Here is a 113,073-nt window from a genome sequence, read left to right as displayed (position 1 = left end):
GTGCGCGCCGGCCGAACGGGTGGCGCGCCACGCCACGCTGGACAACTGGGCGCTGGTCGAGCGCGCCCTGGAACATGGGCGCGGCATTGTGTTTCTCACGCCACACCTGGGCTGCTTTGAAATCGTCGCCCAGCAAGTGGCGCTGCATACGCCGCTGACCGTGATGTACCGCCCACCCAAGCGCGCGGCCCTGAAGCCGCTGATCGAAGGGGCGCGGGCGCGCAAGAACCTGATGCTGGCGCCGGCCAATATGTCGGGCGTGCGCATCTTTGCCAAATGCCTGAAAAAAGGCCAGCCGATCGGCCTGTTGCCCGACCAGGTGCCGCAGGAAGGCGACGGCGTGTGGGCCGACTTTTTTGGCCGCCCCGCCTACACCATGACCTTGCCAGCCAAGCTGGCGCAGATGGGTGGCGCTGAAATCATCATCACTTACGCCGAACGCCTGCCAGGCGGCCGCGGCTACTGCGTGCACTTCGTGCCATTTACCGCGTCGCTCGACTGCAACTCGGCCGAACAGGCACGCATTATCAACGCGGCCATGGAGCAGCTGATTGCCCGCGATCCGGCGCAATACCTGTGGAGCTACAACCGCTACAAAGTGCCACGTGGCGCCCCGCCGCCAGACAGCCAGGCCGGCGCCACGGCTGCAGGCAAGGAGTCGTCATGAAGATACTGCTTGGTTTCATGTGGCTGCTGCACTGGTTGCCGCTGCCGATCCTCGGCCGCTTCGGCGTGGCAGTAGGCAGCCTGCTGTTTGTCGCCATGCCCAAGCGGCGCAAGATAGCACTGATCAATTTGCGCCTGTGCATGCCGGAACTGACGGAACAGCAACGCGTGGCGCTGGCGCGCCAGCATTTCCAGGCCTATTCGCGCAGCGTGTGGGAGCGCGGCATCCTGTGGTGGGCCTCGGAAGCGCGCCTGAACCGCCTGATCAAAAAGGTGCCGGCGTTTCCGGGCCAGCAGATCGCCGCTGCGCCAACCATCCTGCTGTGTCCGCACTTTGTCTGCCTGGACGTGGCCGGCGCCGCCACCGCCATGGAAATTTCCGCTTCCTCGATGTATGTGCAGCAGAAGAACGCTGCGTTTGACAAGGCGCTGCGCGATGGCCGTTCGCGCTTCAAGCCGTCCAAACTGTTTACACGCCAGGACGGCATCAAGCCGATCCTGCGCGCGCTGCGCGACGGCCTGCCCTACTTCATGCTGCCCGACATGGATTTTGGCGAGAAAGACGCCGAATTCGTGCCGTTCTTCGGCGTGCCGGCCGCTACCCTGACGGCCACCGCCCGCCTGGCCATGGCCGCGCGCGCGCAGGTCATTCCCGTGATTGCCACCTTTCTGCCCGACTACCAGGGCTGGCAGGTGAAGTACTACCCGGCCTGGGACAACTATCCGGGCGACGACATCACGGCCGCCACGCGCCGCATGAACGAATTCATCGAAGCACGGGTGCGCGAAGCGCCGGCCGAATACTTCTGGACCCACAAACGCTTCAAGACACGCCCCGAAGGCGAAGCGTCGTTTTACAACAACTTGGACAAGTGAGCGCAGTGGCATGAAACTTCAATTTACCAAAATGCATGGCGCCGGCAACGACTTTATCGTGATCGACGCGATCAGCCAGCAGATCGACTTCACGCCCGAACAATGGCAGCGTCTGGCCGACCGCCGCTTCGGCATCGGCGCCGACCAGATCCTGGTGGTGGAAAAGCCGCGCCTGCCTGGCTGCGACTTTCGCTACCGTATTTACAACAATGACGGCGGCGAGGTCGAGCAATGCGGCAACGGCGCGCGCGCATTCGTCAAATTCGTCAGTGAAAAAGGCTTGTCGGACAAGGCCAGCATCAGCGTGGAAACCATGGCCGGCGTGATTGCGCCGCGCTTGGAAGCGGACGGCAGCATTACGGTCAACATGGGCGCACCCGTGCTGGCGCCAGCGCAAGTGCCATTCGACGCCAGCGGCCTGCAAGGCGTGGCCCAGGGCGACGACCTGCTGTGGCCTCTGGACCTGGCCGGACAGCCACAGGTGCTGGTGTCGGTGGTGTCGATGGGCAATCCGCACGCGGTGCAGGTGGTGGCCGATGTCGATGTTGAAGACCTGGAGGCAACCGGTCCGCTGATCGAACGCCATGCGCGCTTTCCGCGCCGCGTCAATGCCGGCTATATGCAGGTGCTGGCGCGCGGACATATCAAGCTGCGCGTGTATGAGCGCGGCGCCGGCGAAACGCTGGCCTGCGGCACCGGCGCCTGTGCGGCGGTGGTGGCAGGCATCCGCCGCGGCCTGCTCGACTCCCCGGTGCGCGTCAGCGCGCGCGGCGGCGAGCTGTCGATCGCCTGGCAGGGCGAGGGCCAGCCGGTGCTGATGACAGGGCCGGCCGTGACGGTCTTCGAAGGCAGTATCGAACTGTAGGGTTACGCCGCCAGGAACTGCTGCTCCTGCGGCAAGTCCAGTTCGGCCAGATAGCACTTGAGCCGGTACAGCCGCTGCCGGTAATTGCCTTCCGGCCCGGCCAGACTGCAATCGACATGCTCGAACACGCGCAGCACCTGGTCAAGCACCTGGCGCTCCTGCGCCGTGCGGATCAGCGCCAGGCGCCGCTTGCCGCGACCGTGGGCGGCACTGATGTCGATCAGCAGGCAATGCCCCTGGTCGGCCGCATGCACATCGAGCAGCAGCGCTTCGGCGCGCGACAGGTGAAAGCAGCGCGCCAGTTCCAGCCGCGCCGCCAGCAGCGGATGGCGCTGGTCGAGCAGGCGTCGCTGCGCTCCGGCCAGCCCGGCCGCCAATTGTCCCCAGTCGGCAACCTCGCCGTGCGGCGCAATCCTGGCCAGCACGGTTTGGGCCTCGGCGCTGCCCTGCGCCTGCGCCTGCAACAGCCAGTACGCGGCGCGCACATCGCTGTTGACGCCATCGCGCCGGTTGCGCCAGGCATGCATGCCGCATTCAAACTGCGCCGCACCATGACCAAGATCGGCAGCGCGCTCCAGGCAGCTGTGCGCCTCGCTGACATTACGCTGCGAAAACTCCGGTTTGGTGTAGATGCGCGACAGCACAAACCACGCCTCAGCCAATCCCTGCTCACCCGCCTGCGTCAGCCAGCGCACGGCGCGCTTGAAATTGGCCACGCCGCTGCGGGCGGCAAGGCGCTGGCCCTGGGCGTCCATGCGGGCATAGCCCAGGCCCAGTTCCAGCTGCGCGGTGCGGTCGCCGCCCTGTGCCGCCAGCTCGCAGCAAGGCCAGGCTTCGGCTTCGCCGGCAGGCAACAATAATTGTGCGCAGCGCGACAGCAGCAGTACCTGGCGCGCATCGAGCGCCGTCGCACGCGCGCCGCCGGCCGCCTGGCGCTGCAACAGTTCGCGCGCCTGCGGCAAGGCCTGCGACAGGTAGCGCGCCTGGTCGCCATCGCGCCAGGCCTGCTCCAGCCAGGCGTCGCTATCGCTGGCGGTGCTGTCTGACGCACCGCCCTCGTGCCGCGCCAGCAGCCACTGGGCGTCCGCCAGGCCGGCCTGCGCCGCCGTTGCCAGCGCCTGGCGCGCGCGCGCCCGCAGGCGCTCGCACGTCGTGGCGGCGTCGCCCAGCACCAGTTGCGCCAGCGCCAGGGCAGCCCGGGGTGAACCGGCATCAGCCGCCTGTTCATAATAGGGCAGCAAAGTTCTTGCCATCGGCTGCGCCACCTCGCAGGGCACATGTTCGCCGATCAGCCGGCAAGCATCGGGGCTGCCCTCCTGCGCTGCGCGGGCCAGCCAGTGCAAGGCGGTGGGCAGGCTTTTCGGCGCGCCGTGGCCAAACAAATACACTTGCCCCAGCGTCAGCTGCGCCGGCATGTCGCCTGAGCGCGCGCGCTTGATCAATCCTAATATTTCACGATTTGCCATCGATGCTCGATATAGAGTCAATGATTCTAATAATGTGCTGTCTCCAGGCCGGACTTTTGCCAGCCGTTCCATAGTGTACCGTCCCTCTCCGCCAAATCCGGCCTTGACACGCCAAAAAACTTGATTAGACGCAACATTTACTTATCGCAAAGCTGGCACTGTCATAGCGCGCCGGGCGCGGAAACCGGCGCTGTCCGATGTGCGTTAACGCCACACTCGCGTTACAAAAATACAACAGGACAAGCACCTCTCCATGCTTTCCACCAATATTTTCAGTCATATTTGACCAATTCGATCTGTGCTGTCGCGCCGAGGAATTAAGGTTGATTCATCGAAACGCGGCACTCAGCGCCTTTCAATCTGCTCGGCTCTCTGACGAAACCAACTTTAAATAGGGAAAAAGACATGAAAAAATCACTCGTTGCCCTCGCCCTTTTTGGCGCGTTTGCCGCCACCGCACATGCGCAGTCGTCGGTTCAAATCTACGGCACCATCGATGCTGGCGTCGCCAAGGCAACCGGCTCGAGCGCGGCTGTCACCAAGCGCGACAACAACAAGCTGGGCTTCAAGGGTACGGAAGACCTGGGCAGCGGCCTGAAAGCCATTTTCCAACTGGAAATTCGCTACGAATCCGATACCGGCACCATTGAAAACACCTCGGGCGCCAACTCGCGTCCGCTGTTCCAAGGTCAGAGCCGCGTCGGCCTGCAAGGCGACTTCGGTACCGTGCGCTTGGGCCGTGGCCTGACCGCATTCCAGGAATCGAGCACCGCGTTCGATCCATGGTCGGGCATGCCAACTCCAGCCGGTTTCCAGACCGACCTGACTGTGGCCGGCTACACCAGCGATCCGCTGAGCGCCCCAGGCAACTCGCGCAACCGCTTCTCGAACGCCGTGTTCTTCAACTCGCCAGTGATCGCCGGCTTCCAGTTCAACGCCACCGTTGCCGCCAAAGAAGCCAACAACAACGCTGCCGTCGCTGCGACCGTGCGTAACCTGACCACCAACGCCAGCGGCAACTTTGCCCTGCCAGCGAACGTGGCGCCAGCGTCGAACCCGTACTCGATGTCGGTCACCTATAACTACGCCCAGTTCGGCGCGATGGCCGCTTACGAGCGCAACGCCGTGCAAGCGAAGCTGTGGTCGGTCGGCGCCTCGTTCAATGTTGCGCCGGAACTGCGACTGATGGCGTCGTACCAGCATCAGGACGACGGCAACTTCAAGATCGTCAATACCGATACCAAAGCCTGGGTACTGGGCATGAACTATGACGTCGGTCCAGGCAAGATCCGCGCCGGTTACGGCCAGAAAACGCCGGACGGCGTGGCCAAGACCAAGCAGGCATCGCTGGGCTATGACTACAACCTGTCGAAACGCACCTATCTGTACGCAGATATTTCGAACAAGAAAGTGGCCAGCGCGACCAACTACAACAACACCACCTCGAACAACTACGTGGGCGTTGGCGTACACCACAATTTCTAATGTCCTGAGCCGCCGCGCATGAGGGCGGCAGGCACGTGGAATAGGTAGCGGCATGGGCAACCATGCCGCTTTTTTTACGCCTGCGTGCTTTTAGGCAGGAATCCGCTTTTGTGCGCCACAGTCTCGGTTAGAATGAAGCGTTCCTCTTTCTACCGACTGAAACCATCAATGAGCGCTACACTCGATTCAAGCACCGTCGCCCAGTATCTGAGCGAGCATCCGAACTTTTTCGAAGAACACACCAGCCTGCTCGGCGAGGTCAAACTGAGCAGTCCGCTGACGGGGCGCACCATTTCACTGCAAGAACGCCAGATGGAAGTGATGCGCGACAAGTACAAGGCGCTGGAACTGCGCATGTCCAACCTCAGCCGCATTGCCCAGGAAAACGGCGCGATTGCCAACAAATTCCACGGCTGGAACCAGGCCATGCTGCAAGTGCGCGATATCGCCACCATGCCACGCGTGCTGGTCGATGCGCTGAAGAAAAACTTCGACGTGCCTTACGCCAGCCTGCGTCTGTGGCAACTGGCGCCCGAGTATGCCGACGCCTGGCACGGCCAGGACGTCACGGCCGACGTGCGCATGTTTGCCAATGGCCTGCAAACGCCGTATTGCGGCAGCAACCACGACTTTGAAGCCGTGCACTGGCTGCAGGCCGACAAGATCGCCTCGACCGTCATGATCGCGCTGCGCGCCCCCGGTGCCGGCACCTTTGGCCTGCTGGTGCTCGGTTCGCCCGACAGCGAACGCTTTACCACCGAGATGGGGACCGACTTCCTGGTGCATATTGGCAATACCGCCAGCGCCGCACTGGACGCCTTGCGCGCAGCAAGCTGACACGGCCATGACGACAGCGCGCAGCAACAGCGCATGGCTCGACGCCTATCTGCTGCAATTACGCGTGCAGCGCAAGCTGTCGCCCCATACCGTGGACGCCTACCGGCGCGACCTGCATGAACTGCTGGCGTTCAGTGGCGAGACGCCATGGCAGGCGCTGCCCCACAGCGAAGTGCGCCGCCATGCATTCAAGCTGCATGCCAGCGGCCTGACGCCGCGCACGATTGCCCGCAAGCTGTCGTCCTGGCGCGGCTTTTTCAACTGGCTCAGCAGTGAGACCAGCCTCGACGCCAACCCGGTCGACGGCGTACGCGCCCCCAAACGTGCAAAAAGCCTGCCCAAGGCGCTGTCGGTCGACGACGCCGTGCATCTGGTTGCGCCTGGCCAGCACCAGCAGGGTGGGCAGGAACTGGAACAGCTATGCGACCGCGCCATGTTCGAGCTGCTCTATTCAAGCGGCCTGCGCGTGTCCGAACTGACCAGTCTCGATACCCATTTCTGCAAGGCCGACGCCAGCGGCGATGCCTCGCTGGGCTGGCTAGACCTGGCCAACTTTGAAGTCGTGGTGACCGGCAAGGGCAACAAGATGCGCAAGGTGCCGGTCGGCAAAGGCGCACTGGTGGCGCTCTCCGCCTGGCTGGCCGTGCGTCCGCCGGCGCGCGACGGCAGTGCGGCGCTGTTCCTTAGTACGCGCGGCACGCGCATTTCGCCGCGCGTATTGCAGCTGCGCCTGAAAAAACATGCGCTGGCAACCGGCATCCCGGCCAACGTGCATCCGCACGTGCTGCGTCATTCGTTTGCCTCGCACCTGCTGCAGTCGTCAGGCGACCTGCGCGCCGTACAGGAAATGCTGGGACACGCCAGCATCACCTCGACCCAGGTCTATACAGCGCTTGATTTCCAGCACCTGTCGGCGGTATACGACAAGGCGCATCCACGCGCGCGCAGCAAATAGTTCCGCTGCGTTTCTGATGCATATCAAGCGATTCAGGCACATTTGCAAGCTTTTAAAAAATTCCGGCATAATCGTCTGGATTCGCCCGATAACGCGGCGGCACACCCGATACACAGCATAGGCAATCTCCATGGCACTGATCCCCACCACCATCCTGACCGGTTTCCTGGGCGCCGGCAAAACCACTTTGCTCAACCGCATCTTGCAGGAAGAGCATGGCCTGCGCATTGCCGTGATTGAAAACGAATTTGGCCAGGAAAATATCGATAACGAGATACTGGTGCAGGACAGCAACGAACAAATTATCGAAATGAACAACGGCTGCATCTGCTGCACCGTGCGCGGCGACCTGATCGTGGGCCTGACGGCGCTGGCGCAAAAGCGCGCAGCCGGGCTGATCAACTTTGACCGCGTGGTAATTGAAACCACCGGCCTGGCCAATCCGGGACCGGTGGCGCAGACCTTCTTTGTGGACGAGGAAGTCGGTAGCCAGTATATGCTGGACGCCATCGTGACCGTGGTCGATGCGCGCCACGCCATGACGCAACTGGACGACTACGAGGAAGCCCAGCGTCAGGTGGGCTTTGCCGACAAGCTGCTGCTATCGAAAACCGATCTGGTCAGCGAACAAGACGTGGCGGCACTGACGCGCCGACTGAAACGCATCAACCCGCGCGCGCCGATCGCCAAGGTCGACTTTGGCCGTGCGCCGATTGCCGACGTGCTCGATATCCGCGGCTTCAACCTGAACGAAAAGCTGGAGCTGGACCCGGACTTCCTGGCCACCGAAAGCGCGCATGTCCATGATCATGACAAGGCGCACGACAAGGCGCACAAGCATGAGCACGAGCACGCTCATGAGCACGAGCACAGCGACGCGTGCGCCACCGACTGCGGTCACCACGACCATCATCACGCCCACCACAGCGATGATATCGCCGCCTTTGTGTTCAAGAGCACGCGTCCGTTTGACAGCGCCAAACTCGACGAGTTCCTCGGCGGCCTGGTGCAGGTGTACGGTCCACGCATGCTGCGCTACAAGGGCGTGCTGCTGATGCAGGGCGCCGAGCGCAAGGTGGTGTTTCAGGGCGTGCACCAGCTGATGGGCAGCGACCTGGGCGCCAAATGGGGCGAGGATGAAGTGCGTGGCAGCAAAATGGTGTTTATTGGCAAAAATCTACCAAAAGACATCTTTGTTGGCGGACTTGAACAGTGTTTGGTATAAACTAGCCGGGTTTTGCGATTTACACGTTGCAAACAGGAAAGGGAAAGTTGAACATTTTCCCGCTCTGCCGAGGCCGTTGTAGCACTGTGGTGCGATTCGCTCCACAACTGAGGCCTCTGATCACCTGGGCAACAAATCGGGATGGCAATATACCGTAAAGCGTGCCAAAATCAGCGACGAAAGGCTCTTGTCGTGAGCCTGTCATGAAATACAGGCAAACTGCCACGGCCCATGCCTGGCAGAAACCGATGCACCCAACACGCCGGTCGACGCCGCTAGCGCGAGACTGGCAAAAAGCGGTAAGAAGTTGTCAATGGCAATGGCCGTACGGCGATCCAGACCGTCGGCCAAGCAAGGTCGCAAGCAGTACCCCGGACAGCAATGCCCAGCTGAACCTGTACAGTTGATCGGCCATGGCCAAGGCCAGAACCGCAGCAACTGATCAATTTGAAAACTCTGTCGTATCGAAGGTAAGCGAAGTCATGACTAAAACTAATAAATCGACCCCGGCCGCCGCCCAGGAAATCCCGCTCATCAGCGAAGAACAAATTCGCGCCATGAGCGAAGATGACTACATGAATCCGGCACAAATGGCTTTCTTCAAGGCCCGGTTGCAGCAACTTGAAAAAGAGCTGTTGAAAAACGCGGACGAGACCACCGAACACCTGCGCGAGACCGTGCTGGTGCCTGATCCGGCCGACCGCGCCACCATTGAAGAAGAGCACGCGCTCGAACTGCGCACGCGCGACCGCGAGCGCAAGCTGCTGAAAAAAGTGCAGCAATCGATCGCCAGCATCGACGCCGGCGACTACGGCTGGTGCGAAGAAACGGGTGAGCCGATCGGCATTCCACGCCTGATCGCCCGTCCGACGGCCACGCTGTCGCTGGAAGCGCAGCAACGGCGCGAACTGAAACAAAAGCTGTACGGCGACTGATCTGCCAGCAGCAACATAAAAAGCATGCTGCTACGGTGGCATGCTTTTTTTTTGCCTGGCGGCCTGCCCTGCCAGCGCTTGCAATTGCCTGAAGCATCCCCACCTCAAGCCCATTACGGCGCCATTGCGCGCTTTTGCTCGATCATCTTGAGGTCAATATGGAACAATTTCACGGCACTACCATTCTGTGCGTCCGCCGCGGCAAGCAGGTGGCGCTTGGCGGCGACGGCCAGGTCACACTAGGCAATATCGTCATGAAAGGCACGGCCCGCAAGGTGCGCAAGCTGTACCAGGGCAAGGTCCTGGTCGGCTTTGCCGGCGGCACCGCCGATGCCTTTACCCTGCTCGACCGCTTTGAAGGCAAGCTGGAAAAACACCAGGGCAACCTGCTGCGCGCTTCGGTCGAACTGGCCAAGGACTGGCGCACCGACCGCGTGCTGCGCCGCCTGGAAGCGATGCTGCTGGTGGCCGATAGCGAATCGACGCTGGTCATTACCGGAAACGGCGACGTGCTCGAGCCGGAAGACGGCATCGGCGCCATCGGTTCGGGCGGCACCTACGCCCAGTCGGCCGCCAAGGCGCTGCAGGAAAACACCGACCTGTCGCCGGCCGAAGTGGTCAAGAAGTCGCTGACCATCGCCGGCGAACTGTGTATCTACACAAATATGTCGCACATCATTGAAACGCTGGACTAGGAACGGACAAGCACATGATCATGAACATGACCCCACTGGAAATCGTCGCCGAGCTCGACAAACATGTGGTCGGCCAGGGCAAGGCCAAGCGCGCTGTCGCCATTGCGCTGCGCAACCGCTGGCGTCGCCAGCAGGTGGCCGAGCCGCTGCGCCATGAAATCACGCCCAAGAATATCCTGATGATCGGTCCGACCGGCGTCGGCAAGACCGAGATTGCGCGCCGCCTGGCCAAGCTGGCCGACGCTCCCTTTATCAAGATCGAAGCGACCAAATTTACCGAAGTGGGCTATGTCGGGCGCGATGTCGACACGATTATTCGCGACCTGATCGATATCGGCGTCAAGCAGACCCGTTCGAGCGAAATGAAAAAGGTGCGCGCGCGCGCCGAAGATGCGGCCGAAGACCGCGTGATCGATATCCTGGTGCCGCCGGCGCGCGACTTCGGCTTTACGCCGAACAACGCCGCAGCCGTGGACAACAGCGGCGACAGCACGCGCCAGACCTTCCGCAAGCGTCTGCGCCAGGGCGAACTTGACGACAAGGAAATCGAGATCGAAGTCGCTGAAGCGAGCCCGCAGATGGAAATCATGGCGCCGCCGGGCATGGAAGAGATGACCGAGCAGATCAAGTCGATGTTCTCGGGCGTGGGCGGCGCGCGCAAAAAGGCGCGCAAGGTCAAGATCAAGGAAGCGTTGAAGCTGCTGGTCGAGGAAGAAGCGGCCAAGCTGGTCAACGAAGATGAGCTGAAACAGAAGGCGATCCAGAACGTCGAACAGAACGGCATCGTGTTTTTGGATGAGATCGACAAGATCGCCTCGCGCTCGGAGTCCGGCGGCGCCGACGTCTCGCGCGCCGGTGTGCAGCGCGACCTGCTGCCGCTGGTCGAAGGCACCACCGTCAATACCAAGTACGGCATGATCCGCACCGACCATATCCTGTTTATTGCTTCGGGTGCGTTCCACCTGTCCAAGCCGTCGGATCTGATTCCCGAGCTGCAGGGCCGTTTTCCGATCCGGGTCGAGCTTGAGTCGCTGTCGATTGCCGACTTCGAACGCATCCTGACCAGCACCGACGCTTGCCTGACGATGCAGTACGAAGCGCTGCTGGCAACCGAAAACCTGAAGCTGGAATTTGCCCCCGAAGGCATTACGCGCCTGGCTGAAATCGCCTATTCGGTCAATGAGCGTACCGAGAACATCGGCGCGCGCCGCCTGCATACGGTCATGGAAAAGCTGCTGGAAGAGGTGTCGTTTACGGCCAGCGAAGGCAGCAGTACCGAAGAGAACAAGCTCGTGATCGATGCCGCGTATGTCAATGCCCGCCTGGAAGCGCTGTCGGTCAACGAAGACCTGTCGCGCTATGTGCTGTAGTTATCTGTTGTAACTGCGTGCTGTAATTGTTGGCCGCCTGCGGACGCCCATGACGGGTGTCCGCGATCAGGCCTGCTGCACAGTTTCCGCCTCTTTTCCCCAAAGTACCATCTGCTTGTGCAAAGTACCGTAAAAGAATACATTTGGTAGCGTAAAATGCGCCCAAACTTGCATAAGAGGATATCATGAGCTCTCCCGAACTGGTCTTGCGCGTATTGCGTGCCGAGCTGCGCGCTGCCGGCATTACCTACAAAGTGCTGGCCGAACGCATCGACATGAGCGAATCGAGCGTCAAGCGCATGTTCGGCCAGCACGACATGTCGCTGTCGCGCCTGGCGCTGATCTGCAAGGCGGCCGGTATCGCCATGGAAGACGTGCTGCGCGGCGCAGCCGATATCACGCCGCATGCCGACACGCTCACGCTGGTACAGGAAAAGTCGCTGGTGGCCCATCCGCGCTTGCTGCTGGTGGCCATCTGCTGTCTCGGCCACTGGACGCTGGAACAGGTGGTGGAAACCTATGCGCTGACGCAAGCCGAATGCATCGGCTACCTGGCCGAACTGGACCGCCTGGGCCTGATCGAATTGAAACCGCTGAACCGCTACAGCCTGCGCGTGTCAAACGCCTTTCACTGGCTGGCCGACGGCCCGGTACAGCAGTATTTCCGCGAGCATGTGGTGGCCGATTATTTCAGCGGCCACTTCGACGGCCTAGGTGAAACGCTGATGTGCATCCCGGCGCGCCTGTGCATGCCCAGTGCGCAGGAGATGGTGCAGAAAATCCGCCAGTTGGCCGAAGAACTGGCGCGGCTGCACCAGAACGACCGCCGCCGGCCGGCCGAGGAACGCGACGGCTTTACCCTGCTGCTGGGCTTTCGCTCATGGGAGTTTGCCGCCTTTACGGCGTTGCGCCGCAGCGCGCCGGGCGCCGCAGCCTAGCTCTACCAGACCGGCCCCAGGAACAGGTACAGCGTATTGTCGCCACCTTTTGAGGCGCCGGCCGCGCCATACACGGGACCGAAGCGCGTATCGACCGCAATAAAGGCGCTGCCGGCCTGAGTGAATTTGCTCGGTTTCCAGCGCACGTTCTGGTCGAAGCCGCCGCCCATCTCCAGCGAAAAGCCGGCCCGTACCGCGCCGCCCAGCGGGCTTGGCAAGGAGCCGATGCGGCGCGCCATCACCAGCCGCGCCAGCGCCACGCTGCGTCCCGATACCGATTCGAATTCGGTGCCGGACAGGCGCAGGAAGCCACCCAGGTTGAGCGGCGCTTCGCCACGCTGGGCACGCGCCCATTCGCCATAGACATGGCCGGCCCAGTTGCCGCGGCCAAAGGCCTTCATGCCGGTCACGGCAGAGCGCCCCAGCGTCGTATCGCTGGCGCCGTTCAGCGAGCGTGACCAGGTGGCGTCAAACAGTACGCCACGCGTGGGAAACGCGGTGCCGTCGAGCGTATCGACACGGAACTCCACGAACTGGCTGGTACCAAGTGCGCGCTCTTCGGGAACGGCCGGATCTGCTGGAATGGCGATCTTCGCCTTGACCTCGCTGCGCGTTACGCCAACCTGCAAGTCGCCCCAGTAGCCAAACTGGCGTCCCAGCACCAGGGAGGCGCCCTTGCCGCGATAAGCCATGCGCGCACTGCGCCGCCCCTGGTCGAACAGATCCATCGCCGACGACGTGTATTGCAGCTCCGGCGCGATATACCATGGGTTGCCGGCGCCCAGCGGCTGCCAGTACTGCACGCCGAAATTGCGCGTGGTGCCGATCTGCGCCACGCTGCGCACTTCGCCGCCCCAGCTGTTGAGGTTGGAGGCCACATGCAGCAGCTTCAGCGCAAAGGTATTGCTGTCCCTGAAGTCGCTGCCCAGTTCCAGGCCCACGCGCAGGCGGTTGCTGGCCCACGGTGCTTCGATAGCCTTGAGGGTAACAGCGCGCTGCTCGCCGGCGTCGACCACTTCCGCTTCCACCCGCGCGATATCGCCGCGTCCGTACAGCCGGGCGGTGGCCTTGTTGACGTCTTCCTGCGTCACGGTCTGGCCCTTTACCAGCCCCGACTGCGCCTGCAGCGTACGCGGGTTGATATCGCCTTCGCTTTCCACCGCCAGGTGCGTCAGCGGCAGCGCCACGTCGAGCAACGCCGGTGCGGCCAGGCGCAGCTGTTCGCGCGCAGCGTATTGTTCCGGCGGCAGCGCCAGCGGCGCCAGGCGCGCTGCCAGCGCCTGCGTGGCCAGTTCGCCAGCGCGCATGGCGCGCGCATAGTTGCCGAAATCGAGGAAGCTGACGCCATTGAGGTCCGGCGCCACCAGGATATCCTGCGGGCGCAGCTCCTTGAGCGAACGTTGCACATTCTGTTCGGTGAGGATCTGCAGCATCTGCTGCGCCACGCCAATGGCGCTGCCCAGTTCCTTTTCCGGCGCCAGAGGCGTGCCCACGTTGACGGCAATGACGATATCGGCGCCCATGGCGCGCGCCATGTCGACTGGCAGGTTGCGTACCAGGCCGCCATCGACCACCAGCCGGTTGTTCACCCGCACCGGTGAAAACACGCCCGGCACGGCCAGCGAGGCGCGCATCGACAGGAACAACGGCGTATCGACCAGTTCCACCAGTTCACCGCTGACCAGGTCGGACGCGACCGACCGGAACGGCAGCGGCAAGGCGTTGGCGGGCCGGTCACGCATGCCGGCCGGCAGCAGCCGGTTCAACGCCATTTCCAGCGCCGCGTTGCCGGCGGCGGCCGGCGGCGTGGAAATGCCATTGCCGCTGACGCCAAACTCGATACGCGAGGACAGCAGCAGGTCTTCTTCGCGGCGGCGAAAGCTCAGCTCATCGCGCGGCGGACGGTCCGCCACCACGCGCTCCCAGTTGGTCTCGCGCGTCATCTTTTCCAGCTCGGCCACCGAAGCGCCAGCCGCGTAGGCGCCGCCCACCACGCCGCCCATGCTGGTGCCCACCACCATGTCGACCGGCACATGCAGCTCCTGCAGCACCTTCAGTACACCGATATGGGCAAAACCGCGCGCACCGCCGCCGGACAGCACCAGCGCAATGCGGGGACGGGCGGTGGCAGCGCTGTCAGGCGCAGGCGCCTCGGTTGGCGCTGGCGCGCCGAGCACTGTCAGCGGCAGGCAGCACAGTGCGGCCACGCAGGCAGCCAGCACAGCACGAATCGGGTACATGGAATACTCCTGGCGCAGTGTCGCCACTGCGCATGCAAGATGGGATGGAAATGCGGATCAGCGGGTGACTGGCGCCGGCATGGCAGTCACCGCTGCGGCTGGCGCGGTCGTGACAGGCGCCTGCTGGTTCTCTATCGGCATCGGCGGCGGCACCAGCGAAGGCGCAGGAGCCGGAGCCGGAACCACCACCGGCATGGCCGCCGGCAGCGCCAGCGCCTTGTCGTCGGCGACCAGTTCGATGCGCTTGGTCACGCCGCCTTCCTGCAGCAGCACAAAGCGCGGCTGCACTTCGCGCACCGTCACGCCAGGCGCCACTTCGGCGCCGGCCGGCAAGGCCACCGACGGCTTGCCATCGGTCGAGATAATGGCCACGCTGCCGCGGCCGTTGGCAGCGGCCACCACGCCCTTCAACTGGTAATTGCTGGCGGCGGCGGCCACGCTGACCTGGCCGCCGAACAGCGCAGCGCCGGCCTCCACGCTGGCGTCCTGCACGACCGGCACCGGCGGCGGATTGATCGGCCTTTGCGGCGCCTTGAACAGCTGCATGGCCCAGTAGGCCAGCGAGACGGACAGCGCCACGACGGCGACCAGGCTTGTAAATTGCGGCAAACGCTTCATGGTTTCTTTCAATTCTAGATTAACGCACCAGCTGGTTGATCTCGATAATCGGCATCAGCACGGCCAGCACGATCAGCAGCACCACCACGCCCATCGCCAGGATCAGCACCGGCTCGAGCAGGCCGGCAATGGTCAGCGTGCGCCGCTCCAGGTCCTGCTCCTGGGCGCTGGCAGCGCGTTCGAGCATGGCCGGCAGCTCGCCGGTGATTTCACCGGCGCGTATCATGTGGATCAACATCGGCGGGAAATGCTTTTGCGCCGACAGCGCGCGCGCCAGGCTGACACCCTCGCGCACGGCGCCACTGGCCTCCTGCACCAGCTCCTGCATGGCGACATTGGTCAACGTATCGCGGCTGGTGTCGAGTGCGCGCAGGATCGGCACGCCCGAGCCGGTGGTAATGGCCAGCGTGCTGGCAAAGCGCGAGGTATTGAGGCTGCGTTCGAACTTGCCGTACAAGGGCGCCGTCAGCAGCCAGGTATGCCAGCGCCGTTTCAGGGCCGGCTGCTGCAGTGCGCGCCGCCAGGCCACCCACGCGCCTACCAGCGCCACGCCGACGATCATGCCGTAGTTGCGCACGAAGTCCGACAACGCCAGCATCATCACCGTCAGTACCGGCAGCTTCTGCTTGGTATTGGCAAACACCGACACGATCTGCGGCACCACGTAAGTCAGCAGGAAGATCACGATGGAAAACGCCACCAGCGTCACGATGGCCGGGTAGGTAAAGGCCAGCTTGACCTTCTGCACCAGCGCATTGCGCCGCTCGATATAGTCGGCCAGGCGCGACAGCACGCGCGACAGGTGGCCGATCTGCTCGCCCGAGGCCACCAGCGCGCGGTAAATCTCGGCAAAGTCGCGCGGATGGCGCGACAGCACGTCGGAAAACGCCGCGCCGCCAATGACTTCGGAGCGGATCGAGGCAATCAGGTCGCGCAAGTATGGCCGCTCGGCCTGTTCCAACAGCGCGGAAAAAGCCTGTTCCAGCGGCAGCCCCGCTTCGAGCAGGCTGGCTAGCTGGCGCGTAAACAAGGCCAGCTCGGTGGTTGACAGGCGCTCGCCAAAGCCGCGCCGGCGCGTCACGCCGGCAGCATCGACCTGGGCGGCGATCAGGTCGACCGCCAGCGGCACCAGGCCTTGCACGCGCAGCTCGGCACGCGCCGCGCGCGCACTGTCGGCATTGAGCACGCCCTTGCGGGTGGCGCCGACGGCATCGACAGCTTCATAACGGAATGCGGGCATGGGTAACCTTAGTCTTTCGTCACGCGCAGCAGCTCGGCCTGCGTGGTGGTGCCGTCGCGCAGCCAGCGTTCGCCGTCTTCGCGCATGCCGGTCATGCCATCCTGCAGCGCGGCAGCGCGCACTTCGGCTTCGGACGCCCGGTTATGGATCTGCGCGCGAATCTGCTCGGTGGTGCGCAGCAGTTCATACACGCCGACGCGGCCCTGGTAGCCGGTATGGCCGCACTGCTCGCAGCCGACCGCCTGCCAGTAGCCGCTTTGCGCGTCAAACGTCTTGCACGCGCCGCACAGCTTGCGCACCAGCCGCTGCGCCAGGACGCCCAACAGCGACGACGACAGCAGGAACGGTTCGATCCCCATGTCGAGCAGCCGCGTCACGGCCGCCGAAGCGTCGTTGGTATGCAGCGTGGCCAGCACCAGGTGACCGGTCAGCGAGGCCTGCACCGCGATCTGCGCCGTTTCCAGGTCGCGGATCTCGCCGATCATGATCACGTCCGGGTCCTGGCGCAGGATCGCGCGCAGGGCCTTGGCAAAGGTCATGTCGATGCGCGAGTTGACCTGGGTCTGGCCAACGCCGGCCAGGTCATATTCGATCGGGTCTTCCACCGTCAGGATATTGGTGGTGGTGGCGTTGAGCATCGACAGCGCCGCATACAGCGTGGTGGTCTTGCCCGAACCGGTCGGCCCGGTGACCAGCACGATGCCGTGCGGCTGCGTCAGCAGGCCGTCGAACTCACCGAGCATATTGCCGCTCATGCCCAGGTGCTGCAGGTCGAGGCGGCCGGCTTCCTTGTCGAGCAGACGCAGTACGGCGCGCTCGCCATGGCCGGTCGGCAGCGTCGAGACGCGTACATCGACCGGCTTGCCACCGACGCGCAGGGTGATGCGGCCATCTTGCGGCAGGCGTTTTTCGGCAATATCGAGCTGCGCCATGATCTTGATACGCGAGATCAGCGAGCCGTGGATGGCTTTTCTCGGCCGCACCACATCGCGCAGGCTGCCGTCGATGCGAAAGCGCACCACCGAAGTCTGCTCGAACGGCTCGATATGGATATCGGAAGCGCCTTCGCGCAGCGCCTGCGTCAGCAGCGCATTGATCATGCGGATCACCGGCGCATCGTCCGACGATTCAAGCAGGTCCTCGATGGCCGGCACATCCTGCAACAGCTTGGTCAGGTCGAGGTCAGCGTCGAATTCATCGGCCATCTGCGACGCATCGCCGCCACCGCCAGCGTAGGCGCCGGCAATGGCCGCGTCGAGGTCTTCGCGCGGCAGCACCTTCAGCTGAATCTGGCCGAAACGGCGCGACACTTCGGCAATCGCCGCTGGCGCGGTCGACACGGCCACCAGCACTTCGACGGCGGCGCTGTCCTGCGCGCCGGCGCGCGCCAGGATGGCAAAGTCGCGCGCATAAGCGTAAGGTAAAAGATTACTCATGACGGCCGATCAGTTCTGCGGCTGCTGGGTTTGCACCGGCGTGGCGGCGTTGGCCGGCGCGCCGGCTGGCGGCTTGGGCGCCGGCGGTACCGGACGCGTCACCATGCTGCCGCCGACCGGCTGGCCATCCTGCAGCGCCGGCAAGACCGGCGTGCCCAGGTCCTTGAGCATCAGGTTGCCCGAAGCCGGCACGGCGGCCGCTTCGGTGGCACGCATATAGTCGTAGCGGTCGGTCGCCAGGCTCATGCTTTGCTCCTTGCTGCGCACGATAACCGGGCGCAGGAAGATCATCAGATTGGTTTTCTTGCGCTCGCGCGTCTGGTACTTGAACAGATTGCCCAGCACCGGAATGTCGCCCAGGCCGCGCACTTTTTCGGCATTGTCGCCGGTGCTGTCCTCGATCAGGCCACCCAACACGATGATCTGGCCATCGTCGGCCAGGACATTGTTTTCAATCACGCGGTTGTTGATGGTAATGCCGCTGACCGCCGTGGTGGTCGATTTATCCACGCTCGAGGTCTCGTGGTAGATCGCCAGCTTGATGGTGCCGCCTTCGGAAATCTGCGGGCGCACTTTCAGCGTCAGGCCGACGTCCTTGCGGTCAATGGTCTGGAACGGGTTGGTATTGGTGCCGGCCGTGCTGGTGTACTGGCCGGTCAGGATCGGCACGTTCTGGCCGACCTGCATGGTGGCCAGTTCGTTATCGAGCGTGATCAGGTTCGGCGTCGACAGGATATTGGCATTGCCATCGGACTCGAGCGCATGCGCTACCGCGCCCAGGCCCAGCGCGCCATTGATCTGGCGGAAAATGCCCAGCGTCAGGCCGCCGGTCGGCAGCACGGCGCCCTTGCCGGTGGCCAGCGCGGCGATATTGTTGCTGCTGCCGCTGGCAAACGACTGCAGCGCACCGACGCGGTAACTGCTGGTGCTGTCGCCGGAGAGGCCGGCCCACTGCACGCCGAATTCGGACGCCTTGGCCGACGTGACTTCAACGATCAGCGCTTCAATATAGACCTGGGCGCGGCGCACATCGAGCTGGTCGATCACGGCGCGCAGGTTGCGGTACACCGCCTCGTTGCAGGTCAGGATCAGGGTATTGGTCGATGCGTCGGCCTGGATAAAGCCGGCCGCGCCGCCAGCGGACAGTTGCTGCGGCGCGTTGTTGAGCGAAGCGCCGCCGCTGCCGCCGTTTTGCGAGTTGCCCATGCTGTTGCTGTTCAAGCCGCCCGAGTTGCTCTGGCCATTCATGCCCTGCGAGCTGACATTGGTGGTGGCGTTCTGCTGCGGCGAAGCGGCCGTGCCGTCCGACGTGACCACCGCGCGCAGCGTCTGCGCCAGCTTGGTGGCGTCGGCGTTTTTCAGGTACACCACGTGCACATTGCCCATCTGCGAAGTCGGCTGGTCCAGCTTGGCGATCAGCGACTTGGCCAGGTTGGCGCGCGCCGCCGACGGCGCGCGCAGCACCAGCGAATTGGTACGCGGATCGGCCAGCACCGATACCTTGCCGGCGTCGCCACCGGCGCCGGCAGCACCGCCACCGGTTTCCATCAGCTTGTTGATCATTGCCGCCAGATCCGAGGCAATCGCATAGCGCACCGGAATGACGTCCAGGTCGGTCGACGCCGGCACGTCCATGGCGGCGATAATCTTGGCCAGGCGCTTGAGGTTGTCGGCGTAGTCGGTGATCACCAGCGAGTTGTTGCCCGGATTGGCGTTGATGGTGTTATTGGGCGAGATCAGCGGGCGCAGTACTGCCAGCATATTGGCCGACGATTCGTAGTTCAGGTAAAACACCTGGCTGGCGATCTGGTCGCCCTTGACCTGGCTGGCGTTGTTGCCGATCTGGGTCGGCACCGACTGCAGCTTGGCGTCCGCTTCCGGCACCACCTTGGCGTAGCCGTCGCCCGACACCACCGCATAGCCCTGCAGGCGCAGTGCGGAGGCGAGCAGCGCAAAGGCCTGGGTCTTGCTGATCGACTTTTCCGACACCAGCGTGATGGTGCCCTTGACGCGCGGGTCGATCACGAAATTGATGTTGGTATAGTGGCCAACGGCCTTGATTACCGATTCGATATCGGCGCCAACAAAGTTGAGGGCCGCTTCATCGCCGGGCGCAGCCCAGACGGGCGCCGGCATGCCGGCCACGGAACAGCACAGCAGGGCGGCAGCCGACAGGCGGCGCAGCGAAAAGGTGGATTTGTTTTGGCTCACGGATGATTTTTTCATTGTCTAAACTCTAGGGCGATGATGTTTTTCTCGCTATTGCTACGGCGCTGACCAAGCAAATTCAGCAAACTCGCCAAGCTCTCGTCATATCCTGCTGCGGCCTGGGCCTGGCCGGAAAACTGCATGCGGCCCTGGTTCAGGCTGCCGCTGCCATCAAGCAGCAGCGGTCCTTTCAGGGACCGCAGCGTCAAGCCTGCCTGCTGTCCCTGCCAATCGAAATCAAGTTCATAACTGCCCAGCGGGCGCAGTGACGACAGGCGCGAAGCCATGTCGGTCATCTGCAAGGTGGTGCGGCCGTTGGCCGAGAACTGCTGCTTGTCGAGCGCCAGTTCCAGCGTGCTCCATGACAGGCGCATGGTGCCGGTCGGCGCCACGGTATTCAAGGGCGCGCCCAGGCCACCGAGGCCATCGGCCGGCAGCAGCAGTGCAGCCGGGCTGACCTGCCAGCGCGACCAGGAGCCGCGCAGGTTGACCGGCTGCGACAGCGCTTCCTGGTTCTGCAATTCCACATCGACCGAACCCCACAGCACCGATGGCGAAATACGCCAGCTGAAGCGCCCCGGCAGCAGCGGCGTGACGGCGCCATTGGCGCTGGCCGCGCCGCCGATAAAGGCCGAGCCGCGCCATAGCGTGCCTTGCGCATCGCCTAAAGTCAGGCGCCCGCCAGTCTGCTTTTCCACGATGCCGGCCACCCAGCCAGCCGGGAAAAACACCAGCAGCGTGAGCGTCATGCTGACCACGATGGCCAGCAGCCAGAGCAGGAAACGCTTCATTGGGTGACGCCCGGGCTCTGATGCAGCGTCAGCGTGGCGTCCACCAGCCCGGCCTTGCTTTGCGCGGTGATCTTCGCTTCCTGCACCGCGATGCGCCCTTCGCGGCGCAAGCCGTCGAGCCACAGCATCACGTTGGCAAACGGCGCACCGTTCAGCTGTACGCGCGCGTATTCGCCCGTCATCGACAGCGACTGCGCCGACAGGCCGCGCGCTTTCAGCGACGCGTCGACACTGTCACGGCTCATCGGTGCGACCTGCACCGGCGTCTGGCGCGACAATTCGCCCGCTTCACGCGCCAGCGCCTGCAACTGGGCTGCCTGCTGGCGCAATTCCGGCAGGCTCTTTTGCAGTTCGATGCGGCCATTCCAGGCCGGCTCGAAAAACACCGCATACATCAGCGCCAGGCCGGCCACCACGCCGCCGATGGTCAGCAGCTTGCGCTCCTGCGCCGTGCGTTCGGCCCAGAAAGCCTGCAGCGCCTGCCGGCGCGCTGCCACCAGCGCGCGTCCCTTGTTCAATGCTGCACTCATGCTTTGGCTCCCGTGGCGGCGCTGATCTTCCACACGCCCGGTTCAGTTTCGTTCAGTGTCAATTTGCGCGCGGCCAGACCATCGCGCACCTGCGCCTGTGCACTGGCGTTGACCATGTCGGGCTTCAAGCGCACGATCAGGCTGCGCTCGCGGTATTCGAGCGAGGCCACCACGCCGCGCCCGGCCAGGCCGCCCAGCGCTTCGCCGAGCGCCGCACTCATGCTGGTAAAGTCATCCATGCTGGCCTGGCCGCCCTGCAGGCGGGCGGCGGCGATATTGCGCCGCATCTGTTCGGCTTCCAGGCCGTACACCGGCGCTTCGTGCGGATACGCGGCCTTGAAGGTCTGCTGCATCGAGGTTTTCACGGTCGCCGCTTCGCGCTTCAGGCGCGACCATTCCAGATTGATGCCCACCAGATTGACCAGTACCACCAGCGCGGCCAGGCGCAGCGGCCAGCGCCAGCGGCGCCAGTCGCGCGCCGCGCCGCCGGCCGCGCCCAGCGCTGGGGCCAGATCCAGATTGGCGCTTTTGGCGCCGGCGATCCAGTGCGCCCAATGATCAAGCTCCACCGTCACGCCGGCAGCCTGCTGCGCCAGCGCCTGGTATTGCGCCAGCTCGTCGGCGCCCACATACAGCGCCAGCGGCACGTCGCCAGCCAGCGCGCGCGCCGTCAGCAAGGCCTGCTGCGGATCAAACGGCAGCACCAGCCCCATGCCTTCCTGCGGCGCCTGGCGCAGCGCCAGTTCGATGCCCTGCGCGCCGGGTTGCAGCGCGGCGACCACGCCGCCGGGCGGCAGCGGCAAACACAGTTGCGACGGCAGCAGCGTAATCTTGCGCGCGCTCTGTGCCAGCAGCGCACGGGTCAGTACTTCGATCCAGGCGCGCTGCGCCACGGCCACCGTGCGCAGGCCAGCGGCGTCCGGCGCGCCGGCCGCCAGCAGGCAGTCCTGCACATCACCCAGGATATGTTCTTCCACCAGTCCCGGCAGCGCCGCGCGCAGGCGGGCGCCGGCCAGCGGCGGCGTTTTCAGGCGCAGCAGCGTCACATCGGACGCCGCCAGCAGCAGCACCACCTGCTTCGCGCCAGCGATCAGCTGGCCCAGGCTGCCCAGCGCCGCACTGCCCTGCTGCTGCAGTTGGCCGCCATCGCCGGCCAGCATAAAGGCGCAGGTGGCGGCACTGTCGGTAGACGCCTTGGCCGGGTGCCGGATATACAAAGTTGTCAAAGGATTCGCTTTCAGGTGTTAGTTTTCCCGCAACCAGACCAGGCTGGTGGTGCGCTGAGGATCCGTTTTTCGATTGATCAGCGCCTGCGCGTCGAGGGCGGCGCGGTCCAGCCGTACCCGGATCACGGTCAGGAAGTAGCGGCTCTTGACATCGGCCTCCACGCCACCAATCACTTTCTTTCCATTAATATTATTCTTGAAGTTGTCCAGATCGACAAACTTTTTACGCGGATTGCTCAGCGTGAGCGCGCTGGCCTCGGAAACGGACATGTCGGTAATGGCAGCGAGTACCTCGGCCGAGGCGGTATTGACATTGACCGCCGTCATCTCCGGCAGCACGATCACGAAATCGCGCAGCTTTTCGATGATTTGCGGCGTATAGCCCGGTATTGCCATCAAATCTTCGATTTGCATGAAAGCAACCGGCTCGCTGCTGCCGCTGCTGCCTGCCGCAACCGTGGCAGTCTTGCCGTCACTGCCCTTGTCCGTGCTGCGCGGTTTCGGGCGCGCACGCACGACTGCATCGGCGGTGGCCCGCGCCAGGCCGCTATCGAGTTGCAAGTTGGACAGCAAGCGCTGGTAGGCCTGCAACTGGCCCGGGTTGGGCGCACCGGTCATGTCGACCAGGTTGGTAATATTGAACCGCCCCTGCGCATCGAGCGCGCGGCCCGAGACGGTGGCATCGAATTTTTCGGTATCAACGCGCTCGCGGTCCACGTAATCATCGAGGCGCGCCTCTTCGATCGGCGTAGCCCAGACTCCATCGACCGCAGTCAGCGCAGGATTATCCTGGCGCAACCAGAAGCGCGCAAAGTCGACCATGCCACGCATGGCCCATTGTGTTTGCAGGCGCAGGCGCTGGTTTTCCATCGAACGCACCTGCACCTGCTGCTGCCAGAACAGGCTGGCCACCACCGTGATGGCCAATGCGGTCAGCAGCAGCGCCGTGATAATGGCCACGCCGCGCTGGCGTTGCGGGAGCATGAACGGCTTCATCCCGGCCCCAGCAAAAATACTTTGCTCAGGCTGGCCGCCTGGCCCGGCATCTGCAGGCTCACTTCCAGCCCGGCCAGGTCATCGGTCTTGCTGCCGGTGCCCAGCGTGATCCACTCCGGCGCGGCATTGGCGCTCAGCGCGCGCTGGCCGCGCATAGCCATGCTGGCCACGCCCTGCATCAGCACCACTTCGGCACTGCCGTTGCCGGCGTCATTGCGGGCAGCCTGCCACAGCGTGTCGAGCACTGCCAGGTCACGCGTGCCGCTCGACTCGCGCCGCATCAGCACACCAGCGACCAGTCGGTAAGTGACCACTTGCAGCAGCTGCGGCTCCTGCTCGGACGCGGCCAGGCGCACCAGCATCAAACGGTCATTTTCCGCCTGCAGGTTGCTGCGGCCATTGAGCAGCGTGCTGCCCGCACCGGCGCCGGCCAGGTGATCGCAGTCGCTCTGCATCTGCGCAAACGCCAGCTGCATGCCGCGCGCCTGCGCCAGCTGGGCGGTCAGCACTTCGCGCGAACGCATAATGCTGTCGAGACCGCGCCAGCCCAGCACCGCCACCATCGCCAGGATAAAGATGGCGATCAGCAGCTCGATCAGGGTAAAGCCCCGCGCGCGGGACGGCAGGCGGCGCGCCATCAGTCGTTGAACGCCAGCAGGACCAGGCGCACGATGCGCCGGGCCGGGTACTGCGCGTCATACACATTGACGCGCACCTGGCGCATACGGGGATTCGGCGTGGCGACCACCTCTTCCTCGCAGATCAGTTTCAAATCGCCCTGCGGACAGTCGACGGTACGCTTGCCGGTCTGCGGGAAGCTTTTTTGCAGACGCAGGCGCACCAGGTGGTTTTCAGCCGACCAGGTGGCCATCATGGCGCTGCGCAGGCCGTCGCTGTTTTGCGTCAGGCTGCCTACTGCGCGTAGCGAGGCGCCCAGCGCCGTGCCGACGATCACCAGCGCCACCAGCACTTCGAGCAGGGTGAAACCGGACTGCCGGCGTTGGCGGCGGAGCAGGAAAGAAAAGGCCATCATTGTTCGACCGTGAAATGACCGATGCCGTCGGCGCGGATGGCCACGCTGCGCTCGCCGCTGGCCAGCGTCAGCACGAAGGGCTTGTCGACCGGCTCGCGGCCGAACACGATGCGCAGCGGTTGTGCCACGCTGGTCGACGGCTGCACGCTGAGCAGCATCGGCGTATTGGCAAAGGCCCGCTCGCGCAGCAAATCGTCCTGCGTCACAGGCTGCCACAGCTTTTCATTGAGCACCAGGAAACGGTATTGATTTTCATCGGCTTCAAACGCCACCTGCCGGCTGCGCACGATGGCCTCGTCGCGCGCCAGCTGCAGCAGCAGCGCAATGCGCTCGGCTTCTTTTTGCAGCGCCTGCTGCCCGTTGGGCATCGCATTGAGCGACACGATCCCCAGGGTGACGCCGATAATGACCATCACCACCAGCAGCTCGATCAGCGTAAAGCCGCGCTGATGACGATGACGCGGCTGGCATCGGGTGCTCATGGCAGGCAGGCCGGAAAAACTTACTGGTCCCAGGAACCGATATCGGCGTCGTCGCCGCTACCGCCAGGCTGGCCGTCGGCGCCCAGCGAGATGATATCGACTTCGCCTTTCAGGCCAGGCGACAGGTATTGGTAAGGATTGCCCCATGGGTCTTTCGGCATTTTTTCCAGGTAGCCGCCCGCTTTCCAGCCATTGGCGGCCGGGCCGGCAGTCGGTTTTTCCACCAGTGCGCGCAAGCCTTGTTCGGTGGTCGGGTAGCGCTGGTTGTCGAGGCGGTACAGTTTCAGGGCCTGCATTACGGTGGCGATATCGACCTTGGCGGCCGCCACTTTCGATTCACCGGTGCGGGCGATCAGCTTGGGCACCACCAGCGAAGCGAGAATACCCATGATCACCACCACCACCATGATTTCAATCAGGGTAAAGCCGCGCTGGCGAAGCGAACGTTTTGCTGCGTTTTGCATAAGAATGAAGAATGAGGTCCGTGGAATGCAGAGTATAAAGCCGAAATATGACAAAGCCTGTCATATAGAGGAAATTTAAGAAAATTTACCTGCTTGTGTTCAAGCCGACAAGGCGCCGGCACCACAGACCGGGCAAGCCGCATCGCGCTGCACGCGCATGCTGTTCCATTCCATGTGCAGGCCATCTAACAGCAGCAGCCGGCCGGCCAGCGAGGTGCCGATGCCCATGATCAGCTTGAGCGCCTCGGCCGCCTGCATGGCGCCCACCACGCCCACCAGCGGCGCCAGCACGCCCATGGTGGAACAGGCTTCGTCGGCAAACTGCTGGTCCTGCGGGAACAGGCACGAGTAGCACGGCTGCTGGCCCGAGCGCGGATCGAACACGCTGACCTGGCCGTCGAAACGGATTACCGCGCCCGACACCAGCGGCACCTTCTGCGCCACGCAGGCGCGGTTGATCGCATGGCGGGTGGCAAAATTGTCGGTGCAGTCGAGCACCACCGTGGCGCCGGCCACCAGTTCGCGCAGGCGCGCATCGCCGGCGCGCTCCTGCAGGGCCACCACCTCAATTTCCGGGTTGATCGATTGCAGCTGCGCGCGCGCCGACTGCACCTTGGGCTGGCCCACGCTGGCCGTGCCGTGGATGATCTGGCGCTGCAGATTGGTCAGGTCGACCGTATCGTCATCGACCAGCGTGAGCTTGCCCACGCCGCTGGCGGCAAGGTACATGGCGGCCGGCGCGCCGAGGCCGCCGGCGCCGATGACCAGCGCATGCGCGTCGAGCAGCGCCTGCTGGCCTTCGATGCCGATCTGGTCAAGCAGGATATGGCGCGAGTAGCGCAGCAGCTGCTGATCGTTCATGGCTGGCTGACCGGCGCCTTTTTATCTTCGGCCTTGATATCTGACGCGATTTCCGGCTTGTCGACGATTTTTTCCGCCTTGTTGTCCACCTTTGCCAGCTTCACCGGCAAGCCCTTGAAATGATTGAGCGCCTGCTGCAGCTGGAAGTCGTCCTGGGCACCGTATTCGAGCCGCTTGCGCGTTTTGGCATCGGCGATCAGGCGCTTTTCCTGTTCCAGCTGGTCGTGCACTTCACCCATGGTCGGCCTGGTTGCCTCGGGCTTGCCATCGTCGCTGCTCAGGTGCTTGTCCAGGTCGGCCTCGCGCACGCGCAGGGTATTCCAGCCGTCGCCCTCAAGCGTTTCATCGACCAGCAGATCGGGCGTAATGCCGCGCGCCTGGATGGCGCGGCCCTTGGGCGTGTAATAGCGTGCGGTGGTGAGCTTGATGGCGGTATCGGCCGTCAGCTGGCGCAGGGTCTGTACCGAACCCTTGCCAAAGGTCTGCGTACCGATCACGGTGGCGCGCCCGTAGTCCTGCAGCGCACCGGCGACAATCTCGGCCGCCGAGGCCGAACCGGTATTGACCAGCACCACCAGCGGCACGGTTTTCAATGCAGCCGGCAGCCTGGCCAGCGGATCGGCCTTGCTGCCAGGTGCGGCGTAAAATTCGCGGCGGCCATAGAACACCTGCTGCGATTCGGGCAACTGGCCACGCGTCGAGACGATCACCGAATTGCCGGGCAGAAAAGCCGCCGAGACGCCGATGGCGCCCGGCAGCACGCCGCCCGGGTCGTTGCGCAAGTCGAGCACCAGGCCTTTGAGCTTGGGATCCTGTGCGTACAGGCCGTTGATTTTCTTGACCATGTCACCCAGCGTCGGCTCCTGGAACTGCGCGATGCGCAGCCAGCCATAGCCGGGCGCCACCATTTTTGCCTTGACGCTCTGCACGCGGATTTCCTCGCGCACGATGGGAAACACCAGCGGCTGGGCTTCGCCCTTGCGTGAGATGGTCAGCACCAGCTTGCTGTTCGGCTGGCCGCGCATTTTCTTGATCACTTCATCGAGCTGCAAGCCCTTCAGCGGTACATTGTCGAGCCGCGTGATCAGGTCGCCGGCCAGGATACCGGCGCGGGTAGCCGGGCTGTCCTCGATCGGCGAGACCACCTTGACGTAGCCGTCTTCCATGCTTACTTCGATGCCGATGCCGACAAACTTGCCCTGCACGCTGTCGCGCATGTCCTTGAAGGCATTCTTGTCGAGATACACCGAGTGCGGATCAAGCGAAGCGACCATGCCGGAAATGGCTTCCGTCAGCAACTTCTTGTCTTCCACTTTTTCCACATAATCGGTCTTGATCAGGCCGAACACATCGGCCAGCTGGCGCAGTTCGTCCAGCGGCAGCGGCGCGGCGGCGCGTTGCGCCAAGGCCGGAAACTGCATGGTGGCGGCGACGCCAGCGAGCATGCCCAGACCGATCAGGCCGATATTTTTTACCTTGATGCCCATGTATCTCCGTCCACCTTGCAATCAGTACTGCCGTTGGCGCTTAAAACCGGACCCAGCCGACGGGATCGAAGGCGCGGCCCTGGTAACGCAGCTCAAAGTATAGTCCTGATTCTTCATTGCCGCCGCTGTTGCCGGCGCTGGCGATGGCGTCGCCGGCCTTGACGCTGTCACCCACGCGCTTGAGCAAGGACTCGTTATTGCCGTAAATACTCATGTACTGTCCGCCATGGTCGACAATGATCAGGTTGCCGAAACCGCGCATCCAGTTGGCAAACACCACCCGCCCCGTTGCCACGGCATGCACTTCGCTGCCTTCGCCGGTACGGATAAAGACGCCTTTCCAGGTGGGACCATCGCCGCGCTTGCTGCCGAACTTGGCCGCAATGCGGCCCGACACCGGCGCGCGCAGCTGGCCTTTCAGGCTGGCAAAGGCGCCGTCGGGCGCGGCCGGACCCAACACAGGACGAGCCGGTGCCGGCTCGGGCTTAGGCTCGGGCTTGGGTTCGGGCTTCGGCTCGACCTTGGCGATTTGCGGCGGTTCATCGGCGTCGATCGGATCGAGCTTGACCGGCGGCGCTGGCACAGGCGTCGGCGCCGGTGCGGGCGCCGGGGTTTGCGGCTTGATCCTGCCCGACTGATCCTGTTGCTCCCTGGCGATGCGCTCACGCTCGGCGCGCGCTTTCGCTTCGGCGCGCGCGCGCACAGCCGCCTGGGCTGCAGCCAGGCGCTCGCGTTTTTCCGCCGCCAGCTTGGCCTCGGCGGCAGCCTTGGCAGCGGCGCGCTGCGCGGCCAGCAGTTCCTGGCGCTTTTTCTCGGCCGCTGCGGCAGCGGCCTGTTCGGCAATCAGCTTGCCCAGCTTGTCGACCAGGCTGCCCATGCGCTGTTCATCGCGCTCGACATTGCCCGCTTCCTTGCGCTGCGCCACCAGGCGCTGCGACAAATTGGCCAGCAAGGTGGCGCGGCGCGCCTTTTCCTGCACCAGCAGGGCTTTCTGGTCGCGCTCTTCCTGGGCGATTTCTTCCAGCTCGTCCTTGGCGTTCTGCTCGTCAGCCTGGTTTTTTTCCACTGCCGCCAGATTGGCGCGCAAGGAGTCGAGCAGTTTGGCCTGCGCCTGCGACACATAGGCCATCAGTTGCAGGTCGCGGTTGATGCGGTTCGGATTGTCGCCCGAAAGCAGCAATTTCATGCGGTCCTCATTGCCTGCAACATATTGTTCGCGCAGCAATTTGGATAATTGTTTCTTTTGTTTTTCCACCGTCGCCGTCAGCTGCCGGTGTTCCTGCCCAAGCGCTTGAAGCTTGGCATTGGTATCGCTCTGTTCCTGCGCCAGGTCACGCAAGGCGCGGTTGGCGTTGGAAATGGCTTCTTCGGACTCGGCCAAGGTATCGGCCGCGTCCTCCCTGGCGCTTTCGGTGGCGCTGATATCGCGCTTGAGCGCGGTCAGCTTTTGCTGCAGGCCAGCGCGCTGCGCTTCCGCGGCCAGCTTTTGCTTGCTGCGTTCGGTCATCCTGGCGCCATGCGCCATGCTTGGCAGCAACAGCGCCAGGCATAGCACTGTGGCAGCGTGGATAGCACCGGCGCGCCAGGCCGGCAGGGAACGATCAGCAAAGGGGGCGAAGACTGTGCCGCGGAAGAAAGACTGCAAAGTTACTTGGCCTTCCCTTGGTTCGCTACGGCAGCCTGGGCCGCGGCAATCGCTGCCGGGTCGCCCAGGTAGTAATGGCGGATCGGTTTCAGGTCGGCATCGAGTTCATACACCAGCGGCTGGCCGTTGGGAATGTTCAGGCCGACGATATCGCTGTCGCTGATGCCGTCAAGCATCTTGATCAGCGCACGCAGGCTGTTGCCGTGGGCCGAGATAATGATTTTTTTGCCAGCGCGGATGGCCGGGGCGATTTCTTCATCCCAGGCCGGCATCACGCGCGCCACGGTGTCTTTCAGGCATTCGGTCAGCGGAATCGACGCTTTCGGCAGGCCGGCGTAGCGCGGGTCGTTGAACGAGGCGCGGTCGTCGCTTTCTTCCAGTGCCGGCGGCGGCGTATCGTAGCTGCGACGCCATACCAGCACCTGCTCGTCGCCATACTTGGCGGCCGTCTCGCCCTTGTCCAGGCCTTGCAGGGCGCCGTAGTGGCGCTCGTTCAGGCGCCAGTCGTTCTTGACCGGCAGATACATCGCATCCATTTCGTCCAGCGCCAGCCACAGCGTGCGGATCGCGCGTTTCAGTACCGAGGTATAGGCCACGTCGAAGGTATAGCCTTCCTGCTTCAGGATCTGGCCAGCGGCCTTGGCTTCGTTGATGCCCTTTTCCGTCAGATCGACGTCGGTCCAGCCGGTGAAGCGGTTATCGAGGTTCCAGGTGGACTCGCCGTGACGCATGAAAACGATTTTATACATAGTTCTATCTTCTCTCGGGTTCAAATCAAAAAAGCAAAACGTAAAAAGACCTCGTCAAGCTTCTATTTTATAATGCGCGCATCACCTTAAACCATTGGACTCTTTGTGAAATTCTTTATTGACCATATTTTTCTGATTGCCATCGTCCTTATTTCCGGCGGCGCCCTGCTGTGGCCCATGCTGTCGATGCGCGGCAAGCGCGCCACGGTGCTGGAAGTAACGCAGTTGATCAATCGTGGTAAAACCATCATTGTTGACGTACGCAACCCTGAAGAATTTGCAACTGGTCACCTGCCTGACGCAAAAAATATTCCGCTGGCAGAGCTGTCAAAACGCATGACAGAGCTGGAAAAATTCAAAACGCGCACCATTGTAGTGGTTTGCCAGAAAGGATCGCGTTCCGCTTCGGCCGTGGCACTGCTGACCAAAGCAGGCTACACGGAAGCGACGAGCCTGGAAGGCGGTATTGACGAGTGGAACAAGCAAGGCTTGCCACTGAAAACCCTGTCACTGGCGAAATAAGCAGCGCGCTTCGCCACCACTTATCAAGGAGAACATCATGAGTGTCCCAGTCATCGTCTACAGCACCGCTGTGTGTCCGTACTGCATCCGCGCCGAGCGCCTGCTGGAAAGCAAGGGCGTTACCGTGCAAAAGATCCGCGTCGACCTCGACCCGGCCGAGCGCGTCAAGATGATGGAACGCACCGGCCGGCGCACCGTGCCGCAGATTTACGTGGGCGAAACCCATGTGGGCGGTTTCGACGACTTGTATGCGCTCGATCAAGCCGGCAAGCTGGACCCCTTGTTAAACGGCACGGCAACCTGATATAAAGCGGGGTCGAGAAATTGGTTTGAGGCAGTATTGTTTTGATACAATTGCTCTCGCACCCCGCAAACCGTGCCTATCCGGCGCTGTTTTCACACTGCATGTACCTTATTTGAACGGTGTGCCGTTCTTGTCCATTACAACGAAAGCGTTCCATGTCTGACGAAAATCTGCAACCCGTATTCCAAATCCAACGCGTCTACCTGAAAGACATGTCGCTGGAGCAACCAAATTCCCCAGCCATTTTCCTGGAACAGGAAGCACCGGCAATCGAAGTTGCGCTGGACGTGGGCGCCGCACCGTTGGCCGATGGCATCTTCGAAGCGACCGTGACCATCACCGTGACCGCCAAAGTCGGCGAAAAAGTCGCGTTCCTGGTTGAAGGCAAGCAAGCAGGTATCTTCGAAGCACGCAATATCCCGGAAGATCAACTCGATCCGCTGCTGGGCATCGGCTGCCCGAACATCATCTACCCTTACCTGCGCGCCAACATCGCTGACGTGATCACCCGTGCCGGCTTCCCGCCAGTGCACCTGGCCGAGATCAACTTCGAAGTGTTCTACCAACAACGTCTGCAAGCGATCGCCGACGCCGCTGCTGCCGCACCAGCAGCCGGTGAAACGCACTAAGCTTTTGCAAGACTCCGCCAGCGCTTTCGCGCTGGCCTGACACGGCGGCCTGGCCGCCGTGCTTCATCAAGGTTCAAAAACATCATGTTGAATAATCCGGTTACGAGCAAGTTGCGTTGGATGACAGGCGCCGTGCTGATGCTGGCCAGTGTTGCCAGCCATGCCGTCGATTTCAAGTCCGTGGGCGCGGCCCCGGTGATCCTGTATGACGCGCCCTCGCCCAAAGGCGGCAAATTATATGTGGCGCCGCGCGGCATGCCGCTCGAAGTCGTGCTCAGCTATGGTGAATGGGTCAAGGTACGCGACGCCAGCGGCGAAATGGCCTGGACCGAAGCGAAGGGCCTGAGCCCCAAACGCAGCCTGGTAGCCCGCGCCGCCAACCTGAAGGTGCGCGCCAGCCCCGACGACAATTCGTCCGCCGTGCTGCTGCTCGACAAAGGCGTGCTGCTCGAACTGAGCGAGCCGGCCACATCGGGCTGGGTCAAGGTCCGCCACAAGGACGGCCAGACCGGCTACGTCAAGACCAGCGAAGTCTGGGGCCTGTAGGTCGGATTAGCGGGGCCAAGCCCCGCGTAATCCGACAACACCGCTGATCGACCACGCTTTTCCCCGCTTCAAGAGGTTACATGCAAGTTTCTGCCGACTTATCCGCCGGATTGACCACTGGCGCCGCCACGCGCCGCAAGATTACCGTCCTGGGCGCTGGCGCCTGGGGCACCGCCGTGGCGATGGCCCTGTCGGCCCGCCATGACGTGCTGTTATGGGGCCGCAACAGCGACGCCATGGCCGCCATGGCCGCCAGCCGCGAAAACAGCTACCTGCCCGGGTTTGCGCTGCCGGCCTCGCTGGCCGTCAGCGCCGACTTCGACGCCGCCGTGGCGCACGCCACCGGCGATGAGGCGCTGCTGATCGCCGCCTGCCCGGTAGCCGGCCTGCGTCCGCTGCTGCAGCAACTCAAACACAAGACCATCCCCAATCTGGTCTGGCTGTGCAAGGGTTTTGAAAACGGCAGCGGCATGCTGCCGCACCAGATCGTGCAGCAAGAGCTGGGCGCAGGGGTGCCTGGCGGCGCGTTGTCCGGCCCCTCGTTTGCACAGGAAGTGGCGCGTGCGCTGCCGTGCGCGCTCACCATTGCCTCCAGCGACGCGCAATTGCGCAGCAAGGTGGTGTCGGCCCTGCACGGCGGCACCATTCGCGTGTATGGCAGCGAAGACCTGGTGGGCGTGGAAGTGGGCGGTGCGGTGAAAAACATCCTGGCGATTGCCACCGGCGTGGCCGACGGCCTGGGCCTGGGACTGAACGCGCGCGCTGCGCTGATCACCCGTGGCCTGGCCGAAATTACCCGCCTGGGCCTGGCGCTGGGCGGCCAGACCGCCACCTTCATGGGCCTGACCGGCATGGGCGACCTGATTCTGACCTGCACCGGCGACCTGTCGCGCAACCGCAAGGTCGGCCTGGGGCTGGCACAAGGCAAGCCATTGGACACCATCGTGGCCGAACTGGGCCATGTGGCCGAAGGCGTGCCCTGCGCGCGCGCCGTGCGCGAACTGGCGCGCACGATCAATGTGGACATGCCGATCACCAATGCGGTAGCCGGCGTGCTGTTCGACGGCGACTTGCCGCAGGCGATGGTGCAACAATTGCTGGCGCGCGATCCGCGCGACGAGGCCAGCGGGCTGGCCTGACGTTCACGACCGGATCTAGCGGCCGGCCTTGGCCATTAAAATAGTCAGCAGCACCACACTATCTTCACGCGCTTCGAGCGCATGAGCCTGGCCGCCGTGCAGATACAGCATCTGGCCTGCGCTCAGCACCTGCACGCCGCCATGCGCGTCGACGGCCAGTTGCCCTTGCAGGCACAGCAGGGTAATTTCTCCCAGTACATGATGCTCGGGCATGGTTTTGCCTTTGGGCATGACCATGCGGATCAGTTCCAGTTCGTCCGTCTTGGCCAGCGCAATCGAGGAAAACTGCGACAGATCGTCGCTGGCGGTGGGCTTGAGGTCGATGACTTGGCCTGAGCTGGCGTGGGGTAGGGCCATGGTGGTCTCCTTGGGATGGTAGGGCTGTTTGCGGCACCACGCAGTGGTGTACATTAGCGCCAACAGTGTTGTCGGATTACGGCCGGAGGCCTAATCCGACCTACGCGACCTACCGACCTACGCTTCTGGCGATTCTTCCTCTGGCTCTTTGGCCTCGCGCATCCACTGTACCAGCGGGTACGCGTCTTTCAGGCCTTCGGCGATCATCGGCAGCAGCTTTTCCGGGGTGTTCAGCGGCAGCGGCACTTCGGTCCAGACAAAAAAGCTTTTCAGCTTGATAAATTCGATATGCTCGGCGTCGGCGGCAAAACCTTTCGGCGGGCGCTGCAGCTTGCCTTCATCCTGGATGGTGCCGAAGCGCGCCTTCAGGCGCTTATTCTTGAGCACTTTGGAAAAACCTGGCGCATCGTTGACCATATGCTCGCGCAGCGCCTTCAGGCGTCCCGGTGGCGGCATGTATTCGCCGGCACCGAACAGCAGGTTGCCTTCGCCGTCGATCTGCAGATAGTAGGTCGGACCGCCGGCCTTGCTGGGGCGGCGCATGTCGTTCGGTGCAATCGCGGCCGAAAAACGGGTTTTGTAGGGCCGCTTGTCATGCGCAAAGCGCACGTCGCGGTTGATGCGGAACATGGCTTTTTTCGGATTGCAGAACTTGACGGCCGGATCAAACCTGCCCAGCTCGCCGATCACGCTGGTCACCAGCGCCAGGAATTCTTCGCGCAGGATATCGTAGCGCGGCTTGTTCATCACAAACCAGGGACGGTTATTGTTGTCGCTCAGTTCACGTAAAAATTGGGTCAAATCACGCACATGCATGTGTAGCTTCCGATTCGCAACTATTTGGACAGGTCTTTCGGGATGGGACGCTTGCCCACCGCCACCTCAAGCGCCATTTCACGGTTCTTGCGCAGCACCGTCATTTTAGCTTTTTCGCCCGGTGGCAGTTGCGCAATCAGATTGAGCATTTCGGTGGTGTCACCCACCGGCTTGCCTTCGACGCTGAGCAGGATATCGCCCGGCTTGATGCCGGCCTTGTCGGCCGGGCCGCTGCGCACCACGCCGGCGATAATCGCCCCGCTGGTGCGCTGCAGGCCGAAGCTGTCGGCCAGTTCCTCGGTGATATCCTGGGTTTCCACGCCGATCCAGCCGCGCACCACATGCCCGTTCTTGATGATCGCCTCCATCACTGTCTTGGTGGTGGAAACGGGAATGGCAAAGCCGATGCCGACCGAGCCGCCGCTTTGCGAATAAATCGCCGTATTGATGCCGATCAGGTTGCCGCGCGTATCGACCAGCGCGCCACCCGAGTTGCCGAAGTTGATCGCGGCATCGGTCTGGATAAAGTTTTCAAAGCTGTTGATATGCAGGTTGTTGCGGCCCAAGGCAGAAATGATGCCCATGGTCACCGTCTGGCCCACGCCAAACGGGTTGCCAATCGCCAGCACGGCATCGCCCACACGCGCCTGCTCGGACTGGCCCAGCACGATCACGGGCAGCTTGTCGAGCTTGATTTTGATCACGGCCAGGTCGGTTTCCGGGTCAAGGCCCACCACTTCGGCCGGCGCCTTGCGCCCGTCCGTCAGTACCACCTCGATTTGATCGGCGCCTTCAACCACATGGTTGTTGGTCAGCACATAGCCTTCATGGCTGACGATCACGCCCGAGCCCAGGCTGTTTTTCATGCCGCCGCCGTTGTCGAACTCGGGGGTGCGCTCGCCAAAGAAGCGCTTGAAGAACGGGTCGCGCGCCAGCGGATGGGCGCCGCGCTTGGGCGCCTGGGTGGTGAGGATATTGACCACGGCGGGCATGGCCCGCGCCGCCGCGTCGCGAAACGATCCAGGCGCCAGGCTGCTCGAGGCCGTCTCCACCACCGGAATCGGCGTGGCGGGCGAACCGAGCTGCTGCACCCGGCTGGCCGGACGCAGTGCGCCGTAGACAAAATATAGTGCCAGGGCAATGGTCACTGTCTGCGCAAACAACAGCCAAAATCGTCGCATAAAACTCTATCCAGGTCAGCCGGCGCCACGCCGTAACAACTTATTGTGCCAGATCAGTGTTTTTTGGCGCGCCCTTGAGCGAGTCGCGGATCTCGCGCAGCAGCAGGATATCTTCCGGCGTGATCGGCGCCGCAGCCGGTGCCGGCGGTGGCGTATGCGCACGGCGCGCCTTGTTGACCAGGCGAACCATCTGGAAAATGATAAACGCCAGGATAATGAAATTGAGCAGGATGGTCAGGAAGTTACCGTAAGCGAGTACGGCGCCAGCCTGCTTGGCCTGTTCCAGCGTCATGCTGGTCGGCTGGCCATTGAGCGGGAAATAGTAATTGGAAAAATCGAGGCCGCCAAAAATGCGCCCGATCGGCGGCATGATCACGTCTTTCACCAATGAATCGACAATCTTGCCGAAAGCGCCACCGATAATGACACCCACGGCCAGATCGATGACATTGCCTTTCATTGCAAATTCTTTAAATTCCTGCATCATTGCCATGGATATTCCCTTCGGATGTGTATAAAAGACATGCCGATCATACTATCGATTGCCAACGACACCAACTTGTCGCTGCGTGCAAGGGCTATTCCGATACAAGCGGACGCATCTAGTTCAAAAGAACTAGCCTCTTTCTGCAAAAGTATATAAATTATGGTACAAGCAACGTTTTTCTTTAATTCGCTGTTTGCTTCACTTATAATTTGCGGTCGCCAGTAGTGGCTTTTTTCGCTTCGTGGCGATTAACAAGAAAATGGCACAAGCTGCGCCATTGACCGAAGTTCCGCAGGGATGTTGCCACTTTACCGTACAAAGAGACGGGTTGCGGCAAGCACTAATACCGCTTCGGCGACGGATTTTTACGCGGCTGCCATTCATAATAAAGATTCGCATTTTGACTGATTGGGGTTTGCATGAGTAACGAAAAGCAGGTCGATTCGGGCCGCCGCGGCTTGCTCGTCGCCACGTGCGCGGCGGGCAGTGTAGTCGGGTTGGCTACCGCGGGTGCCTTGGTAAGCACCTTCCAGCCATCGGAGCGAGCGAAAGCGGCCGGCGCGCCGGTCGAAGTAGATATCGCCACCTTGCAGCCTGGCGAAATGCGCACCGTGGAATGGCGCGGCAAGCCGGTCTGGATCCTCAAGCGCACCCCGGAAATGGTGGCGTCGCTGAAGAAAACCGACGACAAGGTGGCCGATGCCGATTCCAAACGCAATCCGGCCGAATTCACGCCGGAATACTGCATGAACGAATGGCGCTCGATCAAGCCTGAAATTCTCGTTGCCGTCGGCATCTGTACCCACCTCGGCTGCTCTCCTTCCTCGAAATTTACCCCCGGCCCGCAACCGTCGCTGCCTGACGATTGGGAAGGCGGCTTCCTGTGCCCTTGCCACGGTTCGACCTTCGATATGGCCGGCCGCGTGTTCAAGAACAAGCCCGCGCCGGACAACTTGCAGGTGCCGCGCCATATGTATCTGAGCGACACCAAACTGGTGATTGGTAAAGACGAGAAAGGCGAGGCTTGATCATGGCTGCTTTCAAAGAAACCAAATTCCCGGCCGATGCGCCGGCCGCGCAAAAAGCGGTGGGCTGGATCGATGACCGCTTTCCGCTGACCAAACTGTGGAACGATCAATGGGGCAAGTACTACGCCCCGAAAAACTTCAATTTCTGGTACATCTTCGGTTCCCTGGCCATGCTGGTACTGGTGCTGCAGATCGTCACCGGTATCTTCCTGACCATGCATTACAAGCCCGATGCGGCGCTGGCCTTCAATTCGGTCGAGTACATCATGCGCGAAGTGCCATGGGGCTGGCTGGTGCGCTATATGCACTCGACCGGCGCGTCGGCCTTCTTCATCATCGTGTACCTGCACATGACGCGCGGCCTGCTGTACGGCTCGTATCGCAAGCCACGCGAACTGATCTGGCTGTTCGGCTTTGCCATCTTCCTGTGCCTGATGGCCGAAGCGTTCTTCGGCTACCTGCTGCCATGGGGCCAGATGTCGTACTGGGGCGCACAAGTGATCGTCAACCTGTTCGGCGCCATTCCGCTGATCGGCCCTGACCTGTCGCTGTGGATCCGCGGCGACTACGTGGTCTCCGACGCCACCCTGAACCGCTTCTTCGCCTTCCACGTGATCGCCATCCCGTTGGTACTGCTGGGCCTGGTTGCAGCGCATCTGATCGCCCTGCACGAAGTCGGTTCGAGCAATCCGGACGGCATCGAAGTGAAAGAAAACCTGGGCGCCGACGGCCACCCGGTCGATTCGATCCCGTCCCATCCGTACTACACCGTGCACGACCTGTTCGGCGTATCGATCTTCCTGGTCATTTTCAGCGCGGTGGTGTTTTTTGCACCGGAAATGGGCGGCTACTTCCTGGAATACAACAACTTCCTGCCGGGCGACTCGCTGAAAACCCCGCTGCACATCGCCCCAACCTGGTACTTCACGCCGTTCTACTCGGTACTGCGCGCCACCACCGCCGACTTCATGTACGTGCTGATGGGTGCGGTCGCTGCCTACGTGGTGTTTATCTGGTTGAAATCGCGCCTGTCGACCAAGGTCAAGACCGCCATTGCCGTGATTGCGCTGGTGGCCATCGTCGGCATGCTGCCACAGGTGCTCGACGCCAAATTCTGGGGTGTGGTGTTCTTCGGCGGCTCGGTAGTGATCCTGGCGTTCCTGCCATGGCTCGACCATTCGCCGGTGAAATCGATCCGCTACCGTCCGACCTGGCATAAATACATCTACGCCATCTTCGGCCTGTCGTTCCTGATCCTCGGCTACCTCGGTACCCAGGCGCCAACGGACGGCAAGACCATCGTGTCGCAAGTGTGCACCCTGATTTACTTCAGCTTTTTCCTGCTGATGCCATGGTGGAGTGCAATGGGCAAGTTCAAGACCGTGCCGTCGCGTGTGACGTTTCACCCGCACTAAGCCGATCCCACGCCACGCTCAAAGGACCTACATCAAATGAAGATTGCAAAAAAACTGCTCGCCATCCTGGCGTTCGTACCGGCCATGGGCTTTGCCAGCGAAGGCGGCTTTCCGCTCGACAAGGCGCCTGACCGTTCAACCAACATGGCCGCGCTGCAACACGGTGCCAAATTGTTCGTTAATCATTGCTTGAATTGCCACGCTGCCGTCTCGATGCGCTACAACCGCCTGAAAGACCTGGGCCTGACGGAAGACCAGATCAAGAACAATTTGTTGTTTACTGGTGATAAAGTGGGCGACTTGATGACAACGTCGCTGGCGGCCAAGGACGCCAAGACGTTTTTTGGCGTCGTTCCGCCCGATCTGTCGGTAATTTCACGCGCAAAATCATCTTCCGCTGGCACTGGCGGCGACTACCTGTATACTTACCTGCGTACGTTCTATAAAGATGACACGCGTCCGACCGGCTGGAATAATATGGTCGTGCCGAATGTTGCCATGCCACATGTGTTATGGGAGTTGCAAGGTATCCAGACTGCCAAGTTTGTAGAAGAGACTGATCCGCATGAAGCGGGCAAGAAAATCCACAAATTTGTCGGCTTCGAGCAAGTCAAGCCAGGCACGTTGAACAAGATCGATTACGACACTGCAGTAGCCGACCTGGTCGGTTACATGGAGTGGATGGCCGAACCGGCACAGCAGACACGCAAGCGCCTGGGCGTTTGGGTACTGCTGTTCCTGTCGGCTTTTGCGCTGCTGGCATGGCGCCTGAATGCGTCGTTCTGGAAGGAAGTCAAATAAGTGAGGCGCCGGCTTCAAGCCGGTTAATGCCGTTTTTAGCATTGTCCGCATGCGCGGGCAAATGAACTTGGGGTGAGCCGTTCGCGGCTTCACCCCCTTTGTTTCTAAGGAACTATAAAAAATGATGGTTCTCTATTCGGGTACAACCTGCCCATTTTCGCAACGCTGCCGCCTGGTCCTGTTTGAAAAAGGCATGGACTTCGAAGTGCGCGACGTCGACCTGTTCAACAAGCCGGAAGACATTTCGACCATGAACCCGTACGGCCAGGTGCCGATCCTGGTCGAGCGCGAACTGATTCTGTATGAATCGAACATCATCAACGAGTACATCGACGAGCGCTTCCCGCATCCGCAACTGATGCCGGCCGACCCTTTGATGCGCGCGCGCGCCCGCCTGATGCTGTTCAACTTTGAAAAAGAGTTGTTCGTGCACGTGCACGTGCTGGAAAGCGAACGCGCCAAGGGCAACGACAAGAGCCACGACAAGGCCCGCGCAGAAATCCGCGACCGCCTGACCACGCTCGCGCCGCTGTTCCTGAAAAACAAATACATGCTGGGCGACGAATTCTCGATGCTCGACGTGGCTGTTGCACCACTGCTGTGGCGCCTGGACCACTATGGCATCGAACTGTCGAAAACGGCAGCACCGCTGATGAAATACGCTGAACGCATCTTCTCGCGTCCGGCGTATATCGAAGCATTGACCCCTTCGGAAAAAGTCATGCGCCGTTAAAAAATGATCCGGTAAAGCTACTGCGCAGCCTGCTCTTGGCCTGGCGTTACTCGCCGTACATTCGTACGGCTGCGTTACTCAGGCCGATATCGGGCTTGCTCGCTACGCTTTCCGGGAAATTTTTCAGTGGGAGTTTTCCGGCTTCACTGCCCTGTCTTATTGAAATACCGGTGCGTCACCTTGTCACTGACGAGGGCGCTCCCGCCTTACAGTATTGATCATGTCTGAAATCTCAACCAAACCCTATATGCTGCGCGCCATTTACGAGTGGTGTACCGACAGCGGCTACACGCCTTACCTCGCGGTCAAGGTCGACTCGCGCACCACGGTGCCGATGGAATACGTGAAAAAAGGCGAGATCGTCCTCAACATCAGCTTTGGCGCCACCAACGGCCTGAAGATGGACAACGACGCCATCCGCTTCCACGCCCGCTTCGGCGGCGTCTCGCGTGAAATCTATGTGCCGGTCGACAACGTGATGGCCATCTACGCCAACGAAAACGGCCAGGGCATGGCCTTCGAGCCCACGCTCGGCAACGACGACAGCGCCCCGACTAACAGCCCCGAATCAACCGACGCCCCGCCGCCGCCAGCCCCGGCAGCATCCGGCCCGACACTGGCCTCGGTCCCCACAGGCAACCCGGAACAGCGCGACACCACGCCGCCCGGCGACGACGAGCCACCAAAAAAAGGCGGCCGCCCGACCCTCACGCGCATTAAATAGCGTATAATTCGCAACGCACAGTTTTCGCCGACTTAGCTCATTTGGTAGAGCAGTTGATTTGTAATCATCAGGTGGCCAGTTCGAAACCGGCAGTCGGCACCAGAATTTAGTAGGAAAATCAAAGGGTTACATTTGCTCCGCATGTAACCCTTTTCTATTTTTTCCTTACCGATTATCCGTATGTAAGCACCGCATAGGTTTTAAGGACGTATCTGAACGGCCTGCGCCTAATAATCGCTTCTTCCCACAGAGTTTGCATTCGCAGGCGATGCATTGCAGGCTACGGTTAAGTTCTCGCCTTTCTCGGCAACCCGTTAATATGACACGCTACCTTGCCGATCCTATCAAGCCGTCTTTCCGTTACCGTGTAGTGGTCAACCCATCCCGGACACTACATTAAGTTTTTCTTCGAAGACGGCCGGCGCCAGTCCTTGGTTGAACTGATGCGGCCGTATCCAGTTATACCGGTGCATCAGGTAATACCTGATGTCCCGTTGTGCTTCTCGTGCCGTCATGCAACCGGTTGACGGCAGCCACTCCGTTTTGAAACTGCGGAACAGCCGTTCCATCGGGGCATTGTCCCAACAATTTCCCCTACGGCTCATACTCTGTTGTATCCGATAGCGCCATAATCGCTGACGGAATTTTCGGCTGGCGTACTGACTGCCCTGATCCGAATGAAACAGCAGCCCTTGGGGGCGACCGCGCTGCTCGAAAGCCATTTCCAGCGCTTGCACAACAAGGTCGGCGTCGGGCCGTAGCGAGAATGCCCAGCCCCACTGCTCGGCGAGTGAACAGATCCAACACAACAGCCAAGTAATACCATTGCCCCTGCGCCCAAACATAGGTGATATCGCCGCACCAGACGTGATTTGGCGCCGCCACCGTGAACTCACGGTTGAGATGATTCGGAATGTCGATCCGCTCCACCGTGGCCTGCTTGTAGGCGTGCCTGCCAGGTTGCCTGCAGATAAGCCCCAGCTCCTCCATCAAGCGACTAACCTTGAAGCGACCGATAGCCTTGCCTTCCTCGCGCATCATGTCCATGATGCTGCGGCTCCCCGCTGAACTGCGGCTCTCAACGAACAGCTCGTGGACGCGGCTACGCAATGCCATGCGCTCAACATCAATATGTCGCACGCGCTCCCGATGTGCATACAGGCATGACCGCGCGACATCGAATACCGCACAAATCAACTCGATTGATTCGTCACCACAAATCTGATCGATTACCTCGTACGTTCTATCCCTTCCGACATCAAGAGCGCGGTAGCCTTTTTTAAAATGGATTTCTCCCGCTCGAGACGCTCAATGCGCGCCTCAAGTTCCTGTATTCGCTGCTGATCCGGCGTGATTGCCTTGCCCTGTGGCGTGACGCCTTGTCGCTCCAATTGAAGCTGTTGAACCCAGCGGCGCATCAGCGATTCTCCGATGCCGATCGACCGACTAGCCTCCACGTGGCTGTATCCCTGATCTAATACCAAGCATGCTGCTTGTTGCTGGGACTCAGGGGAAAATGTAAGTCTTTGCTTGCTCATCAAACACCTCTCCATGGCGAGTATTCTCGCCTAAATCAGTGTCCGGGTACATTAAACCACTACACAACCTGGCTCACTTCTTGTTAGGCAAGACCTATTTGTTCTCGACTGCACGTTACCGCTCCCCTGGATACATGCGAAGTTAATTGCTGCTTTCATGTAGGGGAGCGGTCAAATTTGCCTATCTAGTAGATGTGTTATAAAATACATCTATTTCTGATCGATATCTCTATGACCCCAACCGCCATCCGCGAACTACGGAATCGCCTGTGCGAATCGCAGACTCATTTTGGCGAACGATTTCAGGTGAGCCAGATCACCGTCGCCTACTGGGAGAGCGGCAGGTCGCAACCGGCACCGAAGCGATTGAGTGAACTAGCAATCTTGGCATCAAACACCACGTCGACAAACGCCCCTGTCAAAGCGTTCCGACCAATTCAGTACCTCGGTAGCAAGCAACGCTTGGCCGAGACTATTGCCACCGTACTCAGTGAAGTCGCTCCAGGTGCATCACGCGTTGGCGACCTATTCGCCGGGAGCGGCGTAGTTAGCTCATTGTTGGGCACAATTAGACCCGTAACGGCGGTCGACATACAAGCATTTTCACATGCTCTTACGACGGCGCTATTGCATGGGAAAGCAGAACACTACGCAGAGTTCATTCAACCTGAGTTTATGTTGCAAGTGAATGAGTTCGCTCGCCGAGTCTCCCACCAGGTCGCGCCACTGCTTGAGTTTGAAGCGAAGGCACTTCACAAAGCAGCCTCGGGGGACCCTGAAGATCTCATCCATCTAATGGAGTTCGGTTCGTTAGCAATCCATGAGCAACGTCCGCTTACGAACTGCCCTCCGCGTTTAGAAAAGTTGCTTGGCAAAGTTATCAAAGGACTCAAAACTAGCGAATTCAACACCGCCGATTTAACCGCAATCCGATACTTTGGCGGACCGTATTTCTCCTATGCTCAGGCCCTCGAATTAGATGCCATCTACATGGCAGCTAATGCCTTGAAAGTCCCGTCATCTAAGAGTTGTGTACTAGCTGTTCTACTCAGTACCGCCAGCGAGATTGTCAATACAGTCGGGAAGCAGTTTGCGCAGCCAATGAAACTTAAGAAAGCCGATGGTCGCATTCCTCCGCTACTGCTGCAGAGAGCGCTGCGTGACCGAACCCTGAATACAATTCAGATATTTCAAAGCTGGGCCAATCGCTGGCAAGAACATGTTTTGCCGACAAACGACAATCATCGAGTGGTGCGCGGTGATGTGATTGAATTCGCCGCAAATGATCGCGAGTGTGGCGTGTACTATGCCGATCCCCCATACACGATTGACCACTATTCGCGGTTCTATCATGTCCTTGAAACACTAGTTCTGAGAGACTCCCCACGTCTCGACGAAATGAAGAAACGGGGGGAACTATCAGTGATGCGAGGCGTCTATCGAATAGGTCGCCATCAATCATCATTCTGCGTGCCGTCGACAGCGCCCGCAGCCTTTGATAAGTTATTCGCAGCGACTGTACGCCGTGAAGCACCCTTGGTGTTGTCCTATTCGCCATTTGACGAGGCGGAGGGACATCGTCCACGTCTCCTAACATTTCCAGATCTTGTTGCGACTGCCAAGCGCCACTATCCCAATGTTTCAGTAATGGAAATCACCGAACACAGCCATAGGAAGCTGAATACAAAGACACATAACGTAGGTATCCGCAACGATGCAGAGCGACTTCTAATTTGCAAGGTCTAAAATGGAAAAATATTTGGGCAATAAAGCATCCTTGCTACCCTTGATTGATAATTTCATCAAGAACCGCATACCAGAAGCGACGCGTCTTTCTGACGTCTTCGCCGGTACGAACAATGTATCTCGCTATTTCCGTAGCCGTGGCTGGGAGACCGCAGCCTGTGATTCAAACCGCTTCAGCTATGTGCTGGCTCAAGCCTATCTCGGAACGTCTGAACCGCCGTTATTTCATTCGATCCAAACCCATAGCACAGATAAGTTCCGAGTTGAGAAATTGCAACATGAACTAGGCCGTTCCATGGACCGCTTTGGTGAGTTGTATCTGCCAAACTGCACTCCAAAAAAAATATTCCAAGACCTCTCCTCTCTAGCCAACGTTTTGGCGCACCTCCAAACATTAGGTGAGGCCAACACAAAGCCCGGGGTCATCACAGACTGCTATACCCAGTGGGGATCGCGGTCAGCATTCCTAAGCCTCCGTGGTACGAAGGGCATGCGCAATTATTTTTCTAAAGGAAATGCTCTTATCATTGATGGCGTCCTAAACGCCATACGGGCATGGTGGATCGAGGGCCGTTTGACACGGAACGAGATATTCCTACTCCTAACGAGCGCCTTAGAAGAGATCGTAATTACTGCAAATGTGAATGGCACTTTTCACGACTTCAACCGCAATCGCCTCTGGCCAAATGCAGAACAAGCCTTCCAACTAAGGATTCCTTTGGTATCGTGCTCGCATCCCGTTGCGGAATTGGCCAATGCTGATGCAATTGACGCCGCAGGAGCGTTCGCAACGCACGACGTTTGCTACCTTGATCCGCCGTACAATTTCAGGCAGTACAGCGCCTACTATCACCTTCTCAACTTTATTTCAGCTTATCCTTTCCTACAGGATGTTGAGTCTTACGTGTCAGGCCTTAGCCATGTTCGGGGGCAACATCCGAGCGACGATTTCGCGAGCAATTTCTGTTATCGAAATCGTTTCGTTGACAGCCTCAGGCAGCTCATTGAAGCTGTCGATGCGAAGCATGTCATACTCAGTTATTACGGAGGACGAAACCACTGGAATCATTGGAGCTCCGTCAGTGAACCGACCGATGAGGGCCTTCACGAGCTCCGAACGCTATTTGAAGATTCCGACCTGTTCGAAAGCAGTGAGGTGATTCCCGCCCTTGAGATTCGAAAAAATTACCAAAGTCGGGTGGGCAAGCAGAAGGAACTAGTCAACGAATACCTATTTCATGGCGTTCGGAGGACTAGGCCAAGTCGGAAAACATCCCGGCCGCTCACTCCGTTAACTGCCAATGTCCACTGGGGACTGGCTGACGAATTCGGACACACCCTCGCGTCTACCAACGATAACATCAATCATGCGATTTGCACGGTCGGCTGAAATGACAGGGTATGTAGCAAGTAGTGCCACCGGATCGACTCCCCAGGCTTCGACAATGTTGAATGCTCGGTGAGATCCTTCAATGGTGGCATACCCTAGGAATCGAGGGGTCTCGGCTCCTGGAAGTGGAAAAAGGAATATCGAAATGAGGTTAGCTTGAGGATGCTGAAGAGATTCCGCATAGTAGACTTGCTTGATGATGTCAGGGCCACCTGGACGTGACCCTGGAAATGGAAAATAATATTTCGCGTCAATGATAAGCAACCATCGATCACGCCTTACTACCAAGTCCGGAATCTGCGTTTGCCCGTGTCGCTGCTTCCGTCCCGCATCATCGTAGGTCCACCATATCGGTTGGCCAAGTGCCGCATGGAATCCCGTAGGTAGATCACCGCCGATACCCGTACAGCACGCATCTTCCCATATTGCGTAAAAAGCCGTGGTCCCGTAAATTTGTGGCTGCGCGCTGGGGGCTGCCAATCGTGTATCCAATACTTCGTGCAACAATTTGAACAAGCGCAACGTATCTGTTCGATACACACTGCGCCGTTCAGCAGCCAGCTGCCGCTCGTAGTACACACGTTCGTCGCGCTCAAGAGGCCAGCTCCTTACGGCAGTACCTGTAGCAATTTCAGCTTGTCGAATTGCACCAGGCACGGCAAATCCATAACGTCGTAACAGTTGAAGTAAGACACCTATTTGCAGAGCACTGACATCGTTCAAAATACCTTCTCGTCGCTCGGCAACAATCGAGGGATATACCACAGCTCCCTGCATGATGAGCGCTGGACTTTTTGCGATTGTCCGAATCCAGTGTGGCCTACCCCAATCACTTGCAACGGCTTGCTCTCGCCGATACAAACCGTGCGCAAAAAACCAATCCTTCAGTCCTATTAACGCATCAAATTCCCTTAGTATCTCACCATCACCAAACTCCGGATCACGGGTACTGTCCGAAATTGGCCGTCTTTGACGACTTCTGGCAAAGTAACTTCGCAGGATACGCAAAGTTTCCGGCAGATCCAAGGAGCCAAATTTCGGCTGCACAAAAAGCAGGCTGTCCTTGAAGATAACAACGCCGACGAAAACGAGACCGTAGTGGCCCGAATCCGTGGGGCGCAAGACTCGAACATCAACAAGATGCTTGATATCCTCAGAACTGGTACACATCCGTTCTGGCCAGTCAGCCAACGCCAATACAGTGCCTTCCTTAATTAGGATAACACTCATGGTTCGCCCGTTACTGTACCCTGTTCACTTGATGCCTGAGTGGCGGGCTGCGCGACCGATGCCGCCAACTCAGTGCCTTCACTTGTCACGATGGAAGCGGGCAGCTGGAACTTGAGTGGCGATCCGTTACCTGCTGCCCAAACAGCAGACACCAAGGAAAAACTCTTAGCAATAAAAAGGGAGTCCTGACGAAACCGCAGAACATCATCCCACAAATACAGAAATAGCTTTTCCAGGATGCTTGCTGGTTCAACCAATTGCTGCTCTGTTAGAAAATACGGGCCTATAAGCTTGTCCTCATGAATTCCAAGCTCTACCAAATGATGATTTAGGGCTCCCCGGAAAGCGTTCCACTCATATTGCTGTCCCGCATAAACAATTTTTGCTTGTCCCGAAAGATAGAGGCAAGGTTCAGTGTAACCCTTATAGACGTAGCTCCAGCGCCGCCGAAATGCTGTATCTAGGGGGAAGACACCTTGATCCGCACTGTTCATCGTCGCCCATAAATACAGATTTGCCGGTAAGCGAATCACATCCAGCGAGTGTCCCAAGCCAGCAAAATACGCACGTACCTCCGGTGTGGCCGCGAGGTGATAACGGCTTTCTCCATCACTGGTCCGGTCCAGAAGCTGTAGCATGTCGCCTAAGATGGCAGCGGCATTGCCACGGTTGATTTCCTCAATAACGACGACGACATTCTCAGCCGGATTACTGATCGCATGTGCTAGGCCTTGCATAAGTGGCCCGGGAACGAATCGATAATCAATAAGCGGTCTGCCTCTCAAACTAGGTGAACCGTCCCCTTCCTCAAATTGGAGAGATGCGTCTATCGGCTCATACACAGGCTGCGGCTTGTACGCTCCAACGAAATCAAAAAACGAGGACTCCGGGTGAAATTGCGTCCTGAAGACAGCGCAACCTACCGATTCGATAAGTTGATCGACATAGTGGCTTTTACCAGACCCTGGGCATCCCGTCACAATGAGTTGATGCGGAAAGGGCAGCCGCGTTGCAGCCACGGTTGCAGTCTCAATATCTGTGATGTTTCCCGATCCGCCACCAGCTGTCGACCCGGCTCGCAAAACAAGTTGACGATCTAACCTCGGCAAATTGGAGCCCAGTTCTGTACGCAAGTGATTGTAAGCGTTAAGAAAGCCACTGATACGGAATCGAACGTCGGCTTGAACAGATCCAGCAGCGTCCTTGTATTTTGCGGCGGCAATTTCTATTGGCGCTGACGGCGACCAATCTGACGTTGGCAGAACCTTAGCAAATGCGGCATCAAACGCCGCCCGCTCGACATCAGTCAACCGGTAATACCGCGCAATTTCCCACCCGTTTGAATTAAGACGGAATAACGACAACAACTGATTCCTGTCCGACAGTACGGACATCAAAATTGAAGGTGGAACATTGTCAAAAAAGTTCTGTGCGTTAAACCAGGCAAGCTTGAAGCTATCACTTACCTTATGGCCCGAAGTGAGGCGCTGAACAAGTTGCCTTACAACATTTAGTTCCACGCCATCGCCGCTATCCCCTTGCCAGAAGGAGTCATCCGCACCGGCGTCTACCGCGTCAAGATAGTGGGACGCCAACGGCGTTAGCTTGGGTGTTGCAGCAGTCCCCTCAACAAGGGCTTGATTTGAAAGTGAGTTGAAGTAGCGGTTTCGGCTGACTTCATTTGACGAAAGCTGGCCTGTATCGCGAACTGAAACAAGGCTGCCAGCAATTTGCCGCGTACCTTTAAGTTCAGAACTGTACAAGGACAACGGTTGCAGCATCGGTGTACCTTTGCGTGTAAGAGCCAAATTAAAGTCCAACACACGCGTTAGCGCCAATCTTTCCTCATCTGTCAGAACTAATTCAGCCACTTTTCACCCCAATGCCTAAGAAGAATTCCTCGATTTTAACAAATCACAAACTCATGCCCCAGATAATCATCTTTGGGAAGCAACGCATACCTACGTCAGCTCTGCTGCCAGCGGTTTCAAGCGCATTTCCCCACTAGGGCAGGGTCTATTGATGGGTTCGTTCAATGATCCGCATGATCTCAAAGCAAGTCTGGACGCGGAATTTTGTTATTAAAAAGAAGGTTTCAACGACGAACAATAGCATCAGGATAAGGTACGGGCATAATTGAAAGCTCACGAAATCCGGTTTTCTGATTCGATGTGCACGCTTGCAACTGCCAAGAATTTGCCAATTCATCAGACTAAATGCCTGATTTTTTTGGTTTCTTGATTCCGGCAGTCGGCACCAAGAACACCCAGCAAAAAGCCCAGCCTTTCAGGTTGGCTTTTTGCTTTCGGGAATCATGCAGGCTATGCGTGACACGACCTGAGCAAATCGCCTTTCTACTTTCCAGCCATTCTTGTGATATCTGTTTTTCAGATATCTTGACTTTATCCGAATTCCAGATACTATCAATATATCTGAATAACGGATACCAAATATGCCCTACTCGCCCACCACTCACCGCCTCCTCACGGCGTCACAGCTCGGCCAGTTGCTCACATCAACCCGCAAACGGCGCAAGATCACCCAAGCGACTGTAGGCACGCGTGTCGGTCTGAGCCAGAATCGCATCTCCTACCTGGAAAGCCATCCTGACGAAATCAGTGTCAAGCAGTTACTCAGCTGGTGCTCAGCACTCGAGCTGGAACTGCAGCTGGGCGAACGCGATACGTCCGCAGCAAGCAATTCGGCCGAGTGGTAGTCATGGGGCGCCGCTCACACAGCCAGACGCTCCATCTTTGGGCAAATGGCGATTACGTCGGACGCTGGACGGTCAAGGCCAACGGCGACTCCGAACTCCAGTACGATGCGGCCTGGCAAAGCTCAAGGCTCGGGCGCCCGATCTCGCTGTCGCTGCCGTTCAATCTGCGCAATGAACCGCTCAAGGGTGCCAGTGTTGCAAACTACTTTGAGGGCTTGCTACCGGACAGTGACATCATTCGCAAACGCGTTGCGACCCGCTTCAGGACAGGCTCTCTCGAACCGTTCGACCTGCTCGCGGCCATCGGCCGGGACTGCGTCGGCGCCTTGCAGCTGCTGCCCGAAGGCGTCAAGCCGGAAGGACTTGGCCAGGTTGATGGCATCGTCCTGGACGAGGAAGACATTGAGCGGCATCTGCTTGAAGCAGTCGGCGCGGAGCGACACGGTGCTCCCGATGACGTCGACGATGATTTCCGCATTTCGCTCGCTGGCGCACAAGAGAAAGATGCTTTCTTGTGGTGGGATGGGAAATGGATGAAGCCGCGCGGCGCGACGCCGACAACGCACATTTTCAAGCTTCCGATCGGGATGGTAGGCGGGAAAAAAGCCGACTTCACCACGTCGGTCGATAACGAGTGGCTATGCCTGCGGCTGTTCAAGGAGTACGGACTGCCCACGGCAAATGCCGACATCGCGACGTTCGGCGAGCAACGGGTGCTCGTCGTCGAGCGTTTTGATCGCGTCCGGTCAAGCGATGGCAAGCAGCTGTTCCGACTGGTTCAGGAGGATTTTTGCCAGGCAACGGGAACATCGCCGCTGCTGAAATACGAAAACGACGGTGGGCCGGGGTTAAAACAGATGTTTACCCTGCTGCAGCAATCGCAGCAAAGCGCTGCCGACATGCATACGCTGATGGCTACCCAACTTCTGTTCTGGATGCTGCGCGCCCCCGATGGCCACGCCAAGAACTTCAGTATCCAATTACTGGCGGGCGCCGGACGGTTCAAAATGACGCCCATCTATGATGTGATGTCCGGCTATCCTGTGATCGGCCCAGGCCCCAACCAGTGGGCGGAACGCAAACTCAAGATGGCGATGGCACTACTTGGAAGCAACAAGCACTACCTGGCGCATGGCATACAGCGGCGGCATTTCAACAGCACTGCAAAAGCGGTCGGCTATGGAGCGGACGCCGAACCACTGCTGCGCGATTTTATCGACCGCACACCTGCCATCGTGGAAAAGATCCGCAGCGAACTGCCTGCGGATTTTTCGGAAAAGGTGGCCGACAAAATTCTGGGCGGCCTGCTTGCGTCAGCGGCCGCCCTTCAGCAGATGCCACCAGCCTGACGGGATATCGCAGACAGCGCGACTACACCAGGCATAAAAAATCAGAGCGCTGCGTGGTATTCGACATGGTATTTTCCTTGTTCACGGCCGGGTATCGTGGCAGGCACAATCGATCATCAGAAATAGTACCCTGCCTGCACGTTGACCCTGCGCGTAAAACCGTCATTTTTGCTGGACGTGGACGCCAGGCCGCCGCCATCGGGCGATATGTAGGGGTGGTGCTTGCCGAGCATGAAGTCGGCGTAGAACACCCATTTGCCCGCTGAGAAGGTCATGCCGCTGATGTTCTGTACCGAGCTTTTGTAGTTGCCCACGCGTTTGCGCAGGATGCTGTAGTCGTTGTACAGCTTTAAGCCGCCGAACGGGCCGAGCTTGCCGGGAATGTCGTAGCTGAGGTTGGCGATATAGATGTCGCCCTTGGAGGCCACCGGATAAGGGTAGCCGAATGCGCCCAGGATAACAAAGCTGTTCGGATCGAGGCCGCCATAGGTCTGGGTTGCGCTGTGACTGGTGCCGTAGCTGTAGCGCAGCGCTTCGAGCATCAGGTTCCACGGGCCGGCGCCGCCTCGGTAATGGACCGCCACGGCGTTGCGGCGGGTGTCGCGGCCTTCGCTGCGGGTGTCGTTGCGGATGGTGCCGGTCAGGGCCGACAGGCCCACTTCATGCTGGGCGGTACTGCCGAAGTGCGTGACCACGCGGCCGGTGACGGTATTGCGTTCGTGGTCGCGCTGGCCCGTGGCGTAGCCCTGCTTGTCGTCGTCGGCAACGATGTTGTACGAGTAGCGGTTGGAGGCGCCGGCGGTATTGCTGCCGCCGCCATAGGAGCCGCCGTCGCGCGGGTAGAAGCCCAGCTGCCACTCGATCGGGCCGGGGCGGCTGGAGTAGGTGACGCCAAGGTCATATTTGTCTTCGAAGCCGGTGTAGAACGCCATCGACTCGTAGTAGTTATTGGAAGCGAACGGCTGCAGGCCGAACAGGTTTTTCACCACGCCTGCCTGCACCGTGCTCTTGTCGGCAAAGCGCATGCCGATCCAGCCGTGGTGCAGGAAATGCTGCCAGTAGTCGCCCTGCCCTTTGGGAAAATTATTGTAGCGGTACTGGGCCGAACCGATCAGCGTTCCATCGTCATAGTTGACGTCGAGCCGCGCCGTGTCGAGACCGAAAAAGCCGCTCTTGTAGTCGTCCTGCCAGCTCTTGTAGACGTAATTGAAGCGGATCGCGCCGCCAACGGTCAGTGGCGAACTGGCAGCTTCTTCTGCCGATACGAGGCTGCACAGCGACAGCAGCGTTGCTGCCAGCACTGCACTGCGAAAGAGAGATTTTTTAAGGTTCATGGCAGGCGTCATCGTCATCATGTTGTCCAGTTGACTGGCCTTAGCGCAGGCGCAGCGTATCGCGTGCAGCCGGAGCGTCGCCCTGCGGCAGCTTGAACCCCGCCACCACCTCGGCCAGCGCGCTGGCCTGTTGCTGCAGCGATTGCGCGGCGGCGGCGGCCTGTTCGACCAAGGCGGCGTTCTGCTGGGTGTTTTCATCCATTTGCGTGACCGCCGTGCCTACTTCGGTAATGCCGCTGCTCTGCTCATGGCTGGCGTTGCTGATCTGTTTGACGATGCCAGCCAGCTGGCGGATGCTGTCGACCACTTCGGTCATGGTCGAACCGGCGCTTGCCACCAGGCGGCTGCCGGCGTCGACCTGCGTGACCGAGTCGCCGATCAGCGCCTTGATTTCCCTGGCCGCTTCGGCTGATCGTCCGGCCAGCGACCGCACTTCGGTGGCCACCACGGCAAAGCCGCGGCCCATTTCGCCGGCGCGCGCCGCCTCGACCGCGGCATTGAGCGCGAGGATATTGGTCTGGAAGGCGATGCCGTCGATGGTGCCGATAATGTCGACGATCTTGCGCGAAGCCACATTGATGTCGCCCATGGTCTGCACCACCTGCTGCACCACTTCGCCGCCGCGCCCTGCCACCTGCGTGGCGCTGGCGGCAAGTTCGTTGGCCTGCGCGGCGTTCTCGGCGTTCTGCTGGACGGTGGCCATCAGTTCTTCCATCGCCGCCGAGGTTTCTTCCAGCGCGCTGGCCTGCGACTCGGTGCGCATCGACAGGTCGCTATTGCCCGACGCGATCTCGCCCGAGGCGGTGCGCACCATGTCGGAGGCCTCGCGGATCTGCAGCAGCACAGCGGCGATCTTGTCGGCGAAACGGTTGAAGGCGCTGGCGATTTGCGTCAGTTCGTCGCGGCCCGAAGCATCCATGCGGCGCGTCAGGTCGCCCTCGCCCGATGCGATGTCTTCCAGCGCGTCGCGCACCAGTATCATGCGGCGCAACTGGCGGCTGACGAACACCGACATCAACGCTCCGGCAGCGAGCAGGCACAGTACCGTGATCACGATCGTCATTTTCAGCATGCTGCTCAGCGAGGCGGTAGCCAAGTCGCGGTCGACTGCAATGAGCAGTATCCAGGACGTGCCTTCAACCCTGGCGGCGTACACCATCTGCGTGGCGCCATCGATGACCAGCTCGGCATGGTCGCCGTCCTTGACCAGGCGCCCCAGCAGCGCCGCGTCGAGACCTTTCGCCAGGTCGGTCACCGGCTTGAGTGTCAGCTCCTTGCGCGCATGCGCCAGGATGGTGTTGTTCGAGCCATCGACCAGCACCGCAAAACTCTTTTCCGTGGGATGGATGGCGTTGACTTTCTTCACCACGGATGTGAGCTTGGCATCCGCACTGACCACGCCGGCCAGCGCCCCGCCAGCCTGCGCAAACACGGGTTCGACGAAGCTCACATACAGTTCGCCCGTATTGGCATCGGCGTAGGCGGCGGTAATAGCCGGGCCACCGGTCGATACGGCCAGCTTGTACCAGGGGCGCGTCGTGCCATCAAAGTCGGGCGGCACCGTCCAGCCGCTGTAGACGGCGCGCTTGTCGCTCATGCTGAAGCCGACCGAATCCATGGCGCCGGCCTGGCGTGCCGTATCGAGCGCTGGCTGCGGCTCGGCCAGCGATGTCGACAGCTTGAGCGAGCTGGCAATGCGCTGCTTGTCCTGCACCCACTCGGTCAGCTCACGCGCATACTGGCGCGTCACGCCGCTGATCTGCTGGTCCAGCGAGGTCAGCACATTGGCCCGCACAGTGACAAAAGTGACCACCGACAGCAGCACCAGCGCAACCGCGACGATGGCGATGGAAATGGCGATCAGGCGGGCGCGCAGGGTATGGAACATGGGAACTCCAGAAGGGGAAATGCAGCAGCGGCCAGGAAGATCCGGGCGCCCGTGCAGGCACAGTTAAACCCGGCGCAGCATATTGCGTCAAGTCAACTATTTACCATCCATGGCGTTCCTGATAACTGTGTGGTAAAAACGCAAATTCATGGCTGCCAGTGCATCCGCTCGCCGATCAGGTTCTCGATCCACGCTCCCGCCTGCAGCACCAGCGCATCGGCTCCCCGCGCCGCAAAAAGCGTGACGCCGAAAGGCAGGCCGTCGGCGTCAACGCCCAGCGGAATGGCGAGCACCGGCGCGCCGGCCTTGCCGGTGCATTTGGCGGCGGCACTCATCGGCGCCAGCAGCACCTGGACGGCGCCGGCCGCCAGCGCCGCATCGATGCCGTCGTCGCGGCTGAGCACAATATCGCGCTGGCGCTCCGCCACGTATTGCGCCGACAGCATGCCGGGCGCTGCGCTGGCCGTAGGGAATCGCCTCGGGATGCTGGCGGTTCCATTCGATAATGTCGTCCATGGCCGCCATGCCGCAAGGCTGCAGCTGCGCCAGCAGGGCATCGAGGCTGGCCTTGAATTCACTGCGGAACACGCACGAGCGCACGCTGGCCAATTCTTCTGCGCTGGGCAAGTCGCAAGGATCGACAATCACGGCGCCGGCCTGCGCCGGCCATCGCCTCGCACACCAGTGCACGCTCGGCTGAAGCCGAAAATGGAGGTCCCATCCCATAGGATGGGCCTTCAGCTCTTCTTGATGACATAACCGTCGGTCAGCGTCTTGAGAAACGCGATCACGTCGGCGATCTCCTTCTCGTTCAGCGCCGGCGCCTGGCCCTTCTGGCGGTCAAATGGCGCTTCAACATTGACATTCGCTTCCAGGCCCGGTGGCAGGTCGTCAAATTTGTGCACGCTGCCGTCCGGGTTTTTCGGATACCACTTTTGCGGCGCCGTATCGCGCTGCACGTAGAAGCGCAGTACCTGCTCCAGGCTGGTAAAGCTGCCGTTATGGAAGAACACCTTGCGCAGCGCGATATTGCGCAAGGTCGGCGTCTTGAAGGCGCCACAGTACTCCTTGTGATCCTTCAGGTCGGTGCGGTCCGGACCGCACAGGCCCATGTCGAAGTAGCTTGGGTCGGCGTTGACGGGCAGCTTGCCGTTGCGCGGCACGCCGATATTGATCAGGCCATAGTCGGTAAATTGCGGGAAGGCGCCACCGTCGCTGATGCGGCTGATATGGCAGGAGGCGCAGTTGCCTTTGGTTTCATCGTTGAACAGCGCCAGGCCGCGCAGCTCCTGGGCATTGAGTTGCACCTGCTTGCGCAAAAAGCCGTCGTATTTGCTGGTGTAGGGATAGAAATCGGTGGGGCTCTCCTGGAATACTTCGAGCGACATCAGCGCCCAGCGCAACGCTTCATCTGGCTGATCGAAAATATCGTTGCCGTAGGTCTGGCGGAACTGCGCGGCCAGCGGGCCTTGCTTCAGTTTGGCCAGCACGGTTGCGGTATCGCGGTTGCCCATTTCATGCGCGGCCAGCAGCGGCGTGAGCGCCTGCTCGTGGCCGGACTGGGCGCGGCCGTCCCAGTTGCGACCGCCGGTGGGGCCGGCGTCAACGCTGTCGTCGCCGTCGTCGTCATGAAAATGCTCGGTAAAGGCCGGCGCGTTCTGCAGATAGCGCAGCGACGGCGCGGCGCGCGTGCCGGCGTCTTTCAGCTCGGGGCCGCCCAGCTGCACTGCCAGGCCGTTGGGCGGTCCGTAGGCATGCTCGGGGCTGTGGCAGCTGGCGCACGACATCTTGCCCGATACCGACAGGCTCGGCTCGAAAAACATGGCGCGGCCCATGGCGGTCATCTCGGCCACGCTGGGCTGGCGTTTCAGGGTAGGCGCGTAGGCGCCCTTCAGATAGGCCGGAGCGGGTTTGTCGGCAGGCGCGCTGGCGTGCTGCGGCTGGCAGGCGGCGAGCAGGCTGGCAAACAGCAGGGACAAGGTCAATTTCATCATGGCGAAGGCAGGCAGCTATGGAACATGGTCGGGCAGCGTAACAACGCCATATGACATCGGCGTGACAAACCGGCGTCAAAAACAGCGCAAAAATTACCGCATGTTTCGCATGTAACAGCACCCTGTAATGTCATGGGGCTGACATATTGCCTGCCTAGCATGCGACGTTTTCCACCCAGAAGGCATGAAAAATGAATCTGCATGCGAGATTTGCATTACGTCCCCTCCCCGTCCTGATCGCGCTGAGCCTGGGCACCGCACTGGTAGCCTGCGGCAGCAACTACCACGTGACACCCGCCGTCCAGGGCCAGGTGATCGGCAGCTACTATGAAAACGCCCAGGTCTGCCTGGAAAGCAGCACCGCCAGGCTGACCTGCGACGCCAAATCGGCCCCGGTCAGGACCGCCGCCGACGGCAGCTTCCTGCTCGACGGCGAAGGCGCCGTGCTGGCCGTGGTGGGCACCGATGCGATCCGCCACGAAACCGTGGGCGACGCCGGCAGCAAGGTCACGCAAAAGCTGATGCTGCGCGCGCCAGCCGGCCACGCCGGCTTTGTCAGCGCCATCTCGACCGAACTGGCGCAGATCATGGACAGCAACGGCGGTGACTTTGCCAGCGCCAGCAGCAAGCTGGCCGCGCGCATCGGCGTATCGGAATCGGCCATGAATGCCGACTTCAACAAGGCCAGCGGTGACGACCTGGCCAAGCTGAAAGCAGAAAACAGCAGCGCCACGGCGGTGATCGCCACGGCCAGCGCCCAGGCCGCACCGGCCGATGCACTGGCAGCGATGAACAGCGGCCTGGCACTGAACAATATCCAGACCATCGTGGTGATTTACGCGGAAAACCGCGGCTTCGACAATCTGTACGGCCTGTTCCCCGGAGCGAACGGCGTGCCAGGCGTGAACCCGACCTCGACCTCGGCCTACGTGCCGCAGAAAGACATCGACGGCAGCACCCTGCCCGTGCTGCCGCCAACCTGGGGCGGCATGACGGCTGCCGGCCAGAGCACCGTGATCACCCAGGCGCAAACGGCCAACCTGCCCAACAAGCCGTTCCAGATCGATGACGCCAACGGTCCGTTCAACCTGCCGCAATCGGTCATCACGCGCGATCTGGTGCACCGTTTCTACAACAACCAGATGCAGATCAACGGCGGCGCCAACGACAAGTTTGCGGCCTACTCCGACGCCGGCGGCCTCTCGATGGGCTACTACGACGGCAGCAAGATGAAGCTGTGGGATATCGCCAAACAATATGCGCTGGCCGACAATATGTTTATCGGCGCCTTCGGCGGCTCCTTCCTCACCCACCAGTACCTGATCTGCGCCTGCGCACCGACCTACCCGAATGCCGACACCTCGGTGGCCAAGGGTTCGATCTCGAAGATCGACGTTGACGCCAAGGGCAACTTCGTGCGCCTGACGCCGTCGGCCAGCTCCCCGGCGACGGTACTCAATGGTGCACCGGTCTACGCCAACGACAGCACGCTGACGCCGGCCGACAGCAGCGGCATGTTCTACGCCGTCAACACCATGCAGCCGGCCTTCCAGCCAAGCAGTAATGCGCCGGCGGGCGACGACGGCAGCAAGCTTTATGCCGACACCAGCAAAGCCACCACCTTGCCGCCACAGACGCAGACCAATATCGGCGACCTGCTGTCCGGTAAAAACATCGACTGGGCCTGGTACGCCGGCGCCTGGAAGGACACCACCGCGCGCGCCACCGCCGCCAGCCGAGGCAGCTTCCCCAACCCGCCGAACTTCCAGTTCCATCACCAGCCGTTCAATTACTTTGCCAATATGGACCCGGTCAAGGCGCCCGCCTACCGTGCCGCCCACCTGCGCGACTTCGACAGCCAGTTCATGAGCGACGCTACCGCCGGCAAGCTGCCGCCGGTGACCTTCTACAAACCGCAAGGCAACCTGAACCAGCATCCCGGCTACGCCAGCGTGGCCGATGGCGACGCGCATATCGCCAGCGTGATCGAACAGCTGAAAAAGAGCCCTCAGTGGAAGAACATGCTGGTCATCGTCACCTACGATGAAAACGGCGGCTTCTACGACCACGCATCGCCACCGAAAGGCGACCGCTGGGGTCCGGGCACGCGCGTGCCGGCGATCCTGGTCTCGCCTTACGTGAAAAAAGGCACGGTCGACCATACGCAGTACGACTCGGCCTCGATCCTGCGCGCCATTACCCACCGCTTCTCGCTGCCGGTACTCGACGGCTTGAGCACGCGCGACAAGGCGCTGGTGGCCAACGGCGGCAAGCCGATGGGCGACTTCAGTGCTGCGCTGGCGCTGCTGCCGCAGGAGTAAGCGCTATCGGCTAGCTGCTGCGGCGGCTGTCGAGCCAGTCGCTGCCGCCATTCTTCAAGGCGGCAGCGATGACTTTTTCAGGCAGGCTGTAGACGGTGGCCCAGCTGGCGCGGCCGTCTTCGGTATTGGCCGGAAAACTGTGCGTTTCAATCGGCCAGTGGTATTTGCGCTTGAGCGCCTTGACGATGGCCGCCAGCGACACGCGCCCGGCCAGCGGCTCGGCGCCGGTCTGGTCGCGGTTCGACAGCAGCACCGCCAGCACCGCGCCGCGCGCCGTGCGCGGGCCGGGGAAAGTGGGTTTTTTGTTTGCCATGGCTTATTCTAACGCCAGCCATGTCTGCTTCATCAACCCAAACTGGCCAACGCCTTGCGCGCCAGCTGCAGTTGCTGCAGATAGAACCGGTGCAGCACCGCCGCCTCGACCATGTCGCGGCCCACGATCAGGCGCAGATCCGCGCCCTGGCCGTCGACTGCCAGCACCGCCACGTGTGGCCCGATTTGCCGCGCCAGCCGGCGGGCCGCAGTAGCATGCGGGCCTCGATATTCAATACGCGTGCGCGACACCTTGAATGAAGCGGCATTGCCAAAGCGTAGCAACTGCAACGGCCCCGCCGCCAGACTGCGCGCCAGCGTGGCGGCCATGCCGGGCACGCCATTGCCGTTGAGCACCTCCAGCCGCAGCAAAGGCTGCGCCTCGGGCCGGCGCTGCGTGCCCGCCACCCGCTGCAAACGCGCCATGCCATCGCTTTGCGTGATCACGACGCGGGCCATGCCGGTAAGCTCCGGCGCAGCCAAAGGCGCTACTTCGGCAGACGCCTGTACCAGCGCCGGATGCTGCCAGGCCAGCGCATTGGGCGGATCGGGCAGGCAGGCTTTTTCCAGCGCATAGACGCGCTGCCGATCATCGGGCGGCAGCGCGACGCCCAAGGGTATCGGCGCAATACAGCCGCCCAGCGCCAGGCTGGCGGCCAGCACAGCGATGCGCACGACAGGGATAGGGATGACAGCGGCAGGCATCAGCACTCCTTTCAGCGGCTGGCCATGGCCGGCACCAGCACGCGATAGACTTCGATCACGGCAGGGCCCATCAGCACCAGCATCAGGGTGGGAAACACACAGAAAATCAGCGGAAACAGCAGTTTCAGGGCGATCTTGGCGGCCGCTTCCTCGGCCAGCAGGCTGCGCTTGCCGCGCAGATTGTCGGAGTGCACGCGCAAGGAATCGCTCATGCTGGTGCCGAAGCGCTCGGACTGGATCAGCATGGCCACCAGCACATCGACGTCTTCCACGCCGCTGCGCAGGGCCAGGTTGCGCAAGGCTTTTTCCTTGGTAAAGCCGGCGCGCATTTCCATCAGCACCAGCTGCAGTTCCTGCGCCAGCACCACGCTCTTGATATGGATCTCGCCCGACACCTTGACCAGCGCACGCTCCAGGCTCAGGCCCGCCTCCACGCAGACGGTCAGCAGGTCGAGCGCATCGGGGATGTTTTCAAAGATATCGCGCTGGCGCCGGCTGGCCGTGACCGACAGCACCAGGTTGGGCAGGTAGTAGCCAAGCGTCGCGCTCACGCACAGCAGCAACAGCAGCGCACTGCGCAGCTGGCCGGCCATGGCGCTGGCAGCAACCAGCGCCAGCAAGGCGGGAAACAGCAGCGCCAGCGCCGACTTGGCGGCAAAATACAGCGTCGGCGCGCTGGCCTGGCGCCAGCCGGCGTTCATGAAGCGCGTGCGCAGCGGCGAACGCTCCCAGCCCTCATCGGGCAGCGACAGCCTGCCCAGCGGCGTTGCGGCGCGCGCCACCCGCTCGACCCAGCCGCTTTCCGGCACCGTGCTGGCAACGGCCGGCGGCGCCATCACGCCGGACAGGCGCTGGCGCACGGCGCCGGAAAAAAACGCCAGCCACGCCACGCCGGCCAGGCCGGCCGCCACCAGAAACACGATCAGCAGAAACAGCCATTGTGCGCCTGTCATGCTTGCTCCTCTCAGCTCAACTCTCAAACTCAAATACGGATGCGTATCACCTTGCGCATCCACAGCACGCCCAGCAGCACCATGCCGGCCGCATACCACAGCAGGCGAATGCCGCTGGGGTCCAGCCACAACAGGCTGATGTACTGTGGATTGACCAGCGACATCACGCCGATCATCACCACCGGCATCAGTCCCAGCACCCAGGCCGACATGCGCCCTTCGGCCGACAGCACGCGCACCTGCCCCAGCAGCTTCAAGCGGGCGCGGATAATGCGTGCAATGCTGGCCAGCACCTCGGCCAGGTTGCCGCCTGATTCGCGCTGCACCAGCACCGCAATGACCAGGTAGCGCAAGTCGGTCAGAGGGATGCGCGCGGCCAGGTTCTGCAGCGCCTCGTTCATCGGCACACCGTAGTTGATCTCTTCGTGCGCCAGCCGGAATTCGCCGCTGATCGGTTCATTGAGTTCCTCCCCCACCATATGCAGCACGTTGGCAAACGAATGGCCGGCGCGCAGCGCCCGGGCCAGAAAGTCGGCCGCCTCGGGCAATTGGGCTTCGATTTTCTTCAGCCGCGCTGCGCGCGCGCGCAGCACGATCAGGCAGGGCGCGCCAACGGCCAGCACCAGCAGCAGCAAGGCGCCCGGCGCGGGTATCGGCATCGGCCACAGCACCAGCAGCACCAGCGCGGCCAGCAGCGCGGCGCCGGCGCCAGCCAGCCATTGCGCCACCGACCACGACAGGCCGGACTGCAGCAGCAGGCGATCGAGCATGGCCGCGCGCGGCAGGCGCCGCAGCAGCCGGTCAAGGCCCGGCGCGTGCGCATAGCGGCGCTGCTTGAGGATGGACACGCGTTCGCCGCCCGCTTCGCCGCGCGCCGCCATCAGGCGCAAGCGCCGGTTGATGCGCCGCGCCGCGCTGCCATGCGTGCCCGACCACCATAGCCAGGCGCCTTCCACCATCAGGATGCAGGCGGCAAACAGCACCACGGCAAAGCCGTAAAACACCAGGTCCATGACGCCCTCCTACTCGTAGATGCGGTCGGGATCGAACACGCTGTCGGGCACCGGCACGCCGAACATGCGCAGGCGCTCGGCAAAGCGCGGGCGCACGCCGGTGGCGCCAAAGTGGCCCAGCACCTTTCCATCAGCATCGACGCCGGTCTGCTCGAAGCGGAAAATTTCATGCATGGCGATAATCTCGCCTTCCATCCCGGTCACCTCCTGCAGGCTGACCAGCTTGCGCGCACCATCGGTCAGGCGCGACACCTGCATCACCACCGTGACGGCCGAACAGATCTGCTGGCGCGTGGCGCGCGCGGTCAGGTTCAGGTTGGCCATGCCGACCATGTTTTCCAGCCGCGCCAGCGCATCGCGCGCCGTGTTCGAGTGGATGGTGGCCAGCGAACCTTCGTGGCCGGTGTTCATCGCCTGCAGCATGTCGATCGCCTCGGCGCCGCGCACCTCGCCCAGGATAATGCGGTCGGGGCGCATGCGCAGCGCGTTGCGCACCAGCGCGCGCTGCGACACTTCGCCCTTGCCCTCGATATTGGGCGGGCGCGTTTCCAGGCGCACCACATGCGGCTGGCGCAGCGCCAGTTCGGCCGCATCCTCGATGGTGACGATGCGCTCGCTGCCGGGAATAAAACCGGACAGCACATTGAGCAAGGTGGTCTTGCCGCTGCCGGTGCCGCCCGAGATCAGGATATTGACCTTGGCCTGGCCCAGCGCCTGCAGCACCTGCACCATTGGCGGCGTCAGGCTCTTGTAGTCGAGCAGGTTGGCCATCGTCAAAGGCTGCACGGCAAAGCGGCGGATCGACAGGATCGGCCCGTCGACCGCCAGCGGCGGGATGATGGCGTTTACGCGCGAGCCGTCGGGCAGGCGCGCATCGACCATCGGGCTCGATTCATCGACGCGCCGGCCGACCCGCGAGACGATCTTCTCGATGATCTTCATCAGGTGCGCGTTGTCGTGGAAGGTCACGTCGGTCAGCTGCAGCCGCCCGCTGCGCTCGACATACACCTTGTCGCAGGTATTGACCAGGATATCGGACACGCCCGGGTCGGCCAGCAGCGGCTCGAGCGGCCCGAAGCCCAGCATCTCGTGCTGGATATCGAGCACCAGGCTGTGGCGCTCATGCTGGTTGAGGACGATGCGCTCGTCTTCGATCACGCGCTGCACCAATAACGCCAGCTCGTGCTTGAACTGCTCGGCCGTCAGGCGCTTCAATCGCTCCAGGTCGATGCGGTCGAGGATGGTCTGGTGCATGCTCTTTTTCAATTCCTGGTAGGCGTGCAGCGCCAGCGCGCCATGGCCGTCATTCATGGGCCGGCTGTGCTCATTGGCGGCCAGGCGTTCGCGCAAGGTCATGTCATCTCCCGGTGATGGTGTGATTCGGTATGACTCGGTGTGATTCAGGCTTCGCTGCGACTGAACAGCCGGTCGAACAGGCTGCGGCTTTCCGTCACGCGGCGCTGCGTGACCTGCCCGACCAGTTCGGCCAGACTGCGCGCCAGCGCGCTGCTGCGCGACAGCTGCAGCAGCGGCACGCCCTGGTTGACCGAATCGGTGGCGGCCAGGTAGTCGTTGGGCACCGTATGGACCACCTCGGCGCCCAGCGCCTGCTCCAGATCGGCCAGGCGCAGGCGGCCGCCTTTGGTGTAGCGGTTGACGATCAGGCGCAGGCGTTCGCCCGGATAGCCGAGCGAGCGGAAAATATCGAGCAGACGGCGCGCATCGCGGATATCGGGCAAGGCCAGCTGCAGCACCGGATAGATGGCGTCGGCGCCGTCGAGCGCGCGCAGCGACAGCGCATCGATCTGGCGGCCCACATCGAGCACGATATAGTCGTAATGCTGGCGCGCTACGGCCAGGATGCGGTCCATATGGTCGGGCTGCATGTCGACCTTGTGGGCCGGATCGTCAGCCGCGGCCAGCACGCCGAAGTCCGGCGTCACGTGCACCAGGCAGGACGCCAGGAAAGCGCCGTCCATGCGCGCGATCTGCGCGCAGATGTCCGACAGCGTCATCGACGGCTTCTGGTCCGACACATACAGCGTAGCGTCGCCGAACTGTCCATGCAGGTCGATCAACAGCACCTTGCAGCCGGCCAGCGTGGCCAGCGCATAGGCGAAATTGGTGGCCAGAAAAGTGGCGCCGCTGCCGCCCTTGCAGGAGATAAAGGCCAGCACCTTGCCATCGCGCAGCTGGGTGACGCCAGCCTGGATATCGACCCGGTCCATCGCCTCGTGAAAGGCCTTGTGCACCAGCGGCAGCTGCAGCACTTCGCGCATGCCGGCGCGCATGGCGCGGATCAGCACCTCCTGCTGCTGGCCGCGCGTGAGCAGCATCAGCACGGCTGCCGGATACAGGCGCGCCAGCCGCTCGAACAGGTCGGCGTCATCGGCGCCGATGTCGCTGGCGTCGACAATGACCAGCTCGGGCGCCTCGGCCAGCACGCGCTCGACCGCTTCGCGCAGGCTGGCGCGCCGATCGAGCAGGCGCAGCACCGGCATGCGCGCGGCGCCCTGCGCGGCGATCTCGTCATGCAGGGGGCCATCGCGACTAATCATCAGGGCTTTCATCGACCATCCTCCAGGTAATCAGGGACAAAAAGCCGGGTTCTCTGCATGGCCGAGCGATTCGGCTACCGCCATCGTGGCGGCGACAGGCAGGCGGATCGCCTGCTCGCCAGCGGGAAACATCATCTGCAGCATCGGCAAGATCGGCCGGTAAGGCACGCTGTCGCAGTTGCGCGCATCGCCGGGCAGGCACAGGCGCGCGCGCACGAAGCGGATGCAGCTGGCGCCGTGCGGATCCTGCAGGCAGTTGATGCGGTTGCGCTGTGGGCAGGCCGGCATCGCCGTCACGGGCACGGCCGCCGGCGCACCGCCGGCGCCGCCCGACAGCGACAGGTAGTCGATGCGCACGTAGGCGTCGCTGATGCCGCCGCCCAGCGGCAACACGCCGGGTCCGGTGCGCAGCACTGCCTGCTCGCGCACGCTTTGCAGCAGGCCGGCATTACTGAAGTCGCTCACGGCGGCCGCGCGTGCGGCGCGGCGCGTTACCTCATGCACCATATTCCAAAGATACAGCGCACGCGCCAGCTCCAGCAGCGCAAACACAAACAGGAAAAACACCAGCGCCAGGATGGCAAACTCCACCAGGAAGACGCCGTGCTGGCGCGCACCGCGTGCTGGCAGCTCAATTGTCATAGCGCAGGGTCGCGTTGGCACGCAGCGCGATTTTGCTCATCTGCGGCAGCCACTTGGCCAGCAGCGTGGGCAGGAACCGCACCGGCATGTCGATGGTCAGCTTGAGCCGCACCTGCAGCGGCCGGCTGGCGTAGCTGCCGCACTGATAGGCGTCATCGGCATACACGCACTCCACCGTGATCCTGAGCGTTTCCATCTCCGGCCAGGTGTCCTGCATGGCGTCGCTCACCATCTGCCGCACCACCACACTGCCCTCGGCCGCGCTGGCCAGATTCATCATCTGCGGTAGCGGTAAGGTGGCCATGTAGCGCGCCGCATCGTGCGCGCTTTTTTGCAGCGCCGTGTAGGCAAACAGGGCGCGTCCGCACAGCAGCACCACCGGCAGCAGTCCCGTAAAGAACAGCATGATCAACGCCAGCTCGATGGCCGCCACGCCGCGCTGGCGCCTTGTCGATGGGGCTTTCATTGCAGCAGCTCCGCCGGCCCGCCCAGCGACTGTTCGGCCGCCAGGCCGGCAAATTCGGCGCTCAGCGCCGCGCTGCTGGCCGGCACGGTCATGAAAAAGCGGCCGATCGCCAGCACCGGGGCCAGCACGTCGCTACCGGCCGGCAGCGGGCAGTCGAGCAGCGCGACATGCAGCACGCGCCGCTGCGCCACGCCGACATGGCCCACCGGTGCGCTCTGGAAGGCGTTCGATGCATACGGCGTGCCGCTGGGCGGATAAAAGCTGTTGCTGGCCGGGGCGGCGGGCAGGCCGGGATACAGGCCGGCCCAGGTATTGTTGGCAAAGGGTGCATAGTCGCCGGCCGGCTTGGGACTGGCATACTGCACCGCCCTGGCAAACGACCATAACGGCCCATAGCTGGTGGCCGGCAGCGTCGCGGCAGCTCCCGCCGCGCCGGGCGGCTGGTCAGCTACCGTCAGCAAGGCGCCGCTGGTGGCGGGCAAGGCATGCGCTGCCGCCGGCTGGTTCATCCACCAGCTGGCCAGGCTATTGGGGAACGGCAGGATGTTGGTGTCGGGCGGCGCTGTCAGCGGATCGCACTGGTTGGCGCCGTACTGATTGAAACGCGCATTGAACGAGGCCCACAGCGCCACCGGAAAAGGCCGGTGCAGATGGACGCTCTGGCTGCCGATGCGCCCATGCAGCACCGTGCCGCTGCAGACAAACGGCGCCACCACGGCGTCGGCCAGCTGGCCGGCCGGGCTGATCGCCCCAAGCGGGCTGATGGGATTAAGCAGGAAATGCTCGGGCGCGGCGCCGTGCGGATTGAGGTTGAACAGGTTATAGGCCACGCCGCGCCGAAAGCCGTATTCGAGCGCTTCGCGCCGCTCGGGCGGGCCCGGATTGAGGCGCAGCGCCGCTGGCGCCGGCGACAGCGCGCAGACGGCCAGCGGCGTCAGGCGCAGGCTGCTGCGCCCGGCCACGGCCCGTCCACCCGTCTCGAGCGTGCGCAGCGCCGGCGACCACGCGCCCAGGAAGGCCGTTGCCACCTGCCCCAGCGCCGGCGTACTGTCGCGCGTGTCGACCCGTACGTACAGCGCGGCGGCCGGGTCCGGCACGGCGCCGGCGGCGTGCCAGGCTTCGTCGGGCGCGTCGGCGCTGGCGGCAAAGCGGATGGCCGCGTCCGACAGTGCCACTCCCTGCATGCGGCGCCGGTAGGCGCTCTGTCCGGCGGCGCTGGCCTTGGCGCGCGCCACGGCGCTGGCCAGGCCAGCAGCCGTGCCGACCAGTTCCGGTGCGGCCGCCAGCGCGGCGTTGTCGGCCAGGTTCTGCAGTTCGGTCTTGCGGCCGATCACCTGCCCGACATCGAGCGCCAGGCCGATAAAGCCCAGGATCAGGATCAGCAGGATCGCAAACGCGATCAGCATCGCGCCGCGCTGGCGTTTATTTGCCACTGATGCCTCCCAACATGAACTGTACCGACGGCGCGGGCTGGACATTGGGGTCGGCAAACGAGGCGCGATAGCGATCCATGACGGCGCGCGCGCTGGCGCCGTCCAGCCCGTGCGCCGGCACGCGCCTGGCGCCGGCCTGCGGATCGAGCACCTGCTGCGCCAGCGCCTGGCGGCTGGCCTGGCCGAAGCGCTGCTCGAACTGCGGCGTGCTGGTGTAGCTGCAGGCCGCCAGCAGCACACTGGGCACAATGAAAACGGCAGGGTGGCGCATGGCAAACTCCCGGTCTTATTTCAGTTGAAAACCATCGCTGCTGGGCAGCGTTCCTTCCATCTTGCCCTTCAACATCAAGTCGCTGCGCGTGGGCGGCGCCAGCTGCGACGTGGGCAAGGCAGCGCCGGGCGCCAGCGGCTGCACCAGGTGGGCGGTAATCACGAACAGCAGTTCGCTGCGGTCATGCTGGAAGTCGGTGCTGCGAAACAGCGCGCCCAGCACCGGCAGCTCGCTCAACCACGGCACGCCGTTGATATTGCTGACCTGGTTGTTCTTGATCAGGCCGCCAATCGCATAGCTCTGGCCGTCGTACAGCTGCACCGTGGTCGAGGCGCGCCGCGTGGTGATCACCGGCAGGATCGAGCGCCCGCTGACGCCGGCGGTGGAGATACCGACGCCTTCGCGCGACAGCTCCGACACCTCGGGCGAGACCTTCAGATGGATGCGCCCGCCAGCGAGCACGGTGGGCGTAAAGCGCAGGCCCACGCCATATTCGCGCTCTTCAAGCGTAATCTTGTTATTGTCCTGGCCGACCGGAATAAAGATCTTGCCGCCAGCCAGGAAACTGCCTTCCTGGCCGCTGATGGCCATCACGGTCGGCTCGGCCAGGATGCGCACCAGGCCGTCCTGCTTGTTCGCTTCGATCGTCAGTTGCTGGCCGTTGGACTTGCGCACGTCCAGCAGGCCATTGGCCATGCCGCTGAGAAAATTCGACAGCAGCGTGGTGGCCCAGCTGCCCGAGGCAAAGCGCAAGGTGGCGCCCACTTCCAGGCGTTCGAGCAGCGACTTCGACACTTCAGCGATCTGCACCGCCAGCATTACCTGCTGCGGCGCGCTGACCTCGAGCAGATTGATAATGCGCGTACCAGGCAAGGCCGTCTGCGCACCGGCTACCGGCGCGGCGGCGCCATCGGCTGGCCTCGCCACGGCCAGCGGCTGCAGCGCGCGGCGTACATGGGCCTGCGCCAGCTCGACGGCGCGCTGCGCGGCGACAGCGTCCTGCACCGTGCCCGACAGCACCAGCGAGTCGGCCGCCGCCGTCACGCGGATGGCTTTTTCTTCCGGCATCAGTTCGGCCAGCGTAGCCTGCAAAGCGCCGGGGTCCATGCTGACGGTCACATTGACCACGCTGCATACGCCGCTCTTGCCCTGGATAATCATATTGGTGCTGCCCACATCGACGCCTACTACATACAGCGTATCGGGCGCCACCAGCATGGCCTGCAGCACGGCCGGATTGCCGACGCTGCGCTGCTGCACCGCCTCGGGCAGGCGCAGCATGCTCGACTTGCCCACTTCGAGGCGCATCTGGCCGGGCGTGGCGGCCTCGCCGCCGCAACGCAGGCCAGCGCCGGCCGCCGCCGTGGCCAGCGCGGGCAGCAGTGCAAGACAGAAGGTCAGCAAAATGCGCTTCATGGCAGTCCCCGGCTGGCAAACATTAAAAACACTCGCGCCACTGGCGCGCGCCATCGATCACGCCGCTGCACAGCGACGGCGCCGCTTTGGCGCCGACTGTCGCCACCGTCCTGGCCGCGCGCGGCGCAGCCGGCCTGGGCGTAGAAACAGGGGTGGGCGGTGCGGCAACCGGTTCAGGCTCGGGCGCAGCGCCAAGCAGGGTCAGCTTGGTGGCGCCTGCCGTAATGCCCGGCTGCGGGTCGACCTGATTGCGCAGTACCAGCGACAGGCTGCCCACGCTGCGCGCCAGGTCCAGGTTTTCGGCCTGCGCGGGCGTCACTTCCAGCGTGACCGCATTGACCACGCGCGGTCGGGTTTCATCGCGCCCGACCTCCTGCGCCACGGCCAGCACCAGGATGCGTTCGAGCACGATCTTGGAAATATTGCGGCTGTGGGAGCGCTCGCTGGCGTCCTGCTGGGTGCTGACGATAATGTCGACATAGTTGCCCGGCAACGCAAAGCCGGCCACGCCGATCACATCGTTGACGCGTACCGTGATGGCGCGCCGCCCTTCGGTAATCAGGGCCGACAGGCCGCCCAGCGTACCGATCGGCGCCAGCTTGGCTTCGCTCAAAGGTTCGCCGCGCAGCACGCTGCTTTTCAGCACCCGCCCGGCCAGCTTCAACGGGTCCTGCAAGGCGCCCTGCGGCAGGCTTTCGGCCGGCCATTCGGCCAGGCGCAGCATCTCGGGAGCCAGGCGCTGGCCCAGGCTGACATCGGCGGCAGCCACCACCACGTGGCCCTTGCCGGCCGGCGTCTGGCGCAGCAGCCAGTGCGAAGCGAGCAGCACCGCCAGCAGGCCCAGCAGAACGGCCAGCGCCATCATCATCAAGGCACGCCGGTTCTTCATGCTATCTGCTCGTCAGACTGGCCAGCAGGCAGGCCGCACGGGGCAAACATGCTGTACCAGGCCTGTTCGAGCGCGGCCACCGTCAGGCGCGCTTCACAGCCGGCAAAGCCGGCAAAGTCGTTGATGCGCTCGAGCAGTGCGCGTGGGGTGCTGGCCAACAAAGGCTGGCCACTGGCACCATGCAGCTGCTGCAGCAGATAGCCGAGCACCGGCTCGTCGAACGCCACGCCCAGCACCCGGCACTGCTGGCGAAACAGCGCCCGATAAGCCGTATCGGGAAGCGGCCCCACCGGCACCTTGTAGGCGATGCGCCGCAACAGCGCCGCATCGAGCAGCCGGGCCGGCGGCAGATTGCCGGCCAATACCAGCACGCTATCGAACGGCACGCCGAGCTTGAGGCCGCCCTGCAAACCAAGCTGGTCGCTGCCCAGCGCCAGCGGCTGCATCAGGCGCGTCAGCAGTTGCGGCGCGCCGATGCGCTGGCGGCCGAGGTCGTCGAGCAGCAGCATGCCGTTGTTGGCGCGCAGCTGCGGCGGCGCCTGGTAGCAACCGCTGCTGGCGTCATGGCGCAACTCGAGCATGCCGGCGTCGAGTTCGGCGCCCGCCTGTACCAGCGGCCGCTGGCACAGCACCCAGCGGATATCGGTACTGCGCCGTTCCATCGCCTGGCGCGCATGGTGCAGGTGCTGCGCCGCCGGCGGCAGATGTTCGCTGGCGTCGTACAGCTGGATGATTTCATGCCCCGCCACAATGGCGTAAGGTATCGCCACCAGGCCATGCAGCAATTGGCCCAGCTGGCGCGCCAGCGTCGACTTGCCGCTGCCGGACGGCCCGTACAGCAGCAGCGAGCGGCCCGAATAGAGCGCCGCACCGACCATATCGAGCATGCCTGGCCCCGCATGCGCGTCGCCCAGCACGGCAGCGAGGTCATCGCTGGCCAGGCGCGGCTGCTGCGCGCGCCAGGACTGGCGCGCCACCATGGCGCGGTAGGCGTCGAGCGTTACCGGTGCCGGACCGGTATAGGCGCAGCGCTCCATGAACACCGCCGCGCGCTGCTTGCCGGCGCCGGTCAGCTGGTACTGCACATCGATATCGGATTCGCCGCGCCAGGCTACCTCGGCCATCTGTTCGCCGACCATAAAGTCGAGCACCTCGCGCAGCACGTTGATCGACAGGCGCAAGCGGGTGTTCAGGGCCGACAGATGGGTCTTGCCGCCCAGCAGTACCGCCTTGGCGATCAGCTCGACCACCATCTGGCGCTCCAGGCCCGTCTCGCGCAGCGTTTTGGGTTGCGGCGGCAGTGGCGGCATCAGCGCTGCATCGGCGGCGCGCGCATGGCTATCGACGGCAAAGTATTCGGCTTCGGACATGCGCTTGTCTCCACAGGTTTAGACGCCAGGCAAGAATTCATTCTAGTAGGCAGCTTTTAGCGCCCCTTGATTCAAAGCAACGAATGCGTGTCAAAGATAATGGCGGCCTTGCACCACCACGCTGCCCAGCGCAATCGCCAGGCCGTAAGGCATATTGCCGACACTGGCCTGCGGACCGCCCGCTGCAGCCAGCAGTCGGCGCAGATTGCGCGCGCAGGCGCGCCACTGGCCTTGCCAGCCGATTATCAGCAGCGCCATCAGGCCGCCCAGCACAAAGGTGGCCAGCGCAATCTGTACGGTGGCCCACGGGCCGGCAAAGGCGCCGGCCATGGCGATCAGCTTGACGTCGCCGGCGGCCATGCCGCGCAACAGGTATAGCGGCAGGAACAGGAAAAAGCCGGCGGCCATGCCGCCCAGCCAGAACAATAGCGGTGCGGCGTTGCCGGGTGCCTGCCAGCCGTGCAGGCCCAGCGCCACGACGATGCCGGCCAGCACCAGCCGGTTCGGTATCTTGCGGCGCGCCAGATCGCTGGCGGCAGCCAGCGCCACGAACAGCAGCAGCAACAGGTCGGCCAGCACAGCACTGGTCATGTTTACGGCTCCCCGAAAAACCCGCCGCCTGCAAACTGGCCGGCAGCGGGCACCTGCTTAAGGCGTCAGCACCAGGTTGGACGAAATTTCGGTGAGGACAGACAGCAGGTTGGTCTTGATCAGCAAGAAACCGGCCGTGATGGCGGTGGCCATCAGGGCCGCGATCAGGCCGTATTCGATTGCCGTAATGCCATCCTCATCCTTGACAAACTGCTGTACTGCCGACAGGAAGGTTTTCATGACAGGCTCCCAAAAGTGGATCACAAGTCCCTGGCGCAATCGAGTGTGAAACATTGCCCATTCCTGCTAAGATGTTTCCTACTGTTAAGTTCTACGCCATTGCCATGAACTATAGAAGGCAGGCGGCAAGCGCAATTGAGGCACCACAAGTTTCCATATGGAAATTATCAAGGCATGTGGAAATAACCGTGCGCGATCAGGTCAAACTTTTTGCAACGCGGATCGTGAAACGCAAGGTTTTACATGAAATTTTGCATACGTTAATTGCCTGACAGGCAAAAAGACTTTATGCTGCTTAGTTCTCCTTTGGAAAGGCCTCTCGCCATCTGTCCGTGCGTCATGCCACCAAATAACCCTTGGCTAGTTGTAGTAGGACGCGTACAGGTTCGCGCCTGGCGCGGTGCTGGTATGAAAATACTTGTGTAATTACCTTCCAGAGAAAGACAATGGATTCCCTACTGAAACACATGGTAGACATGACCGGATACCGCGATCACACGATGCTCGACATTTCGGTGATCTCGGCAGTACAGGAACTGGCGTGCGCCGCGCAAACGCGCATGCTGGCGCTGACCACGGTGCGTGGCCAGGTATTCGTGCGTTCGCGCGCCAGCATCGTGGCCGGCAGTGCGGCGCGCCTCGAAGAGCAGGCCGACCCATCGTGGCCCGGCGACCCGCTGTCGGACTATCCGGCGCTGGCAGCCTGTATTGCACGCCATGAAGCGAGCTGCGACACCGTCTGTTCGCAAGGGCGACATCTGCTGTGGCTGCCGATCTGGATCGGCGACCAGGTCACCACCTGCCTGGAAATCACCAATCCCACGCCTTACACGGGCGCCACCATCCAGGTGATTGGCGGCATCGTCAGCGTCTACCGCAATTTCCAGAACCTGCTCGACTACAGCGAACGCGATTCACTGACCGGCCTGCTCAACCGCAAGACCTTTGACGACCAACTGGCCAAGATCCTGCAAAGCCGCGGCGATGTGGAAACCGATGCGGCGCGCCCGGCCGACCAGGAGCGGCGCCACCCCGGCGATACCGAACGGCAATGGCTGGCGGTGGTCGACGTCGATCACTTCAAGCTGGTCAACGACAAGTTCGGCCACCTGTACGGCGATGAAGTGCTGATCCTGATCGCCAACCTGCTGCAGTCATCGTTCCGCGCGCAAGACCGCATTTTCCGTTTTGGCGGCGAGGAATTCGTGGTGCTGCTGCGCTCGATCACGCTGGAAAACGCGCAGAAAATCATCGACCGCTTCCGCATGAACGTGGAAAGCCACGACTTTCCGCAAGTGGGCCGCGTGACGGTCAGCGTGGGTTTTGTCAGCATCAGCGCGTTTGAAGCGCCGGTGATCATTCTGGGCCGCGCCGACCAGGCGCTGTATTACGCCAAGAGCCATGGCCGCAACCTGGCCTGCCATTACGATGAACTGGTGGCCAACGGCCTGCTCAATACCATAGCCTCGAACGATACAGCCGAATTCTTCTAGTCGGCCAGCGACAGGAAGCGCATCGGATCGACCTGCCATTTGGCGGCCGACTCGTGGCCGACGATCTTGTCGGCGCCGCCAAAACCCATGCCGCGCGACAGGTCCAGCATCTCGGGCTTGATATAGGCATTGCTTTTGGTGCTGAAGAAAACATTGACCTTGGGCGCCAGCAGATTGGTCTCGTGCGCCTCGATCACCACCGCCAGCCGGCCCGATTCCAGCCTGACCAGCGTGCCGACCGGATAGATGCCGACGCAGCGCATAAAGTCCTGCACGAACACCGGATTGAAGTGAAATTTGCTCCATTCATAAATCTTGCGCAGCGCTTCGGCGGCCGGGATCGCCCGGTGGTAGCTGCGCTCGGACGTCAGCGCGTCATACACATCGACAATCGCCGCCATCTGCGCCAGTTCGCTGATGGTGTCGCCGGCCAGGCCATCGGGATAGCCGCTGCCGTCGCGCCGTTCGTGGTGATGCAGGGTGATATCGAGCGGTATCGGCCCCACGTTTCCTGATTTCAACAATATATCGTGACCATCGCGCGGATGGCACTTGATCAGTGCAAACTCTTCCGCACTCAAGGGGCCGGGCTTGTTGAGGATGGCGTCAGCCACCATCGCTTTGCCGGTATCGTGCAGCAAGCCACCCAGGCCAGCCTGGTGCGTGGTAGCGGCGTCGATACCGCGCGAACGGCAGAACGCCACCATCAGCGCGCATACGCTGACCGAATGCAAAAAGGTGTAGTCGTCCTTGGTCTTGATGCGCAGCAGACCGACCAGCGCGCCGGGATTGCGCAAAATCGACTCGGTAATGTGTTCCACCATCGGCTGCACGCGGTCGAGCTCGACAGCATTGCCCAGCCGGACGTCGGCCATGACGGTGCGCACCACGCCGCTGGCCTGGCGCCGCAGCTGGGTCGCGCGCGCCAGTTCGGCCGCCAGCGACACGCGCGAAATCGTCGGCACGGCTGGCAGCGTGCCGGCCACCTGCACCAGTTCGCTCTCGGTGGCAGCGGCCGCCTGCGCCAGCGTCGGCGCATCCTGCACATCGAGGCCCTTGCTGTTGTCGATCACCACATCGTGAATGCCGGCGTCGAAGATCTTGCGGATTTCTTCGTCGCTGCGCAGCAGGAAGCGGTTGCGCATAAAGGGATGGGCCAGCCAGTCGCAGCTGAGGTCATGGACATACATGCCCACTTTTAGTTGGGAAGCATCGACTTTCTTGAGCATGGTCTCATCCCGCAAATCGGTCGGCGTGCGCTGTACGCGCACAGGAAGCGCTAGAATGAGTATAGCAAAATTGTAATTGCTGAAAACAGGCGCCTATGCTGCATTGCAGCGTGCACCGCTGATAAAAATAAAGAGACTGGTTTGTCATGGAATTGCGTCAACTCCGATATTTCGTCGCCATTGTCGACCACGGCTCGCTGTCGCGCGCCGCGCTGACGTTGCACGTGGCGCAGCCGGCGCTAACGCAGCAGCTGCGCCAGCTCGAAGACGAGCTGGGCGTGCAGTTGCTGCACCGCTCGGCGCAAGGCGTGCTCAGCACCGACGCCGGCAAGATTTTTTACGAACACGCGCAAGCGATCCTCAAGCAGCTGGCCGACGCCCGTTCGGCCGTCACGCAAAGCGCGGTGCGTCCGGCCGGCAATGTCACGCTGGGCCTGCCGCACAGCATCTCGGGCGCGCTGGCGCTGCCGCTGTTGCTGGCCGCGCGCGCGCAGTATCCGGAAATCACGCTGCAGCTGACCGAAGAAATCACCGGCAACCTGACCGAACAGCTGAAATCGGGCCGCCTGAACCTGGCCGTGCTGTTCGATGACGGTCAGCTGACGCCGTTTTCCAGCAGCGCGCTGGTAGAAGAAGAAATGCGCTTTATCTGCCGCAGCGACGCCCCGTATGCACCAAGCGGCCCGTCGCTGCCGCTGATCCAGGCGCTGGCCACCACCCTGATCCTGCCGGCTGCCCAGCATGGCGTGCGCCCGCGCATCGACAGCCGCGCGCGCGCCGCCGGCCTGGCCACCACGCAGGTGATTGAAATCAACTCGATCGCCATCCTGAAGTCGGCCCTGCTGGCGGGCATGGGCGCCACCATTTTGCCCACAGCACCGTTGCTGGCCGAACTCGACAGCGGCGCCCTGTCCAGCTACACCATCCACAGCCCGGCGCTGTCGCGCACGGTGGCACTGTGCGCCTCGAAAACCATTCCGCTAACCAATGCCGGCACGGCCATCAAGAACCTGGTGCGCCAGGTCACCGAGCAGCTGTGCCAGAGCGGCCAGTGGCAAGGCGCACAGATGCTGCCAGCTGCTGCATAAGATTTTCTTATAACCCTATCGGCAATGCGTATTTGCCGGTGCCCCCACTATCCTCCTACACTGGGCTGGCCGCCACACGCGGTATCTGCGGCCATATTGTGCGCGCCTGACCCGGGCACCGCGCGAGACAGCCGTCATCTGAATACCATTTTGGAGACAGCCATGTCCGTGATCACGGAAACCGGCTCCGCAGCGTCCGCCAGAGACGCCGGTGCCGCGCCATCTACTTCCTCGCCAGACGCAGCGCGCCTGACCAGCATCAGCCTCGACGACAAATACACGGCCACTTCAGGCACCATTTTCCTGTCCGGCATCCAGGCGCTGGTACGCCTGCCGATGCTGCAGCGCCTGCGCGACCAGGCAGCCGGCCTGAACACGGCCGGCTTTATTTCCGGCTATCGGGGCTCGCCCCTGGGCGGCCTCGATGAGAACCTGTGGAAGGCCAGGGGCCATCTGGAAGCGCACAAGGTGCAGTTCGTACCGGGCGTCAACGAAGACCTGGCCGCTACCGCCGTTTGGGGCTCGCAGCAAGTCGACCTGATCGGTCCGGCAAAGTACGATGGCGTGTTTGCCATGTGGTACGGCAAGGGCCCGGGCGTGGACCGCTGCGGCGATGTCTTCAAGCATATGAACCATGCGGGCACGTCGAAACATGGCGGCGTGCTGCTGGTGGCCGGCGACGACCATGGCGCGTATTCCTCGACGCTGCCGCACCAGTCCGACCATCTGTTTTCCGCTTCGATGATCCCGGTGCTGTATCCGTGCAATGTGCAGGAATACCTGGACCTGGGCATCCACGGCTGGGCCATGTCGCGCTTTTCCGGCTGCACGGTGGCCTTCAAGGCGCTGGCCGACACGGTCGAATCATCGGCCTCGGTCGACGCCGATCCGTTCCGCGTGGAAGTAAAAATCCCGCAGGACTTCGTGATGCCGGAAGGCGGCCTGAACGCGCGCCTATCGAGTATTCCGCTGGGCCAGCAGGCGCGCAACCAGGAAGCGCTGATGCAGGACTACAAGATCTATGCAGCGCTGGCCTACGCGCGCAAGAACAAGCTCAACCACACCACCATCGACAGCGCCCATGCGCGCCTGGGCATTATTGCCTCGGGCAAGTCGTATCTCGATGTACTGGAAGCGCTGGAAGAGCTGGGTATCGACGAGCCGATGGCGGCGAACCTGGGCCTGCGCCTGTTCAAGGTGGCCATGCCGTGGCCCCTGGAACCGGACAGCGTGCGCGAATTTGCGCAAGGCCTCGACGAAATCCTGGTGGTGGAAGAAAAGCGCCAGATGGTCGAATACCAGCTCAAGGAGCAACTGTACAACTGGCGCGACGACGTGCGCCCGCGCGTGATCGGCAAGTTCGATGAAAAAGGTGAATGGGTAGCGCCGCGCGGCGAATGGCTGCTCACTTCCAAGGCCGACTTCTCGGTCTCGCAAGTGGCGCGCGTGATTGCCAGCAGGATTGCGCGGCTGGTGTCGGACCCGGTCACGTGCGACCTGATCAAGGCGCGTTTGACGTTTTTGGACGCCAAAGACGCGGTGCTGAAAAAGGCCGTCAATACGCCGTTCCGCCCGGCATTTTATTGCTCGGGCTGCCCGCACAACACCTCGACCAAGGTGCCCGACGGCAGCCTGGCGCTGGCCGGCATCGGCTGCCATGTGATGGCCACCTCGATCTACCCCGAGATGAACAAGCTGACCACCCATATGGGCGGCGAAGGCGCACCGTGGATCGGCCAGGCGGCTTTCTCCACGCTGCCGCACGTATTCCAGAACCTGGGCGACGGCACTTACTTCCACTCCGGCTATCTGGCGATTCGCGCCGCGCAGGCGGCCAAGGTCAATATTACCTACAAGATCCTGTACAACGACGCGGTGGCCATGACCGGCGGCCAGCCGGTGGACGGCCAGATCACGGTGCCGATGATGGCGCAGCAGGTGGCAGCCGAAGGCGTGGCGCGCATTGCGCTGGTGACCGAAGACCTGGCGCGCTACAGCGACCGCAGCAATCTGCCGGCGCATCTGACCCTGCATGACCGCAAGGACATGGACGCCGTGCAGCGGGAGCTGCGCGAAGTGGCCGGCGTATCGGTGCTGATCTACGACCAGACCTGCGCCGCCGAAAAACGCCGCCGCCGCAAAAAAGGCGAGTACCCGGACGTGGCCAAACGCATGGTGATCAACGACGCCGTCTGCGAAGGCTGCGGCGACTGTGGCGTGCAGTCGAACTGCGTATCGATCCTGCCCAAGGAAACCGAGTTCGGCCGCAAGCGGGCCATCGACCAGTCGTCATGCAACAAGGATTATTCGTGCGCCAAGGGCTTTTGCCCGAGCTTTGTCACCATCGAAGGCGGCAGCCTGAAAAAAACCCGCACCGGTGCGGCCAAACAGGATGACTTCGGCCCCTTGCCGGAGCCAGTGCTGCCTTCGTGCGACGCGCCCTACAACATTTTGATCAACGGCATCGGCGGCACCGGCGTCATTACCGTGGGCGCGCTGATGGGCATGGCGGCGCACCTGGAAGGCAAAGGCGCCTCGGTGCTGGACATGACCGGCATGTCGCAAAAGAACGGCTCGGTCACCTCGCATGTGAAGATTGCCCGCACGCCGGCGCTGCTGCGCGCGCAGCGCATCGCCACCGGCGAAGCCGATCTGATTCTGGGCTGCGACATGCTGACGGCCGGCGCGCAGGATGCGGTGTCGAAAATGCGTCCGGGCCGCAGCCTGGCGGTGGTCAACCTGCACGAGCAGCCACCAGGTACGTTTGCGCAGAACGCCGACTGGCAGTATCCGGCCGCACAGGTGCGCCAGCTGATCGAGGAATCGGTCGGCGGCGCCGACGCCGCCGACTTTATCGATGCCACCAAACTGGCCACCGCACTGATGGGTGACTCGATTGCCGCCAATCTGTTCATGCTCGGCTACGCCTGGCAGAAGGGCCGCATACCGTTGACCGAAGCGGCGCTGCTGCGCGCGATTGAATTGAATGGCGTGGGCATCGAGTCGAACAAGAAAAGCTTTTTGTGGGGCCGGCGCGCGGCCCACGACGCGCGCCGCGTCACGCAGATCGCCACGCCACAGCAGGCAGTGGTGCTGCAGATGCCGCAAAGCCTCGACAGCCTGCTGCAAAAGCGCATCGCCTTTCTGACCGACTACCAGGACTCGGCGTACGCCGATGGCTACAGCACGCTGGTCAAGCAGGTACGTGACCGTGAAAATGCGCTGGGGCTGGGCAAGAAACTAAGCACGGCCGTGACCAAGTCCTATTTCAAGCTGCTGGCCTACAAGGACGAATACGAGGTGGCGCGCCTGTACACGGATGGCCGCTTTGCCGAACAACTGGCGCAGCAGTTCGACGGCAACTTCTCGGTCAAATTCAACCTGGCGCCGCCGCTGTTTGCCAAAAAAGACGGTCAGGGCCACCTGGTAAAAGCCGAGTTCGGCTCATGGATGTGGCGCGCCTTTCGCCTGCTGGCCAAGGCCCGGGGCTTGCGCGGCGGCGCCTTTGATGTGTTCGGCTACACCGCCGAGCGCAAGATGGAGCGCGCGCTGATCGTTCAATACCGTGAAATGTTGGCTGGCCTGCTGGCCGACCTGACGGCGGACAACCACGCCGTCTGCGTCGAACTGGCCAGCCTGCCCGAAGCCATACGCGGCTTTGGGCATGTGAAGGAAAAGGCGGTGGAGACATATCGCCAGGAGCAGGCGCGCCTACTGGCTGTGTTGGCAGGGCAACGCCGGGCGGCGTAGGTCGGATTAGGCCCCGAAGGGGCCGTAATCCGACAACACCGCTGACGCCAACAATGTTGTCGGATTACGCGGGGCTTTGCCCCGCTAATCCGACCTACGTGAAATGCATTCACATAGCGGCATTAGCCCCATGCCCTTATACATAACTCCAAGCTGCGGCTAGCCAGTGCCTGAAGTCAGCGTAGCTGGTCAATTTTCGCATCTGCTCTTGTAAGGTTTGCAGCGCATCCAACGGTGAGTATTCCTGAGTCCTGCGACGGTTGTGGTGAGACCATTACAGTAGATCGCTTCTTGAGTAACGAGTCGGTCGACTGGCGGGACATCATGGCGCCACATTGGCAGCGAACACAAGTTATGGATGCAACCGTCCAGGCCAGACTTGAACAAAGTGGTCAGGTTCAATCACGGCGAGGCGGTTTTTTGGCAAGAAAAGCGATGATGAAACAGGTGTAAAAGCGATGTGGAAGGGACTGAAAAAGATACGACTCGTCGCTGGAGCGCTAAGAAAAATGAACCTGGCCCACGGCTAACGCTGAATTGTGCATAAGGACATGCATCTAACTACGATTATTTATTAATTTTCGTTGCCATTGAGATAGTAATTATGCAAAAATTATTCATTCATTCTGTATTTTTGTGGACGGATACAGGCGCGCACTTCTACTCAATAGCATAGGAAAAGCAATGGATTTAATCGACCAACTCCGCGGACTTGCCTCAAGAATCTCCACGACTAAAGATATTATTCAGACGGAGGAAGCCACCAAAAATGCGATGATCATGCCTTTCATCCAGATTTTGGGATATAACGTTTTTGATCCTACAGAAGTAACCCCCGAATTAATTGCTGATGTGGGAACGAAAAAAGGCGAAAAGGTCGATTATGCGATCCTGAGCGACGGGAAGCCGATCATATTGTTTGAATGTAAGAAGAGTGGTGGAGATCTCAGCATCAATCACGCCAGCCAACTTTTCAGGTATTTTCATGTCACAGCAGCAAGATTTGGCGTTTTGACAAATGGTCTTACATACAGATTCTTCACCGATCTCGAACAGCCCAATAAAATGGATGAAAAGCCTTTCTTTGAATTCAACATTCTGGATTTCAAAGAACGCGATGTTGATGAACTGAAGAAATTTGCAAAATCGTTGTTTGATGTTGATACCATCTTGACGACAGCGAATGATCTGAAATATACCCGCGCCATTCAGAATCGCCTGTCCGAATGGATGCACAATCCCTCTGAAGATTTCGTCAGACTACTTTCCTCAGATTTACTAGGAGGAAAACGCTTCACACCCGCTGTCAAAGACCAGTTCACCACGATCACCAAACGCGCGTTTGAACAGCTTTTGGGCGAACGAATAAATGATCGTCTCAAAGGTGCAATGACACCAGAATCATCTCCAGTCCAAGAGGTGGTTCCTGTCATTCCTCCCGAAGGCATAGTAGAAAACCCAATTGTCACGACGGCCGAAGAAATTGAAGGATTACACATCATTCGTGCCATCTTGCGCGGGGTAGTAAGCTCACGCAGAATCGTCATGCGCGACTCGCAGAGCTACTGCGCTATTTTGCTTGATGACAATAATCGCAAACCGGTTTGTCGCCTGCGATTCAATAATACCGAGAAGCTCGCTGTCGGTTTGTTCAATCACAAGAAGGAAGAGGAAAAATTTCCCATTGCAAGTCTCGATGATCTGTACACCCATGCAGAACAGTTAAAAGCAACCGTACTGATGCACTTGCCTGCAGAGGAAAACGGAAAACCCAGCGTCAGCTGATGTCCCGAAGATGAGCATAAGGCCGCGATTACCTGCTTTATGCTCCGACTTAATTTAATTCCGGCAACGCCCCACCGTCGCCCCCGGCAGCAGCACCGGCAGCCAGATTTCCTGCAGGTGCTGCGGGGGTGTACCAGCCAGCAGCGCTTGCAGCATCTCGACCATCTTGGCGCCGGCGCGGCGCAGGTCGGGCTGGTCGATGGTGGTGACGTTGACACCGATCATGGTGTCTTGCACATTGCCCCAGATAATCACCGACATATCCTTGCCGATCTCCAGACCGGCATCCATGACGGCGCGCACTGCCCCCACGCCGGACAGGTGATTGTCGACGATCACCGCCGTGGGCCGCGGCGAGCAGGCCAGCAGTTGCTGCATGGCGTGGTAGCCGCTGCGCCGGTCGGGCGCATGGTCGATCAGATAACGCGGGTCGGCCTGCAGGCCGGCTTTGAGCATGCCGCGCGTAAAGCTGTGCCTGCGCTCGTAGGCAAAATGCAGGTCCTGCGGCGCGCTGATCAGGCCGATGCGCTGGTGACCGTGCGCCAGCAAAAAAGACAGCCCCAGTTCGATGCCGGTTTCATTGTCGTAATCAAAGTAGGCATACGGCGTGTCGCAGCGCGTGCGACCGTTGGCGACAAACGGAAAGCCGACACGGCTGAGGTAAGCGATGCGCTCATCTTCGACGCGCGTGCGGCCCACTACCAGGCCATCGACCTGGCGGCTGCGTACCATGTTTTCATAGGAAGGCTGTTCGTTCTGGGGCGAAACCGGCGCAATAATCAGGCTCATCTTGGCCGCTTCGACGGCGTCCGACATGCCGTTGACGACCGACAAAAAGACGCTGTCGCCGAAGTCGCTGGGCTGCAAGGGATAAATCATGCCCAGTACATTGCTGCGCCCGACGGCCAGGCTGCGCGCCAGCGGATTAGGGCGGTAACCGACCTTCTTGGCTGCTGCCAGTACGATTTCACGGGTGCGGGAATTGACTTCCGGATAGCCGTTCAAGGCCCGGCTCACTGTCGTTTTCGACATGCCGAGGGCCGTTGCGAGGCTCTTGAGATTCATGTTAACGACCTGTATTTTAGCGACTCAACTCTGGTCCGTCATTATAGCCGAGCGACTATCGGTCTTCCTTATCAGGAAACAAAGAAATTACAATAAAAACAGCACGCCCGTGCTGCAGCGCGATGACTATCTGCTTGCCAGCCTGACCCTGGCGCCATAGCGGGTACTTACCATGCCATCTTCACGAGGTACGCGGCCAGGCAGGGCAATCGGACGAAGGTGCGCACGATAGACTTATCAAGAAAATACAACAATCTGGCATTGTGCGAAAATTTGTCCTACTCTTGATTCAAGTAAAGCCTGACGCACGTGGCGGCGCAGGCTGATACTCCGGGCTCTTGCCACGCAATTTTCCAAGGTGAATAAAGTGGTCACGCTAACGTCCCTTAATACCCTGCAAGCATCGCTGGCCTCGGCGCAACGACGGGTCGAGCAAGGCCAGAACCAGGTACAGCGCGACAGCGAACAGCTGGCGCAGAGCCGCCAGCAGTTGGTCAAGGAAAAGGAACAGCTGAGCCAGACCGAGCGCAGTACCCAGCAGGCGCAGGCGGCCTCGCAAACGCCGATCAAGGCGCCACAGGTGGACCAGGCCATCAAGCTGGCAGTGCCGCAGCAATTCGGCTTTAACCCCGAACGCCAGTTACAGCCCCAGATCAACGCTTATGGCCAATCGATCGGACGAGTGATCAATACCACCGCCTGACCGTAATGCCGCTAAGTCAAGGGGACGGTAGGTCGGATTAGCGTAGCGTAATCCGACAATTGGCAGGTGATATCGTCGGATTACGCCGTTCCGGCTAATCCGACCTACGTGATACAGGCCAAATGCAGGGGTCAATCGGCCGATGCCGCCATCTCTTCGGCCAGCACATCGAGCCACCATTTGCGGCCCGGCTCGGGCTGCTTCAGATTGAGCGCCTCGCCCATCTCCGGCGTGGCCAGCGGCACCCCCTGCTTTGCCGCCAGCCTGCTGATACGGTCAAACGGCTCATGCCAGACATGCAGGCCCAGGTCGAACGTGCCGTTATGCACCGGCATCAGCCACTTGCCGCGCAAGTCCAGATGCGCCTGCAGGGTTTGCTCGGGCTGCATATGCACATCGGGCCATAGCTTGTCGTAGGCGCCGGTTTCCAGCATGGTCACGTCAAACGGGCCGTATTGTTCGCCTATGCGCTTGAAACCGTCGAAATAACCGGTGTCGCCGCTGAAAAACACGCGTAGCTGCGGCGTCATGATCACCCATGAAGCCCATAGCGTGCGGTTGCCATCGAACAGGCCGCGGCCCGAGAAATGCTGCGACGGCGTGGCCACCAGTTGCACGCCGCCAATTTGCGTGCCCTGCCACCAGTCGAACTGGCGTACCTTGGCCGCCGGTACGCCCCATTCGATCAGGGTATCGCCCACGCCCAGCGGCGTGACAAAGTGCTCGGTCTTGCCAGCCAGCGCCAGCACGGCAGCATGGTCGAGATGATCGTAATGGTCATGCGACAGGATCACCGCCTTGATCGGCGGCAGTTCTTCAATGCTGATCGGCGGCTGGTGGAAACGCTTCGGACCAGCCCACTGCACCGGCGAGGCACGCTCGGAAAACACCGGATCGGTCAGGAAAAACTCGCCGTTCAATTTGATCAGCAGCGTCGAATGGCCGAGCCGGAACAGCGTCTCGTCGGGCGCTGCCAGCAACTGTGCGCGCGTCAGCGCATGCACCGGCACGGCCTTGCCCGGCACCGTACCAGCTGGTTTTTTGAAGAAAAATGCCCACATCAGCCGCAGGCTTTCCCCGGTGTCTCGCTGGTACATCGGTACCGGATTGCGGAACTTGCCGTCCGCGCGCAGCGCAGCGGTGGTGCCGGCGGCTGGCTCGGCCGGCGCAGCAGGCTCGGCGCGCAAGGTGCAAGAACTCATGGTCATCAGAACTCCCAGGAACAAAATGGTATGCAAGGTCATATGCGGCCGCAGTGATAGAACACAAGGAAAATTTACACTATCCAGTGTAGTTCTAGTTGAAAGCAAAGTAAACCAACAGGTGTAAAATATTGTTTTCAAAGGAGATTTGCAGCCATGGCCTTACCGCAACGCTTGACCGACCGCAAGCGCGTAGCCATCGTCGATGCCGCCATCGCCGAGTTCCGCGAACATGGTTTTGATGCCACCAGCATGGACAAGATTGCCGCCACGGCCGCCGTTTCCAAGCGCACCGTCTACAACCATTTCCCCAGCAAGGATGAGCTGTTTGCCGAGATCCTGCAGCGGCTGTGGGCCGGCAGTGTGGCCCAGCCGCCCGTGCCGTATGAAGCCGACCAGCCGTTGCGCCCACAGGTGATGGCGCTGGTCGAACAGAAAATGGTGCTGCTGTGCGACGCCACCTTTATCGACCTGGCGCGCGTGGTGTTTGGCGAAACCATCCATTCGCCGGCGCGCGCACAGACCATGGTCGCGCAAATGAACGAGAAGGAAAGCGGCCTCAATATCTGGATGCGGGCCGCGCAGCAGGATAAGCGCATCAAGCCGGTCGATCTGCTCGAAGCGGCCCATATGCTGATGGCGCCACTGAAAACTTTTGCCTTCTGGCCGCAAATTACGATGGGCGAACCCTTGCTCAGCCCGGCACGCCAGCGTGAAGTGATCGACCTGGCCGTCGACATGTTCCTGTGCTACTACAGCGCCGAGAAACCAGCTGCATGAATCCATAGGGAGGCGCATGACGATTACCCCCGAACAACTGGCCGTGCTGATGCAGGAAGTCGAAGCGGCCGACCCGATCGACTTTGCCGACCTGCCCTTTGACGAACAGGAACTGCGCGGCCTGATTGCCAATCATCTGTGCGAAATGGCTGACGCCATGGCCAGCTTTACGCCCGAAGACCGCAATCTGGCGCTGCTGGCCGTGGCCGCCAAGCTGGTGCTGGAAAACCTGGTACTGCATGTCCAGCTGCTGCGCCGCCACGGCTTGCCGGTCGGCGACAGCGTGGAGGCGCTGCTGCAGCGCTTGCAGAACAAGCCTTAAAGGGCTGGTGCGGCCGGGAAGTCCACCACCGTGTCGTTGACGCGGTTAAACAGATTGGTAAAGGTGATGGCCGTAATGGCCAGCAGTGCGTCGACGATTTGCGCGTCGCTGTAGCCGGCTGCCTTGACGGCCGCCACCGTTTCCGGCTCGGTGGTGCCGCGCGAAGTCACCAGATGGCGGGCAAAGGCCGCCAGCGCATCGAGCTGGCTGTCGCCGCTGGGCTCGCCACGGCGCAGCGCCACGCTTGCTGCCTTGTCGATGCCTTGCTTGCTGGCCATCAGGGTATGGGCAGCCAGGCAATAATCACAGCCCGACGCTTCGCTGACGGCCAGGCGGATGGTTTCCAGGTCACGCGCCGCCAGGCTGCTTTTACGCAACGCAGCATCAAGGCCCAGCATCGCTTCGAGCGCCAGCGGACTGTTGCTGCCGATATCGGCGTAGGCATTGGGCACCTTGCCGATGGCAGCCTTGATGGCGCCAAACAGTTGTTCGGTTTTGCCGGTGGCTTCGGTAACAGCTTGTTGGAAAAGGCGGGCCATGATAAATCCTTTCAAAGTGGTTGAGTGCGCTGCACGCTGCAGGCATGGACACAGTGTACGCAGCCACTCTGCATTTTTTAATGCTGAAATTGAGCTAAAATTTGCTTTTTCGTCTCAAAAAAATAGTCATGGATAGTCTCAGCCGCCTGCTTGCCTTGTATCCGATGCGCACCGCACTCGATGTGCACTGCCACTTTGGCGCCCCGTTTCTGCTGCAGCAGCAAGCCGTGGAGGCAGGTATTGCTCCCTACCATCTGATCTTGCAGGGACAGGCCCGCCTGGCCATGCCGGGCAGCGATGAACTGGCCTTGCAAGCGGGCGATATCGTGGTGTTCCCGCACGGCAGTGCTCATACCCTGCACCTGGAGCATCGCGACGCTGCCGCCGCGCCCCTCTATGACGTGCCATCGGCAACGCTGCTGCGCAAAGTCAGCAATGATGGCGCCGGCCCGGCCACCGATATCCTGTGCGGGCAGTTCACCTGGGAGCCAGGCATGTCGCAGGCGCTGCTGGCCAGCCTGCCGCCCTGTTTGCTGGTACGCACGCAGGGCCAGCCGCATCTGGCCAGCCTGCGCGCCTTGATGGACTTGCTGCAGCAGGAAGCCGAGCAGGCCCAGCCGGGCGCCGCCACGGTGCTGGCGCAATTGTCGTCCGCCCTGTTTGCCATGCTGATGCGCGCCTGGCTGGCGCAGTCTGTGCAGTTGCCGGGCCTGTTTGCGGCACTGGCCGAGCGGCGTCTGCAGGCCGCGCTGCAGGCCATGCTGGCGCAGCCGGGAGAAAACTGGGATCTGCCGCGCCTGGCGGAGCTGTGCCATATGTCGCGTGCCACTTTTGCACGCGTATTTCGCCAGGTGGCCGGCACCACGCCTGCCGCCTTGCTGCAGCAGCTGCGCATGGCGCAGGCGGCGCAGTGGCTGCGCCACGACCATCGTCCGGTGGCCGTGATTGGCGAACTGGCCGGCTACCAGTCGGAGGCGGCATTCAATCGCGTCTTCAAGCGCAGCTTTGGAATGGGGCCGGGCCAGTACCGGCGCACGGCCGCCTGAGCGTCAGGTGCGCCGTACTGCGCGCGCCTGCAACGTGACATCTGATTCGGCTACCGCCACGCAGGGCAGGATATAGCCGCCCTGCCGCTCGTCGGGGCTGACGCCGGGCCACTCGACCGTATAGCGCACCTTTCCCTGCGGCATATGGCACAGGCAGGTGCGGCAGGTGCCGTTGCGGCACGAGCTGAGCAGGCGGATACCGGCCAGCTCGGCGGCGGCCAGCAAGGTAACGCCGGGGCCGGCAGCAAACTGCCAGCCCTGCGGCACGATGGTAATGGTGAAAGTGGAAGAAGGCGCGCTCATGCGGCCAGTGTAGCAAATCAGCCTGCCTGTGCGCCTTCCACCGTGGTCCACTGCGCGCCGCTCGCATGGCTGCGCAGCACGGCTTCGGCAAACGCCAGTCCATCGACACCGGCCTCGACCGTCGGCAGCCAGCTTGCCTCGGGCGGCACCGGTTGCCCCGCCTGCAGCGCGCGAATGGCAATCGCCGCATCGAGATAGAGCTGGGCAAACGCTTCGAGGTAGCCTTCCGGGTGGCCGGCCGGCACCCGTGTGGCGTGCGCGGCGGCGCGGCTGTCGACGCGGCCCGGGCGCAGCCGCTGGCGGTTGCCGCCCTGCGGCGTGAACCACAGCTCGTTGGGCTGTTCCTGGTCAAAGTCGAGCTGGGCCTTGCTGCCGAACAGGCGCAGGCGCACCGTGTTTTCACAACCGGTCGCCACCTGGCTGGCCCACAAAGTGCCCTTGGCGCCATTGGCATAGCGCAGCATCACCTGCACATGGTCGTCCAGCGTGCGATTCGGTACAAAGGTCGACAGTTCGGCCAGCAACTGCTGCGGCGTCTGGCCGCTGACAAACTGCGCCAGGTGATAAGCATGCACGCCCACGTCAAGCAGCACGCCGCCGGGACCGGCCTTCTGCGGATCGTTATGCCAGTTGCCTTCGCTCATGCCGCCAGCGGCAATCGCCTCGGCCAGCCAGTCCTGCGAATACTCGACCTGCACCAGGCGCAACTCGCCGATCTCGCCCGCCTCCACCATCGCGCGCGCGTGACGCAACAGCGGATAGCCGCTATAGGTGTGAGTCAGCGCAAACAGCAGGTTTTTCTGTTTTGCCAGGGCCGCCAGTTGCCGGCCTTCGGCCAGCGAAATGGCCAGCGGCTTGTCGCAGATCACATGGATGCCCGCTTCCATAAAGGCGGTGGCCACCGGTGCATGCAGGTAATTGGGCGTGACGATAGCCACCGCCTCGATGCCGTCCGGGCGCTGGCTTTCCGCGCGTGCCATTTCGCGGTAGTCGCTGTAGCTGCGCTCCGGCGCCAGGTGCAGCGCGGCGCCGCTGCTTTGCGCCCGCTCGGGGTTCGATGACAGCGCACCGGCCACCAGTTCGTACTGGTCGTCGATGCGCGCGGCAATGCGGTGCACGGCGCCGATAAATGCGCCCTGCCCGCCGCCTACCATGCCCAGCCGGATTCGTCGCTGCATGCTGCCTCCTTATTTCAAGCCCAGCAAATGGTTGATCTGCTGCTGGTCCACGGCGCTGTCGGCAAAGTCGTCAAACGCCCGTTCGGCCACGCGGATAATATGCTCGCGGATAAAGCGCGCGCCTTCGGCGGCGCCGTCTTCGGGGTGCTTCAGGCAGCACTCCCATTCCAGCACGGCCCAGCCCGGAAAATCATATTGCGCCATCTTGGAAAAAATCGCCTTGAAGTCGACCTGGCCGTCGCCGAGCGAGCGGAAGCGCCCGGCCCGGTCCTGCCAGTCGCCGTAGCCGCCATACACGCCCTGGCGTCCGTCGGGGCGGAACTCGGCATCCTTGACGTGAAACGCCTTGATGCGCTCATGATAAATATCGATAAAAGCCAGGTAATCGAGCTGCTGCAGCACGAAGTGGCTGGGGTCGTACAGGATCGACGCACGCGGGTGCTGGCTCACCGCATCGAGGAAGCGCTCAAACGTCACGCCGTCATGCAGGTCCTCGCCCGGATGAAGCTCATAGCACAGGTCCACGCCGGCTTCGTCAAAGGCGTCGAGGATCGGCAGCCAGCGCCTGCCCAGTTCGGCAAAAGCAGTTTCCACCAGCCCTTTCGGGCGCTGCGGCCACGGATACACATACGGCCAGGCCAGCGCGCCGGAAAACGTTACATGCGCCTTCAAGCCCAGGCGCTGCGAAGCCTTCGCCGCCCACAGCAACTGCTGCGTGGCCCAGGCCGTGCGCGCAGCCGGATCGCCCCTGACCTGCTCGGGTGCAAAACCGTCAAACAGCTCGTTGTAAGCCGGATGCACGGCAATCAGCTGCCCTTGCAAATGGGTCGACAGCTCCGTCACCTGCAGGCCATGCTGTGCCAGCAGGGCCTGCACATCGTCGCAGTACTGCTGGCTGGCCGCAGCCTGCTCGAGATCGAACAGGCGCGGCGCGGTCGGCAGCTGCAGGCCCTTGTAGCCGAGCCCGGCAGCCCATTGCGCCAGGTGTTCGAGCGAATCGAACGGTGGTTCTTCGCCCAGGAACTGGGCGAGGAAAATGGCAGGGCCCTGGATGGTTTTCATGGGTATTTCCTGTTAATAAAGCCGGTCAACTCCGTAGGTCGGATTAGCGGGGTACAGCCCCGCGTAATCCGACAACATGGTTGGCATCAATGGTGTTGCCGGATTACGCTGACCACGGAGTTTAAAACGGCGACTTTGGAAAGTAAAACTGCTTGGCATTCTCGCGCGTGATCAGCACCGATGGAATAATGGTATTGGCCGGCAGTTTCTCACCCTTCAGGCGCGCTTCGGTAGTCAGCTTGATGGCGTCGTACATGAATTTCGGCGAATACGAGACGTTGGCGACGATCTGCGGATCGGAGCCGTCCATGATTTTCTTGACCGCGCCCTTGGCGCCGGCGCCGCCAAATACCTGCTTGATGTCGGTGCGCTTGGCTTGCGCGATGGCTTTCTGCACGCCGATGGCCATATCGTCATCGGCGGCCCAGACGGCGTCGATCTGCTTGAAGCGGGTCAGATAATCCTGCATGACCTTGAAGGCGTCATCGCGGTTCCAGTTGCCGTATTTGGCGTCGAGAATCTTGATGTCCGGGTGGTTTTTCATCACCGCATTGAAGGCGTCGAAGCGCTCGTTGTCAAGCGTGGTCGGCATGCCGCGCAGCACCACGATATTGCCCTTGCCATTGAGGCTCTTGGCCAGGTATTCGGCCGGCAGCTTGCCAAACGCCGTATTGTCGCCGGCAATATAGGCGTCCTGCGACTCGGTATTGGTCAGGCCGCGGTCGACCACCGTCACATACACGCCCTTGTTTTTCACCTGCGCTACCGGCTGCGTGAGCGAAGCCGATTCGATCGGGAAAATCACCAGCGTATTGATCTTGTTGACGGTCAGCATGTCCTGCAGCTGGTTGGCCTGCTCCGGCGCCGTGGCAGCCGTCTTGACGATGATCTTGACGCCAGGATGGGCTTTTTCCAATTCCATCTTGGCCTGGTTGGCCCACCACACGATGCCCGACGTAAAGCTGTGGGTGGCAGTCGGAATGGCCACGCCCACCACAAGTTTTTCTGCCGCCTGCGCCGCCATCGGCATGGCCCATGCCTGCATTACCAGTACTGCCATGCCTGCTACGCGAATAAAGCTTTTCATGTTGCTCTCCTCCAAGGTTGTGGACGGCCTGTGGCCGCCCTTCAGAACGCCGCTGTGTTTTTATTTGCGGCCTCGCTGCAGGAAAGCGACGGCGATAATCACCACGCCTTGCACTGCTGCATTCAGATGGACACTGATAATGCTGGTCAAATTGAGAATATTGCTGATGGTCGACAGCAGAATGGCGCCGATCACAGTGCCGATAATGCGTCCCTCGCCGCCCTTGAGCGCGGTGCCACCCACCACCACGGCAGCGATCGCTTCAAGCTCCCACAGCAGGCCGGTGGTCGGCGTGGCCGAACCGAGGCGCGGCACATACAGCACGGTGGCGATACCCACGCAGATGCCAAGCAGCATATAGGTCAGGATCTTCACGCGGTCGACATTGATGGCCGCGTAGCGCGCCACCTGCTCGTTCGAGCCCACCGCCTGCACGTGGCGGCCAAAGGTGGTGCGGTTCAGGATAACGGCGCCGGCAGCGGCCACGATCAGGAAAATCCAGATCGGAATCGGCGCCCCGAGCACGCTGGTGTAATACACCGGGCTGTACAGGTCGGCCAGGGTCGAATCGAGCGTCAGCGCGCCGCCGTCGGCCAGATAGGTCAGCACGGCGCGAAACAGGCCCAGCGTGCCCAGCGTAACGATAAACGGTTCGATATTGCCCTTGCTGATCAACAAGCCATGCGCCAGGCCGAAGCCTGCGCCGAGTACCAGCGCCATCAGCACGCCCAGTACCACCATGGTCAGCGGCGACAGGTCGCCGGCCACGCCCATGGCCAGCTGGTTCATGAAGTAGATCATGCAGCCGGCAATCAGCGCGGCCATCGAGCCGACCGACAGGTCGATGCCGCCCGAGATAATCACAAAGGTCATGCCGACGGCGATAATGCCGATAAAGGCCGTGCGCGTGAGCACGTTCATCAGATTATCAAACGTGGCAAAGTCGCTATTGAGCAAGGTGCCTGCGATGCACAGGGCGATCAGGCCCAGCACCGGGCCAAAGCCCTTGATGCGGGCGCCCAGCTGCTGCAATGGCTTGAGTGTGGTATCAGTGCGTGCCGGTTGCATGAGCAATCAACTCCTCTTCGGTCAGGTGCTCGGCGCCGAGCGTGGTTTGTAAAGTGCCGGCCCGCATCACCGCCACGCGGTGGCACAGGCCGATCAGTTCGATCAATTCGGATGAGATCACGATTACCGCGCGCCCCTCGGCGGCCAAGCGATGGATCAGGAAATAGATATCGCGCTTGGCGCCCACGTCCACCCCGCGGCTGGGCTCATCGAGCACGATCACACGCGGATCGGAATGCAGGTATTTGGCCAGCGCCAGCTTTTGCTGGTTGCCGCCAGACAGCATGCGTGCACGGCTATCCAGGTCGCCGGTGCGGATATTGAAGTCCTTGACGGCCGTGGCCAGCGCCGCCTGTTCCGCCTTCAGGTCCAGCAGCGGACGCGCATAGCGCTCCATGGTCATCATGGTCAGGTTTTCACGCAGGCCCAGATTCACATGCAGGCCCTTGCCCTTGCGGTCTTCGCTCAGATAAGTCATGCCGTTCTGCATGGCTTCGCGCGGCGTGCGGATATTGACCTGTTTGCCACCCAGCGTGATGGTGCCGGCGCTGCGCGGACGCAGTCCCAGCAAGGCTTCGAACGACTCGGTGCGGCCGGCGCCGACCAGGCCGGCAAAACCCAGCACTTCGCCGGCGCGCACCTCGAAAGAAAGATTTTTTGTCCAGCCCGGCACCTGCAGGCCTTCGACCTTGAGCAGCACCGGCGCATCGGGCGCCACTGGCGCCTTGGCCGGGAACATATCAGACAATTCTCGCCCGACCATCAGATTGGCCATCTGCTGGCGCGTCAGGCTGGCCGTCAGCTCGCGCGTGATAAAGCGCCCGTCGCGCATAACGATCACTTCATCGGTATTGCGTTCGACTTCATCGAGCTTGTGCGAGATATACAGGATGGTCACGCCGTCGGCCTTGAGCTGCGCCATCACGGCAAACAGGCGCTGCGTTTCGGATGACGTCAGGGTAGCGGTCGGCTCGTCCATGATCAGGAAACGCGCGCGGCGCGACAGCGCCTTGGCAATTTCCACCAGCTGCTTTTCAGCCACGATCAGGTCGCGGATACGCGTATCGGGCGCCACGTCGAGCCCCACCTGTTTCAGGTAGCGCGCCGCTTCCTGGTTCATGCCTGCGTCATCGAGCAGCCAGCCACGCGTTTTCTCGTGGCCCAGGAACATGTTCTGCGCCACCGTCAGGTGTTCGGCCAGGTTGAATTCCTGGTGGATCAGCACGATGCCGGCGCTTTCCGCATCGCGCGAACTGGCAAAGCGCTGCGCCGCGCCGTCGATCAGCAAGCGCCCTTCGGACACCGCTTCATAGCCGGCCAGTATTTTCATCAGCGTCGACTTGCCGGCGCCGTTCTCGCCAAGCAGGCCATACACGCGCCCCGGCGACAGTTCAAACGTGACGCCGTGCAGCACGCGCACCGGGCCAAAGTCCTTGCAGACAGCATCAAAAGCCACCGCTACGCTCACTATGCACTCCCTCGCAAAACCAGTTGATGGGGCAGCACCACGCCCGGCACCTGTGCCTGCGGGTCGGCCAGGCGCGCCAGCAGCAAGCGCGCGGCCGTCTCGCCCAGTTCACGCATCGGCTGGGCTATCGTGGTGAGGCCAGGCGCAATCTGCGCGGCCACGGCAATATCGTCAAAACCGATTACGGCCACGTCTTCGGGCACGCGCTTGCCAAGCTGGCGCAGCGCGCTCATCACGCCGATGGCCAAGGTGTCGGAGACGGCAAAAATCGCCGTCGGCGCGTCCGGCTGGGCCATCAATTCCAGCGCCGCTGCGCTGCCCGCTTCGTAATCGACGCCCTGCACGGTGCGCATCAGGGTGTCATCGCGCGCAATCCCGGCGCCCGCCAGCGCATCAAGGTAGCCCTGCTGGCGCTGGCGCGCATACAGGTAGCGCTTGTCGGAATTGATCAGCCCGATACGCCGATGGCCGCGCGCCAGCAGATGGGCTACCGCGTCGGACGCGGCGCGGTGATTGTCGATGCCCACATACGGCACGGCCACGCCGGGATCAAATTCGCAGCAGGCCACCCACGGCAGATTGATCGATTCATGCGACAACGCATGCTGCACCGTATCGGGGTCGAGACAGATGGCGCCGTCGGCGCGGTGCATGCGCAGCAAATCGAAATACGAACGCTCGCGCCCTTCATCGGCGCCCGTGTCGCACAGCAGCACGAAATAACCATGCTCGCGCGCCACCGTATCGATACCGCGCACGATCTGCGCATAGAATGGGTTGCCCACGTCCGGCACCATGGTCAGCAGCATGCGGCTCTCGGCCGTGCGCAGGCTGCGCGCCAGATGGTTCATGCGGTAGCCAAGCGCGGCCACCGAAGCAAGCACCTTCTCGCGCGTCGGCGCACGCACACCGCTCTGCTCGTTCATCACCCGCGAGACAGTCGCCACCGACACCCCCGCATGGGCAGCCACGGCGCTGATGGAGACAGGGTTTTCGGTCGGCAGGGAATTGAGTACAGCTGGCGGCATGGTCTTCTGCAAAAAATGTAATCGATTACATTTATAAGCCAGAGCGCCCGGCGATGCAAACAAATTCGATGTTGCGATGCAAAACCCGGGGTCAGGTCGGCCATTGCTACACGGCCTCAGCCTTATCAGGCGCCCATCGGAATGCAAAGCGACGGTGAACTGATGAGCTTGTGTAGCATTGGCCGACCTGACCCCGTTTTTACCGTTTTTATTGCACCATCGCGCAAAAGGCATCAGGATTGCCGTCGAGGATCACGCCGCTGGGCCAGCGGTGGCTGCGTTTCTGGGCGCGCAGCAAGGAGGCGGCCAGGGCTGAGTCGCCGTCGACCGCATACACAAACACCGGCATATTGAGCGTGGCGGCGTCGCTCAGCAGGTTGGGGTTGGCGTCCAGGCTGCGCGCGTCGACATGCACGCCGACCGGCATGCCGATCTGCTGCTGCACGCGCTGCAGCCAGGGTTTGTCGAGCTTGGGTGCGCGCGCGTTTTTGGCGATAAAGCGGCTGACGCGGTTGGCGCCGGCCGCTTCGGCGTTGCGCGCGTCGAACACGATCAGGCCCAGGTAGCCTTGCGGATCGGCGCGGCGCGCGCAGACCAGGTTGTTGGGTACGGCCGAGGTCAGGAACCAGTTGCCGTGCTTGATGCCAGCGCGCAGCTGGTTGACCAGGCTGTCGACCGGCGCGCACGAGGGCACGATATCCTTGATTTCAGCATTCAGCGTCTTGGCCGGAAACGGCGTGGCCAGGTCGGCGATATCGGTGACAAACGGCGGCGTCTCGGCGGTCGTCACACCGCGGTTTTTCATGCTGGCGGCGCGCCACTGGTCCGCATTCATCTGCTTGACGGCGCGCGGCGCGCCGGCGTCGACCACGCGCCCGGTCAGCAGGTCGTGGTGCACCACCCAGTTGCCGTCGCCAAGCAATTGCAAGTCCGTCTCGACGCCGTCCCACGGGCCGAAATAGGCATTGCGCAGCGCGCTCAGCGAGTTTTCAGGCGCATTGCCGGCGCCGCGATGGGCCTGCACCTTCATGCCCAGGCAATCGGCCTGCACGCTGCCGGCCACCAAGCTCAGCAGCAAAGCCAGTACGGCGGCCTTATTTTTTTTCCGGATGATAGCCATATTCCATTCCCTGCAAAATATTGTTGCGAATCGCTTCGTTGACCGGGTAGCTGTAGCCCTGGCCGACCGCCACCACATGCGTGAGATTGGCCAGCACGTGCCGGCCGACAATCTGCCAGCGCGTGCTGTCCGCTTCGCTCTGGCGCGTCCAGTCGAGCATCTGTCCGAACAGGTCGCTGCGCGTGACGTTATTGTCGAGCAGCGTGAACACACCCCAGGCTCCCGCCAGCGCCGAAATGAGCACGCCGGTGGCCACCAGCGCCGGCCGGCCACTCAGATCATCTTCGGTGCCGGACGGTCCGCTACCGCGCGCAGCGCGTATCAGCAGCGTCACCTTGGCGATCAGGTACAGCAGTTTTGAAAAATGGCCGACTGCGCCCAGCAGCGAGAAAAACAGCGCGACCGGCGGCACGATGGCGGCGCGCGCCGCTTCCTTGCCCTCTTTGAAATACTTGCCGCCACCTTCGAAATCTTCACGCCTGGCACGGTATTCAATCAGCTTTTCAGCCGTCTTGCGATCAACAAACTGGTCAAACAGGCGGCCAAATTCTGCAGGGCTGGCGTAGCCCGGCTGCACCACGGCGCCTGGCGGCAATTCCAGTCCATCGCGCAACTCGGCCTGGATGCCGGCGCGCGCCACGAAGGCCGGGAAGGACAAACGCGGCGGAATGCGGTCGCCGCGCACCGTCACGCCCTTGCTGGCAGCTTCCGCTACATAGCGCTGCCTGACGGCGGCACGGAACGTGATCTGGTCAGCCGGATGCCAGTTCGATGGCACCGGCACTTTTTTGCGCACATTGCTGACCACTGCAGCGCGGCGGCGCGCCGGCACATTGGTCGGCTGCCAGCCATGGCGCGACAGGCTTTGCCGGTAATCGTCCCAGGAAGACTGCTGCTTGGCCTGCAAACCCGGATCGTCATCCGGAATCACGCCGGAATACAGCTTCCATTTGTCCTGCACTTCCGCGATGGCTTTCTCGTAGTTCTCATAATAGCCAGCCGGCCCGCCGGCCAGCTGGCGCACATTGGCGCGCACCAGTTGCTCCTTGGCCGGCTCCATGCGTGCATCGAGATGGCCAACCGATACCGCCAGGAATGGAAACAGCGCCAGGAACGCCTTGCCTTCGGGCTTGGCAAACAGCGTGGGATCGTCAACCAGGCCCTGCAGGCGCAAGTTGCCGCTGACCAGCGAGCGCTGCAGCAAAGTGGTGCTGAAAGCCATGCGCCGAAAACCCGCATCGCGCGTGTTGACCAGCACGGTCACAAAGGTATCGAGCACCGCAAACACTGCGCACACCGTCAACAGACAGCACACCACGATTGTCTTCCAGCTGGGGCTGGCGCCACGGTTGACCAACCGTCGGCGCCACATAAATTGCAGCAGGAACAGCGCGGCGGCAATGCCCGACAGGCTGCGGCCGTAGAACTCGATATCTTCCACATCCTTGGGCTTGACGTTGCCGCCCACCACATCGAGCAGGCGGGCATTGAACCCCAGCTCAAAGCACAGGTAAACCACCGTCAATGCGATCAGGATCAAGGTTTGCTTGATATACGGATTACGGTACTGACGCAACATCACTTATTTCCTCAAATCGATCACAACCGGCTTGACTTCTTCCGCCTGGAAAATCATCGGCGCAGCGGCCGGGGCTGGCGCTGCTGCTCGCGGCGCAGGCAGGCTGTTCACCGGAGCAGCGGTCCTGGCCGGCGCTTCCTGGCGCCGCGCTTTGGCCGTCGTGCGGCTGTTGGCTTTCGGTGCAGCAACAGGCGCGGCAGCGGGCGCCGGCGGCGCCGGAATCACGCGACCAGCAGCGTCGCCGGCAGGCAGGCTGACAATTGCCGGGCCGATGGCGCGCAGCGCATCGTCGGCAAACGGCTGGGCGCGCGTATCGACGCCTGGCGGCACCGCTACGCTGGTATTGAGCAGGCGGCTGTCGGTGTAGACCTGGCGCGCCAGGCGGTTATAGTTGGGAAAATCGATATTGAGCGACTTGCCGTCGGCCGCCAGCTCGACGCGCGGACGGTCCTTGCAGTTGCCGACCGACCATTGCAGCACATCGCTGCCCTGGAAAGCCAGCACTTCATAGCGGTAGGCGCAGCCGCGCTCCTGCGTCTCGACAATCACCACCGTGCGCGCGCCGACGTTTTCCACGCGCGCCACGCGCGCCGTGATGGCATTGGCCAGCGGCACTACACGAAACGCCTGCGACAGCTTGATCGAATACTTGCCCTGCGGGTCCTTGCGCAAGGTGCCTTCGGTGCCGTCGAGCAGGCGGAAGGTCGAGATCGGCGTGCCGAACAGCTCTGCCGTATCAAGGCCCATCAGGACCCCGCCCTGGCCATTGGGCGTCATGGCGCAGCCGGTCAGCAGGACGCCAGCAGCGACGGCGGCGGCCATTTTGCGCCAGTGCGCAGCAACAAGATTGTCAAACATAGTCATTTCTCTCACGGTATTCAAGGATTGATCACGGCCAGCGGATTGCCCGGGCCTGGCGCCGCCAGCACTTTCTGGCGGTTCTTGCTCAGCAGCGTAAAGGCGCCCAGCGTGTCAGGACCGTTGACGATTTCCAGCTGTTCGCGCTGCAGCCAGGTGCGTATTTCTGCTTCGCTGGCGTCGGCACGGAACAGCACGCGGATGCGCACGCCCTGCTCCACGCCGCTGCCGCCACGGTACTGGGCTGGCGCATCGACGCCGCCGTCGCGCGGCAGGAACAGCCAGACCGACTGCACCACCATCACGCTGGCGGCCACGGCGGTGACCATTTTCAGCCAACGGCTGCTATTGGCCGCCTGCGCGGCATTGACGGGCGCCACTGGCGCCGGTGCCGACTGCGGTGGCGCCGTTACGGCAACAGCGATCTGCAACTGCTCAAGCCCCTGGCGCAGCAACTGCCGGTACTGCTGGCGGCCATCCTTGCCCAGTTCGCTCGACAAGGGCGTGCCGGTCAGCACATAGTCGTTATCGGGCAAAGCGACGCGGGCAATCACGCCCGGTGCGGCTTCGGCTGCATTGGCGCGGCCATGCTGCTGCAGCCAGCGCGCCGCCTGCAGCCTTTGCTCGCTGAACACGCCCAAGCAGGCACCCAGGTCGGCCACGCCCAGCAGTAGCGGCATATCGCACAGCACCAGGCCGGCGCGCGGGTCGACCGGCGCGTCACGCTCTTCGATCACCAGGCCGCAGGCGTCGGCATAGGACGTATCGGGGGTCACCAGCCAGCCGCGCCACTGCTGCCGCTCGGGCTGCCAGGCGTCGAGCAGCACAGCGCCAAAGCCGGGCCGGCGCGCCAGCGCATGGATCTGTCCGCCGCCCGTGGGCCGGCTGGCCAGCGGCGCCGCATCACTATGGCGGCCAAGGCGCTGCAGCAGGTGGTCAGGCACGGCAATGCTGCGCCAGTCGGGCGCGGCGCTACCGTTGATTTCATCATCGAGCAATGCCGGCACGGCCGAGGAGGAGAACTCCAGACGGGCGGCAACGATGGCCAGAGAGGGCGTCAGCGCAGTCATGCCTGTGGCCTTTCATCAAGATTCGGTGGAGTGGACGCGGGGTCCAGATGCACGCTTAACGCAGCAGCACACAAAATATCCAAAATTATTTGCGCTGCCGCGATATCGCGCGCGCTCAGGGCGTCGCCCAGGCGCAGCTTGAGCAGGTTCAGCACCCAGTTGCCGAGGATGGTGGCGCGGTGCGCCGTGCTGACCAGTTGCCGGGCGCTGCTGTCGGCGTCGCCCTTCTGCCTGTGTACCAGCCCCAGCTTGCCGCCGTGGTACTGGGCCGAGGCGATCTGCTCGGCCAGTTCCTTGACGGCAATACCGCCGCAGCCGCAATGGCGCAGCAGCAGGATCAGATGGTGCGGCAGGCCGATCACGAAGCTGTCTGCCGCGCTGCGCACATCCTGCTGGGTCAGCTGGTAGTCGCTCAGGGCGGCGTCCCAGGCATCGGGCGTACGCATCGCGCAGCTGATCTTGGGATCGGTAATATCGGCGTGTTCGCGCAGCTTGCGCAACTGGTCGATCACAAAGCGCTTGAAGTACACGAACAGCGCGCCATCATGCATGGGCGTCGCTTCGCTCGCGCTTTCCAGCACGCGCTCGATAAAGAACTGGTGGCGCAGGTCGGCCAGCGACTCGCCCAGCTTTTCCACCCCCTTCGGGCGGCACGGCGCGAGGGCGGCGATGGTGCGTTGATAAAATTCAACCAGCTCGTGTTGCGTCAAATGCTGGCGGCGCGTCCAGAGATCCTGGAGACGTTGAAATGATTCCGGTGGCAAGGACTATCCGATCTTGGGTAAGGGTGCGAGGGTGCAAGGTGCCCAGCTGCATGGAACAACAAAAAGTGCAGGCGGCAAGCACGGCGCGGCAAGAAAAAACTTGTCACTAAGGTAAAATGCATTTAAGCAATTTTCTCATACCGAACTGAAAATCGCTAACTTTTTGTTACTCACAAAACAAGTCCGAGAGCCCGATGCGCCGTTTATTCCTGTTGTTGCTGACCACTTTGACTATGCTGGGCGCCGCGCCGCTGCATGCCGCCGACGCCACTGGCAGGCGCGTGGCGCTGGTGATCGGCAACGCCGCCTACCCGCAGCCGCTGCTCAATCCCGCCAACGATGCGCGCGCCATGGCCGAGCGCCTGCGCCGGCTGGGTTTTGAAGTGCAACTGCGGCTGGACGTCAATGCGGCCCAGCTACAACAGGCATCGGCACAATTTTCCAGCAGCGCACGCGGCGCCGAGGTGGCGCTGGTGTTCTATGCGGGCCACGGTGCGCAGGCCGGCGAGGCGAACTATCTGTTGCCGCTGGGCGCCAATATGCAGGCACTGAGCGCCGAGGCCATTACCAAACAGGGCGTCTCGGTCACCAGCCTGGCCGGCGACCTGCAGCGCAGCGGCGCGCGCAACGCCCTGCTGATCCTCGACGCCTGCCGCCAGGAATACACGCGCGGCGGCCAGCCTGTGAGCGGCAACGGCGCCAGCAACCATGGCTTTGCCGATGCGCAAGCGCCACGCGGCGTGGTGATCGCCTATTCGGCCGGACCCGGCGCGCTGGCCAGCGATTACTGGTCGCCCGATTCGCGCAACAGCCCGTACACCAGCGCCCTGCTCGATGCGCTCGACGCGCCGGGCCTGTCGATGGCCGACGTGTTTTCCCAGGTCGCCGCGCGCGTGGCCACCATGACGCATGACCTGCAAAAGCCGCGCGTGTCGTTTGGCGAAACCTCGGCGCGGCTGGTGCTCAATACCGGCAGCGGCAAGCTGGCGGCCGAGTCCAGGCCCGGCGTACCGGCTGCCGGCGCACCGGGCGCACGCGCACCAGCGCCGGCACCGGCACCGGCGCCGCCCGCACCAACCGTTGCCGCAGCCAAACCCGGCGCCAAGGTCTGGCCCGGCAATGTGCTGCAGGACATCAACTATGAAATCCGCATGCAGATCGCGGCGCGACCGTTCCCGCGCCAGCAGCTGGAAAAGCGCGCCCGCAGCGGCGACCTGGTGGCGCTGACGGCGCTCGGCTACGGCATCGGCGGCGGCGACGCCGGCGTCAAGCAGCCCAAGGTGGGCATGCAGTGGCTGGAAAAGGCAGCGGCCAAAGACTTCCCCATCGCACAGACTTACCTGGCCGAACTGCTGATGGTCAAGGGCGACCCGGCGTCGCTCAAGCGTGCCGGCGTACTGCTGGACTCCGCCTCGCAGGCCGGCTACAGCCCGGCCCATGCCTACAAATTCGATCTGGCGCGGCGCACCGGCGCACCGCCGCAGGACGCGGCGCGCCATCTGCAAGATGCGTTTATCGGCCTGATGAAGGATTACCAGGGCGCCGCCAAGGACTTCCTGCCGCCGCCGAAAAAATAAGGCTGTGTCACTGCCCTATTTTTCGCTGACCGCGCCAGAAATAGTCTGGCCGGCAAAGCGCACGCTGGCCTTATCATGGACACTTCACATTGAAACTGGAGTCAAGGCATGCATCGCATAGGCTATTTGCTGACAGACGGATTTCAGATGCTGGCGCTGGGCACGCAGTCGATCTTTGAATTTGCCAACGCCGGCCTCGAGCAGCCCTTTTACCAGGTCGAGCAGTACGCAATGGAAGCGGGCGGCGTGCGCTCGTCGATGGGGGTGACGGTGTCGTGCAAGCCGATCAGCGAAGCGGGCCGGCTCGATACCCTGATCGTGCTGGGCGCAACCGACCCGCTGGCCATGCCAGCGCCCGCGAACCTGGTCGGCTTCCTGCGTGAAGCCCCTCTCTGGCCACGCGTGGCCGGCATTTGCACCGGCGCCTTTATGCTGGCCGAAGCCGGGCTGCTTGACGGACGCCGCGTCACCACCCATTGGGCCTATGGGCGCATCTTGCAACAGCGCCATCCGAACGCCAGCGTGGAAGAAGACCGCATTTATCTGGTGGACGGCCCGGTCTGGACCTCGGCCGGCATGACCGCCGGGCTCGACATGGTGCTGGCGCTGGTCGAGAAAGACCTCGGCAACGACGTGGCGCGCACGGTGGCGCACAAGATGGTGATGCACCAGCGCCGCTCGGGTGGCCAGACCCAGCATTCCGAACTGCTGCAGCTGTCGCCCAAGTCGGACCGCATCCAGAACGCACTGAGCTATGCGCGCAAGAACCTGCACCGCGCGCTGGGCGTGGAAGAGCTGGCTGCCAGCGCCAGCCTCAGCCCGCGCCAGTTCAGCCGCGTATTTACGGCTGAAACCGGACAGTCGCCGGCCAGGGCGCTCGAAGGCATGCGCCTGGAAGCGGCGCGCCTGATGATCGAGCAGAGCCGGCACCCGCTGGAAATCATCGCGCGCGAAACCGGCTTTCGCGACCGCCGCCACCTGCGCGAAGCGTTCGTGCGCGGCTTTGGCGTAGCGCCGCAATCGCTGCGGCGCGAGTCGCGGGTTTAGTCAGCCCCGGCTTGCGCGGCCGCTGGCGGCAGCGCTCAGCCACCAGGCCAGCAGCTCGGCCAGGCCAGCTACCAGGCCAATCCCCCACAACGCGCCGCCGTGCAAAATGCCGGCGCCGATTGCGCTGCCGATGGAAAAGCCCAGATACATGGTCGAGGTATTGAGCGACAGCGCGAGCGGCGCTTGCGTGGCCGGCCCTGCGCCGATCAGCCGCGCCATCTGCGGCGGGAAAAACGCCCACACGCTGAAACCCCATGCCGCCACCGCCAGCATGACCGGCCACAGCGCCATCGCCGGAGAAAGCCATGTCGCACCGGCCATCAACCAGAACGAGACTGCCAGCAACAGCAGCGCAGCGTGAACCACGCGGCTGGCGCCGAAACGGTCGTTGAGCACGCCACCGGTCAGCACGCCCAGCGCGGCAAACACGCCCCACAGCGTCACGGTGGCGCTGATGCCGCCTTCACCCAGGCCCAGTACGGCCATCAGGTAAGGCGCGATATACGGGTAACTGGTATAAGCGCCTATCGACCAGAACAGCGTCACGGCCAGCAAACGGCGTACCTGCGCCTGCCTGAGCACGCCAAGGCGTGCAGCGAGGCTGGCCACCGCCTGCGGCGCGCCGTCCTGACGCGGCACGCCGGCGAAGATACCGACAAATGCCGTTGCACCCATTGCGGCGACGGCCAGAAAGGTCGCTTGCCAGCCCCAGGCGTGTCCGACCACGGCGCCCAGCGGCAGCCCCAGTGCAATGGCAATGGTCATGCCACCGCTGACAATTGCCAGCGCCCGTCCGCGTCGCTCCGGGCCTGCCAGCGCACCGGCAAGCGCGTTGGCGTTGGGCACATACAGACCAGCGGCGACCGCCATCAGCACCCGTGCCGCCAGCAGGCCGGCGAAGCTGCTTGCCCATGCAGCGGCAAGGTTGGCGATACTGAACACGCCTATGGCCAGCAGCAACGTGTCGCGCCGGTTCAGGCGTGCGCTCATCAGCGTGCTGACGGGCGAACTGAGCGACAGCGACAGCGTAAACGCCACCACCAGCGTGGCCACGGCCGGCACACTCATGGCGAAATCGGCAGCCATTTTCGGCAGCAGCGGCGCGATCATGAAGCCTTCGGTACCGATGGCGAAAGTGCCCAGCGCAAAGAAAAGCGCCGGATACAGCGTGCCGGCCGGCGCGCTGGCAATCGTTTTGACAGACAGATCAGACATGGTTCAGCTCACGGATGGTTCAGCTCATGGTAAGGCGCGGCAGCCTGCTGGCCGCCGCGCCAGGCGTTCAGACAGGGATAGGATTGACCGTCATTTCAGCGTTAAAGCCGTTGAACAGGCCATACTCGCCCGGGCCGGGATTGGCGCGAAAACCGCGTACCGCTTCCACCACGACTTCTTCGCCATCGTGCGCCAGGCCTTGCATGGTTTCGGCAATAAAGGCGTCGAGCGGCATGGCGCGCGGATCGCCGCTTTTCTTGATCAGGTCGGTATCGACCCACGGCGGTGCGATTTCATGCACCGTCACGCTGGTATCGCGCAGCATGAAGCGCTGCGACATGGCGTAGGAATGCAGCGCCGCCTTGGTGGCCGAATATACGGCAGTGGCCGCCAGTGGCACAAAGGCCAGCACCGAGGTGTTGTGAATGACGGTCGCTTCGGGCTGGCGCTTCAGGTGTTCGATCAGTGCCGACGTCAGGCGAATCGGCCCGAGCAGATTGGTGTCGACCAGGGTGCGCGTCTGCGCATCGTCCAGCACGCCGCTGGCGTCGTCAAAGGGCATGATGCCGGCGTTGTTGATCAGCACATTGAGCGCGGGATGGCGCGCCAGCAGGGTCTCTACAGCCGCGTCGATGCTGGCGCTGTCGGCCACATCGAGCTCGATGGCTTCCATGCCGGGATTGGCGGCCACCACGGCATCGAGCAGCGCCTTGCGCCGGCCGCCGATAATCACCTTGTTGCCGCGTTGATGAAAGGCTTCTGCCAGGCCGCGGCCGATGCCCGATGCGCCGCCAGTGATAAAGATGGTGTTGTTGGTCAGTTTCATGATGTTTCCTTGTAAGGTCAGAGGGTAGAGGTGAAATCAGGCGGTGTAACGTGCTGCCGGGGTATTGGTCGACAGGTGCGGCGCCAGCGCCTTGCGTGCGCTGTCATAGGCGTCCCAGTGCGCCACGTCCTGCAGCGAAGGGATCGAGACCAGCTCGCCGCGATCGAAGCCGACCAGGGCGGCGCGCACCAGGTCTTCGGCGCGCATGACGATATCGGCCGGCAGGTGTTCGATCGGCAGGCCACCGGTGGCCCAGAAATCGGTGGCGGTGGCGCCCGGCAGCACGGCCTGCACGCGCACGCCCTTGCCGGCCAGTTCGTGGTGCAGCGACTGGCTGAAGGCCAGCACAAAGGCCTTGCTGCCGCCATACACGCCATTGAGCACTTCCGGTGCGATCGCCACGATCGACGAAATATTGATAATGCCGCCCTTGCCGCGCGCCACGAAGCCGGGAATGGCCGCATAGCTCAAGCGCGTGAGCGCCGTGACGTTCAGCTCGATCATGTGTTCCATGCGTTCGACATCGCTGTCGAGCAGCGGCGTGTGCGTACCGACGCCGGCGTTGTTGACCAGCAGCGTGATGCTGGCGTCGTCGCGCAGCTTCGCTTCCACCGTGGCGCGCTGGGCGGCGACGGCCAGGTCGGCGTCAAGCACCTCGACCGTGCGGCCGCTGGCGGTCGTGATGCGCGTCGCCAGGGCGTTGAGGCGGCTGCGGTCGCGCGCCACCAGGATCAGGTCGTAGCCTTTTTGCGCCAGCTGTTCTGCGTAGAGGGCGCCGATGCCGGACGAAGCGCCGGTAATCAGTGCCGTGCCTTGATGGGTTTGCGTCATGATGCGACTCCTTGTGGGTGTTTGTGTTGGTGAGCAAGATTGCGTGAAGTCATAGTAGCCCTGCCCGGCCATGTCGCAAATGACGCAGATGGTAGTGATTTAGGACATCGACCAATATGGTCGAAAAAAACTGAAAAAAGTTTTGTATTTCCTGGCGTGGCCCGCGTTATCGGGGTGTACATGCAATAAAGCATGGCCATGAACAGGGAGTACTTATGCAACCATCGAGCGCAGCAGCCACCATTTCCGCCACCACCCAGCGCGGCCGTATCCTCTCCTATCAACCGAGCGGCCAGGGCACGGTCAGCGCCGCCGGCGTGCAGTATCCGTTCGAGATCGCCACCCACTGGCGCTCGGAACTGGCGCCATCCATCAACGCCCTGGTCGAACTGCAGTTCGATACGGCAGGCGCACTGACCAGCGTGAGCCTGGTCAGCACCCAGCAGCGCACGCAGGAGGAAGTGAGTGAAGCGGCCAGGCTGGCGCGCGAAAAAGGCCAGAAAATCTGGGGCACCGCCGTCGATGCACTGGGCATCAGGGTACTGGCCGCCATCGGCGTGCTGATGGCCGGCGCGTTTGTCTTCAATACGCTGGGCTTGCGCCTGTTTGCCACCGTCTCGCGCAGCTACTGGCAGCTGCTGGGCATTTCGGCCGACAGCCTGGAAAGCTTTGCCCGCACCGGCGCCAGCAGCTTTAGCGCAGCGCAGTTTTTCTTCCTGCTGGCCATTGCCGCCTGCTTTGCCACCATGGCCAGCGGGCATCCGAAGGCAGCGCTGGGCAAATGCGCGCCGCTGCTGTTTGTGGTGATCCACACCGGCCTGCTGTTCGTACAGATCAAGACCGCCGTCAACCAGGCCGGTGAAGCCATGAACGGCATGCGCAGCGTGCTCGGTGATCGCGCCGCGCAAATGGCCGACCAGATGGCCAGCGAAATGCTGGGCCAGGTGTGGCAAGGCCTGTCGTTCGGCATCGGCTTCTACCTGGTGATCGCATCGTCCATCGTGCTGGCCGCTTACGGCTACGGCGAATACAAGCGCAAAAGCATTGTTTAACTCCCTGACCATCCCACAATTTATTTAAAAGGAATCATCATGAAACGCACCCTGCCTGCCCTCTTCGCCGCCGCCCTGATCCTGTCCGCCTGCGGCAAGACCGATACCGCCAAGCCAGCCGCATCAGCCGATGCTGCGCCGGTAGCCAGCAACACCAGCGAACTGGCTGCCAAGGCGCAAGAAAAGGCGGCGGCCGCCAGCCTGCCGCAGGCCGATGCCGCCACGCCAGCATCCGACTATGTCGATATCACCAGCGGCAACCAGTTGATGTACAGCTATATCGCGCTGTCCGGCGTGCCGCCCGACTACGCTGCCGTGGCCCAACGCATCTCGCGCGAATACAGCAGCACCAGCGACGCCTTCCGCAAGCAGGAAGTGCTCGACGCGATCAAGCCGCAGATCGACGCCAAGGTCAGCGAAGCGAAAGCCAAACGCTATCTGCGCTACCAGATCAACGGCCAGGGCGCGCTGTCGCCGTACGTGATGGACAAGGCCGCTTTCCCGGCCAAGTTTGCCGAAGCCGGCACCTACTACTACATGTATGACAACAGCGACTACAAGCTGGGCTTTTCCAACGGCGACGGCTACAGCCTGATCAAGGTCGACCAGGACGCAGCGCGCAAGATCGAAGCGGCGCGCAGCAGCTACAAGGACTTTGCCATCGTGGTCTATGCCTACGCCCAGGAAGCAGACATGTCATCGCACCAGATCAAGGCGCAGATCGTCAAAGTGGCCATCAAGCTCAACGGCCAGGAAATTGCCGTCACCGCCGCTGCCAACTGATTGCGGCTCGGTTACACTGTCGGCCATAATCGGGAGGAGACGAGGCATGGGCGAAGCGCAACACAGTGTGGCCGAGCAACACTTGGCAAAGGGACGTCAGCTGCACCAGCAAGGCCGGCTGATCGAGGCGATCAACGCCTACCAGGCCGCATACAAGGTGCAGCCGGCGCTGGCCGCAGCGCAGCATTTCCAGGGCCTGGCGATGCTGGAAATGGGCCAGCCGGCGATGGGCCTGGGCCTGCTGAAACTGTCGCTCAAACAGCAGCCGGACAACGCGCTGTTTCACTACAACCTAGGTAACGTGATGCGCGGTAACGATGGCGAGGCCGCACTGGCTGCGTATGCCGAAGCGGCGCGCCTGGCGCCCGAGGAACACGACTACGCCATCGTGCATGCCGAACTGCTGCTGGCGCGCCAGCGTCTGCCCGAAGCGATCGCCGAACTGGAACGCGCCCATGCATTGCGCCCCGAGCGCTGGCAAAACCTGCAGGGCCTGGCGGAAATGTACTACCGCACCAACCAGCGCGAGCTGGCGCTGGCGCGCTATGCGCAAGGCGTGGCCTTGCATCCGCCGCTGGCGCAGATCTGCCGCATCGGCTTTGCCAGCCCTGCCGCGCAGCCGGAAACCTTAACGGCCATCGCCGGCCCGGCAGATCTGCCCGGTTTCGTGGCCGAACTCGATCTGCATATCATCGACGACTTCCTGCCCGACCCGGCCGCCTGGCGCGCTGCTGCACTGGCGCTGCCGTTCGAGCAGCAGCGCTATGCGGGCCAGAACTATCCAGGCAGCCAGACCGACGGCCAGCCTTGCCAGGCCATCATGGACCGGATCGCCACCGCGCTCGGGCGCGAGATCCGCTTTATGTCGCCCGACAACGGCTCGTATCGCCTCAGCTACGCCGACGCCATGGCGCGCACAGACATTCATGTCGATAACGAAACGGGCAGCAACTTCAATTTTTACGCGGGCGTGCTGTACCTGAACCCGCCCGAGCAGTGCCAGGGCGGCACCACCTTCTGGCGCCACGCGCCCAGTGGCTGGTACCGGCGCCTGCCGGAAGCCGAAGTCAAGGCCGGCGGCTACGCCAGCTTCAAGGATTTCCAGAAGCGCTGGCTGCCGAACAGCACGGTGAAGAAGTTCAACGAGCTGAAAGCGCAGCGCGACAGCTGGCAGCCGCTGATGGAGCTACCGATGCGCCATAACCGGCTGGTCATGTACAAGGGCCACTATTTTCACTCGCTCAGCAATGTGTTTGGCGATACACCCGACAATGGCAGGCTGGTGCAGTTGTTCTTTTTTGAGGTACCGGAGCAGGGTGGGAGTTAACGTTTGGCGGACAATGTCGGCTTACGCTGCGCTAAGCCGACAATGCTTCAATACATATCGCTGGCCGCCGCCCTAACCGCTTTCAACAGCATATCGGCGCCCGGCGAAAGCAGGTGATCCTGCTGGCGGATAATGCCAAAGGCGTCCATCTTGCATGGCAGTTCGATCGGCAAGATGCTCAGCACATTGAGCGACTCGTAGTAGCGCGCCACTTCGGTGGGCATGGCGTGGATCGAGTCGGTCTGCTGCAGCAATGAGGTAATGAGCAGCAAGGCGGTGGTTTCCACCACGTCGATCGGTGGCGGCAGGCTGGCGCGGCGAAACATCATGTCGCAGCGGTGGCGCAGGATGCTGCCGTGCTGCGGCAATATCCACGGCTGGCTGGCCAGGTCTTTCAGTTGCAGATTCTTGCGCGACATCAGCGGATGGCCGTTGCGCGCCACTGCACTGGCAGGCTCTTCGGTCAGCTCTTCGTAAATCAGGCCGGTGCTGTTTTCCTTTTCCAGGATACGCCCGATCATGAAGTCGAGCTTGCCGTGCTGCAGCATGTCCATCAGCGTGTTGCTGTTTTCCAGATGTACGCTGATGCGCATCAGCGGCGCCTGCTGCTTGATGCGGGCAATCGCGCGCGGCAGCAACGCCATGGCCGGTGTCATGATGATACCCACTTCCACCTGGCCGGTCAGGCCCGACTTGAGCGCCACGATATCGTCATGCGCCAGCGACAGGCTGGTTAAGGCCATGCGCGCGTGGCGTATCATGGTCTCGCCGTAGATGGTCGGCTCCATGCCGCGCGGCAGCCTGTCAAACAGGCGCACGCCCAGCATTTCCTCCAGATCCTTGATCTGCTTGGAGGCGGCCGGCTGCGTCATGTGCAGCTCTTCGGCCGCGCGATGGATATTGCGCTGGTCGTCCAGGGCAATCAATAACAGCAATTGCCGGGTCTTCAGGCGGGCTCGCAAGAACCAGTTGGGGTTGAGAGTATCCATGCGCAAAATCATATCATGTTCGATATCAAAAAATATTGAGTATCGACACTATTGATATCGACATAACACCCGCAAACCCCAACGAATTGTTGCATCAGGCCGGCTTGTTGCCCTTCTGCCCCATCGCCATCAGGCGCTGTACCACGCAGAACACGAACAGCAGGCCGCCGATCACGATCTTGGTCCACCACGAGCTGAGCGTGCCGTCAAACGCGATCAGGGTCTGGATAGTGCCCAGCACCATCACGCCCGACAGCGCCCCGGCCACGTAGCCATAACCGCCACTGAGCAAAGTGCCACCGATCACCACCGCCGCAATCGCGTCAAGCTCGGTGCCCTGCGCATGCAAACCATAGCCAGACAACATGTAGAACGAGAACAGCACGCCGGCCAGCGAAGCGCAAAAGCCGCTGAACGCATAGATCAGCACCTTGGTACGCCCGACCGGCAAGCCCATCATCAGCGCCGACTGTTCGTTGCCGCCGATTGCATACACGGCGCGGCCGAATGGCGTGGCGTGCGCCAGCCAGATCGCTGCCAGCAAGGTGATCACGGCAATGACCACGCCGGGCGAGACAAAGCCGCCAAACACCGGCAACTGCGTCTGCGACATGGCCACATACAGCGGATCGTCGATAGTGATCGAGTTGATGCTGATCAGGTAGCACAGACCGCGCGCCAGGAACATGCCGGCCAGCGTGACGATAAACGGCTGCAACTTGAAGTAGTGGATCATCGCGCCCATGCTGGCGCCAAACACGCAGCCCAGCGCCAGCACGGTGGCAATCACCAGCAACGGTGGCCAGTGCGCCACCTGCAGCAGCCAGGCCGCGATCATGGTCGACAGCGCCAGCACCGAGCCGACCGACAGGTCGATGCCGCCCGAGACGATCACAAAGGTCATGCCAACGGCAATTACCAGCAGGAACGCGTTATCGATCAGGAGGTTGAAGATCACCTGGGTCGACAGCAGGCCCGGATAGGCAGCGCCACCCAGGCCCAGCATCACCACCAGCAGCAGCACGGTGACGAGCGAGGTGAAATACGGGGTATGGAGCAGGCCCTTCATGCTTTTCTCCGATGCAGCAATTGCTTGAATTCCGACGATTGCGACAGGCAGACCAGGAACACCACCACCGACTTGACCACCATGTTCACTTCCGGCGGCACGCCCAGCGAGTAAATCGTGTAGGTCAGGGTCTGGATAATCAGCGCGCCGATCATGCTGCCCACCAGGCTGAACTTGCCACCGGCCAGCGAGGTACCGCCCAGCGTGACGGCCAGGATCGCGTCCAGTTCGAGCATCAGGCCGGCGTTATTGGCGTCGGCGCTCTTGATGTTCGAGCTGATCATCAGGCCCGAGAGACCCGCGCAGGCCGCGCAGAACACATAGACGAAAAAGATCAGCGTGGCGGTGCGGATGCCGGCCAGTCGCGCTGCGACCGGATTGATGCCGACCGACTGGATAAACAGGCCCAGCGCGGTTTTCTTCATCAGCAAGGCGGTAATGATGAACACGGCCGCCACCAGGTACAGCGAAAATGGCAAGCCGAACAGATAACCGCTGCCGATAAAGAAAAACGGCTTGTAGTAGACGGTGACGATCTGGCCATCGGTCAGCAGTTGCGCCAAACCGCGCCCGGCCACCATCAGGATCAGGGTAGCGACAATCGGCTGCAGGCCCAGGCCGGCAACGAGCACGCCGTTCCAGGCGCCGCACAGCAGTGCTGCGCCCATGGCGGCCGCCAGCGCCCAGCCCATCGGCATATTGCTGACGTAGGTCGGCACGCCGTTGTCCATCACCATGGTGCCGCCGATCAGCATGGCTGCGACCGTGCCGGACAGCGCCACCACGGCGCCGACCGAAATATCGATGCCGCGCGTGGCGATCACCAGCGTCATGCCCAGCGCCGCCAGCATCAAGGGCGCCGCGCGGTTGATGATATCGATCACGCTGCCGTACAGATGGCCTTCGCGCATCTCGATATGAAAAAAGCCCGGTATAGTGAAGAAAGCCACCAGCAGCAGCAGGATCAGCGCCCCGATCGGGCGGCTGAGCGGGTGAACCAGTACATTGTGCAAAATGGAAGCATCCGTGGTGGAAGCCAGGCGCGCTGCGCCGGCCGGTGTGGAGGTACTCAATTGGCGTCTCCGGCAATGACCTGCAGCACCGAGGTATCGTCAAGCTCGCCGCGCGCATATTCGCCGCAAGCCTTGCGGTCGCGCATCACCACGATGCGGTCGCTGCAACGCAGTACCTCGGGCAACTCGGACGAGATAAACAGGATAGACATGCCCTTGCGACACAACTTGCTCACATAGCTCATGATTTCCTGCTTGGCGCGCACATCGATGCCGCGCGTGGGCTCGTCGAGAATCAGCATTTTCGGATTGGTCACCAGCCAGCGCGCCAGCAGGGCTTTCTGCTGGTTGCCGCCGGACAGGCTGCCGATCGGTGTTTCGATGCTGGCCGTCTTGATGCCCAGCGCCTTCACGTATTCATCGGCCAGCGCCTGCTGGCGCTTGAACGGAATGGCGCGCAGCAAACCGGTGCGTGCCTGCAGTGCCAGGATGATGTTCTCGCGCACCGACAGCGACAAAATGGCGCCCTCGTGCTTGCGGTCTTCCGAGCAGAAACCGATATCGGCGGCAATCGCATCGCGCGGCACGGCAAAGGTTCGCGCCTTGTCCTGCATGCGGATGCTGCCGGTATCGGCCTTGTCGGCGCCAAACAGCAGGCGCGCCAGTTCGGTGCGGCCCGAGCCCAGCAAGCCGGCCAGGCCCAGCAGTTCGCCTTCGCGAATATGAAAGTCGGTCGGCGTCAGTGCGCCCTTGCGGCCCAGCCCTTGTGCTTCGAGCAGGTTCGGCCCGAAGGTGACGGCGCCGGCGTCGTGCACCAGGTCGTCGGCCAGCGCTTCGGTGTCCGCTGCCACGCCGATCATCTTGTTGACCAAAGCCAGGCGCGACAGTTCGCTGCACGCATACTCGCCTTCGCGCTCACCGTTGCGCATCACCGTGATGCGGTCGGAGATGGCATAGGTCTGGTCGAGAAAGTGGGTCACGAACAGAATCGCCATGCCCTGCTCGCGCAGGCGGCGCAGCACCGAGAACAGCAGGTTGACTTCGGCTTCATCCAGGCTGGAAGTCGGTTCATCGAGGATCAGCACGCGCGCCGAAATATTGAGCGCGCGCGAAATGGCCACCATCTGCTGGATCGCCAGCGGATAGCTGGACAACTGCGCAGTGACATCGATATCGATCTGCAACTGCTGCAGCAAGGCCTGCGCCTGGCGCTGCATGCTGCGCCAGTCAATCGCGCCGAAGCGGCGCGGATAGCGTCCGATAAAGATGTTTTCCGCCACCGACAGGTTCGGGCACAGGTTCACTTCCTGGTACACCGTGCTGATGCCCAGCGACTGCGCGTCGGAGGTGGAGGTGGGCGCGATGGGCTTGCCATCGAGCATTATCTGACCGCTGTCGGGCGTATAGACGCCCGTCAGCACCTTGATCAGCGTCGACTTCCCGGCGCCGTTCTGGCCCATCAGCGTGTGGACTTCACCCGGATACAGGTTCAGTCCCACATTGCTGAGGGCTTTCACGCCAGGAAACGACTTGCTGATGCCGCGCAACTCCAGCAAGGGAGCTGGCGCGGCAGTGTGATTCACTTGCGTAGTCATCGACAAATTTAGTACTTACGGTTCGGGAATTCCTTGGCGGCGACTTCGGCCGGGAACACGCCTTCTTCCGTCGTGATGCGCTTAGGCACCGGTTTGCCAGCCACCACGTCACGCGCGATCGACATCAGTTGCGGGCCCAGCAGCGGGCTGCACTCGACGGTCACGTTCAGCTTGCCAGCGATCATCGCTTCAAACGCACCTTTGACGCCATCGATCGAGATAATGATGATGTCCTTGCCCGGTTTCATGCCCGCTTCTTCGATCGCCTGGATCGCGCCGATGGCCATGTCGTCGTTATGGGCGTACAGCACGTTGATTTTCTTGCCTTCGGCCTTCAGGAACGCTTCCATGACTTCCTTGCCCTTGGCACGGGTAAAGTCGCCGGTTTGCGAACGGATGATCTTCAGCTTCGGATTCTTGCCGATGACTTCCTGGAAGCCTTCCTTGCGGTCGATGGCAGGTGCCGAACCGACGGTGCCTTGCAGCTCGACGATATTGAGCGGGGTGTCCGGGTTTTTCTTGGCGTATTCCATCAGCCACTGGCCAGCGCGACGGCCTTCTTCGACGAAGTCCGAACCGATAAAGGTCACGTACAGCGACTTGTCGGTCACGTTGACAGCGCGGTCGGTCAGGATCACGGGAATCTTGGCAGCTTTTGCTTCGCGCAGCACGGTATCCCAGCCCGATTCAACCACCGGCGAAAAAGCGATCACATCGACTTTTTGCGCGATGAACGAACGGATGGCCTTGACCTGGTTTTCCTGCTTTTGCTGCGCATCGGCAAACTTCAGCGTGA

107 protein-coding genes, 1 tRNA gene and 1 pseudogene (2 of these 109 cut by a window edge) are annotated in these 113,073 nt (G+C 62.0%); 41 read left to right on the top strand and 68 right to left on the bottom strand.

Annotated elements, in window-relative coordinates:
* The 3 genes in view from GCM43_RS20695 to dapF are tightly spaced (at most 10 nt apart) and all read left to right on the top strand, a layout consistent with a single transcriptional unit that may run on beyond the window.
* On the top strand, window positions 1–667 hold the 3' portion of the coding sequence (locus GCM43_RS20695) for a lysophospholipid acyltransferase family protein (protein ID WP_152247777.1). The gene continues 209 nt to the left of window position 1, outside the view; 667 of the gene's 876 nt are visible here — the last part of the coding sequence; its start codon lies off the left edge, out of view; the stop codon is at window positions 665–667.
* Complete coding sequence (locus GCM43_RS20690; RefSeq protein WP_152247776.1) at window positions 664–1,542, top strand: LpxL/LpxP family acyltransferase; 879 nt, start codon at window positions 664–666, stop codon at window positions 1,540–1,542. The genes GCM43_RS20695 and GCM43_RS20690 overlap by 4 nt, the downstream gene beginning before the upstream one ends.
* Before the next feature lie 10 nt (window positions 1,543–1,552).
* Entirely contained in the window at window positions 1,553–2,407 is an 855-nt protein-coding gene (gene dapF, locus GCM43_RS20685; protein ID WP_152247775.1) for a diaminopimelate epimerase, read from the top strand.
* A 2-nt stretch (window positions 2,408–2,409) separates the two neighbouring features.
* Here the strand turns inward: dapF and GCM43_RS20680 are convergent, their stop codons facing one another.
* On the bottom strand, window positions 2,410–3,873 hold the full coding sequence (locus GCM43_RS20680) for a tetratricopeptide repeat protein (protein WP_152247774.1): 1,464 nt from the start codon (window positions 3,871–3,873) through the stop codon (window positions 2,410–2,412).
* 405 nt (window positions 3,874–4,278) lie between these two features.
* Between GCM43_RS20680 and GCM43_RS20675 the strand changes: the two genes are divergently transcribed.
* From GCM43_RS20675 to GCM43_RS20640, 8 genes are all read left to right on the top strand, one after another.
* Complete coding sequence (locus tag GCM43_RS20675) at window positions 4,279–5,358, top strand: porin (RefSeq protein ID WP_152247773.1); 1,080 nt, start codon at window positions 4,279–4,281, stop codon at window positions 5,356–5,358.
* 168 nt (window positions 5,359–5,526) lie between these two features.
* Window positions 5,527–6,195, top strand: a complete 669-nt coding sequence (locus GCM43_RS20670) for a DUF484 family protein (RefSeq protein ID WP_152247772.1) — start codon at window positions 5,527–5,529, stop codon at window positions 6,193–6,195.
* 7 nt (window positions 6,196–6,202) lie between these two features.
* A complete protein-coding gene (locus GCM43_RS20665) occupies window positions 6,203–7,150 on the top strand; it encodes a tyrosine recombinase XerC (protein WP_152247771.1) in 948 nt (315 codons plus the stop codon).
* Window positions 7,151–7,280: 130 nt separating this feature from the next.
* The gene (locus tag GCM43_RS20660) at window positions 7,281–8,375 is read left to right on the top strand and encodes a CobW family GTP-binding protein (RefSeq protein ID WP_152247770.1); all 1,095 of its coding nucleotides are present in this window, start codon (window positions 7,281–7,283) and stop codon (window positions 8,373–8,375) included.
* Between the two features lie 482 nt (window positions 8,376–8,857).
* A complete protein-coding gene (gene dksA / locus GCM43_RS20655; RefSeq protein WP_152247769.1) occupies window positions 8,858–9,310 on the top strand; it encodes an RNA polymerase-binding protein DksA in 453 nt (150 codons plus the stop codon).
* A gap of 158 nt (window positions 9,311–9,468) precedes the next feature.
* On the top strand, window positions 9,469–10,005 hold the full coding sequence (hslV, locus tag GCM43_RS20650) for an ATP-dependent protease subunit HslV (RefSeq protein WP_065310218.1): 537 nt from the start codon (window positions 9,469–9,471) through the stop codon (window positions 10,003–10,005).
* 20 nt (window positions 10,006–10,025) lie between these two features.
* Window positions 10,026–11,375, top strand: coding sequence for an ATP-dependent protease ATPase subunit HslU (hslU, locus tag GCM43_RS20645; RefSeq protein WP_152247768.1), 1,350 nt, complete (start codon window positions 10,026–10,028; stop codon window positions 11,373–11,375).
* Window positions 11,376–11,560: 185 nt separating this feature from the next.
* Window positions 11,561–12,313 carry a helix-turn-helix domain-containing protein gene (locus GCM43_RS20640; RefSeq protein ID WP_152247767.1) on the top strand — a complete coding sequence of 251 codons (753 nt, stop codon included), beginning with the start codon at window positions 11,561–11,563 and terminating at the stop codon, window positions 12,311–12,313.
* Window positions 12,314–12,315: 2 nt separating this feature from the next.
* Here GCM43_RS20640 and GCM43_RS20635 read toward each other — a convergent pair whose 3' ends face one another.
* The 17 genes from GCM43_RS20635 to gpmA form a co-directional block, all read right to left on the bottom strand.
* Window positions 12,316–14,553, bottom strand: coding sequence for a patatin-like phospholipase family protein (locus GCM43_RS20635; protein WP_152247766.1), 2,238 nt, complete (start codon window positions 14,551–14,553; stop codon window positions 12,316–12,318).
* A 57-nt stretch (window positions 14,554–14,610) separates the two neighbouring features.
* A complete protein-coding gene (locus tag GCM43_RS20630; protein ID WP_152247765.1) occupies window positions 14,611–15,171 on the bottom strand; it encodes a type II secretion system protein N in 561 nt (186 codons plus the stop codon).
* A gap of 19 nt (window positions 15,172–15,190) precedes the next feature.
* Window positions 15,191–16,411, bottom strand: a complete 1,221-nt coding sequence (gspF, locus tag GCM43_RS20625) for a type II secretion system inner membrane protein GspF (protein WP_152247764.1) — start codon at window positions 16,409–16,411, stop codon at window positions 15,191–15,193.
* An 8-nt stretch (window positions 16,412–16,419) separates the two neighbouring features.
* The gene (gene gspE / locus GCM43_RS20620) at window positions 16,420–17,847 is read right to left on the bottom strand and encodes a type II secretion system ATPase GspE (RefSeq protein WP_152247763.1); all 1,428 of its coding nucleotides are present in this window, start codon (window positions 17,845–17,847) and stop codon (window positions 16,420–16,422) included.
* 9 nt (window positions 17,848–17,856) lie between these two features.
* Window positions 17,857–20,073: a type II secretion system secretin GspD gene (gene gspD, locus GCM43_RS20615; protein ID WP_152247762.1), complete on the bottom strand. Its 2,217-nt coding sequence runs from the start codon at window positions 20,071–20,073 to the stop codon at window positions 17,857–17,859.
* Window positions 20,070–20,846, bottom strand: coding sequence for a type II secretion system protein N (locus GCM43_RS20610; protein WP_152247761.1), 777 nt, complete (start codon window positions 20,844–20,846; stop codon window positions 20,070–20,072). The genes gspD and GCM43_RS20610 overlap by 4 nt, the downstream gene beginning before the upstream one ends.
* Window positions 20,843–21,376 (bottom strand): type II secretion system protein GspM, encoded by a 534-nt coding sequence (gspM, locus tag GCM43_RS20605; protein WP_152247760.1) that lies wholly within the window; start codon window positions 21,374–21,376, stop codon window positions 20,843–20,845. The genes GCM43_RS20610 and gspM overlap by 4 nt, the downstream gene beginning before the upstream one ends.
* The gene (gspL, locus tag GCM43_RS20600) at window positions 21,373–22,602 is read right to left on the bottom strand and encodes a type II secretion system protein GspL (RefSeq protein ID WP_226929587.1); all 1,230 of its coding nucleotides are present in this window, start codon (window positions 22,600–22,602) and stop codon (window positions 21,373–21,375) included. The genes gspM and gspL overlap by 4 nt, the downstream gene beginning before the upstream one ends.
* Before the next feature lie 18 nt (window positions 22,603–22,620).
* Window positions 22,621–23,586, bottom strand: coding sequence for a type II secretion system minor pseudopilin GspK (gspK, locus tag GCM43_RS20595; RefSeq protein ID WP_226929586.1), 966 nt, complete (start codon window positions 23,584–23,586; stop codon window positions 22,621–22,623).
* 8 nt (window positions 23,587–23,594) lie between these two features.
* Window positions 23,595–24,236: a PulJ/GspJ family protein gene (locus tag GCM43_RS20590; protein ID WP_152247758.1), complete on the bottom strand. Its 642-nt coding sequence runs from the start codon at window positions 24,234–24,236 to the stop codon at window positions 23,595–23,597.
* Complete coding sequence (gene gspI, locus GCM43_RS20585; protein WP_152247757.1) at window positions 24,236–24,631, bottom strand: type II secretion system minor pseudopilin GspI; 396 nt, start codon at window positions 24,629–24,631, stop codon at window positions 24,236–24,238. The genes GCM43_RS20590 and gspI overlap by 1 nt, the downstream gene beginning before the upstream one ends.
* Window positions 24,628–25,113: a type II secretion system minor pseudopilin GspH gene (gene gspH / locus GCM43_RS20580; protein WP_152247756.1), complete on the bottom strand. Its 486-nt coding sequence runs from the start codon at window positions 25,111–25,113 to the stop codon at window positions 24,628–24,630. The genes gspI and gspH overlap by 4 nt, the downstream gene beginning before the upstream one ends.
* Before the next feature lie 20 nt (window positions 25,114–25,133).
* Entirely contained in the window at window positions 25,134–25,577 is a 444-nt protein-coding gene (gspG, locus tag GCM43_RS20575; RefSeq protein WP_152247755.1) for a type II secretion system major pseudopilin GspG, read from the bottom strand.
* Between the two features lie 99 nt (window positions 25,578–25,676).
* Window positions 25,677–26,438 carry a HesA/MoeB/ThiF family protein gene (locus GCM43_RS20570; protein ID WP_152247754.1) on the bottom strand — a complete coding sequence of 254 codons (762 nt, stop codon included), beginning with the start codon at window positions 26,436–26,438 and terminating at the stop codon, window positions 25,677–25,679.
* Window positions 26,435–27,925, bottom strand: coding sequence for a S41 family peptidase (locus GCM43_RS20565; protein WP_152247753.1), 1,491 nt, complete (start codon window positions 27,923–27,925; stop codon window positions 26,435–26,437). Before GCM43_RS20565 ends, GCM43_RS20570 begins: the two co-directional genes overlap by 4 nt.
* Window positions 27,926–27,965: 40 nt before the next feature.
* Entirely contained in the window at window positions 27,966–29,450 is a 1,485-nt protein-coding gene (locus GCM43_RS20560) for a murein hydrolase activator EnvC family protein (protein WP_152247814.1), read from the bottom strand.
* Between the two features lie 122 nt (window positions 29,451–29,572).
* The gene (gpmA, locus tag GCM43_RS20555) at window positions 29,573–30,319 is read right to left on the bottom strand and encodes a 2,3-diphosphoglycerate-dependent phosphoglycerate mutase (protein WP_152247752.1); all 747 of its coding nucleotides are present in this window, start codon (window positions 30,317–30,319) and stop codon (window positions 29,573–29,575) included.
* A 105-nt stretch (window positions 30,320–30,424) separates the two neighbouring features.
* On the opposite strand from gpmA, the gene GCM43_RS20550 reads away from it, so the two are divergent.
* The 5 genes from GCM43_RS20550 to GCM43_RS20530 all read left to right on the top strand — a co-directional run bounded on the left by GCM43_RS20550 (window position 30,425) and on the right by GCM43_RS20530 (window position 33,459).
* On the top strand, window positions 30,425–30,841 hold the full coding sequence (locus GCM43_RS20550) for a rhodanese-like domain-containing protein (RefSeq protein WP_152247751.1): 417 nt from the start codon (window positions 30,425–30,427) through the stop codon (window positions 30,839–30,841).
* A 37-nt stretch (window positions 30,842–30,878) separates the two neighbouring features.
* On the top strand, window positions 30,879–31,145 hold the full coding sequence (gene grxC, locus GCM43_RS20545; RefSeq protein ID WP_152247750.1) for a glutaredoxin 3: 267 nt from the start codon (window positions 30,879–30,881) through the stop codon (window positions 31,143–31,145).
* A 155-nt stretch (window positions 31,146–31,300) separates the two neighbouring features.
* Window positions 31,301–31,774 carry a protein-export chaperone SecB gene (gene secB / locus GCM43_RS20540; RefSeq protein WP_152247749.1) on the top strand — a complete coding sequence of 158 codons (474 nt, stop codon included), beginning with the start codon at window positions 31,301–31,303 and terminating at the stop codon, window positions 31,772–31,774.
* A gap of 120 nt (window positions 31,775–31,894) precedes the next feature.
* The gene (locus GCM43_RS20535; RefSeq protein ID WP_226929591.1) at window positions 31,895–32,320 is read left to right on the top strand and encodes an SH3 domain-containing protein; all 426 of its coding nucleotides are present in this window, start codon (window positions 31,895–31,897) and stop codon (window positions 32,318–32,320) included.
* Between the two features lie 80 nt (window positions 32,321–32,400).
* Window positions 32,401–33,459, top strand: a complete 1,059-nt coding sequence (locus GCM43_RS20530; protein ID WP_152247747.1) for an NAD(P)H-dependent glycerol-3-phosphate dehydrogenase — start codon at window positions 32,401–32,403, stop codon at window positions 33,457–33,459.
* A 15-nt stretch (window positions 33,460–33,474) separates the two neighbouring features.
* Here GCM43_RS20530 and GCM43_RS20525 read toward each other — a convergent pair whose 3' ends face one another.
* From GCM43_RS20525 to mscL, 4 genes are all read right to left on the bottom strand, one after another.
* Window positions 33,475–33,816 (bottom strand): cupin domain-containing protein, encoded by a 342-nt coding sequence (locus GCM43_RS20525; RefSeq protein ID WP_152247746.1) that lies wholly within the window; start codon window positions 33,814–33,816, stop codon window positions 33,475–33,477.
* A gap of 117 nt (window positions 33,817–33,933) precedes the next feature.
* On the bottom strand, window positions 33,934–34,632 hold the full coding sequence (locus tag GCM43_RS20520) for a DUF2461 domain-containing protein (RefSeq protein WP_152247745.1): 699 nt from the start codon (window positions 34,630–34,632) through the stop codon (window positions 33,934–33,936).
* Window positions 34,633–34,652: 20 nt separating this feature from the next.
* Window positions 34,653–35,813 carry a Do family serine endopeptidase gene (locus tag GCM43_RS20515; protein WP_193315689.1) on the bottom strand — a complete coding sequence of 387 codons (1,161 nt, stop codon included), beginning with the start codon at window positions 35,811–35,813 and terminating at the stop codon, window positions 34,653–34,655.
* A gap of 40 nt (window positions 35,814–35,853) precedes the next feature.
* Window positions 35,854–36,306: a large conductance mechanosensitive channel protein MscL gene (mscL, locus tag GCM43_RS20510; RefSeq protein ID WP_152247744.1), complete on the bottom strand. Its 453-nt coding sequence runs from the start codon at window positions 36,304–36,306 to the stop codon at window positions 35,854–35,856.
* A gap of 413 nt (window positions 36,307–36,719) precedes the next feature.
* Here mscL and petA point away from each other — a divergent pair, with 413 nt between their 5' ends.
* The 6 genes from petA to GCM43_RS20480 all read left to right on the top strand — a co-directional run bounded on the left by petA (window position 36,720) and on the right by GCM43_RS20480 (window position 41,103).
* The gene (gene petA, locus GCM43_RS20505; RefSeq protein ID WP_152247743.1) at window positions 36,720–37,328 is read left to right on the top strand and encodes a ubiquinol-cytochrome c reductase iron-sulfur subunit; all 609 of its coding nucleotides are present in this window, start codon (window positions 36,720–36,722) and stop codon (window positions 37,326–37,328) included.
* Window positions 37,329–37,330: 2 nt separating this feature from the next.
* Entirely contained in the window at window positions 37,331–38,743 is a 1,413-nt protein-coding gene (locus tag GCM43_RS20500; RefSeq protein ID WP_152247742.1) for a cytochrome b, read from the top strand.
* Between the two features lie 36 nt (window positions 38,744–38,779).
* Window positions 38,780–39,544, top strand: coding sequence for a cytochrome c1 (locus GCM43_RS20495; protein WP_152247741.1), 765 nt, complete (start codon window positions 38,780–38,782; stop codon window positions 39,542–39,544).
* A 121-nt stretch (window positions 39,545–39,665) separates the two neighbouring features.
* Window positions 39,666–40,277, top strand: a complete 612-nt coding sequence (locus tag GCM43_RS20490; RefSeq protein ID WP_017877976.1) for a glutathione S-transferase N-terminal domain-containing protein — start codon at window positions 39,666–39,668, stop codon at window positions 40,275–40,277.
* Between the two features lie 220 nt (window positions 40,278–40,497).
* On the top strand, window positions 40,498–41,001 hold the full coding sequence (locus tag GCM43_RS20485; protein WP_152247740.1) for a ClpXP protease specificity-enhancing factor: 504 nt from the start codon (window positions 40,498–40,500) through the stop codon (window positions 40,999–41,001).
* A gap of 26 nt (window positions 41,002–41,027) precedes the next feature.
* Window positions 41,028–41,103: transfer RNA gene (locus tag GCM43_RS20480), tRNA-Thr, on the top strand.
* A 272-nt stretch (window positions 41,104–41,375) separates the two neighbouring features.
* Here GCM43_RS20480 and GCM43_RS20475 read toward each other — a convergent pair.
* Window positions 41,376–42,539: pseudogene (locus GCM43_RS20475) on the bottom strand (IS3 family transposase).
* Window positions 42,540–42,770: 231 nt separating this feature from the next.
* Between GCM43_RS20475 and GCM43_RS20470 the strand changes: the two are divergent.
* Window positions 42,771–44,285 carry a DNA adenine methylase gene (locus GCM43_RS20470; RefSeq protein WP_193315688.1) on the top strand — a complete coding sequence of 505 codons (1,515 nt, stop codon included), beginning with the start codon at window positions 42,771–42,773 and terminating at the stop codon, window positions 44,283–44,285.
* 1 nt (window position 44,286) lies between these two features.
* Window positions 44,287–45,675 (top strand): DNA adenine methylase, encoded by a 1,389-nt coding sequence (locus GCM43_RS20465; protein WP_152247738.1) that lies wholly within the window; start codon window positions 44,287–44,289, stop codon window positions 45,673–45,675.
* Here the strand turns inward: GCM43_RS20465 and GCM43_RS20460 are convergent.
* Both GCM43_RS20460 and GCM43_RS20455 read right to left on the bottom strand, forming a co-directional pair.
* The gene (locus tag GCM43_RS20460; protein ID WP_152247737.1) at window positions 45,577–46,905 is read right to left on the bottom strand and encodes an LlaJI family restriction endonuclease; all 1,329 of its coding nucleotides are present in this window, start codon (window positions 46,903–46,905) and stop codon (window positions 45,577–45,579) included. The genes GCM43_RS20465 and GCM43_RS20460 overlap by 99 nt on opposite strands.
* Window positions 46,902–48,686: an AAA family ATPase gene (locus tag GCM43_RS20455; protein WP_152247736.1), complete on the bottom strand. Its 1,785-nt coding sequence runs from the start codon at window positions 48,684–48,686 to the stop codon at window positions 46,902–46,904. The genes GCM43_RS20460 and GCM43_RS20455 overlap by 4 nt, the downstream gene beginning before the upstream one ends.
* A 671-nt stretch (window positions 48,687–49,357) precedes the next feature.
* On the opposite strand from GCM43_RS20455, the gene GCM43_RS20450 reads away from it, so the two are divergent.
* Together GCM43_RS20450 and GCM43_RS20445 are read left to right on the top strand one after the other, a co-directional pair.
* The gene (locus GCM43_RS20450; RefSeq protein ID WP_152247735.1) at window positions 49,358–49,621 is read left to right on the top strand and encodes a helix-turn-helix domain-containing protein; all 264 of its coding nucleotides are present in this window, start codon (window positions 49,358–49,360) and stop codon (window positions 49,619–49,621) included.
* Between the two features lie 2 nt (window positions 49,622–49,623).
* On the top strand, window positions 49,624–50,970 hold the full coding sequence (locus GCM43_RS20445) for a type II toxin-antitoxin system HipA family toxin (protein WP_152247734.1): 1,347 nt from the start codon (window positions 49,624–49,626) through the stop codon (window positions 50,968–50,970).
* Between the two features lie 116 nt (window positions 50,971–51,086).
* Here GCM43_RS20445 and GCM43_RS20440 read toward each other — a convergent pair whose 3' ends face one another.
* From GCM43_RS20440 to GCM43_RS20430, 3 genes are all read right to left on the bottom strand, one after another.
* Window positions 51,087–52,304, bottom strand: coding sequence for a hypothetical protein (locus tag GCM43_RS20440; RefSeq protein WP_152247733.1), 1,218 nt, complete (start codon window positions 52,302–52,304; stop codon window positions 51,087–51,089).
* 40 nt (window positions 52,305–52,344) lie between these two features.
* Complete coding sequence (locus GCM43_RS20435) at window positions 52,345–54,192, bottom strand: methyl-accepting chemotaxis protein (protein ID WP_152247732.1); 1,848 nt, start codon at window positions 54,190–54,192, stop codon at window positions 52,345–52,347.
* A 146-nt stretch (window positions 54,193–54,338) separates the two neighbouring features.
* Window positions 54,339–54,638 carry a hypothetical protein gene (locus GCM43_RS20430; RefSeq protein WP_152247731.1) on the bottom strand — a complete coding sequence of 100 codons (300 nt, stop codon included), beginning with the start codon at window positions 54,636–54,638 and terminating at the stop codon, window positions 54,339–54,341.
* Window positions 54,639–54,760: 122 nt separating this feature from the next.
* Here GCM43_RS20430 and GCM43_RS26425 point away from each other — a divergent pair, with 122 nt between their 5' ends.
* Window positions 54,761–54,892 (top strand): hypothetical protein, encoded by a 132-nt coding sequence (locus GCM43_RS26425; protein WP_264372664.1) that lies wholly within the window; start codon window positions 54,761–54,763, stop codon window positions 54,890–54,892.
* Window positions 54,893–54,929: 37 nt separating this feature from the next.
* Here GCM43_RS26425 and GCM43_RS20425 read toward each other — a convergent pair whose 3' ends face one another.
* Window positions 54,930–56,183 carry a cytochrome-c peroxidase gene (locus tag GCM43_RS20425; protein WP_226929590.1) on the bottom strand — a complete coding sequence of 418 codons (1,254 nt, stop codon included), beginning with the start codon at window positions 56,181–56,183 and terminating at the stop codon, window positions 54,930–54,932.
* A gap of 194 nt (window positions 56,184–56,377) precedes the next feature.
* On the opposite strand from GCM43_RS20425, the gene acpA reads away from it, so the two are divergent.
* Window positions 56,378–58,507: an acid phosphatase gene (gene acpA, locus GCM43_RS20420; protein ID WP_152247729.1), complete on the top strand. Its 2,130-nt coding sequence runs from the start codon at window positions 56,378–56,380 to the stop codon at window positions 58,505–58,507.
* Window positions 58,508–58,517: 10 nt separating this feature from the next.
* Here acpA and GCM43_RS20415 read toward each other — a convergent pair whose 3' ends face one another.
* The 15 genes from GCM43_RS20415 to GCM43_RS20345 all read right to left on the bottom strand — a co-directional run bounded on the left by GCM43_RS20415 (window position 58,518) and on the right by GCM43_RS20345 (window position 71,366).
* Entirely contained in the window at window positions 58,518–58,820 is a 303-nt protein-coding gene (locus GCM43_RS20415; RefSeq protein ID WP_152247728.1) for a hypothetical protein, read from the bottom strand.
* A gap of 32 nt (window positions 58,821–58,852) precedes the next feature.
* A complete protein-coding gene (locus GCM43_RS20410; protein WP_152247727.1) occupies window positions 58,853–59,524 on the bottom strand; it encodes a LytR C-terminal domain-containing protein in 672 nt (223 codons plus the stop codon).
* Between the two features lie 11 nt (window positions 59,525–59,535).
* A complete protein-coding gene (locus GCM43_RS20405; RefSeq protein ID WP_152247726.1) occupies window positions 59,536–60,477 on the bottom strand; it encodes a type II secretion system F family protein in 942 nt (313 codons plus the stop codon).
* Window positions 60,478–60,506: 29 nt separating this feature from the next.
* On the bottom strand, window positions 60,507–61,490 hold the full coding sequence (locus GCM43_RS20400; protein ID WP_152247725.1) for a type II secretion system F family protein: 984 nt from the start codon (window positions 61,488–61,490) through the stop codon (window positions 60,507–60,509).
* Between the two features lie 9 nt (window positions 61,491–61,499).
* Window positions 61,500–62,846, bottom strand: a complete 1,347-nt coding sequence (locus tag GCM43_RS20395) for a CpaF family protein (RefSeq protein ID WP_152247723.1) — start codon at window positions 62,844–62,846, stop codon at window positions 61,500–61,502.
* 44 nt (window positions 62,847–62,890) lie between these two features.
* Entirely contained in the window at window positions 62,891–64,060 is a 1,170-nt protein-coding gene (locus tag GCM43_RS20390) for an AAA family ATPase (protein ID WP_152247721.1), read from the bottom strand.
* 18 nt (window positions 64,061–64,078) lie between these two features.
* A complete protein-coding gene (locus GCM43_RS20385) occupies window positions 64,079–64,690 on the bottom strand; it encodes a TadE family protein (RefSeq protein WP_152247719.1) in 612 nt (203 codons plus the stop codon).
* Window positions 64,680–65,156, bottom strand: coding sequence for a TadE/TadG family type IV pilus assembly protein (locus GCM43_RS20380; protein ID WP_152247717.1), 477 nt, complete (start codon window positions 65,154–65,156; stop codon window positions 64,680–64,682). The genes GCM43_RS20385 and GCM43_RS20380 overlap by 11 nt, the downstream gene beginning before the upstream one ends.
* Window positions 65,153–66,589 (bottom strand): pilus assembly protein TadG-related protein, encoded by a 1,437-nt coding sequence (locus GCM43_RS20375; RefSeq protein ID WP_193315687.1) that lies wholly within the window; start codon window positions 66,587–66,589, stop codon window positions 65,153–65,155. Before GCM43_RS20375 ends, GCM43_RS20380 begins: the two co-directional genes overlap by 4 nt.
* The gene (locus GCM43_RS20370) at window positions 66,579–66,860 is read right to left on the bottom strand and encodes a hypothetical protein (protein ID WP_152247713.1); all 282 of its coding nucleotides are present in this window, start codon (window positions 66,858–66,860) and stop codon (window positions 66,579–66,581) included. The genes GCM43_RS20375 and GCM43_RS20370 overlap by 11 nt, the downstream gene beginning before the upstream one ends.
* 15 nt (window positions 66,861–66,875) lie before the next feature.
* Window positions 66,876–68,276: a type II and III secretion system protein family protein gene (locus tag GCM43_RS20365; protein ID WP_152247711.1), complete on the bottom strand. Its 1,401-nt coding sequence runs from the start codon at window positions 68,274–68,276 to the stop codon at window positions 66,876–66,878.
* A 22-nt stretch (window positions 68,277–68,298) separates the two neighbouring features.
* Window positions 68,299–69,165, bottom strand: coding sequence for a Flp pilus assembly protein CpaB (cpaB, locus tag GCM43_RS20360; protein WP_152247709.1), 867 nt, complete (start codon window positions 69,163–69,165; stop codon window positions 68,299–68,301).
* Window positions 69,162–70,535, bottom strand: coding sequence for an ATP-binding protein (locus tag GCM43_RS20355; protein ID WP_152247707.1), 1,374 nt, complete (start codon window positions 70,533–70,535; stop codon window positions 69,162–69,164). Before GCM43_RS20355 ends, cpaB begins: the two co-directional genes overlap by 4 nt.
* 90 nt (window positions 70,536–70,625) lie before the next feature.
* Complete coding sequence (locus tag GCM43_RS20350) at window positions 70,626–71,126, bottom strand: A24 family peptidase (RefSeq protein WP_152247705.1); 501 nt, start codon at window positions 71,124–71,126, stop codon at window positions 70,626–70,628.
* Window positions 71,127–71,183: 57 nt separating this feature from the next.
* Window positions 71,184–71,366: a Flp family type IVb pilin gene (locus tag GCM43_RS20345; protein ID WP_152247703.1), complete on the bottom strand. Its 183-nt coding sequence runs from the start codon at window positions 71,364–71,366 to the stop codon at window positions 71,184–71,186.
* 467 nt (window positions 71,367–71,833) lie between these two features.
* Here GCM43_RS20345 and GCM43_RS20340 point away from each other — a divergent pair, with 467 nt between their 5' ends.
* Window positions 71,834–72,859 carry a GGDEF domain-containing protein gene (locus GCM43_RS20340; RefSeq protein ID WP_226929585.1) on the top strand — a complete coding sequence of 342 codons (1,026 nt, stop codon included), beginning with the start codon at window positions 71,834–71,836 and terminating at the stop codon, window positions 72,857–72,859.
* On the opposite strand, the gene GCM43_RS20335 is transcribed toward GCM43_RS20340, so the two are convergent.
* Window positions 72,856–74,088, bottom strand: a complete 1,233-nt coding sequence (locus tag GCM43_RS20335) for an HD-GYP domain-containing protein (RefSeq protein ID WP_152247699.1) — start codon at window positions 74,086–74,088, stop codon at window positions 72,856–72,858. The genes GCM43_RS20340 and GCM43_RS20335 overlap by 4 nt on opposite strands.
* Window positions 74,089–74,234: 146 nt before the next feature.
* Between GCM43_RS20335 and GCM43_RS20330 the strand changes: the two genes are divergently transcribed.
* The 3 genes from GCM43_RS20330 to GCM43_RS20320 all read left to right on the top strand — a co-directional run bounded on the left by GCM43_RS20330 (window position 74,235) and on the right by GCM43_RS20320 (window position 80,711).
* Window positions 74,235–75,176, top strand: a complete 942-nt coding sequence (locus tag GCM43_RS20330; RefSeq protein WP_152247697.1) for a LysR substrate-binding domain-containing protein — start codon at window positions 74,235–74,237, stop codon at window positions 75,174–75,176.
* A 162-nt stretch (window positions 75,177–75,338) separates the two neighbouring features.
* Window positions 75,339–78,926 (top strand): indolepyruvate ferredoxin oxidoreductase family protein, encoded by a 3,588-nt coding sequence (locus GCM43_RS20325; RefSeq protein ID WP_152247695.1) that lies wholly within the window; start codon window positions 75,339–75,341, stop codon window positions 78,924–78,926.
* Window positions 78,927–79,610: 684 nt separating this feature from the next.
* Window positions 79,611–80,711: a type I restriction endonuclease gene (locus GCM43_RS20320; RefSeq protein WP_152247693.1), complete on the top strand. Its 1,101-nt coding sequence runs from the start codon at window positions 79,611–79,613 to the stop codon at window positions 80,709–80,711.
* 54 nt (window positions 80,712–80,765) lie between these two features.
* On the opposite strand, the gene GCM43_RS20315 is transcribed toward GCM43_RS20320, so the two are convergent.
* Window positions 80,766–81,776, bottom strand: a complete 1,011-nt coding sequence (locus GCM43_RS20315; RefSeq protein ID WP_152247691.1) for a substrate-binding domain-containing protein — start codon at window positions 81,774–81,776, stop codon at window positions 80,766–80,768.
* A gap of 367 nt (window positions 81,777–82,143) precedes the next feature.
* Here GCM43_RS20315 and GCM43_RS20310 point away from each other — a divergent pair, with 367 nt between their 5' ends.
* The gene (locus GCM43_RS20310; RefSeq protein WP_152247689.1) at window positions 82,144–82,479 is read left to right on the top strand and encodes a hypothetical protein; all 336 of its coding nucleotides are present in this window, start codon (window positions 82,144–82,146) and stop codon (window positions 82,477–82,479) included.
* Between the two features lie 131 nt (window positions 82,480–82,610).
* On the opposite strand, the gene GCM43_RS20305 is transcribed toward GCM43_RS20310, so the two are convergent.
* On the bottom strand, window positions 82,611–83,681 hold the full coding sequence (locus GCM43_RS20305) for an MBL fold metallo-hydrolase (RefSeq protein WP_152247812.1): 1,071 nt from the start codon (window positions 83,679–83,681) through the stop codon (window positions 82,611–82,613).
* Window positions 83,682–83,837: 156 nt separating this feature from the next.
* On the opposite strand from GCM43_RS20305, the gene GCM43_RS20300 reads away from it, so the two are divergent.
* On the top strand, window positions 83,838–84,461 hold the full coding sequence (locus GCM43_RS20300) for a TetR/AcrR family transcriptional regulator (protein WP_152247687.1): 624 nt from the start codon (window positions 83,838–83,840) through the stop codon (window positions 84,459–84,461).
* 16 nt (window positions 84,462–84,477) lie between these two features.
* Window positions 84,478–84,783, top strand: coding sequence for a hypothetical protein (locus tag GCM43_RS20295; protein ID WP_152247685.1), 306 nt, complete (start codon window positions 84,478–84,480; stop codon window positions 84,781–84,783).
* Here GCM43_RS20295 and GCM43_RS20290 read toward each other — a convergent pair.
* A complete protein-coding gene (locus GCM43_RS20290; protein WP_152247683.1) occupies window positions 84,780–85,322 on the bottom strand; it encodes a carboxymuconolactone decarboxylase family protein in 543 nt (180 codons plus the stop codon). The two genes, GCM43_RS20295 and GCM43_RS20290, sit on opposite strands and share 4 nt — an antisense overlap.
* 128 nt (window positions 85,323–85,450) lie before the next feature.
* Here GCM43_RS20290 and GCM43_RS20285 point away from each other — a divergent pair, with 128 nt between their 5' ends.
* A complete protein-coding gene (locus tag GCM43_RS20285) occupies window positions 85,451–86,368 on the top strand; it encodes an AraC family transcriptional regulator (protein ID WP_152247681.1) in 918 nt (305 codons plus the stop codon).
* Between the two features lie 3 nt (window positions 86,369–86,371).
* On the opposite strand, the gene GCM43_RS20280 is transcribed toward GCM43_RS20285, so the two are convergent.
* The 12 genes from GCM43_RS20280 to GCM43_RS20225 form a co-directional block, all read right to left on the bottom strand.
* Complete coding sequence (locus GCM43_RS20280) at window positions 86,372–86,671, bottom strand: 2Fe-2S iron-sulfur cluster-binding protein (protein ID WP_152247679.1); 300 nt, start codon at window positions 86,669–86,671, stop codon at window positions 86,372–86,374.
* Between the two features lie 17 nt (window positions 86,672–86,688).
* A complete protein-coding gene (locus tag GCM43_RS20275; protein WP_226929584.1) occupies window positions 86,689–87,849 on the bottom strand; it encodes a Gfo/Idh/MocA family protein in 1,161 nt (386 codons plus the stop codon).
* A 9-nt stretch (window positions 87,850–87,858) separates the two neighbouring features.
* Window positions 87,859–88,911, bottom strand: coding sequence for a sugar phosphate isomerase/epimerase family protein (locus GCM43_RS20270; RefSeq protein ID WP_152247677.1), 1,053 nt, complete (start codon window positions 88,909–88,911; stop codon window positions 87,859–87,861).
* Between the two features lie 121 nt (window positions 88,912–89,032).
* Window positions 89,033–89,956, bottom strand: a complete 924-nt coding sequence (locus GCM43_RS20265) for a substrate-binding domain-containing protein (RefSeq protein WP_413770974.1) — start codon at window positions 89,954–89,956, stop codon at window positions 89,033–89,035.
* A 102-nt stretch (window positions 89,957–90,058) separates the two neighbouring features.
* Entirely contained in the window at window positions 90,059–91,066 is a 1,008-nt protein-coding gene (locus tag GCM43_RS20260; protein WP_152247673.1) for an ABC transporter permease, read from the bottom strand.
* Window positions 91,047–92,534: a sugar ABC transporter ATP-binding protein gene (locus tag GCM43_RS20255; protein WP_152247671.1), complete on the bottom strand. Its 1,488-nt coding sequence runs from the start codon at window positions 92,532–92,534 to the stop codon at window positions 91,047–91,049. Before GCM43_RS20255 ends, GCM43_RS20260 begins: the two co-directional genes overlap by 20 nt.
* On the bottom strand, window positions 92,534–93,562 hold the full coding sequence (locus GCM43_RS20250) for a LacI family DNA-binding transcriptional regulator (protein WP_152247669.1): 1,029 nt from the start codon (window positions 93,560–93,562) through the stop codon (window positions 92,534–92,536). Before GCM43_RS20250 ends, GCM43_RS20255 begins: the two co-directional genes overlap by 1 nt.
* Window positions 93,563–93,770: 208 nt before the next feature.
* A complete protein-coding gene (locus GCM43_RS20245; RefSeq protein WP_152247667.1) occupies window positions 93,771–94,682 on the bottom strand; it encodes a glycerophosphodiester phosphodiesterase in 912 nt (303 codons plus the stop codon).
* Window positions 94,657–96,261 (bottom strand): hypothetical protein, encoded by a 1,605-nt coding sequence (locus GCM43_RS20240; RefSeq protein ID WP_152247665.1) that lies wholly within the window; start codon window positions 96,259–96,261, stop codon window positions 94,657–94,659. Before GCM43_RS20240 ends, GCM43_RS20245 begins: the two co-directional genes overlap by 26 nt.
* A gap of 3 nt (window positions 96,262–96,264) precedes the next feature.
* Window positions 96,265–97,119, bottom strand: coding sequence for a hypothetical protein (locus GCM43_RS20235; protein WP_152247663.1), 855 nt, complete (start codon window positions 97,117–97,119; stop codon window positions 96,265–96,267).
* Between the two features lie 20 nt (window positions 97,120–97,139).
* Complete coding sequence (locus GCM43_RS20230; RefSeq protein ID WP_152247661.1) at window positions 97,140–98,189, bottom strand: hypothetical protein; 1,050 nt, start codon at window positions 98,187–98,189, stop codon at window positions 97,140–97,142.
* Window positions 98,186–98,899, bottom strand: a complete 714-nt coding sequence (locus GCM43_RS20225) for a hypothetical protein (protein ID WP_152247659.1) — start codon at window positions 98,897–98,899, stop codon at window positions 98,186–98,188. Before GCM43_RS20225 ends, GCM43_RS20230 begins: the two co-directional genes overlap by 4 nt.
* A gap of 248 nt (window positions 98,900–99,147) precedes the next feature.
* Between GCM43_RS20225 and GCM43_RS20220 the strand changes: the two genes are divergently transcribed.
* On the top strand, window positions 99,148–100,530 hold the full coding sequence (locus tag GCM43_RS20220) for a caspase family protein (protein WP_152247657.1): 1,383 nt from the start codon (window positions 99,148–99,150) through the stop codon (window positions 100,528–100,530).
* A gap of 108 nt (window positions 100,531–100,638) precedes the next feature.
* Complete coding sequence (locus tag GCM43_RS20215) at window positions 100,639–101,577, top strand: GlxA family transcriptional regulator (RefSeq protein ID WP_152247655.1); 939 nt, start codon at window positions 100,639–100,641, stop codon at window positions 101,575–101,577.
* On the opposite strand, the gene GCM43_RS20210 is transcribed toward GCM43_RS20215, so the two are convergent.
* The 3 genes from GCM43_RS20210 to GCM43_RS20200 form a co-directional block, all read right to left on the bottom strand.
* Complete coding sequence (locus GCM43_RS20210) at window positions 101,578–102,792, bottom strand: MFS transporter (RefSeq protein WP_152247653.1); 1,215 nt, start codon at window positions 102,790–102,792, stop codon at window positions 101,578–101,580. It lies immediately after the preceding gene.
* 67 nt (window positions 102,793–102,859) lie between these two features.
* Entirely contained in the window at window positions 102,860–103,618 is a 759-nt protein-coding gene (locus tag GCM43_RS20205; RefSeq protein WP_152247651.1) for an SDR family oxidoreductase, read from the bottom strand.
* A gap of 36 nt (window positions 103,619–103,654) precedes the next feature.
* A complete protein-coding gene (locus GCM43_RS20200; RefSeq protein ID WP_152247650.1) occupies window positions 103,655–104,449 on the bottom strand; it encodes an SDR family NAD(P)-dependent oxidoreductase in 795 nt (264 codons plus the stop codon).
* Between the two features lie 215 nt (window positions 104,450–104,664).
* Between GCM43_RS20200 and GCM43_RS20195 the strand changes: the two genes are divergently transcribed.
* The 3 genes from GCM43_RS20195 to GCM43_RS20185 are packed head-to-tail and all read left to right on the top strand — an operon-like array spanning window position 104,665 to window position 107,611.
* On the top strand, window positions 104,665–105,501 hold the full coding sequence (locus tag GCM43_RS20195) for a hypothetical protein (protein WP_152247648.1): 837 nt from the start codon (window positions 104,665–104,667) through the stop codon (window positions 105,499–105,501).
* Between the two features lie 39 nt (window positions 105,502–105,540).
* Window positions 105,541–106,284: a hypothetical protein gene (locus tag GCM43_RS20190; protein ID WP_152247646.1), complete on the top strand. Its 744-nt coding sequence runs from the start codon at window positions 105,541–105,543 to the stop codon at window positions 106,282–106,284.
* A gap of 46 nt (window positions 106,285–106,330) precedes the next feature.
* On the top strand, window positions 106,331–107,611 hold the full coding sequence (locus GCM43_RS20185) for a DUF6445 family protein (RefSeq protein ID WP_152247643.1): 1,281 nt from the start codon (window positions 106,331–106,333) through the stop codon (window positions 107,609–107,611).
* 47 nt (window positions 107,612–107,658) lie between these two features.
* Here the strand turns inward: GCM43_RS20185 and GCM43_RS20180 are convergent, their stop codons facing one another.
* The 5 genes from GCM43_RS20180 to GCM43_RS20160 form a co-directional block, all read right to left on the bottom strand.
* Entirely contained in the window at window positions 107,659–108,600 is a 942-nt protein-coding gene (locus GCM43_RS20180; protein WP_152247641.1) for a LysR family transcriptional regulator, read from the bottom strand.
* A 94-nt stretch (window positions 108,601–108,694) separates the two neighbouring features.
* Window positions 108,695–109,669: a galactofuranose ABC transporter, permease protein YjfF gene (yjfF, locus tag GCM43_RS20175; RefSeq protein WP_152247639.1), complete on the bottom strand. Its 975-nt coding sequence runs from the start codon at window positions 109,667–109,669 to the stop codon at window positions 108,695–108,697.
* Complete coding sequence (locus tag GCM43_RS20170; protein ID WP_152247810.1) at window positions 109,666–110,709, bottom strand: ABC transporter permease; 1,044 nt, start codon at window positions 110,707–110,709, stop codon at window positions 109,666–109,668. Before GCM43_RS20170 ends, yjfF begins: the two co-directional genes overlap by 4 nt.
* A gap of 29 nt (window positions 110,710–110,738) precedes the next feature.
* A complete protein-coding gene (locus tag GCM43_RS20165) occupies window positions 110,739–112,265 on the bottom strand; it encodes a sugar ABC transporter ATP-binding protein (protein ID WP_226929583.1) in 1,527 nt (508 codons plus the stop codon).
* Between the two features lie 20 nt (window positions 112,266–112,285).
* Window positions 112,286–113,073: the 3' portion of an ABC transporter substrate-binding protein gene (locus GCM43_RS20160; protein WP_152247635.1), read on the bottom strand. It continues 175 nt past the right edge of the window; 788 of the gene's 963 nt are visible here — the last part of the coding sequence; its start codon lies off the right edge, out of view; it ends in the stop codon at window positions 112,286–112,288.

This window comes from Janthinobacterium aquaticum, assembly GCF_009208565.1.
Taxonomy (GTDB): Bacteria; Pseudomonadota; Gammaproteobacteria; order Burkholderiales; family Burkholderiaceae_D; genus Janthinobacterium.
This window is presented reverse-complemented; position numbering and strand designations above follow the sequence as displayed.

Excerpts from the sequence above, each read along its gene's own strand:
- dapF (WP_152247775.1), top strand. The coding sequence starts at position 1,553 with ATGAAACTTCAATTTACCAAAATGCATGGCGCCGGCAACGACTTTATC.
- GCM43_RS20610 (WP_152247761.1), bottom strand. The coding sequence starts at position 20,846 with ATGAAGCGTTTCCTGCTCTGGCTGCTGGCCATCGTGGTCAGCATGACG.
- GCM43_RS20680 (WP_152247774.1), bottom strand. The coding sequence starts at position 3,873 with ATGGCAAATCGTGAAATATTAGGATTGATCAAGCGCGCGCGCTCAGGC.
- GCM43_RS20245 (WP_152247667.1), bottom strand. The coding sequence starts at position 94,682 with ATGGCTATCATCCGGAAAAAAAATAAGGCCGCCGTACTGGCTTTGCTG.
- GCM43_RS20320 (WP_152247693.1), top strand. The coding sequence starts at position 79,611 with ATGGATTTAATCGACCAACTCCGCGGACTTGCCTCAAGAATCTCCACG.
- GCM43_RS20665 (WP_152247771.1), top strand. The coding sequence starts at position 6,203 with ATGACGACAGCGCGCAGCAACAGCGCATGGCTCGACGCCTATCTGCTG.
- GCM43_RS20430 (WP_152247731.1), bottom strand. The coding sequence starts at position 54,638 with ATGCTGTCGGCGCAATACGTGGCGGAGCGCCAGCGCGATATTGTGCTC.
- cpaB (WP_152247709.1), bottom strand. The coding sequence starts at position 69,165 with ATGAAGAACCGGCGTGCCTTGATGATGATGGCGCTGGCCGTTCTGCTG.
- GCM43_RS20260 (WP_152247673.1), bottom strand. The coding sequence starts at position 91,066 with ATGCAACCGGCACGCACTGATACCACACTCAAGCCATTGCAGCAGCTG.
- GCM43_RS20290 (WP_152247683.1), bottom strand. The coding sequence starts at position 85,322 with ATGGCCCGCCTTTTCCAACAAGCTGTTACCGAAGCCACCGGCAAAACC.
- GCM43_RS20185 (WP_152247643.1), top strand. The coding sequence starts at position 106,331 with ATGGGCGAAGCGCAACACAGTGTGGCCGAGCAACACTTGGCAAAGGGA.
- GCM43_RS20205 (WP_152247651.1), bottom strand. The coding sequence starts at position 103,618 with ATGAAACTGACCAACAACACCATCTTTATCACTGGCGGCGCATCGGGC.
- yjfF (WP_152247639.1), bottom strand. The coding sequence starts at position 109,669 with ATGAAGGGCCTGCTCCATACCCCGTATTTCACCTCGCTCGTCACCGTG.
- gspK (WP_226929586.1), bottom strand. The coding sequence starts at position 23,586 with ATGCTCCCGCAACGCCAGCGCGGCGTGGCCATTATCACGGCGCTGCTG.
- GCM43_RS20365 (WP_152247711.1), bottom strand. The coding sequence starts at position 68,276 with ATGAAGCGCATTTTGCTGACCTTCTGTCTTGCACTGCTGCCCGCGCTG.
- GCM43_RS20275 (WP_226929584.1), bottom strand. The coding sequence starts at position 87,849 with ATGCAGCGACGAATCCGGCTGGGCATGGTAGGCGGCGGGCAGGGCGCA.
- GCM43_RS20690 (WP_152247776.1), top strand. The coding sequence starts at position 664 with ATGAAGATACTGCTTGGTTTCATGTGGCTGCTGCACTGGTTGCCGCTG.
- GCM43_RS20270 (WP_152247677.1), bottom strand. The coding sequence starts at position 88,911 with ATGAAAACCATCCAGGGCCCTGCCATTTTCCTCGCCCAGTTCCTGGGC.
- GCM43_RS20215 (WP_152247655.1), top strand. The coding sequence starts at position 100,639 with ATGCATCGCATAGGCTATTTGCTGACAGACGGATTTCAGATGCTGGCG.
- GCM43_RS20180 (WP_152247641.1), bottom strand. The coding sequence starts at position 108,600 with ATGGATACTCTCAACCCCAACTGGTTCTTGCGAGCCCGCCTGAAGACC.
- GCM43_RS20280 (WP_152247679.1), bottom strand. The coding sequence starts at position 86,671 with ATGAGCGCGCCTTCTTCCACTTTCACCATTACCATCGTGCCGCAGGGC.
- gspG (WP_152247755.1), bottom strand. The coding sequence starts at position 25,577 with ATGCAAAACGCAGCAAAACGTTCGCTTCGCCAGCGCGGCTTTACCCTG.
- GCM43_RS20405 (WP_152247726.1), bottom strand. The coding sequence starts at position 60,477 with ATGACAGGCGCACAATGGCTGTTTCTGCTGATCGTGTTTCTGGTGGCG.
- GCM43_RS20220 (WP_152247657.1), top strand. The coding sequence starts at position 99,148 with ATGCGCCGTTTATTCCTGTTGTTGCTGACCACTTTGACTATGCTGGGC.
- GCM43_RS20560 (WP_152247814.1), bottom strand. The coding sequence starts at position 29,450 with ATGGCGCATGGCGCCAGGATGACCGAACGCAGCAAGCAAAAGCTGGCC.
- GCM43_RS20485 (WP_152247740.1), top strand. The coding sequence starts at position 40,498 with ATGTCTGAAATCTCAACCAAACCCTATATGCTGCGCGCCATTTACGAG.
- secB (WP_152247749.1), top strand. The coding sequence starts at position 31,301 with ATGTCTGACGAAAATCTGCAACCCGTATTCCAAATCCAACGCGTCTAC.
- GCM43_RS20670 (WP_152247772.1), top strand. The coding sequence starts at position 5,527 with ATGAGCGCTACACTCGATTCAAGCACCGTCGCCCAGTATCTGAGCGAG.
- GCM43_RS20400 (WP_152247725.1), bottom strand. The coding sequence starts at position 61,490 with ATGGACCTGGTGTTTTACGGCTTTGCCGTGGTGCTGTTTGCCGCCTGC.
- GCM43_RS20465 (WP_152247738.1), top strand. The coding sequence starts at position 44,287 with ATGGAAAAATATTTGGGCAATAAAGCATCCTTGCTACCCTTGATTGAT.
- GCM43_RS20500 (WP_152247742.1), top strand. The coding sequence starts at position 37,331 with ATGGCTGCTTTCAAAGAAACCAAATTCCCGGCCGATGCGCCGGCCGCG.
- GCM43_RS20230 (WP_152247661.1), bottom strand. The coding sequence starts at position 98,189 with ATGACTGCGCTGACGCCCTCTCTGGCCATCGTTGCCGCCCGTCTGGAG.
- petA (WP_152247743.1), top strand. The coding sequence starts at position 36,720 with ATGAGTAACGAAAAGCAGGTCGATTCGGGCCGCCGCGGCTTGCTCGTC.
- GCM43_RS20315 (WP_152247691.1), bottom strand. The coding sequence starts at position 81,776 with ATGAATCTCAAGAGCCTCGCAACGGCCCTCGGCATGTCGAAAACGACA.
- gspH (WP_152247756.1), bottom strand. The coding sequence starts at position 25,113 with ATGAGCACCCGATGCCAGCCGCGTCATCGTCATCAGCGCGGCTTTACG.
- hslU (WP_152247768.1), top strand. The coding sequence starts at position 10,026 with ATGAACATGACCCCACTGGAAATCGTCGCCGAGCTCGACAAACATGTG.
- GCM43_RS20590 (WP_152247758.1), bottom strand. The coding sequence starts at position 24,236 with ATGGCGCGCCGCCTGCCGTCCCGCGCGCGGGGCTTTACCCTGATCGAG.
- GCM43_RS20210 (WP_152247653.1), bottom strand. The coding sequence starts at position 102,792 with ATGTCTGATCTGTCTGTCAAAACGATTGCCAGCGCGCCGGCCGGCACG.
- GCM43_RS20565 (WP_152247753.1), bottom strand. The coding sequence starts at position 27,925 with ATGGGCATCAAGGTAAAAAATATCGGCCTGATCGGTCTGGGCATGCTC.
- GCM43_RS20490 (WP_017877976.1), top strand. The coding sequence starts at position 39,666 with ATGATGGTTCTCTATTCGGGTACAACCTGCCCATTTTCGCAACGCTGC.
- GCM43_RS20495 (WP_152247741.1), top strand. The coding sequence starts at position 38,780 with ATGAAGATTGCAAAAAAACTGCTCGCCATCCTGGCGTTCGTACCGGCC.
- GCM43_RS20325 (WP_152247695.1), top strand. The coding sequence starts at position 75,339 with ATGTCCGTGATCACGGAAACCGGCTCCGCAGCGTCCGCCAGAGACGCC.
- GCM43_RS20450 (WP_152247735.1), top strand. The coding sequence starts at position 49,358 with ATGCCCTACTCGCCCACCACTCACCGCCTCCTCACGGCGTCACAGCTC.
- GCM43_RS20390 (WP_152247721.1), bottom strand. The coding sequence starts at position 64,060 with ATGAAAGCCCTGATGATTAGTCGCGATGGCCCCCTGCATGACGAGATC.
- GCM43_RS20660 (WP_152247770.1), top strand. The coding sequence starts at position 7,281 with ATGGCACTGATCCCCACCACCATCCTGACCGGTTTCCTGGGCGCCGGC.
- GCM43_RS20195 (WP_152247648.1), top strand. The coding sequence starts at position 104,665 with ATGCAACCATCGAGCGCAGCAGCCACCATTTCCGCCACCACCCAGCGC.
- hslV (WP_065310218.1), top strand. The coding sequence starts at position 9,469 with ATGGAACAATTTCACGGCACTACCATTCTGTGCGTCCGCCGCGGCAAG.
- GCM43_RS20200 (WP_152247650.1), bottom strand. The coding sequence starts at position 104,449 with ATGACGCAAACCCATCAAGGCACGGCACTGATTACCGGCGCTTCGTCC.
- GCM43_RS20330 (WP_152247697.1), top strand. The coding sequence starts at position 74,235 with ATGGAATTGCGTCAACTCCGATATTTCGTCGCCATTGTCGACCACGGC.
- acpA (WP_152247729.1), top strand. The coding sequence starts at position 56,378 with ATGAATCTGCATGCGAGATTTGCATTACGTCCCCTCCCCGTCCTGATC.
- GCM43_RS20380 (WP_152247717.1), bottom strand. The coding sequence starts at position 65,156 with ATGAAAGCCCCATCGACAAGGCGCCAGCGCGGCGTGGCGGCCATCGAG.
- GCM43_RS20640 (WP_152247767.1), top strand. The coding sequence starts at position 11,561 with ATGAGCTCTCCCGAACTGGTCTTGCGCGTATTGCGTGCCGAGCTGCGC.
- GCM43_RS20335 (WP_152247699.1), bottom strand. The coding sequence starts at position 74,088 with ATGCTCAAGAAAGTCGATGCTTCCCAACTAAAAGTGGGCATGTATGTC.
- GCM43_RS20300 (WP_152247687.1), top strand. The coding sequence starts at position 83,838 with ATGGCCTTACCGCAACGCTTGACCGACCGCAAGCGCGTAGCCATCGTC.
- GCM43_RS20630 (WP_152247765.1), bottom strand. The coding sequence starts at position 15,171 with ATGAAGCGTTTGCCGCAATTTACAAGCCTGGTCGCCGTCGTGGCGCTG.
- GCM43_RS20395 (WP_152247723.1), bottom strand. The coding sequence starts at position 62,846 with ATGACCTTGCGCGAACGCCTGGCCGCCAATGAGCACAGCCGGCCCATG.
- GCM43_RS20435 (WP_152247732.1), bottom strand. The coding sequence starts at position 54,192 with ATGTTCCATACCCTGCGCGCCCGCCTGATCGCCATTTCCATCGCCATC.
- GCM43_RS20415 (WP_152247728.1), bottom strand. The coding sequence starts at position 58,820 with ATGGCAAACAAAAAACCCACTTTCCCCGGCCCGCGCACGGCGCGCGGC.
- GCM43_RS20525 (WP_152247746.1), bottom strand. The coding sequence starts at position 33,816 with ATGGCCCTACCCCACGCCAGCTCAGGCCAAGTCATCGACCTCAAGCCC.
- GCM43_RS20285 (WP_152247681.1), top strand. The coding sequence starts at position 85,451 with ATGGATAGTCTCAGCCGCCTGCTTGCCTTGTATCCGATGCGCACCGCA.
- GCM43_RS20515 (WP_193315689.1), bottom strand. The coding sequence starts at position 35,813 with ATGCGACGATTTTGGCTGTTGTTTGCGCAGACAGTGACCATTGCCCTG.
- gspE (WP_152247763.1), bottom strand. The coding sequence starts at position 17,847 with ATGAGTAATCTTTTACCTTACGCTTATGCGCGCGACTTTGCCATCCTG.
- GCM43_RS20635 (WP_152247766.1), bottom strand. The coding sequence starts at position 14,553 with ATGTACCCGATTCGTGCTGTGCTGGCTGCCTGCGTGGCCGCACTGTGC.
- gspF (WP_152247764.1), bottom strand. The coding sequence starts at position 16,411 with ATGCCCGCATTCCGTTATGAAGCTGTCGATGCCGTCGGCGCCACCCGC.
- GCM43_RS20235 (WP_152247663.1), bottom strand. The coding sequence starts at position 97,119 with ATGTTTGACAATCTTGTTGCTGCGCACTGGCGCAAAATGGCCGCCGCC.
- GCM43_RS20460 (WP_152247737.1), bottom strand. The coding sequence starts at position 46,905 with ATGAGTGTTATCCTAATTAAGGAAGGCACTGTATTGGCGTTGGCTGAC.
- GCM43_RS20240 (WP_152247665.1), bottom strand. The coding sequence starts at position 96,261 with ATGTTGCGTCAGTACCGTAATCCGTATATCAAGCAAACCTTGATCCTG.
- grxC (WP_152247750.1), top strand. The coding sequence starts at position 30,879 with ATGAGTGTCCCAGTCATCGTCTACAGCACCGCTGTGTGTCCGTACTGC.
- GCM43_RS20295 (WP_152247685.1), top strand. The coding sequence starts at position 84,478 with ATGACGATTACCCCCGAACAACTGGCCGTGCTGATGCAGGAAGTCGAA.
- GCM43_RS20440 (WP_152247733.1), bottom strand. The coding sequence starts at position 52,304 with ATGAACCTTAAAAAATCTCTCTTTCGCAGTGCAGTGCTGGCAGCAACG.
- gspD (WP_152247762.1), bottom strand. The coding sequence starts at position 20,073 with ATGAAAAAATCATCCGTGAGCCAAAACAAATCCACCTTTTCGCTGCGC.
- GCM43_RS20470 (WP_193315688.1), top strand. The coding sequence starts at position 42,771 with ATGACCCCAACCGCCATCCGCGAACTACGGAATCGCCTGTGCGAATCG.
- GCM43_RS20530 (WP_152247747.1), top strand. The coding sequence starts at position 32,401 with ATGCAAGTTTCTGCCGACTTATCCGCCGGATTGACCACTGGCGCCGCC.
- GCM43_RS20445 (WP_152247734.1), top strand. The coding sequence starts at position 49,624 with ATGGGGCGCCGCTCACACAGCCAGACGCTCCATCTTTGGGCAAATGGC.
- GCM43_RS20520 (WP_152247745.1), bottom strand. The coding sequence starts at position 34,632 with ATGCATGTGCGTGATTTGACCCAATTTTTACGTGAACTGAGCGACAAC.
- GCM43_RS20455 (WP_152247736.1), bottom strand. The coding sequence starts at position 48,686 with ATGCTGCAACCGTTGTCCTTGTACAGTTCTGAACTTAAAGGTACGCGG.
- GCM43_RS20385 (WP_152247719.1), bottom strand. The coding sequence starts at position 64,690 with ATGACAATTGAGCTGCCAGCACGCGGTGCGCGCCAGCACGGCGTCTTC.
- GCM43_RS20355 (WP_152247707.1), bottom strand. The coding sequence starts at position 70,535 with ATGTCCGAAGCCGAATACTTTGCCGTCGATAGCCATGCGCGCGCCGCC.
- GCM43_RS20535 (WP_226929591.1), top strand. The coding sequence starts at position 31,895 with ATGACAGGCGCCGTGCTGATGCTGGCCAGTGTTGCCAGCCATGCCGTC.
- GCM43_RS20250 (WP_152247669.1), bottom strand. The coding sequence starts at position 93,562 with ATGCCGCCAGCTGTACTCAATTCCCTGCCGACCGAAAACCCTGTCTCC.
- GCM43_RS20190 (WP_152247646.1), top strand. The coding sequence starts at position 105,541 with ATGAAACGCACCCTGCCTGCCCTCTTCGCCGCCGCCCTGATCCTGTCC.
- GCM43_RS20675 (WP_152247773.1), top strand. The coding sequence starts at position 4,279 with ATGAAAAAATCACTCGTTGCCCTCGCCCTTTTTGGCGCGTTTGCCGCC.
- GCM43_RS20265 (WP_413770974.1), bottom strand. The coding sequence starts at position 89,956 with ATGCAGGCATGGGCCATGCCGATGGCGGCGCAGGCGGCAGAAAAACTT.
- GCM43_RS20410 (WP_152247727.1), bottom strand. The coding sequence starts at position 59,524 with ATGCCTGCCGCTGTCATCCCTATCCCTGTCGTGCGCATCGCTGTGCTG.
- gspI (WP_152247757.1), bottom strand. The coding sequence starts at position 24,631 with ATGATGGCCTTTTCTTTCCTGCTCCGCCGCCAACGCCGGCAGTCCGGT.
- GCM43_RS20570 (WP_152247754.1), bottom strand. The coding sequence starts at position 26,438 with ATGAACGATCAGCAGCTGCTGCGCTACTCGCGCCATATCCTGCTTGAC.
- gspM (WP_152247760.1), bottom strand. The coding sequence starts at position 21,376 with ATGAGTGCAGCATTGAACAAGGGACGCGCGCTGGTGGCAGCGCGCCGG.
- mscL (WP_152247744.1), bottom strand. The coding sequence starts at position 36,306 with ATGGCAATGATGCAGGAATTTAAAGAATTTGCAATGAAAGGCAATGTC.
- GCM43_RS20345 (WP_152247703.1), bottom strand. The coding sequence starts at position 71,366 with ATGAAAACCTTCCTGTCGGCAGTACAGCAGTTTGTCAAGGATGAGGAT.
- dksA (WP_152247769.1), top strand. The coding sequence starts at position 8,858 with ATGACTAAAACTAATAAATCGACCCCGGCCGCCGCCCAGGAAATCCCG.
- GCM43_RS20370 (WP_152247713.1), bottom strand. The coding sequence starts at position 66,860 with ATGCGCCACCCTGCCGTTTTCATTGTGCCCAGTGTGCTGCTGGCGGCC.
- GCM43_RS20305 (WP_152247812.1), bottom strand. The coding sequence starts at position 83,681 with ATGAGTTCTTGCACCTTGCGCGCCGAGCCTGCTGCGCCGGCCGAGCCA.
- GCM43_RS20340 (WP_226929585.1), top strand. The coding sequence starts at position 71,834 with ATGGTAGACATGACCGGATACCGCGATCACACGATGCTCGACATTTCG.
- GCM43_RS20425 (WP_226929590.1), bottom strand. The coding sequence starts at position 56,183 with ATGAAATTGACCTTGTCCCTGCTGTTTGCCAGCCTGCTCGCCGCCTGC.
- GCM43_RS20350 (WP_152247705.1), bottom strand. The coding sequence starts at position 71,126 with ATGACCAGTGCTGTGCTGGCCGACCTGTTGCTGCTGCTGTTCGTGGCG.
- gpmA (WP_152247752.1), bottom strand. The coding sequence starts at position 30,319 with ATGTATAAAATCGTTTTCATGCGTCACGGCGAGTCCACCTGGAACCTC.